The organism is Actinacidiphila alni (assembly GCF_900112845.1).
GTDB classification, from domain to species: Bacteria; Actinomycetota; Actinomycetes; order Streptomycetales; family Streptomycetaceae; genus Actinacidiphila; species Actinacidiphila alni.
The window spans coordinates 57,014-172,356 of sequence record NZ_FONG01000006.1; the positions used below are offsets into that span (position 1 = coordinate 57,014).

Consider the following 115,343-nt stretch of genomic DNA (forward strand, 5'->3'; position numbering starts at 1 on the left):
ATCTCGCCCGGATCGCCCGCAAGCTCGGCACCGGTGACCGCGCGGGCATGGTCGCGGTGGCGCTGCGGACCGGCATCATCCACTGACCCGCGGCTCGCGCGGAGCGCCCCCGGCGGAACGTTCCGCCGGGGGCGCTCCGTCGTCCATCACCGGGGTCGCTCCGTGTCCGTGGACAGCGGGCGCCCGGCCCCCTCGGACCGGGTCGCTTCGTATACGGGGCCTGGCCCGCCGTCGTACCGGCGCACGCCCGTCGCCGTAGCCGCGCCGCGGCCTTTCGCCGTAGTGCGCAGGGGGCGCGTACGGTACGCCCTGTCCGCCGGATCTCCACCGGACACGCCGTACCCGGCTACCCTTAACAAGTGACCGACGCCAGAGAGACCGCAACCCCTGCAGGCCCGGCGCCGGTCCCGCTGCTGGACCCGCGCGAGGGAATCCCGCCGGTGACCGCCAGCCCGGAGGCTCTCGCTGATGTCGTCGCGGCCTTCGCCGCGGGTTCCGGTCCGGTCGCCGTCGATGCCGAGCGCGCCTCCGGCTACCGCTACGGGCAGCGGGCCTATCTGGTCCAGCTGCGCCGCGCCGGAGCAGGGACCGCGCTGATCGACCCCACGGGATGTCCCGACCTTTCCACCCTGGGCGACGCCCTGTCCGGCACCGAGTGGGTGCTGCACGCCGCGACCCAGGACCTGCCGTGCCTGTCCGAGATCGGCATGCACCCCACCTCGCTGTTCGACACCGAACTGGCCGGGCGGCTGGCCGGCTTCCCCCGGGTCGGGCTCGGCGCGATGGTCGAGAATGTGCTCGGCTTCGCCCTGGAGAAGGGCCACTCGGCGGTCGACTGGTCCAGCCGCCCGCTCCCCGACCCGTGGCTGCGCTACGCGGCGCTGGACGTGGAGCTGCTGGTGGACCTGCGGGACGCGCTGGAGGAGGAGCTGCGCACTCAGGGCAAGCTGGAGTGGGCGCTGCAGGAATTCGCGGCCATCGCCGCCGCTCCCCCGCCCGCGCCGCGCGTCGACCCCTGGCGCCGTACGTCCGGCATGCACAAAGTACGGCGGCGCCGGCAGATCGGGGTGGTCCGCGAGCTGTGGCTGGCGCGGGACCGCGCCGCCCGGGAGCGGGACGTGTCGCCGGGCCGGGTGCTCAGCGACGCCGCGATCGTGACGGCGGCGCTGGAGAGCCCGCCGAACGCGCACGCGCTGGCCGCGCTGCCCGGCTTCGGGCACCGGATGGGCCGCCGCCAGCTCGAACAGTGGCAGTCGGCGATCGACCGGGCCCGCGCGCTGCCGGAGCGGGAGCTGCCGCAGCCGGCCGCCGCGTACACCGGTCCCCCGCCGCCGCGCGCCTGGGCCGACAAGGATCCGGCTGCCGCCGCCCGGCTGTCGGCGGCCCGCGCGGCGGTGACCGCGCTCGCCGAGGAGCTGAATCTCCCGCAGGAGAACCTGATCACGCCGGACACGGTGCGCCGGCTGTGCTGGTCACCACCTGCGGAGATCTCCCCGGCGGTGGTGTCCGCCGCGCTCGCGGAGCTGGGTGCGCGGCCCTGGCAGGTCGAGCTGACCGCGCCACTGCTGACGGTCGCGCTGACCGTTCGGCCCGCGGACCCCGCACCCAGCGAGTAACCTCCGGTAACACGCGCGGTGATGTGAGCTGCACCGCTTCCGCGGGGGAAGGTGTGCACGTCGGTTACCGGCGAGTAGCATGATGGGGAGTGCCGCGATCCTGGCGAGCCGCGTTCCACCGTCGCGCGTTCGGTCGCCGCGTTCCGCCGCGTTCCATCGTCAAAGAGGGAGACCCACCGTGCCTCGTACCGGAAGGGACGTCGTTTTCGTCGACGGCGTCCGCACCCCGTTCGGCAAAGCGGGCCCGAAGGGCATCTACCACGAGACCCGGGCCGACGATCTGGTGATCAAGTGCATCCGTGAGCTGCTGCGCCGGAACCCCGATCTCGACCCGGCCAGGATCGACGAGGTCGCGGTCGCCGCGACCACGCAGATCGGCGACCAGGGCCTGACGCTCGGCCGCACCGCGGGCATCCTCGCCGGACTGCCGACCACCGTGCCCGGCTTCTCCGTCGACCGGATGTGCGCGGGCGCGATGACCGCCGTCACGACCACCGCGGGCGGTATCGCCTTCGGCGCGTACGACGTGGTGGTGGCCGGCGGTGTCGAGCACATGGGACGGCACCCGATGGGCGAGGGCGTCGACCCCAACCCGCGGTTCGTCTCGGAGAAGCTCGTCGACGAGTCGGCGATGTTCATGGGCATGACCGCGGAGAATCTGCACGACCGCTTCCCGCAGCTCACCAAGGCGCGCGCCGACGAATTCGCCGTCCGCAGCCAGGAGAAGGCGGCAAAGGCGTACGCCAACGGCCGGATCCAGCAGGACCTGGTGCCGATCGCGGTGCGCCGCACCAACGCGGAGGCCGGCGAGACCGGCTGGGGCCTGGCGACGGCCGACGAGCCGATGCGCCCGGGCACCACGCTGGAGCAGCTCGCGGGTCTGAAGACCCCGTTCCGTCCGCACGGCCGGGTCACCGCGGGCAACGCGGCCGGGCTCAACGACGGCGCCACCGCCTCGCTGCTCGCCGCCGAGGACGTCGCCCAGGAGCTGGGCCTGCCGGTGAAGATGCGCCTGGTCTCGTACGCCTTCGCCGGTGTCGAGCCCGAGGTGATGGGCATCGGCCCGATCCCGGCGACCGAGAAGGCGCTGGCCAAGGCCGGGCTGTCGATCAGCGACATCGGCCTGTTCGAGATCAACGAGGCGTTCGCCGTCCAGGTGCTCTCGCTGCTCGACCACTACGGCATCGCCGACGACGACCCGCGCGTCAACCAGTACGGCGGCGCCATCGCCTACGGCCACCCGCTGGCGTCCTCCGGCGTCCGGCTGATGACGCAGCTGGCGCGGCAGTTCGAGGAGCAGCCGCACGTGCGCTACGGCATCACCACCATGTGCGTCGGCTTCGGCATGGGCGGCACGGTCATCTGGGAGAACCCCCACTTCGACGGTAACGGGAGCGCCAAGTGAGCAGCACCACCGACTTGTTGAAGGGTGCGGCCGAGCGGTTCCCCGACGAGGTCGTCACCCAGGCCCAGGTACGCCACATCGAGCTGCCGGGTGCGGGCCGTTTCGCGCTGATCACGCTGGACAACGGCTTCGACCACACCAAGCCGACCACCTTCGGCCCGCAGTCGCTGGCCAACCTGGACGCGGCGATCGACCAGGTCGAGAAGGAGGCCGCCGAGGGCACCATCACCGGTGTCGGCATCACCGGCAAGCCGTTCATCTACGCCGTCGGCGCCGACCTCAAGGGCGTCGAGGTGCTGCGCACCCGCGACGAGGCGCTGACCATCGGCAAGAGCGGCCACGACGTCTTCAAGCGGCTCCAGACCCTGGCCGTGCCGACCTTCGCGTACTACAACGGCGCGGCCATGGGCGGCGGTGTCGAGGTCGGTCTGCACTGCACCTACCGCACGGTGTCCGCGTCGGTGCCGGCCTTCTCGTTGCCCGAGGTCTTCCTCGGTCTGGTGCCCGGCTGGGGCGGCTGCGTGCTGCTGCCGAATCTGATCGGCGCCGACCGCGCGGTCGGCGTGATCATCGAGAACTCGCTCAACCAGAACCGCCAGCTCAAGGGCGCCCAGGTGTACGAACTGGGCATCGCCGACGCGCTGTTCGAGGCCGCCGACTTCCTGGAGCAGTCGCTGGCCTGGACCGCGGCCGTCCTCAAGGGCGAACTGGAGGTCGTACGGCCCGAGGTGGACCGCGGTGAGGGCTGGGACCAGGCGGTGGCCCGCGGCCGGGCGATCGCCGACAGCAAGGTGCACGGCGCGGCCCCGGCCGCCTACCGCGCGCTGGACATCGTCGCCGCCGCCAAGAACGGCGACCTGCGGCACGGCTTCGACGCCGAGGACGCGGCGCTCGCCGACCTCATCATGGGCGGCGAACTGCGCAGCGGCATCTACGCCTTCAACCTGGTGCAGAAGCGCGGCAAGCGTCCGGTGGGCGCGCCGGACAAGGCCCTGGCGCGCCCGGTCTCCAAGGTCGGCGTGGTCGGCGCCGGCCTGATGGCCTCGCAGTTGGCGCTGCTGTTCGCCCGCCGCCTGGAGGTGCCGGTCGTGCTGACCGACATCGACCAGGAGCGGATCGACAAGGGCGTCGGCTACGTCCACGGCGAGATCGACAAGCTGCTGGCCAAGGGCCGGGTCGGCCAGGACAAGGCGAACCGCCTGAAGTCCCTGGTCTCCGGGCACCTGGACAAGGCGACCGCCTTCGGCGACGCGGACTTCGTCATCGAGGCCGTCTTCGAGGAACTGGGCGTCAAGCAGCAGGTGTTCGCGGAGCTGGAGGCGGTGGTCCGCCCGGACGCGATCCTGGCCACCAACACCTCCTCGCTGTCGGTGTCGGAGATGGCCGCGAAGCTGGAGCACCCCGAGCGGGTCGTCGGTTTCCACTTCTTCAACCCGGTCGCGGTGCTGCCGCTGCTGGAGATCGTGCGCGGCGAGCGCACCGACGACCCGTCGCTGGCCACGGCCTTCGCGGTGGCCAAGAAGCTGAAGAAGACCGCGGTGCTGGTCAAGGACGCCCCGGCGTTCGTGGTCAACCGCATCCTGACCCGCTTCATGGGCGAGATCCAGAACGTCATCGACGAGGGCACCCCGGTCGCGGTCGCCGAGCAGGCGGTCGAGCCGCTCGGCCTGCCGATGTCCCCGCTGGTGCTGCTGGAGCTGGTCGGCCCGGCCATCGGTCTGCACGTCTCGGAGACGCTGCACCGCGCCTTCCCGGACCGCTTCACGGTCTCGGAGAATCTGGCCGCCGTGGTGAAGGCGGGCAAGCGCGGCTTCTACGTCTACGACTCCGGGAAGCCCGAGCTGGACCCGGAGGTCGCGGCGCTGCTCAAGCAGGGCGACACGGTGCTCACCGAGGCGCAGGTGCGCGACCGGGTGCTGGACGCGGTGGCGCAGGAGATCGGCCTGATGCTGGACGAGGGCGTGGTCGCCGAGGCGCAGGACATCGACCTGTGCCTGATCACCGGCGCGGGCTGGCCCTTCCACTTGGGCGGCATCACGCCGTACCTGGACCGTGAGGGCGTCTCGCAGCGGGTGAACGGCAAGCCGTTCCTCGCGCCGGGCGTGGCGAGCGTGCCGGCGTAGCACCGGCAGCGGCCCTTGGGCCGTACGGAACGGCGAAGCGCCGGGTGGGCCCCGAGGACATGGCCCGCCCGGCGCTTCGTCATACCGGCGCGCGGTGCGTCGCCGCCACTACTTCTTCGGCAGCGTCGTCGTGCTCAGCGCCACGGTCAGGTCGCGGACCAGCGCCTTGCGTTCGTAGTCGTCCAGCTGCACCAGGCCGCGTTCGGTGATGCCGCGCACGGTCTCGGCGACGGTGGCGAGCACGTCGTCCAGGACGGCCCTGCGGTGCTTGGCGTCCAGGGCGGCGATCTGGGCGCGCCGCATGGCCGCGGCGACCTCGGGCGCGTAGTCGAGACGGACCGGGGTCGCGGAGAAGACCTCGATGCCGACCGGCCGCTGGTCGGCGGCGATCAGCCGGGTGAGGTGGTCGCCGAGCCGTTCGCTGTCGCGCAGGGTGGGGGCCGCGCCGCGGAAGTCGTCGGCCGGGTGCCGGGAGACGGCGAGCGCGACGGCCGCCTCGACCTGCTCGCGCAGAAAGCGGTCGTAGTCGTCGACGGCGAAGGCCGCCTTGGCGGTGTCCCTGACCCGCCACACCAGCAGCACGCTGATCTGGAGGGGCGTGCCGTTGGCGTCGACGGCGTCGATCGGGCGGCTGCGCCAGTGCCGCAGCGCCACGTCGAGCCTGCGCCGGGTGAGCAGCGGGCTGATCCAGATCAGGCCGGTGCGGCGCACCGTGCCCTGGTAGGCGCCGTGCCGGGTGAGCACCCAGACGCTGCCGTTGCGGCCCCGGGTGAGGCCGCCGGCGGCGAAGGCGGCGACCGCGGCGAGCAGCAGGATGCCGCTCCACAGGCCGCTGGCGGAGCCACCGCCGGGCGGCGGGGGCAGCAGGGTGCGGCCGTCGATCTCGGCGGGCAGCACACCGGCCCGCCACAGCAGCCAGACGATGCCGCCGGTGGCGGCGGTCAGGGTGAGGCCCGCGGTCCAGCCGGGCAGGCACGGGCCCGGACGTTCGACGAGTTCGGCCGGGGCGGCGGGGAGCGCGGAGCCGTCGGTGCTGTGCGCCCCGGGGCGGGTCTGCTCGGGCAGGCCCGTCCCGGCGGCGGTGGATGGTGTCGTCACGTGAACAGTCGTCTCCAGGTCTCGGGGCCGGGGTAGCCGTCGGCGTCGCGCCCGGTCCAGCCCTGGGCCCGCTGGAACGCCTCGACATTGCGCCGGTCGGCCTCGCCCCAGGTCCGGCTGGGGCCCACCGTGTAGTTCTTGCCGTAGCCCTTGGCGACGAGCTGTTTGCCGAGGGCGAGGACGGAGTCATTGGTCTGTCCGGGCCGGAAGGCGCCCGCGCCCGGGTAGGCCGGGGCCTTGGCGGGGGTGCCGCCGGAGGAACGGGCGGTGCCGCCGGGGATGTCGCGGCCCTTGTCGAGCACCAGGTACGACCAGGTGGTCGGGCCCGGCAGCCCGTCGGCGTCGCCGCCCGACCAGCCCTGGGCGCGCTGGAAGGCACTGGTGGCCTTGCGGTCGGAGTCGCTCCACTTCGGTCCGGGACCGACCTTGTAGTACGCGCCCGCGCCGCGGCCGACCAGCATGGTGCCGAGCCGGGTGACATTGGCGTTGTTCGCGCCGGGACCGAAGGCTGAGGCGCCCGGGAAGGCACTGGACCCCGACGACCCACTCGACCCCGATCCCGAACTGCTGCCGCCCGCCAGATACTTGTACCGATAGGGAATGTATTTCCCGGAATTCGACCAGTATGCGTACGGCGTGGTCTGTACCCGGGTGGCCGGCACGGTCTGCTCGTAGCCGGTGTACGCGGTGTGGGCGTCGTCCACCCAGCCGCCGAAGATGATCGTGTGCGAGCCGTGCTCGGGGTCGGCGGCGTTGTGGAAGAGCAGGATGTCGCCGGGCGCCAGCTCGGACTTGGTGATCCGCACCCCGTAGTCGGCGAGATTGCCGGTCCAGGCGCTGGTGCCCAGGCCCCAGGCCATGGAGACGAAGCCGGAGCAGTCCTGCCGGTAGCCGTCCTTCCAGTACGCGGTCATGCTGTACGGCACCTTGGCGGACGTCCAGGTGCGGGCGCGCTGGATGATCTGATCGCGGGTCAGCCGCAGCGGCGCGACGGCGGGGGCCACCCCCGGGGCGGCGGCGAGTACGGCGTGCCCGGTGGTGAAGGAGGTGGCCTCGGCCGGCAGCGGCGCGGCGGCGACCGTGCCGGCGGCGCCCAGCGCGGTGCCCGCGGCGGCGGCCACGACCACCACACGGGCGGTGGCGCCGGTGGCCGGTCCACCGGTGTCGCGCGCCATCGAGTCGGTGAGCCGCCGCCTGGCGCACTCCTCGCAACCACAGGCGGGCAGCGGTTCGACGTCATCGAACACCGGTATGGACATGCACACCACTCCTCCGTGATCGGGTGTCACATGCCTTCAGTACCCGATTTCGCCTAAAAGTTGACGAAATCCGACATACTGATCATTCGCGGCGTGACGCGCCCGACCGCGGGGAGCGGTGCGGAAAATCTGTCGAACCGTAAGAACCGACTGGTCGTCAGCCCCGCGGCGTCAGCCCAGCAGGGTCGAGGTGGCCGACGGAGTGGCCTGGACGGCGATCACACGCTTGGCCTCGTCCAGCACCATCTTGCGCAGCTTCTGCGGGGTCAGCGTGGAGTGCACGTCCTTCACCGCCTTGCCGTTGATCTCCAGTACCGGGACCTGGCCGAGCCCGGAGGCCGCGAACGCCTTCTGGGACTGCGTCACCCACCCGTTGTGGTCGCCCTGTTCCAGGCACGGCTCGAAGTTGCCCATCTTGATCTTCCCGGCCTTGCGGGCCATTTCCTTGAGGAAGTTCTTGTGGGACAGGGTGCCGCTGCTCGGGTCCGGCTGGTGCTTCCAGACCTCCCGCATGAACTGCGAGAAGCGGCCCTGGTCCTGGGCGCAGGCCGCCGCGTTGGCCGCCTCCTTGGAGCCGGAGCCGCCGTACTGCTTGTCGGAGGCCGTCACCAGGCGGTACTGCAGCTCCACCTGGCCGGTCGTCAGCAGTTGCGTGAGCGTGGCCTCGTACTCGTCGGCGAACGCCTTGGAGTCCGGGCTGCGCAGGTCCACGTAGACGGTGAGCGTGACCGGGATCGTCGGGCGCACCGGCAGGCCCAGCTTGGGGCCGGGACTGGCGCTCGGGCTCGGCGTCGCGGTGTCCGCGGGGCCGGTCGGCACCACCGGGGCGGCGGCCACACCGGAGGGTTCGCGCACCTTGTCGTCCTTGGTGCTGCGCACATGCTCACCGATCAGCGCGGACCCGCCGAAGACGACCACGATCGCGGTCGTGCCGACCGCGTACGGCCGCAGCCGGTCGAGGAAGCCCCTCTTGCGCTTGGGGGTGCCTCCCCCGCCCGCCGCTCCGCCCTCGTTACCGGGTCCCTTGGACTCCGCCATGACAACGCCACCTCGATATTCCCGCACCGGCTCTCGCGCATTTTTACCATCGTCCCCAGGGGCCCCGTCACGCCGGTCCCCCGTCGGCGCGCACGTACAGCACCGCCCCGTCCACCGTCCCGGCCCGCCGGTAACCGGAACCGAGCAGCTCACGCAGGGTCGGCGTGCGGTCGACCGCGTACGGGGCGCCCCGGGAGTCGTCGACGACCAGGGCGGGAGGATGCGCCGCGAAGTCGGCGGCGAAGGTCCGCCAGGTGCCGGGGACCGCGTACCGCTCCCCCACCCGTACCCCGCCGCGCCCGCCGCTGAAGTTGGTGAGGAAGCCCGCGGTCGGGTAGCGGACGGCGGGCGGTCGGTCGGCGAACCACAGCTCCTCGGGGTGTATGCCCCACACCAGGACGTGGTCCCGCGGCCCGGTGTGCTCCCGCACCGCGGCCGCCACCGCACGGGCGTGCTCCGCCTCACCGGCCGGCGCGGTCAGGTCCCACGCCAGGAAGCCGGCGCAGGCCAGCGCCGTCCAGCAGGCGACGGCGGTACGCGGCCGCGGCAGCGCGCGCAGTGCCGCCGCGCCGGTCAGCGCCAGCGGCGGCACGAGCTGGAGGAAGTAGTGGCCGAAGAACTGGCAGCCGGAGGCCACCGCAAGACCCGAGGCCGCCAGCCACACCCACAGGTCGCCCGGGACCGGCCGGTCCCGCACCGCCCAGGCGGCGCCCACGGCCAGCAGCAGGCCCGCGGCGGCCACCGCCAGGATGCTCGCGGCGCCCGCCGCCCGGGACAGCGCCGTCAGCCAGGCGCCGCGCGGCGAGACGTACTCGGCGGAGCCGGTGACCGTCCAGAAGAGGAAGCGGCCGGGTCCGGTCAGCAGCGCCACCGCCGCGACCGGCGCCGCGCATCCCACGGCCAGCCGGGCGGCGCCGGCACGCCCCCGGGTGCGGCCGGCGCGCGCGGCCCGCCACAGCGTCCAGGCGACCGGGAGGAGTGTGACCGCGCCGGTCTGCTTGGTGAGCGCGGCGCCCGCGACGGCCAGGCCCGCCGCCGTCCAGCGGTGCCGGTCGGCGCACCAGACCGCGGCGGCCGTCCACGGCAGTATGAAGACCTCGAAGGCCGCGGCCTGGGTGTCCTCGGGAGCCAGCCCCACCGACAGCAGCAGACAGATCAGGCCCGCGGCCGTACCGCTGCCGGCGCCCCAGCGGCGGTGGGCGACGGCGGCCACCAGCAGCGCGGTGGCGGCCGTCGCCAGGACCGCCGCCACCCGGACCGGCCACAGCGAGCCGTCCCCGAAAAGGGCGAACAGCCCCTGGTACAGCAGCGGCAGCAGGGGCGGCTTGCGGTCGACGACCGTGTCGTAGAGCACCCCGCCGTGCGCCAGCAGCCGCGCCTCGACGGCCAGATAGCCCTCGTCGGGATTCCACACCGGCCGGGTGAAGGACGGCAGCCGCAGCAGGAAGGCGAGCGCGGTGAGCACGAGGGCGAGCCGGAGCCAGTACGTCCGCGACGCCGGGGCGGGCCGCGGTGCGTCCAGGGGCGCGGGCACGAGCACAGATGCGGGCGGCGGGCCGGCCTCCCGCACCGCGGTCGTCGTGGGCGGCACCTAGCGACCGCGGCCCAGCCTGCTGTGGGAGCGGCCGTAGCCGAAGTAGATGGCGAAGCCGATCACCATCCACACACCGAAGCGGATCCAGGTCTCCACGCTCAGATTCAGCATCAGCCACAGCGACGCGCACACCGACGCCACCGGCAGCACCGGCACCCACGGCGCCCGGAAGGCGCGCGGCAGGTCCGGCCGGGTGCGGCGCAGCACGATGATGCCGAGGGCGACCACGACGAAGGCGAACAGCGTCCCGACGTTGACCATCTCCTCCAGTTCCTCGACGGAGAAGAAGCCCGCGATCAGTGCCACGACCACACCGAGCAGCACCGTGGTGCGGTAGGGGGTGCCGAACTTCGGGTGCACCTGGGAGAAGGCCCGCGGCAGCAGCCCGTCGCGGCTCATCGCGAAGAACACCCGGGTCTGGCCCATCAGCAGGATCATCACCACCGAGGTCAGGCCGACGGCGGCGCCGAAGCTGATCAGGCCGGACCAGAAGGGGGCGCCGACCGCCTTGAAGGCGCTCGCCAGCGGCGCCGAGGTGTCCAGCTCCGAATACTTCTGCATGCCGGTGACGACCAGCGACACCGCCACGTACAGGATCGTGCAGACCACCAGCGAGCCGAGGATGCCACGGGGCATGTCCCGCTGCGGGTTCTTGGTCTCCTCGGCGGCGGTGGCCACGATGTCGAAGCCGATGAAGGCGAAGAAGACCACGGCGGCGGCGGAGAAGATGCCCATCACGCCGAAGGACGACGGGGTGAAGCCGAAGATGATCTGCACCAGCGGGGCGTGCAGGTCCGAACCGCTGCCCGCGTTGGACTTGGACGGCGGCAGGAACGGGTGGTAGTTGCTGCCGGTGATGTAGAACAGCCCGGCGAAGATCACCAGCAGCACCACGGTGATCTTGACCGCGACGATCAGGCTGGTGATCCGCGCCGAGAGCTTCATGCCGACCAGCACGATGCCGGTGAGCACCAGGACCAGGACGGCCGCCAGCAGGTCGAAGCCGAAGCCGCTGCCGTCGTGGGTGAGCACTTTGGGCACGTCGATGCCGAAGTGCGAGAGCAGTTCCACCATGTAGCCGGACCAGCCGCCGGCCACCACGCCCGCGCCCAGCGCCAGTTCGAGGATCAGGTCCCAGCCGATGATCCAGGCGGGCAGTTCGCCGATCGAGGCGTAGCTGAAGGTGTACGCGGAACCGGCCACCGGAACGGTCGAGGCGAATTCGGCGTAGCAGAGCCCGGCCAGGCCGCAGACCACCGCCGAGACGACGAAGGCGAGCGCGACGGCGGGGCCCGCGTAGTCCTTGGCCACCGAACCGGTGATCACGAAGATGCCGGTGCCGACGATGACGCCGACCCCGTAGACGACCAGGTCGAGGACCGACAGCTCCTTGCGCAGGCCGTGTTCGGGGTCCTCGGTGTCCGCGATCGACTGCTCGATGCTCTTGGTGCGGAACACCCCCTCGGACCGCCGGTCCGAGTCCTCCCGCATGCCGGTGTCCATCGTCGCCGCACCTCCAGATCGTCCGGCGGCCGGTCCGCTCCGGTCGGATCCGGTCGGGTCCTGCCGGTCGGCAGCCGCTACAGCGCTACTGCACTCCGGAGGTCCGCCTCACCCGAATAGGCGCGCCTACGCGTACGCCGATGGAAGAGGGGGTCCACCCGGATGGGTGGACCCCCTGCGCCGTACGGGGCGCGCCGCGGGCCCTGGGGCGTGCGCGGGCGTGACTCGGTGACGCGGTCAGTCGCGGGCGATCTCCGAGGCGTGGTCGGCGTCCTCGGCGAACCGGCCGTCGATGGTGGCCACCAGGCCGGTCACCTGGCGGGCGATGGCCGGCGCGGTGAGGCCGATGTCGGCCATGACGTCCTTGCGGGAGCCGTGGTCGAGGAAGCGCTGCGGGATGCCGAAGTCGCGCAGCGGCACGTCCACCTCCGCGTCGCGCAGCGCCTGCGCGATCGCCGAACCGACGCCGCCGACGCGGCCGTTGTCCTCGACGGTGACCACGACGCGGTGCTTGGCGGCCAGGCCCGGCAGCGCCTCGTCCACCGGCTTGACCCAGCGCGGGTCGACGACGGTGGTGGTGATGCCCTGCGCGTCCAGCAGCGCGGCGATCTCCAGGCACATCGGCGCCAGCGCGCCGACCGACACCAGCAGCACGTCGGGGCGTTCGCCCTCGGACGGCTCGCGCAGCACGTCCATGCCGCCGATCCGGCCGACCGCGGCGACCGCGGGGCCGACCGCGCCCTTGGAGTAGCGCACCACGGTCGGCGCGTCCTCGACGGCGACGGCCTCGCGCAGCTGCGCGCGTACCTGGTCGGCGTCGCGCGGCGCGGCGATCCGCAGGCCCGGCACGACCTGGAGGATCGACATGTCCCACATGCCGTTGTGGGAGGCGCCGTCGCTGCCGGTGACGCCGGCCCGGTCCAGGACGAAGGTGACGCCGCACCTGTGCAGGGCGACGTCCATCAGGACCTGGTCGAAGGCCCGGTTGAGGAAGGTCGCGTAGACCGCGAAGACCGGGTGCAGGCCGCCGGTGGCCAGGCCGGCCGCCGAGGTGGCGGCGTGCTGCTCGGCGATGCCGACGTCGTAGACCCGGTCGGGGAACGCCTTGGCGAATTTGTCCAGGCCGACAGGCTGGAGCATGGCGGCGGTGATCGCCACGATGTCCTCGCGCTCCTTGCCGAGCGCGACCATCTCGTCGCCGAACACCGAGGTCCAGTCGGCACCGCCGGTGGCGATCGGCAGGCCGGTGTCGGGGTGGATCGGGCCGATGCCGTGGAAGCGGTCGGCCTCGTCCTGCTCGGCCGGGCGGTAGCCGCGGCCCTTCTCGGTGATGCAGTGCACGATGACGGGGCCGCCGAAGCGCTTGGCGCGCTGCAGCGCGGACTCCAGCGCCTCCACGTCGTGGCCGTCGATCGGGCCGACGTACTTCAGGCCGAGGTCCTCGAACATGCCCTGCGGGGCGATGAAGTCCTTCAGGCCCTTCTTCGCGCCGTGCAGCGTCTCGTAGAGCGGCTGGCCGATCAGCGGGGTGCGCTCCAGGAGGTCCTTGGTGCGGGACAGGAAGCGCTCGTAGCCGTCGGTGGTGCGCAGGGTCGCCAGGTGGTCCGCGAGGCCGCCGATGGTCGGCGCGTAGGACCGCTCGTTGTCGTTGACGACGATGATGAGCGGGCGGTCCTGGGCGGCGGCGATGTTGTTCAGCGCCTCCCAGGCCATGCCGCCGGTCAGGGCGCCGTCGCCGATGACGGCGACCACGTGGTCGGTGCGGCCGAGCACCTCGTTGGCCTTGGCCAGGCCGTCGGCCCAGCCGAGGACGGTGGAGGCGTGGCTGTTCTCGATGACGTCGTGCTCGGACTCGGCCCGCGACGGGTAACCGGACAGGCCGCCCTTGCTCTTGAGCTTCGCGAAGTCCTTGCGCCCGGTGAGCAGCTTGTGCACGTACGCCTGGTGCCCGGTGTCGAAGAGGATCCTGTCGGCGGGCGAGTGGAAGGTCCGGTGCAGGGCGATGGTCAGCTCGACCACGCCCAGGTTGGGGCCGAGGTGCCCGCCGGTCTTGGACACCGCGTCGACGAGGAAGGTGCGGATCTCGGCCGCCAGCTCCACGAGCTGCTGCTGGCTGAGCCGGTCGAGGTCGCGCGGTCCGTTGATACGGGTCAGCACTGCCACCCGATCCTCCCTCTGCTGCCTGTCGGTACGAGGCCGGATCGCTGCGATGCGGCCGATCCGACGAGTCTAATCTTCTGTTTCCCAGGCGGTGGGGCGCCCTGTGCGACGAATGTCACGGCGTGGCGACGGCCGGAGGCGCGAAAACCGCCGGGCGGACCTGGATTCCCAGGTCCGCCCGGCGGTTCGGGGGTACTTCGGTGCCGCGCGCGGCGGCGTGTTCCCGGTTTTTCGGTGACGAGCTGTTACGCGCGACCGGAGGTCTTCTGCGTACGGCGCGAGACCGAGTCGATGACCACGGCGGCGAGCAGAACGGCGCCGGTGATCATGTACTGGATCGAGGTGTTCATGTTGAGCAGGTCGAGACCGGTCTGGATGGACTGGATGACCAGCATGCCGAGCAGCGCCGACCAGACGTTGCCGCGACCGCCGAAGAGGCTGGTACCGCCGATGACCGCGGCCGCGATGGCCAGCATCAGCAGGTTGCCGCTGCCGGCGGCGAGCGTGGCGGTGTAGGTCTGGGCGGCCAGGAACAGACCGCCGATGGCCGCGAAGCCGCCGGAGATCGCGAACACCGCGATCCGGATCAGCGCCACGTTGATACCGGCACGGCGGGCGCCCTCGATGCTGCCGCCGACCGCGAAGACCTTGCGGCCGAAGGTGGTGCGGCGCAGGACGAAGTCGCAGATCACCAGGGCGACCAGGAAGATCACCAGCGCGTTCGGCACACCCGCGGACTTGTTCAGCACGTACGCGGCGACGTAGGCAACCACCGCGAGCGCGATGGCCCGCAGCGCGATCTCGCTGGTGGGACGGAACGGGACGCCGGCCTTGCGGCGGCGGGCCTGCTCGACGAGCGAACCGACCAGCAGCGCGGCGACACCGACGGTGGCCAGGATGTAGGCGCCGGCGATGTCCTGGTCCATGAAGAAGGAGCGCTGGCCCAGGATGTGCATCGGGCCGGTGTCCTGGATGGAGAGGCTGCCGGTCGAGCCGAGCAGCCACAGCATCAGACCGTTCCAGCCGAGGTTGCCGGCCAGGGTGACGACGAACGCCGGGACGCCGATCTTGGCGAAGAAGAAGCCGTGGATCGCGCCGATACCGACACCGGTGAGGATCGTGAGGATCAGCGCCAGCCACACGTTCATGCCGTGCGTGGTGGAGAAGATCGCGAAGATCGACGCGGACAGACCGCTGACCGACGCCACCGACAGGTCGATCTCGCCCAACAGCAGCACGAAGACCAGGCCGAGGGCGATCATGCCCGTCGCGGCCAGGAAGAAGCTGATGTTGACCATGTTGGTCGAGCTGAGGAACAGGCTGTCCTTGATCTGGAACACGGTCCAGATGATGATCAGACCGACGATGACGGGCAGCGAGCCCAGTTCACCGCCCTTGAGCTTGCGCTTGAACTCCGTGAGGTAACCCTTGAGGCCCTCTTCACGGATGAGCAGCCGCGGGTCGACGACCTCGACCGCGGCGGGCGCCATCTCGTCCACCGGAGGCTCGTCGTCGGCCTTCGAAAGGGTGGTCTTGTCGCTCACTTCGCCGCCTCCACATTGCGCGCCTGCCGACGGGTCACGGCGTTGTCCGTGGCACCGGTGATGGCGGCGACGATCTGTTCGTTCGTGGTGCCCTTGACCGGGAAGGAACCGTTGTTCCTGCCGAGTCGCAGGACGTGCACGGTGTCGGCGACCGCCGTGACGTCGGCCATGTTGTGGCTGATCAGAATGACGCCGAGGCCGCGCTCGCGCAGCCGCTCGACCAGGTCGAGGACCTGCGCGGTCTGCTCGACACCGAGGGCGGCGGTCGGTTCGTCGAGGATGACGACCTTCGGCTCACCGATCAGTGCGCGGGCGATGGCCACGACCTGGCGCTGACCACCGGAGAGACTCGCGATCGGGATCCGCACGCTGGGGATCCGGATGGACAGCGTGTTCAGCAGCTCACGCGCGCGCTTTTCCATCGTGACCTCGTCGAGGACCCCGACGCGCAGGATCTCCCGTCCGAGGTAGAGATTGCCGACGACGTCCAGGTTGTCGCAGAGTGCGAGGTCCTGGTACGTGGTGGCGATACCGAGGGCCTGGGCGTCCTGCGGCCGGTTGATGTTGACCGCCTTGCCCTCCCACTCGATGACGCCTTCGTCGATGGGGTGCACACCGGCGATCGTCTTGACCAGTGTGGACTTACCGGCACCGTTGTCACCCACCAGGGCGACAACCTCTCCGGCGTGGACCTCCAGATCGACATCGGTGAGGGCCTGGACCGCACCGAATCGCTTGGAGACTCCGCGCAACGCCAGCACGGGCGTAGCGGACACGTGAACCATCTCCTTCGCCGCCTGACCGGCGGGGATGCCGCGGGCTGGTGGGACAGCCCGCGGGGGACGTGCAATAAAGCACAGGATTACAAAGTCAACGGGGAACGGGTCATACCCCTTCCCCGATCGCTCTACCCCGCAAGCGTTTCCGTCCGGTGCCCCGCCCCGGCAGCGGGGTGGAATGGTGGGGGCGGGGCACCGGACAGGCTCTTACGGGGTCGGGCCGAAGCCCTGGGTGTTACTGGATGCCGGCCGCCTTGCACGCTGCGGCGAACTCGGCGGTGCAGATCTGGTCGACCGTGTACAGCTTGTCCTTGATGACCGTGTCCTTGATGTTGGCCTTGGTCACGGCGGTGGCGCCGATCAGGTGGGCCGGGACGGTCTGGCCGGAGCCGCTGGTGGCGGTCGTGTCGGCGATGGACTTGAAGTCCTTGCCGGTCAGCAGGTCGACGGCGATCTCGGCGGTGGCCTCGGCCTCGGGCGCGTACGCCTTGTAGATCGTGGCGGCCTGGGTGCCCGCGAGGATCCGCTGGATGCCGGGGAGCTCGGCGTCCTGGCCGGTCAGCGGCGGGTTGATGCCGGCGCCCTTGAGGGCGGTGGCGATACCGCCGGCCATGCCGTCGTTGGCGGAGTAGACGCCCTTGATGTTCTTCGCGCCGAGGGAGGTGATCGCCGCGGTGACCTTCTGGTTGGCGACGGTGTCCTTCCACAGACCCGACTGCTCGTAGGCGATGTTCACCTTGCCGTCGAGGATCTTGTGGGCGCCCTTCTTGAAGTCCGCCGCGTTCGGGTCGGCCGGGTCACCGTCGATCATGACGATCTTCGAGGTGGGCTTGGCGTCGGCGCCCATGGCGTCGAGCAGCGCCTGGCCCTGCAGCTCGCCGATCTTCTCGTTGTCGTAGGAGACGTAGGCGGAGACGGGGCCCTGCGCGAGGCGGTCGTACGCGACGACCTTGATGCCCTTGTCGACCGCGGCCTGGACCGAGGACTTGATGCCCACCGAGTCCTGCGCATCCAGGATCAGCACCTTGACGCCCTTGGCGATCATGCTGCTGACCTGCTGCGTCTGCTTCTGCGGGTCGCCGGCGGCGTTCGCGTAGTCGACGGTGCAGTCGGAGCACAGCTCCTTGATCTTCGCCTCGATCAGGGGCTTGTCGAACTTCTCGTACCGGGTGGTGGCGTTCTCCGGGAGCAGCAGACCGATGGTCTTGCCGCCCGCGCTGCTGCTGGAGCTGCTGCTGTCGGACTTCTTGTCGTCGCCCGCCTTGCCACACGCGGCCATCGTGAGCGCGATCGAAACAGCGACCGTCCCGACGGCGATTCGACGCGTCATTGCGTTCATGTGAGGTTGCCTCCCTGACAGGGCCGCAACACCGCGGCCGAGGTGGTCGTGAGTCAACTCCGGCTGACGCCGTGTCGTCAAGAAGTAAACACTTAACGAGATGGCAACGACCCGTTTCGTTAGCTGTGTGAACGCTCAGTTATGCCGAAAAGGCGGGTGTATCAACCGGAGTATTACCATCCAACAGTGTAGAATCGCCCATCTCACTCAGCACCAGGGCAAGTGCCCCCAAAACCTCCGCCCGGGCCCCCAGGGAACCGGGGACGACGGACAGCCGCTGGGCGGCGCTGGGGATCGCGTACCGCGACACGGACTCCCTTATCGGGCCGAGCACCAGCTCCCCCGCCTCGGCCAGATCCCCGCCCAGGACGACCCTGCTGGGGTTCAAGAGGTTGCAGAGACTGGCCACGCCCATGCCTATGTGACGGCCCACGTCGCCGATCACCCGACGGCACCCGGGGTCCCCCTCACGGGCCAGCTGAACCATCTTCGGGACCGTTAGGCCGTCCCCGTGACTACCGCGCAGCAGTTCGAGCACATAGCGCGCCGCGGTGAAGGTCTCCAGGCAGCCGCGGTTGCCGCAGCGGCAGACCGGACCGGACTCGTCGAGCGTGATGTGGCCGATTTCACCCGCCGTGCCACCGGGTCCGCGGTAGATCCGGCCGTCTATCACCAGGCCGGCGCCGACTCCGCTGGCGACCTTGATGTACGCCAGGTCCTTCACCCCGCGCCCGCCGCCCCAGACCAGTTCGCCCAGCGCTCCCAGATTCGCGTCGTTGTCCACCTGGACCGGCACGCCGAGCCGGTCGGACAGCTCCTGGCGCGGGTTGATACCGCTCCAGCCGGGCAGGATCGCGGTCGAGCCCAGCGCGCCGGACTCCACGTCGATCGGTCCCGGCACACCGAGGCCGACCCCGAGCACCTTGTCGGGGTGGATGCCGGTGGACTCCACCAGGCGTGCCACCAGTTGCTCGGCCCGGTCGAAGCCCTGCGAGGCGGAGGCGTCCACGTCGATCGGCTCGGACTGCTCGGCGAGCACCTGGTGGGCCAGGTTGCCGACCGCCACCCGCAGGTGCGAATGGCCGAAATCGACTCCTACGACGATTCCGGCGTCGCCGGACAGCGCCACGCTGCGGGCCCGCCGACCGCCCGAGGAGGTCGACGTCACCTGCACCGTGCCGTTGTCCCGCAGTTCGCGCACGATGTTGGAGACCGTCGCGGCCGACAGGCCGGTGCTGCGCGCGATCTCCGCCTGGGTGAGTGACCCGGCCAGCCGTACGGCACGCACGACGCGTTCCAGGTTGGCCCGGTGCAGCGACGACTGCGATCCCGGAGTCTCGACCACGACATCCACTCCTGCCCGGCAGCCGGAGCGTCCCGACTGCCCGCACGGACGGGGACCCGTGCCGATGCCGTTACTGCCACACCGGTGAGACCCCGTCGTCTACAACATGTGAACTCTAAGTTGAGTGTTTGGGGTGATGTCCCGTCAAGGGGGAGAGCCACACCGTTATGGGAATCGGTCGGGAACGCCGAGGAGCGGCTCCGCGCCGTGGCGGAGCCGCTCCGAGCCGTTGACGGCCGACCGGCCGGGTCCGGTTACTTCAGGGTGCCCGCCGTCAGACCGGCCTGGACCTGGCGCTGGAAGGAGAGGTAGACCACCAGCACGGGCAGCATCGCGATCACCATGCCGGCGAACAGCGCCGGGTAGTCGCCCGAGTACCCCTGCGACAGGGCGAGGTTCACCAGGCCCTGGGCCAGCATGGAGTGGTCCTTGTCAGTACTCGACTGCTGCTGCATCAGCGTCACCGGCAGGATGTACTGGTTCCACTGGCCGAGCACGTTGAAGATGCCGACGCTCAGCAGGCCCGGCTTGGCCATCGGCATCATGACCTGGAAGAAGGTCCTGGTGTGCGAGGCCCCGTCGAGCACCGCCGCCTCATGGATGGCGGTCGGCAGCGTCTTGAAGAACGAGTGCATGAAGAACGTGGTGAACGGCAGCGAGTAGGCGACGTACACCAGGATCAGACCCTGGTACGTGTTCAGCATGCCGAGGTTCTTCACCATGAAGAACAGCGGGACCAGCGCCAGGAAGTACGGGAACATCGCGCCGCCGACGAACAGGTAGTAGATGAACCTGTTGCCGGGGAACTCGTACCTGGCCAGCACGTAGGCGACCATCGAGCCGAAGAGCATGGTCAGCGGCACCGAGAACACCATGACGATCACGGTGTTCAGGAAGAAGTCGCCGATGCCCTTGTCCCAGGCGCGGCTGAAGGCGCCGAAGCTCCAGTGGGAGGGCCAGGACCACGCGCTGGAGCCGATCTCGGCATTGTTCTTGAACGCGCCGAGGATGATCCACAGCAGCGGTACGACGATCATGATCGCCCAGATCGCCAGGAATCCGTGCGAGAAGACATTGAGCACCCGGCCGCCGGCGCCGTCGCCCGCCTCCTCCGGGCTCCTGCGCTTGCTGCCGGGTCCGCCCTGAGCGGGTACCTGGCCCAGCAGTCCACCGGACTGTGCCTCGGTGATGGGTGAGGTCATGGTGCTTCCCCGCTCAGAACTCGATGCGGTCACGCCGGGAGACCCGCAGCGTGACGGCGGAAACGATCAAGGTCACCAGCATGATGATCACGCCCTGTGCACAGGCGTAACCGCTCTTGCCGAAGGACAGGAAGTTGCGCATCAGGTAGGTCGCCATGACCTCGCTGTGGTGGTCGGGACCACCGCCGTAGCCGGTTCCCGGGGTCAGGCCGGAGACCAGCGCGAAGAAGTCCATCGCGAAGATCGAGATGTAGACCCACGAGGTCTGCACGCTGTCCCACAGCAGCGGCAGGGTGACCTTGAAGAAGGTCTGCCCGCGGCCCGCGCCGTCCAGCAGCGCGGCCTCGTAGATGTCCTTGGGGATGGACTGCATGGCCGCCGAGAACAGCACCAGGTAGAAGCCGACGCCCGCCCAGACCTGGATCGCCAGCAGGCACCACAGCACCAGGTTGGGGTCGTTCAGCCACTCGATGGGGTTGTTGGCGTCCTCCAGGTGCAGCTTGACCAGGATGCCGTTGAGCAGACCGGCCGAGTCGCTGCGGTAGACCGCGCCGAACAGCACGATCAGGATCGCGACCGACAGCACCTGCGGGAAGAAGTAGACGACCTTGTAGATTCCCGCACCGCGCACACCCTGGACGCCGCCCGCCGTACTGCGGCCGCCCACGTTCACCATGAAGGCGAAGAACAGCGCCAGCAGAATCGTGATCACCGGCAGGAAGATCAGGAGCAGGATGTTGTGCCACAACGCGGTCCTGAAGACGGAGTCGTGGAACAGGGCCGTGTAGTTGTCCAGGCCGATGAACTTGAAGTTCTGGGACTCACCCGTCCAGTTCGTGAGCGAGTAGCCGAACGTCTGCAGGTACGGCCAGATCACGAACGTGATGTAGAGGACGAGCGGAACGATGAGGAACCCCACAATGAAGGGGTATTTGCGATGCTGCATGGATCCCTGCTCCTGATCGAAGGGCTATGGCGGTGCGGGGACCGGACGGATCCGGCCCCCGCACCGCGCGAAGTCGCTGAGGTCAGGCCTTCTTCGCCTTGACCGCGAGCGCCTTGGCCTTCGTGATCCACTGCGCCGGGGTGAGGCGCTTGGCCATCAGCTCGGCGCTGAGGTTCTGCAGGGCGACGTCGAACTCGCTGTTGGTGTTCGGGTAGTTGTAGTTGAACGTGTTCGAGCCGGCCGCGGACAGCGCGGTCACGGTCGACGCGGTACCCGGACGCAGCTGCACGTCGGAGCCGACACCGTCCTTCAGGACGGTGAGCGAGTTGGCGGCCGAGGCGAACTTGCCGGACGCCTCCTTCGTCAGCATCATGCGCAGGAACTCCATGCCGCCGGCCGGGTTCTTGGCCTTCTTCGGCACGATGAAGGGCTCACCGGCACCGGCGCGGATGGCGTCGAAGGGGAGCTTGTCGCCGTCCAGCGAGGGCATCGGCATGAACTTCATGTCGAAGTCCGCCGGGGTGGCCTTCATCTGCTCGTTCTCCAGCCAGGAGCCACAGGGGATGAACGCGGCCTTGTACTGGTTCCACTTGGTCTGCGACTCGATGTGGGTCAGACCATTGGTGCCGGGGAGCAGGTAGCCCTTGTCGACGATCTCGTAGATCGCCTCGATGCCGTTCTTGACGGCCGGGTCGTCCCACGCGGTCGGGTCGAAGGTGTCGATCCGCTTGGCCAGGTCCAGACCGCCGTTCTTGGCGATCAGGTCCATGATGGCGACGTTGATGTAGTACGGGTACTTGCCCTGGTGGGCGAAGGGCGCGATGCCGGCCTTCTTGATCTCGCCGGACAGCGAGATGAAGTCCTTCCAGGTCTTCGGCTCGGTCCAGCCGTGCTCCTTGAAGAGCTTGCCGGAGTACCACAGACCCCACACCGTGTAGATGTACTGCAGGGTGACGAACTTGCCGCCGATGTTGCCGACCTCGATCGTGCCGGGCTGCAGCACGTCGCGGATCTTCTTCGTCGGGTCGTCGATGTACGGCGCGTCCAGCAGCGCGGTCAGGTCGCTGAGCTGGTCCGACTTCTGCAGCACGTCCAGCTTGATCTGCTGGGCGCCCGAGTCGTCGATGACGTCCGGCGGGGTGCCGCCGTTGAAGCGGGGCTGGAGCTTGCCGGTGATGTCCTGGGTCCAGGCCACGCTCGCCTTGGAGCCGCTGTGCTTGGTCTCGTACAGCTTGCCGAGGGCAGTGGCGTAGTCGTGACCGTAACCGCCGTCGAACACCATGATGTCCAGCGGGGCCGAGTCGTTCACGCCGAAGGGGTTGTCCTTCGAGGCGGCGGACGCGCTCTTGGTGGGCTTGTCGCTGCTGCTGTCGTCGCCGCCGCTGGACGCGCAGGCGCTCAGCAGACCGGCGGACGGAATGGCCACCAGGCCCAGCGCCGCGGAACGCTTGACCAGATCCCGGCGGTTCATTTCGGATCCCATGCTCAAGTCCTCGCTCTCATCAGGACTCATGCGGTGCAGCGGAATCCGCCGACGACCGCGAACAGTTGAAGCTTGAGTGATGCCGTGCATCCATCGAGGAGGGGTACGTCACCGTAGGCCGCCGGGTGTTTCTGCCCGACGTTCCCCCCCGCCCCGCCCCGCTGTGAGCGGGTTCCTTGGACGCCGACAGGTATAGTCCACTTGCGTCCGGCAGGGCAAGATCGAATGGGGATTTGGACGGCAAGCTTTCCCGAGTTGAGACCTCCGCGAAACGTGGGACGTTTGACCGCTCATGAGAGCGCCGTGGCTTGTATTCACTAGTCAACGCGACCGTCATCCAGGTGTGTTCAAGTAGTGAACGCCGACCTGCCGCGAGGTCCGGACATAACGGGACGGGCCGCACTCCCCGCGAGGGAGTGCGGCCCGTCCGTGGTTTCCCGAAACGTATCCGCCGTAGCGGAACGTCACTTGATCGTTACTTGCGAATCAGCGACCTCAGCACGTACTGCATGATGCCGCCGTTGCGGTAGTAGTCCGCCTCTCCGGGCGTGTCGATCCGGACGACCGCGTCGAATTCCACGCCGGTGTCGGTGCTGACCTTCACCGTGCGCGGGGTGCTGCCGTCGTTCAGCTCGGTCACCCCGGTGATGGAGAAGGTCTCCTCGCCGGTGAGGCCGAGGGAGGCCGCCGAGGCGCCCTCGGGGTACTGCAGCGGCAGCACGCCCATGCCGATCAGGTTCGAGCGGTGGATGCGCTCGTAGGACTCCGCGACGACCGCCTTGACGCCGAGCAGCGCGGTGCCCTTGGCCGCCCAGTCGCGCGACGAGCCGGAGCCGTACTCCTTGCCCGCGAGGACCACCAGCGGGACGCCCTGCTCGATGTAGTTGCGCGAGGCGTCGTAGATGAACGCGACGGGAGCCTCGGCGGGGGTGGTGCCCTCCGTGAAGTCGCGGGTGTAGCCGCCCTCGGTGCCCGGTGCGATCTGGTTGCGCAGCCGGATGTTGGCGAAGGTGCCGCGGATCATGACCTCGTGGTTGCCGCGGCGCGAGCCGTAGCTGTTGAAGTCGCGACGGCCCACACCGTGCTCGGTGAGGTACTGGCCGGCCGGGGTGTCGGCCTTGATGGCGCCGGCCGGCGAGATGTGGTCGGTGGTGACCGAGTCGCCGAGCTTGGCCAGCACCCGGGCGCCGGTGATGTCGGTGACCGGGGCCGGCTCCATCTCCATGCCCTCGAAGTACGGGGGCTTGCGGACGTAGGTGGACTCCGCGTCCCACTCGAAGGTGTCACCGGTCGGGATCGGCAGCGCCTGCCACTGCGCGTCGCCCGCGAAGACGTCCTGGTAGGACTGGCTGAACATGTCCTGGCCGATGGCGTTGGCCACCACGTCGTTGACCTCGGCCTCGGTGGGCCAGATGTCCTGGAGGTAGACCGGCTTGCCGTCGGTGTCGGTGCCCAGCGCGTCCTCGGTGATGTTGACCTTCATCGAGCCCGCGATGGAGTACGCGACGACCAGCGGCGGCGACGCCAGGTAGTTCATCTTGACGTCGGGGTTGATCCGGCCCTCGAAGTTGCGGTTGCCGGAGAGCACCGCGGCGACCGCGAGGTCCGCGTCGTTGACCGCCTTGGAGACCTCCTCGGGCAGCGGGCCCGAGTTGCCGATGCAGGTGGTGCAGCCGTAGCCGACCAGGTTGAAGCCGAGCTTGTCCAGGTACGGCGTGAGGCCGGCCTTGTCGAAGTAGTCGGTGACGACCTTGGAGCCGGGGGCCAGCGTGGTCTTGACCCACGGCTTGCGGGTCAGGCCGCGCTCGACGGCCTTCTTCGCGACCAGCGCCGCGGCGACCATCACGTACGGGTTCGAGGTGTTGGTGCAGGAGGTGATCGCGGCGACGGTGACGGCGCCGTGGTCGATCTCGTACGTCGATCCGTCCGGGGCCGTGACCAGGGTCGGCTTGCTCGGGACGCCGTTGTGGGCGGCCGGGGAGTCGGAGGCCGGGAAGGACTCCTTGCCCGCCTCCTCGTCGTCGGTCACGTAATTGCGCACGTCACGGGCGAACTGCTGGGCGGCGTTCGCCAGCACGATGCGGTCCTGCGGGCGCTTGGGGCCGGCGATCGACGGGACGACCGTGGCGAGGTCCAGCTCCAGCTTCTCGGAGAAGTCCGGCTCGGCGGCCGGGTCAAGCCACAGGCCCTGCTCCTTGGCGTACGCCTCGACCAGCGCGACCTGCTGGGCGTCGCGGCCGGTCAGCCGCAGGTACTTCAGCGTCTCGTCGTCGATCGGGAAGATCGCGGCGGTGGAGCCGAACTCCGGCGACATGTTGCCGATGGTGGCGCGGTTGGCCAGCGACGTGGCGCCGACGCCCTCGCCGTAGAACTCCACGAACTTGCCGACGACGCCGTGCTTGCGCAGCATCTCGGTGATGGTCAGCACCAGGTCGGTGGCGGTGGTGCCGGTGGGCAGCTCGCCGGTCAGCTTGAAGCCGACGACCCGCGGGATCAGCATGGACACCGGCTGGCCGAGCATCGCGGCCTCGGCCTCGATGCCGCCGACGCCCCAGCCGAGCACGCCCAGGCCGTTGACCATGGTGGTGTGCGAGTCGGTGCCGACGAGGGTGTCCGGGTACGCCTGGCCGCCGCGGACCATGACGGTACGGGCCAGGTGCTCGATGTTCACCTGGTGGACGATGCCGGTGCCGGGCGGGACGACCTTGAACTCGTCGAACGCGGTCTGGCCCCAGCGCAGGAACTGGTAGCGCTCCTTGTTGCGGCCGTACTCCAGCTCCACGTTCTGCGCGAAGGAGTCCGGGGTGCCGAAGCGGTCGGCGATCACCGAGTGGTCGATGACCAGCTCGGCGGGGGCCAGCGGGTTGATCTGCGCCGCGTCGCCGCCCAGCTCCTTGACGGCCTCGCGCATCGTGGCCAGGTCCACCACGCAGGGCACGCCGGTGAAGTCCTGCATGATCACGCGGGCCGGCGTGAACTGGATCTCCTGGCTGGGCTGGGCCTGCGAGTCCCATCCGCCCAGCGCCCGGATGTGGTCGGCGGTGATGTTCGCGCCGTCCTCGGTGCGCAGCAGGTTCTCCAGCAGCACCTTCAGGCTGTACGGCAGGCGGGCGGAGCCCTCCACCTTGTCCAGCCGGAAGATCTCGTACGACTCGTCGCCCACCCGCAACGTGCTGCGGGCGTCGAAGCTGTTCGCCGACACGACAGTCTCCTCCATGCGTTTTCTTGCGTCATTGCGCGCGTACCACCGCGAGCGCGCGACATGCCTCCATGTCGATCCGCTAAGGTAGGGATCTGGTTAGGTAACCCTTACCTCGCGGTGCGGTCGTCGTACGCCTCGGCAGATATCTCGATGTCGAGATAACTCTAGTACATGACCGCCGCTCGGTCATGCCCGGCCCGCCCTGTCCGGGTTCCGTTCGCCTGCCCCGTTGACGGACCACGCGACAATGGTGCAGACGAATACGGACCGGGGGAGGCCGGGGTATGCGGTACGGGGCGGGGGACGAGGTGCGGCGGCAGGTGGCCGAGCTGGCACGGCGGGTGGCCGCGCTGCGGGAGGCGATGCCGTTTCGGGTGCTCGGTGCGGTCGGGGCGGCGCCGGAGCCCGCGTGGCTCGCGGAGGGCCACCGGGTGGACGAGCGGTGGCAGCGGATCACACTGCTGCACGGGCGGCTCGACGCGGCGCCAGCGGTGTGGGTGACCAGCGCCGTGAACGACGCGGAGCCGGTCGGCCTGGCGGAGTCGCTGCGGTTGGAGCGGGACGGATATCCGGCCTTCGACGCGGGTGCGTCGCCGACGCCGGACGCGTCGGGGCAGCAGGTGGCCGGCCGTACGGCGCGCGCGGACCTGGTCGTGGACGGCGCCGCGCTGGTGGCGGAGGTGCTGACCGAGGGGACGTGGTGGGCCGCGCGTGTGGTGCTGGACACCGTCACGGTGACGGCCGTCGGGCACCGCTTCCCCTTGAGCGAGCTGCGGTTGGCGACGGTGCCCGGCCTCGGGCCGTATCTCGACGGCAGGGAAGCGGAGTTGGCCCGGCGGCGCGGACGGTCCTAGGCACGCAGTGTTCGGGTCCGCGGATCCACAACGGCAACCGGACGTGATACCAAGGGGAGTGACGCAACGTCACACAACCGGGGGTGGACGGACGATGCAGCACGGCGGGGTCGAACTCACCGCGTATCTGGTCAACGAGTCACGCGCACGCAAACCCGACCTCGCCGAGGACCCGCTCGCCGGCGCCTGGATTCCGGACGGTGACCGGTCCGCGGTCCGCACGCTGTGGCGGGAGTTCGCCGACGCGGTCTATCCGCACGACGACCTGGTGGTGTCGCTGCGCGGCCGGTACATCGCCGACACGCTCACCCGGGCACTGCGCGCCGATCCCGACACCGTCCTCGTGGTGTGCGGCGCGGGCTTCTCCTCCTACCCCTGGCTGCTGCCCTTCCCGGCCGCGCTGGAGGCCGACCTGCCCGCGATGGCCGCGGCCAAGCGGCGGCGCGCGGCGGAGCTGACCGCGTCGGGCGCCGTGCCCGAGCGGGAGGTACGGCACCTGGCGGTGGACCTCACCACAGCCGAGGGCCGCGCCGAAGTGACGGCGGCGGCACGGGAGTTGGCCGATGGTCGGCCGGTGGCGTACGTCGCCGAGGGCGTCGTCTTCTATCTGCCGCCGGACGCGGCGCGCGCGGTGGTGACGCTGGGCGCCGGATTCGGCACCACCGCCGTCACCGCGGTCAGCTACTGGCCGGCCGCCGCCGCGGGCTGCCGGGTCCTCGCCGAGCAGCGCGACTGGTTCCTGCGCCGCGACGTCCCGGCGGACGCGAGCCATCTCACCCACGACGAGTTGGAGTCGCTGTTCGGCACGCCGGTCGAGGACCGCGGCCCCGAGGATCTCCAGCGCCGCTACCTCGGCGAAGTGTCGGTGTCCGAGGCGGACTTGATCCCGGAGTACGTGGCGGTGTCCTGGGCCGCCGCGTCCCGGGCCGCCGACCGCGCCGCGGCACCGGGCAGCGGCGCGTGACGGGAACACCGGCGGTCCTGCACCTCCAGAGCCGCGCGTATCCGCTGCACCACAGCTCCCCCGGCGCCGTCCCCGACCTGGTGACGGTGCCGGACCATGGCGAACTGCGGCCGGTCGCAGGGACGTTGCGCTCGCTCGCGTACAACCCCGACGCCACGATCGAACTGGACCTGACGGCGCTGGTCGGCTCCGCGATCAGCCTGCCGGGCACCGAGATCGTCGCCTGCCACGCGCGGATACTCACCGCGGGCACCGTCCTGGTGGTCTACGCACTGCGGCACGAGGCGGATCTGCGCCGGATGGCGCTGCACGACCTCGACGCGCTCGACTCGGCGGTCAACCGCGCGCTGCGCGAGGCGGACAGTCCGGTCCTCACCGCCGTCCTGGCCGCGGCCGTCAGCAGCGGACTGGTCAGCGGGGTCGCGCTGCGGCCGGACCTCGCGCCGGCCGGTGCGCGCGCCCCGATCGACCGCCAATCGGCGCGCTACAACTGTCACTTCGTCACCCTGGACCCGCCCTGGGCGGCGGACGCCCGGGTGCCCGCGGTGACCCCGGGCCCCGGCTGCCGAGTGCTGCTGCCGTACACCTACGCCTGGGACCTCGACCCGGCGACGGCGCTGCCCGATCTGCTGACCGCGACCGAGCCCACCGATATCGCGGTGGCGCAGCAGTCGTTGCTGGTCGGCGCGCTCATCGCCGGGCGGTGGGTGCTGGCCGATTTGGCGCACGGGCACCCGGAGAGCACGGATGTGCATGCCTTCCGGCGCTTCCTCGACGGTCTGTGGGCCGACTTCCACCATCTCGACGGCTACCGGATCGAGTCGACCCAGGCCCACCGGTCGAGCTATCTGTCCGCGCGCCAGGTGATCGGTCTCGACGACACCCAGGAGCGGGCCGACAAGCTGCTCGGTTACGTCAGCAATTCGCTGCTCGCGGCCTCCTCCGAGCGCGCCGAGGCGCTGGACGCCCGGCTCAACCGGGTCGCCGCCGCCCTCACCGTCGTCAGCGCCGCGTCCTTCGGCCTCGACATCGCCGTCTTCGTCCTGCCGGAGGTCACGCTCGCCACCAAGCTCGGTGTCGTCACCGGGCTGCTGGGCATGGCGGTCTCCTGCCTGCTGGCCGTGGTCCTGCCGCGCACCCCCCGCCGGCGGGCGCGCCGCCGCATCCCGGCGCAGCGCGCGGCGCCCGACGACCGGGTGCGGCGGGTCGCGCCGCAGGGACCGTGACCGCTCCCGCTGCCTGCTACCGGCCGGCCGCGGTCTTCCCGCCGCCCGGCAGACCGTCCAGCTTCGTCCAGGAGCCGTTGAGGCAGAAGTACGTGGTGCCGCGGTGGTCGCCCAGGTCGAAGTCGACGCAGGGCGCGGCCGGGTCGATCGCGGGGTAGACCTCGTGGCCCGAGACGCACCAGCGGTTCGGGCTCTCCCGGGTGGGGCACTTGTGCGCCTCCGAGCTGAAGCTCGGCGAGCCCACCGGGGTCGCGCCCGCCGCGCGGGTCGGGAGGTCGTCGAGCGAGAAGGTCGACCCCTCGGTACGTGAGGTGCCGCTCGTGCCCCCCGTGCTGCTCGTGCCGCTCGGCCGCGCCGTGTCCGCCCCCGTCGTCCCGCCCCACGTCGGCGGCGTGTCCGACGGTCCGCTCGGCGACCACCCGAAGGGCAGCTTCGGCGGATCCTGCGCCGTACTCCCGGCACCGCACCCGGCGAGCGCACCCCCGGCCAGCGCGAGAACCACCACGGCGAATGCGGCGACCACGGGCCGCCGCCCGCGGGAAGACGACGGCCGAGCCGACCGTATGAGCGTGCGCATGATCGGAAGTGTGCCCTATGCCGACCCCCTGCTCCGCCCCGCGTCCCGGGCCGAGTTGCGCGGGCCCGGGCCACGGGTACGGTGATGGCGGTCGCCGGTGTGGGTGCGGTGGCGTGTGCCGGGGTACTCGCGGTGGGAGTGGGGTCCGTCACGGACGGCGGATCACCGCTTGCCGCATCTCATATCTGAGATAGCCTCGGCCTTATGACCGACGACTATCTCGGACGTATCGGCAGGCTCATCCGCGACGCCCGGCAGCATCGAGGCTGGACACAGAGTCAGCTCGCGGAAGCGCTCGGCACCAGCCAGAGCGCGGTCAACCGTATCGAGCGCGGCAATCAGAACATCAGCCTTGAGATGATCGCCCGCATCGGCGAGGCGCTGGACAGTGAGATCGTCTCCCTGGGCTACGCGGGCCCGATGCACCTGCGGGTGGTCGGCGGGCGCCGCCTGTCCGGCGCCATAGACGTCAAGACGAGCAAGAACGCGTGTGTGGCCCTGCTGTGCGCGACGCTGCTGAACGCCGGGCGCACCACGCTGCGCCGGGTGGCCAGGATCGAGGAGGTCTACCGGATCCTGGAGGTGCTGGGCAGCATCGGGGTGCGCACCCGGTGGATCAACGACGGCAACGACCTGGAGATCGTGCCGCCGGCCACGCTCGACCTGGACGCGATGGACACCGAGGCGGCCCGGCGCACCCGCAGTGTGATCATGTTCCTCGGCCCGCTGCTGCACCGCACCGACCGCTTCCGCATCCCGTACGCGGGCGGCTGCGACCTCGGCACCCGTACGGTCCAGCCGCACATGAACGCGCTGCGCCACTTCGGGCTCGACATCACCGCGACGGACGGCACGTACCACTGCGAGGTGGAGCGCGGCGTCGCCCCGACCCGGCCGATCGTGCTGACCGAGCGGGGCGACACCGTCACCGAGAACGCGCTGCTGGCCGCCGCCCGGTACGACGGCGTCACCGTGATCCGCAACGCCAGCTCCAACTACATGGTCCAGGACCTGTGCTTCTTCCTGGAGGAGCTGGGGGTGCGAGTCGACGGCATCGGCACCACCACCCTCACCGTGCACGGTGTCTCCGCCATCGACCGCGACGTGGACTACGCGCCGTCCGAGGACCCGGTCGAGGCGATGAGCCTGCTGGCCGCGGCCGTCGTCACCGAGTCGGAGCTGACGATCCGCCGGGTGCCGATCGAATTCATGGAGATCGAGCTGGCGGTTCTGGAGGAGATGGGGCTCGACCACGAGCTGACCCCGGAGTACCGCGCGGACAACGGCAGGACCCGGCTGGTGGACCTCACCGTCCGCCCCTCCAAGCTGCGCTCCCCCATCGACAAGATCCACCCGATGCCGTTCCCCGGGCTCAACATCGACAATGTGCCGTTCTTCGCGGCCATCGCCGCCACCGCCCAGGGCTCGACCCTCATCCACGACTGGGTCTACGACAACCGGGCCATCTACCTCACCGAACTGACCCGCCTCGGCGCCGCCGTCAAACTCCTCGACCCGCACCGCGTCCTGGTCGAGGGCCCCACCCGCTGGCGCGCCGCCGAAATGATGTGCCCGCCGGCCCTGCGCCCGGCCGTCGTCGTCCTGCTGGCGATGATGGCCGCCGAAGGCACGTCCGTGCTGCGCAATGTCTATGTCATCAACCGCGGTTACGAGGACCTCGCGGAGCGGCTGAATTCGATCGGCGCGCAGATCGAGATCTTCCGCGACATCTGACATGAGGATGCCGCCGCACCTCGCCTGACCTGTGTTTCAGCAGACCGGGACGGGGTGCGGCGGCATCTCCGGGACTTCTCCGGGACTTTTGGCCTGCGGTGGGCGACGCCCGCAGCGTGAAACCGGGGTCGCAGTGCCCGGGCCGGCGGGCCGGGGAGACGATCGATTCGCCGGCCTCCGGATCCGGTTGACGGTTGACGGCTTTCCGCTCGCGTCCCGTCACCAGGCGCGGGCATCCTCGCCGAACGCGTCGAGCGGCTCGCCGTCAAGGAAGGGCGGGCCCCTGCACCGGCTCGACAAGATCACCGCGCGGTGCGGTCCATGCTCGATCACGCGGACCTCGCTGCCCGTCCGGTGGTCGGCATCGGCTTCGGGCTGCCCGCACCGGTCGACCACGAAGCCGGCCGCGTCCTCGGCCGGTCGATCATGTCCGGCTGGGGCGACTACGACATCCGCGGCCGCCTGCGCCGCTCCTGACGGTCCCGATCCGCATCGACAACGACGTCAATCGGCTCGCTCTCGGATGGCCGGCATCCGCGAAATCATCTGCCGGCGCTCACTCACGCTCCCCTCCGGGGATTCCCCTTTCGCCGTGCTGTGAACGCCGCTGCCCGTTCCCGCCGCGGTCGTGCCCGGTTCGCTCCGCGGTGACGGGAGCGGTCCGCCGACCGTGAATACGGCGTGCGGCACATGCCTCCGGACAGGGGCCGCCAAGGCCGCCTCGACGAAGGACGAATTGCTCTACCCAGATCGTCCGCCGGTTATGCGTTCCAGGGCGCATTGGGCATACACGCACTTCTATTTCCCGCCTGTGCACCTCGATGACCAGCGGCGTTGGAATGTGACGGCCTCCACTGAGGCAATATCCAGAACTACTTGTTGCGGCATCTCCTGATTCCCTATAGTCGCTTTCGCAACAGCCCGCATGTACACCTCAATCGGGAGGGCGGCCTTGAGCACGAGGCAGGTGAGACGGTCACCGCGCGCGGAGGCGCCCCAACTCCCGGACGCGCAAGTGGAGCTGGCCGAGCCGCCGGTTCTCGGGGAGCCGGCCGGGGCCGATTTCGGTTCCGCTCTCATGTACCTGCCGATGGGTCTGGGCGCCGGCGCCATGGTGCTGATGTTCAGCGTGCGCGGCATGGGTCCGACGACCTACATGATGTCCGGCATGATGGGCGTGGCCATGATCAGCATGACGCTGACCCAACTGGGCCGCGGTTCGGCGGAACGCCGTCGCCGTATGCGCGCCGAACGCCGCGACTATCTGCGGTACTTGAGCCAGAAGCGGCGCCAGGCGCGGACCGCCGCCGAGGAGCAGCGCGCGGCGCTGCTGTGGGACAACCCCGCTCCGGACGCCCTGTGGGCCTTCGCCATGGGCCCCCGGCTGTGGGAACGCCGCCCCAGCCACGAGGACTTCGGCCGGATCCGCATCGGCATCGGTGTCCGCCGCGCCCAACTCGGCTTCCTGCCGCCGCAGACCAAGCCCGTCGAGGACCTGGAACCCCTCACCGCGATCTCGCTGCGCCGGTTCACCAAGGCCCACCAGGCCGTGCCCGGCCTGCCGATCCCCGTGGCGCTGCGGCGCTTCAGCCGGGTGGAGTTCGCGGGCGCCGGCCAGGACGTGCTCGCGCTGATCCGGGCGATGGTCGCGCAACTCGCCGTGCTGCACGCGCCCGACGAACTCCGGATCGCCGTCCTCGGCGACACCACGGGCGCCGCGGAATGGGACTGGGTCAAGTGGCTGCCGCACAACGCGCATCCGGCGGAACAGGACGACGCGGGCGCCGCCCGGCTCGCCGCGGCCGACCTCGACACCCTGATGGCGCTGCTCGGCCCCGAAGTGCGGGACCGGCCCGACCACGATCCGCAGGCCGCTCCCAGCATCGCCGAACCGTATGTGGTGATCATCGCCCAGGGCGCCGAACTGCCGCCGGGCTCACGGCCGGCCGGCGAGGGCCTGCGCAACACCCTCGTGCTGGACGCGACGGGCACGCTGCGCGGGGGCGACAACGTACTGCGGCTGTCGGTCCGCGAGGGCGTCGTGATGTACCCGGCCGGAGACGGCGACTCCGCCTCGGCCACCGCCGACGGTCTCGGCCGCGACGCCGCCGAGCGCCTCGCCCGCTACCTCTCCCCGCTGCGCGCGGGCAGCGCCCTCGACCTCACCGAGCGCCCGCTCGACTCGGACTTCGAACTCACCTCGCTGCTCGGCATCCGCGACCCCCGCGGCTTCGACGTCGCCGCGGTGTGGCGGCCCCGGCAGGCGCAGGCGGCGCGGCTCGCCGTGCCCCTGGGCGTCACCGAGGACGGCGAGGTCGTCGAACTCGACCTCAAGGAGTCCGCGCAGGGCGGCATGGGGCCGCACGGTCTGCTCATCGGCGCCACCGGCTCGGGCAAGAGCGAACTGCTGCGCACCCTGGTGATGGGGCTCGCCGCCACCCACTCCTCCGAGGTGCTCAATCTCGTGCTGGTCGACTTCAAGGGCGGAGCGACCTTCCTGCACATGGACCGCCTGCCGCACACCTCGGCCGTCATCACCAACCTCGCGGACGAGATCCACCTGGTGGACCGGATGCGGGACTCGATCAACGGCGAGATGATCCGGCGTCAGGAAGTGCTGCGGAAGGCCGGTTTCTCCTCCCTCTTCGACTACGAGAAGGCCCGGCTGGGCGGGGCCGGTCTCACCCCCCTGCCCTCGCTGCTGATCATCGTCGACGAATTCTCGGAACTGCTCGCCAGCAAGCCGGAGTTCGTCGACCTGTTCGTCTCGGTGGGCCGGCTCGGCCGCAGTCTCGGAGTCCATCTGCTGCTCGCCTCGCAGCGGTTGGACGAATCCCGCATCCACAAGGTCGAGGGGCACCTGTCCTACCGGCTGGCCCTGCGTACGTTCTCCTCGATGGAGTCCCGCGGCGTCATCGGCGTCTCCAGCGCCTACGAACTGCCCTCCGCCCCGGGCAACGGCTACCTGAAGGTGGACACCACCAACCTGGTGCGTTTCAAGGCCGCCTACGTGTCCGGGCCCGCGCCGCAGCCGGTCGCCGAGGCGGATCCCGTGCAGCGGCTGCGCGCCGTCCAGGAGGTGACGCCCTTCGGCCTCGACCGCCGCGGGGCGCTGTCCTCGGAGCGGGAGAGCGAGCCCCAGGCGCCGGCGGAGGTGCCGGTGCCGAGCGCCGACGGCGAGCCGGTGAACGAGGAGAGCCTGCTCGAAGTGCTCATCGACCGCCTGGAGGAGGCCGGACCGCCGGCCCGTCAGGTGTGGCTGCCGCCGCTGGACTCCTCCGTCAGCCTCGACCAGGTGCTGCCCGCGATCGTCCCCGACCCCGTCCGCGGCATGAGCGCCGCCGACTTCCCCGCGCTCGGCGCGTTGCGCGTCCCGCTCGGCATGGTCGACAAGCCGTACGAGCAGGCCCGCGAACTGCTGGTCGCGGACCTGTCGGGCGCGGAGGGGCACATCGGTCTGGTGGGGGCGCCGCAGACCGGCAAGTCCACCATGCTGCGCACCCTGATGCTCTCGCTGGCGCTCACCCACACCGCGGAGGAGATCCAGTTCTACTGCCTGGACTTCGGCGGCGGCGGTCTGGTCTCCACCTCAGGGCTGCCGCACGTCGGATCGGTGGCGACCCGGCTCGACCGGGACCGCGTGCAGCGCACGGTCGCGGAACTGACTCAGCTCCTGGAACGGCGCGAGGCCGAATTCGCCGCCAAGGGGCTGGAGTCGGTCTCCGACTACCGCGCGCTGCGGGCCGCCGGGGAGATCGACGACCCGTACGGCGACGTCTTCCTCGTGGTCGACGGCTGGGGCACGCTGCGGGGCGACTACGACGACATCGAGCCCCGGGTGATCGACCTGGCGGCGCGCGGACTGTCGTACGGCATCCACGTCATGGGCTCGGCGGTGCGCTGGTCGGAATTCCGGCCCCGGCTCCGGGACCTGCTGGGCTCCAAGTTCGAACTGCGGCTCGGCGACGCGCTGGAGTCCGAGGTGGGCTCGCGCGTCGCCGCCACCGTCCCGCACCAGCCGGGCCGCGGTCTGACCAGCGGCGGGCACCACTTCCTGGCCGCGCTGCCGCGGCTCGACAGCGCCCCGCGCACCGAGGACCTGACCACCGCCACCAAGGAGGCGGTCGCCGAGATCAGCACCTTCTGGACCGGCCGCACCGCGCCCGGCGTACGGCTGCTGCCCAGCCGCCTGCCGGCCGCCCGGCTCCCCCGGCCCGAGGGCGATCTGCGGGTCTGCCTCGGATGGGACGAGCAGCGGCTGGCACCGGCCTGGCACGACTTCTCCGTCAATCCCCATCTGCTGGCCTTCGGCGACGGGGAGACCGGCAAGACCAATGTGCTGCGGCTGATGATCGAGGCGATCACCGCGCGCTACACGCCCGCGCAGGCACGCATCATGGTCGCCGACCCCGGTCGCGGACTGCTCAGCGCGGTGCCCGAGGAGTACCGGGTCGGCTACGTGGTGGACAGCGACGCGCTCGGCCAACTCGCCGCGAGCGCCGCGCTGTCGGTCGGCAAACGCGTGCCCGCCGCCGACATCTCGCCGGAGAACCTGGCCCGCCGCGACTGGTGGAGCGGCCCGCTGCTCTTCGTCCTCATCGACGACTACGACCTGTTCTCCGGTGCTCCCGGCACGCCGTCCCCGATGACGCCGTTGCTGCCACTGCTGTCCCAGGCGCCGTACATCGGGCTGCACCTCGTGGTCGCCCGCAGTACGTCGAGCGCCATGCGGGCGATGATGGACCCGCTGCTGCGCCGCCTGTGGGAGCTGGGCAACCCGGCGCTGGTGTTCTCCTACCCCAAGGAGGAGGGCAAGTTCATCGGCGAGGCCAAGCCGCGCGCCCTTCCGGTCGGCCGGGCCCAACTGGTCACCCGCCGCTCGGTGAAGCTCGTGCAGACCGGACTGGTGGACCCGCCATGACCGTAGAAAACCGCGCCATCGATGTGCCCCATTCCGACGACAACGTTGTCCGCCGTCCGTCCGCCGACCGTGCGCGCCGCACGGCGGCGACCGGCCGGCCCACCGGCAGGACAGGAGCGTGCAGATGACCACCACCCCCGTAGCCGCCGGCGCCGGGACGGGCACGGAGTTGTGCCGGCTGACCGTCGCGGGGCCCGACGGACAGGCCGACCTCGCCGTGCCGGTGACGCTGCCGCTGTCCGCGCTGCTGCCGGTGCTGGTCGAACACGTCGTCACCGACCCGCGCGACCGGGGCGCGCCGTGGAGCCTGCAACGGCTCGGCGAGGACCCGCTCGACCCCGACGGCACTCCGGCCGGGCTCGACCTGCACCACGGGGACGTGCTGTATCTGCGGCCGTCGGCCGAACCGCTGCCGAGCCTGCACTTCGACGACATCGCGGACGGCGTCGCCCACGTCGTGCGCACCCTGCCCGGCCGCTGGCGCCCGGCACTGACCCGCGGGCTCTGCCTGACCCTGGCGGCGGCGGGCGCGGTCGCGCTCGCCCTCGCCCTGGTCGGCCGGGGACCGGGCGACTTCGCCGGGTACGGCGCCGGCATCGCCGCGGTGGTGTTCGGCGCGGCGTGCGTCGCCGGTGACCGGTTCGGCGCGGACCGCGGCACCGTGCTCACCTCCGGTCTCGCCGCGCTGGCGATGGCCGCGCTGGCCGGGCTCGCCTTCCGGTCCGCGCCCGGCGGCGGCTTCGACCCCGGTGTGCCCGGCATCCTCACCGCGGCGGGCTGCGTGACCGCGGTCGGCTGCGCCCTGGTCGCGCTGCGGGCGGTGCCGCTGCTGCTGCCGGGCACCGCGACCGTCGTCGCCGCGGCCACCGCGGCGGCCGTCGGTCTGCGGCACGCCTTCGACTGGCGCACCGGACAGGCCGCGGCGGTGACGGCCGCGGCGCTGTTCGTCATCGGCCACTTCGGGCCCAGGCTGGCCCTGCGTGTCGCCCGGCTGCGTGTTCCCCAACTGCCGCACAACGCCGAGGAATTGCAGGAGGACATCGATCCGGAGCCGCAGGAGCGCGTGGAGCGGCGGGTGCGGACCTCGACCGCGTTCCTCGACACGCTCAGCCTCGGTTTCGCCCTGTGCTACGGGGCCGCCTTCTGGTTCCTGATCCATGAACACGGCTGGACCGGCTGGGCGTTGCCGCTGGTCTTCGCCGGGGCGATCCTGCTGCGGTCCCGCGGCCTGACCGGCGCGCTGCAACGAGTGCCCACCGTCGTCGTCGGGTCGGCGGGGCTGGCCGCGCTGCTGCTCCAGCAGTGGTCGACCGGCGGGCCGGCGCAGCGCGGTGTGGCGGCCGCACTGCTGCTGCTCACCGTGCTCGGGCTGCTCGCCGCCTCCTGGCGGCTGCCGACCACCAGGCTGCTGCCGGTGTGGGGACACAGCGGCGACATCGCCGAGACGCTGACGGCCACGGCGCTGCTGCCGTTGCTGCTCCAACTCCTGCACGTCTACGCGCGGTTGCGCGCGTGGGCGAGCTGACGGCGACGGACACCGGAAGGAGGGACGGACGATGCAGACACGACGGGACCATCTTCACGCCTACCAGTTCGCGGTGGACCGGCTCGCCACCTCGTTGACCACGGGCGACGCGAGCCGCGGCGAGAACCCCACGCGGCGCTCGGCGTTCGGCACCCTCTTCGGCACCGGCGTCGTGATCCTGCTGTGCATCGGCTTCAGCGTCTACGGTCTGATCGCCCCCGTGCCCGACCACTCCTGGCGCACGCCCGGCTCGTACATCGTGGAGAAGGAGACCGGCAACCGCTATCTGCTCATCGGCGGTGAACTCCGGCCGGTCCGCAACTACTCCTCGGTCCTGCTCTACTCGCGCGGCGCCGTCGCGCACAGCGTCTCCCGCGCGGACCTCAACGGCATCACGCACGGGTCCGAGATCGGTATACCGGGGGCGCCGGACCAAGTGCCCACCCCCGACCGGGTGCTGGGCGGCTCATGGACCCGCTGCCTGCGGCCCGGCCTGGCGCACGGTCAGAGCGTGGGCTTCGGCACGGCCGCCACGGGCAGCCTGTCCGTCGCCTTCCCCTCCGACCGCCAAGTGCTGCTGGAGAGCGGTGACGGCGACCGCTACCTGCTCTGGCGGGGGAAGAAGTACCCGGTGCCGGGGCTGCCCGCGCTGATGGCCCTCGGTCTCGACGGCGACCGGCCGCTCGCCGCCCCCGACGACTGGCTGACGGCCGTGCCCACCGGGCCCGCGCTGAGCGCGGTGCTGCCGGCCGGCCGCGGCGAGCCCGCCGGCCGGGTGGCCGGACGGCCGGTCGCCGTGGGCCAGTTGTTCAGCACGACCACGGCGGGAGAGCGCCACTTCTATGTGATGACCCGTCAGGGAGTGGCCCGTACCAACGCCACCGAGTACTCGCTGCTGGCCGCCGACAAGGCGAGCCCGGAACCGCGCTCGGTGTCGCCGTCGGCGCTCGCCGCCGCGCGGGTCTCGGCGGACGACGCCCTGCTGACCGCGCTCCCCGACGTGGCGGGAGCGCCGGCCCTGCCGGCCGGCGACCACGCCGTCTGCCTGGCCCAGCGGGTCGCCGGTTCCTCACTGCGGACCGACGTGGTCGTCGCGGGCGGAGCGGTGGCCGACGGCGACCTGACGGCCGTCGTACCGACCGGTCACGGCCTGGTGGTGCGCAGCCGGGAGGCGGTGCTGCACAAGGTGCCGGACCCCAAGACGTATCTGATCACCGACGACGGCACCGCGTACCAACTGGCCACCGACGACGTCACCGCCGCGCTCGGCCTGTCCGGGCTGGTGTCCGTCCTGCCCGACCAGGTGATCGCGCTGCTGCCGCGCGGGCCGGTGCTCGCGATGCCCGCGCCCGACGAGGGAAAGGGCGGTACGTCCCGTGCTTAAGGGCATACGGTCGATCGTGCCGATCGGCAGGCCGCTCCAGCGGTCGGTCGCGGGCAACGCGCTGCTGCTCCATCCCCGGGGCCGGCGCGACCCGGCAGCCTGGCGGTTCGCCGCTTGTCTGGCGCGCGACGAGCAGCACACGCTGGTGGTCGTCGACATCCCGGACGACACGGTCGGCGACGCCGCGGAGGCCGTGACGCACGCGCTGTCCGACCGGCCGGGCAGTCTGCGGCTGGTGCTGGGCGGCGGCACGTCGCAGGACGTACGGCGCACCGGGCAGCGCATCGCCGACTCGCGGGGCGCCCTCGTCGTGGTGCCGGACGGGGAGCTGCTACCCACCGCGGGCGGCGGTCTGTCGGTGCCGGGCGGCCGGGGGTCGGGCTGGCTGCGGATGCGGCCGGGCCGGCCGCCGGAGCACGACTCCATGCACTTCCCCAAGCCGCACTGGCAGTTCTCCACGATGGACCGCCCCTGGGCCACCAGCCCGTACGGTGTGGTCGAGCCGCTGCCCTGCGGGGTGTGGCTGCGCGGTGCGCGGCCGGACGCCGCGGCGGAGAACAGGCGCTGGCTGTTCGACCGGCTGTACGCCGACCCCGATGTGATGACCGTCGTACTCGGCTGCCCCGGCGGTCCTGCCGTACCGCTGGCGGACGTGGCCGGTTTCTGGGCCACGGTGATGCCGTCCGTACGGCGCCGCACCCGCTTCGTGCACTTCGGACCGGTGGCGCTCCCGCAGGAGGGCGAGGCGCTCGGCCAGCAGCTGGCGGATCTGCTGGACGCGCAGGTCGCCGTGCTGGCCGGGGTACCCGTGGAGGCGCGGACGGCGCCCGACCTGCCGCCGCGAACGGCCCCTCGGCTGGCGGACGGCCGGCTGGGGGATCCGGCGTTCGCCGCTGAACTGCGGTACGCCCCGCGCGGCGCCGCCACGGCCGCGCCACCGCCCGTGCTGGTCGGTGTGCGGGAGCCGCTGTCGGGCTACCGACCCCTCGGCACGGGCGTCTACGAGTACACCCTCGACGCGGTGCTCGAAGTGGTCCAGAGCGGGCTGTGGGTCCGCCCGCACCAGGAACCCGCCGACGGCGACGACGTACGCCGCATCCCGCCCGCTCCCGGCGAGACCCTCGTCCTCTTCGACCGCGGGGCGCCCGGCATGGCGTCGCGCATGCACGCGCTCGCCGAGGACATCGTGTGGCGGCTCGGCGCCGACGGCCGCACCGGTCTGGTGGTACGCCCCGCCGACGATCCGGCGCTCGACACGAGCGCGTGGTCGGCGGAGCCGGTGGCGGTCCCGGACGCGCGTGACGCCGTCGCCGCGGCGATTCCGGCGCCCGCCAGGCCCGCGGGCGTGCCGCCCTGGGCCGCCGAGGCCGCGGCGGAGGCCGTGACCGAGGTCCCGGCGGAGCCCGCGGCGGCGGGGGAGAACGTACGGGCCGCCGGCGGCGCCGTCGCGCCGGTGCCAGTGCCGGTGCCGGAACCCGCCCGGACGGACGACGCCCTGCTGTCGGCGACGGCCGCCGCGGACCTGTCGGAACCGCCGGTCCGCGGCCTGCGGGAGGAGAGCGCACCGCCCGCGGAACGGCCTTCCGCGCCACAGCAGTTGACCGCCCTGGACTCCGACGGCATGCCGTCGCCGCCGACCGCGGCGACGGTCATGGCGGAGGCGGGCGCGGCGGAGGCGGGCGCGCTCGAAACCCCGGTGTCCGGGACGGCGGTGGCGGAGCCGGACGAACCCGCCGACGGCGTCGGGACGGCCGAGGGCGCGACCCGGTCCGGGGTCACCGTCCAGGCGGCGACGCACACCGCTCCGCCGGAGTCGGCCGCGCCGCGGACACCGGCGGCGACAGCCGAGCCCGGCCCGCTGCCGCTGCCGGGCGCGGACCGTCCGGCGCAGCCGCACGCCGCTCCCCCGGCCACCCCGGCCCCGGCTCTTCCGATTCCCACGAGCACCGAGCCGAGCCCAACGCCACCGACCGCCGTCCCCACGCCGGCCCCGGCATCCCCGGCGCCGAACCTCCCCACGAGCACCGCCCCGGACACGACGCCTCCGGCCACTACCCCCTCTCCGGTCGCCACCCCGGCCCCGGCCCTCCCCTTCCCGACAAGCACCGACCCGAGCGCGACACCCCCGACCGCCGCCGCCTCTCCGACCGCTCCCGCTCCCGCGGCCGCCCCGGCGGCCGTGCCTCCGGTCAACGGGATCACCCGCGCCGCGCCGGGCGGACCGGCCGGCGCTCCGGCGGCTCCGCGGCCGGTCGGACTGCGCCTGGAGTCCTCGGAGCCCGTACCGTCGGCGGGGGCGGACCGTACGTTGCCGGAGGCCGTACCCGACGCGCCGTCCGCGACGGCGCCGACGGTCGCCGCCGGCGCCCGGGTGCTCGTACAGCCGGTGCCGAAGGGCGCGGCGTGCGCGGTGCCGCCGGAGCGGGGCATCGAGCGGGAGCGCGAGTGGGTGCGCAAGACCTTCCGCGCCCAGTACGACGCCCTGGCCGGAACGGTGGCCCGCGTGATGTCGCAGGTGCCGGGGCTGCGGGACGTCACGGGCGGCGGCGCGGTGGACGCGGAGACCGACCTGGTGGCGCTGCGGCTGTATCTGTCCGGCAATCACGCCGAGGTGGACGCCGCTGTCCGGTCCGCGCGGACCGGGCCGCACGTTCCGCTGGCCCGCTGCGTGGCGTCCGGGCTGCGCCGGCTGCCGTCCCACCGCGGCCCCACCCTCTTCGACGCCGAGCTGTCCGCCGCGCAGCGCGCCTGGTACACCGAGGGCCGGCTCGTGACGGAGTGGGCGTTCTGCGCCGCCTCGCTGCTGCCGGCCGGCTCCGCCCCCGCCGTCGCGGCGCCGTCCTTCCTGATGTGGTCGATGACGGCCCGCCGTACGGGTCCGCTCGACAGCGGCGCACCGGACCGGGTGATCTTCCTGCCAGGCACCGCCTTCAAGGTGCTGCGCCCCGCCGAGGGGCCCGAAAGCCCGGTGCTGCTACGGGAGTTGACGCCGCAGGAGGTCGGCCCCGACGGCCGCGTCGCGCCCGGCCGCATCCCGCTGGACGACCTGGCGCTGGAGAGCCTGACCCGGGCGGCCGACTCCTTGTCCGCGAAGCCCGCTCCGGTCGCCCCCGGGCCGAGGAGTGGTCCCGCGGCCGTTCCGCCGGGCCTGCTGTCCGCCAACGGCCGGCCCCGTACCGGGGTCCGGCCGCCCGCCCCCGCCGAGAGCACACCGCACAAGGGAGCGACGCTGTGAACCGTCAGGTACTTGTGGTCTCCCCCGACCGGCCGGGCGCCTACCGGTCGCCGGCCGAGGCGCTCGCGGACGCGGCGGACGGCGCGCTGATCACCATAGGTCCCGGCCGTTACGACGGGGCGCTGCACGTGGTCCGCGCGGTGACGCTGGCCGCCGAGGACCGCGGCGGAACGGTGGAGCTGCACGCCGCCACGGGCAGCACCGTCGTCGTGGACGCCGAGGCCGTGCAGATGTCCGGACTGACCCTCACCGGCGCCGACCCCGAGGCTCCGGTGCTCGACGTACGGCGCGGCCAGGCCGCGCTGGACGGCTGCCGGGTGACGGGCGCGGCCTGGACCTCCGTCCTGGCCTGGGACGCCGGCACGGTCGCGTTGCGGGACTGCCACATCGGCAACACGCGGGGCGCGGGCGTCGTCGTCACCTCCGGCGGCGGCAACATCATCGAACGCAGCACGGTCGCGGAAGCGGGTTCGTCCGCCGTGGTCGTGGCGGAGCAGGGCCGGCTGGTCCTGCGGTCCAGCACCCTGGACCGGCCGACGGGCAACGGACTGTGCGTCAACGGCCAGGGCTCTGCCGTGGTCGAGGACACCCGGATCACCGGCAGCCGCAAACCCGCCCTCGCGGTCGAGCAGCAGGGCTCGGCCACCTTGACCAAGGTCGCGATCTCCGGCAGCGGCGCCCTGGACGCCTTCCTCGCCGGCAGCGGCGCGATCTCACTGACCGACTGCTCGCTGACCGGTTCCCTGGGCGGCTCGGTCTACGTCAAGGAGAGCGCGCCCGTGCTGACGGGCTGCGTGGTCAGCGGCGCCGCCCAGGGCGGTATCCAGGCGGCGGCGGAGGCCCGGCTCGTGCTCGAACGCTGCCAGGTCGCGGACGTCCCCGTGGGACTGATCGCCGAGGACGGGGCGGAGGTCAGCGCCGTCGACCTCACCGTACGGAACGCGGCGACCTGCGCCGTCCGGCTGACCGGCGGCGCCGCCAGGTTCGAGCGGCTGTCCGTCAGCGAGGGCGGCGGCGTGCGGGCCGCGGGCGGGGCCCGTCTTGAGCTGAGCGGGGCCGAGATCACGGCTGCCGGTCCGCACTGCGTCGATCTCGACGAGAAGGCCGTGGCCCGGCTGTCCGGAGTACGGCTCAGCTCCGGCGGCGGTGCCTGCCTCAGCGTGGCGGGTTCGGCGCGGGCCGAACTGGACGACTCCACGCTGCACGGCGGCGCGGCCGTCATCGGCACGGACGGCGAAGTGAGCGCCCGGGACAGCGAGTTCAGCGGCTCGGACGGCGACGGCGTGCTGCTGACCGGAGGTTCACTGACCGCGGTCGGCTGCCGGGTGCACGGCGCCCGGTCCAACGGCGTCAAGGTGGCGTCGGGTTCGCGCGCGGAACTGAGCAACTGCACCATCCGTGATAACGGCGGCGAGGCCATCGCGTCCGACGACGACACGCAGGTCGCCGTGCACGACTGCGATCTGCACGACAACGGCGGCGGCTCCTCGCGGGGCGGCGGGCCCCGGACGGCCGTGGCGTCCGCGGGAGACGGCGGCGGCTCGGGGCCGCGGCCGGCGGCTCCCGCGGAGTTCCGCGACGGCGCGGTCGGCGGCGGCCCGCTGTCCGAACTCCAGGCGCTGGTCGGCCTGGAGAGCGTCAAGCGCGAGGTCACCGGGCTCATCGACCTGAACAAGATGACCAACCGGCGGATGGAGATGGGCCTGCCCATGCCTCCGATGAGCCGCCATCTGGTCTTCGCGGGACCGCCCGGCACCGGCAAGACCACCGTGGCGCGGCTCTACGGCGCTGTACTGGCCGAGTTGGGCGTGCTGCGCGAGGGCCACATCGTGGAGGTGGCCCGCGCGGATCTCGTCGCGCAGATCATCGGCGGCACGGCCATCAAGACCACCGAGGTCTTCAACCGCGCGCTGGGCGGCGTGCTCTTCATCGACGAGGCGTACACGCTGACCAACCAGTCCCGCGGCACCGGACCCGACTTCGGTCAGGAGGCCGTGGAGACGCTGATGAAGCTGATGGAGGACCACCGCGACGAGATCGTGGTGATCGTCGCCGGCTATTCGGCGCTGATGGACCAGTTCCTGTCGTCCAACCCCGGTATGGCGTCCCGTTTCGCGCGGACCGTGGAGTTCCCCAACTACGAGCCGGACGAACTGGTCACGATCGTCCGCGGGTTGTGCGCCAAGCACTACTACGAGCTGGACGAGGGCGCGCTGGAGGCGCTGGACCGCTATTTCGTCGAGATCCCGAAGGGCGAGACCTTCGGCAACGGCCGGGTCGCCCGGAAGGTGTTCGAGGAGATGATCGGCCGTCAGGCGACCCGGCTGTCCGGACAGTCGCAGCACGACGACAGCGCGCTGAGCATCCTCACCGCCGAGGACGTGACGCCGCCGCCCGGCGGCTCCGCGGGCGCCGGCGGGGAACCGGAGCTGCCCGATCTGCCGGGCCTGCGGCGGCTGGCGGGACTGACCGGTCTTGACGGCGCCCGCTCGGCGCTCCGCGCGCGGCTGCGTGCCCTGGCCGCGGTCGGGAGCCGCCCGGCCGGGCCCGAGCGGGTCGAGCCGTTGCCGGTGCGCGCCAACGTCGTCATCGAGGGCGCCGCGGGCAACGGCCGGCGGGCGCTGGCCGCGCTCTACGGGCGCTGCCTGGCCGAACTGGGGCTGCTGCCCACCGGAGCCACCCGGCACGTCCGGCTGTCCTCGCTGCCGGCCCGGTGGCCGGAACAGCCGCTGCTGCGGCTGGCGTCGGCGCTGGAGGAGACCGCGGGCGGCGTGCTGGCGCTGGAGTGGACCGAGGCGTTCGAGCAGCGCAGCCCGCAGTCCCGCGAGGCGGTGCTCGCCGCCCTGGGACGGGTGGTGTCGGCACCGGGCGACACCGTACTGGCCCTGCTCGGCACTCCCGAGCATCTGCTCGGCCTGATGCGGGAACGGACCGACGTCGCCGAGGGGTTCGCGGAGTACGTGCGCCTGGAGCCGTACACACCGGAGCAGTCCGTCGAGCTGGTCAGGCGGCGGCTGCGCGACTACGGCTTCCAGTTCGACGAGGAGGTGGCCGTCTCGCTGCGCGAGACCTTCGGACGGTCACCGTTCCCCGTCACGGCCCATCAGGCGCACCGGCTGGCCGAGAATCTCGCGGCCACCGCCAAGTCCCGTGCCGTCACCCTCGCGGACCTGCCGCGCCGCGCGCCGGAGTCGTCGCCGGTGCTGGCGCCGGACGAGGCGTCGCAGGCGCCCCGGCCGCAACCCCCCTCCCAGCGCCCGGAACCGCTGGTGAGCACCTGAGTTTCCCGCCTGCGCGGCACCGGAGAACGGGCCGCGGCGGGCGGGGATACGAGCACCACCCCACAGGATCGACACCACAACGGAAGGAAGTCCGGCAATGGCTCTGACGTCAGTCGAACTCCAGGGAATGACGGCGGCCCAGGGAACGTTCCAGACCGCCCTCGACCACGGCGCCACCTCGTACGCGCAGATGGCCGGGCAGATCGAGGGTCTCAGCGCCAGCTGGACCGGCGACGCGTCCAGCATCTACTCCGGCGCCATGCAGGCGTGGCTGGACGACTTCAACAAGGTCAACCAGGCGCTGCGCACGATGCTCGAGAAGCTCCAGCAGAACACCCATGTGTACGCGAACACGCATGAGGAGACCCAGCAGACCGCCCACCAGGTCGCGCAGAACATCGCGTCGGGCGTCACCGCCCTGCCCGGTTTCTGACCGGACCTGACCGACCAGCGCCTCCCCCGATCACAGTCAAGGAGCAACCACCATGGCGACGTACACCGTCCAGATGGAACAGGTCGACACGATCGTCGGCGAGATGAACGCCATCACCCAGCGCATCAACCAGACGCTGGCCGACCTCGACAACCAGGCGAAGGTCAACCTGGCCGAGTGGACCAGCGACGCGCAGGCCACCTACGCGCAGGTCAAGGCGCAGTGGGACGCCGCTGCCGCGGACATGACGCAGAAGGCCGCGCAGGCCACCCAGCAGCTCGGCAACATCAACGAGTACTACTCCCAGGGCGAGCGGGCCGGCGTCCAGCTCTGGAGCTGATGAGCCATGACCTACGGCACCCTGGACGGCACGCTGCCGCCGGATCCGCCCAAGCCCAAGCACAAGCTCGAGGAGTACGACGGCGGAACCACGCTGCCGGACGGCAGCGGGGTCTACTCGGACGGCACGCCGTTCGACCCGCCGTCGGTGCCGGGCGGCAGCGGCGGCGGCAAGGGCACCAGCGTGGACACCCCGTCGATGACGCTCTTCGCGGACAACATCGGCAAGCTCGTCCCGCCCACGCAGGCCGCGTCCAAGAAGCTGGAGCCGATCTCCGTGGCTCCCGGCGCCTTCTACCACGCCGACCAGATCCGCACGAAGGTGAGCGGGCTCAACGGCGACGCCGGTCTCAAGTCGCAGTACGTCAAGGTCCTCGCGGACCTCGCGCAGGGGCTCGGCGACCTGCGGGACGGCGTGACCCAGCTGGCGGCGAAGTACACCTCGCTGGAGGACGCCAACTCCATGACCGCCACGGATCTCCAGACCGCCATGCAGTCGGCGACGGGCGACTTCACCGCGCTCCTCACCGATTCCGGCGGGGCGGCCGCATGACGGCGCGCCCGCACCCGGGCGCATGAGGCCCCGGCGGGACCGGCCACGGTCCCGCCGGGGTCGCCGGCACCACCCCGGTCCAGGGGCGTCCACGGCGGACGTCCGTACCACCAGCGCGGCGGCCGGGACACCAGTGATGGCTGATCGACGGAGGACACCTTCGACATGGGTACCGACTACAACGGCGGCGGCTTCACCCAGAACGACGACGGTGCGGTCTTCGGCGACCCCTCGGGGGCCGGCTCCGTCGCCGACTACGACAGCTGGGACTGGAAGCAGATCGAGGCCGCGATCAACGGCATGTCCGCCGGGACGTCGGACTCGGAGAACGCCGACCACGCGGCGGCGGTCTCCTCCCCGCAGAGCCTGCAGGACGCCGCCGACGCCTTCTACCACGTGCAGAACGTGCTCGCCGGAGTGGCGAAGGCCATTACGGACCAGACGAACGCGCTGACCGGCGAGAACGGTCCGTGGAAGGGGGACGCGGCGGACGCGTTCCACGACATGATGATGACGTTCGCCAAGCAGGTGACCGCCACCGCCAACGTGCTGGCCGGCGGCGACGCCGACGGCAACACGAGCGGGACCGGCCACTCGGTGCCGCAGCAGCTCGCGGACAACGCCGTCAATCTCGCCAACGCCCAGCAGAAGATCCACGACATCGACGTCTGGTACGCGCACCAGGCGTCGTTGATGGGTGTGACCCCGATGAGCAACGGCCTCATCCCGGTCAGCAAGAAGCCCGAGATCGTCAAGATGCTCAACCGCGACATGCGGGCGGTGCTGAAGAATCTCGCCGGCCACTACCAGGTCACCATCGACTCGGTGCGCCCGCCGGGCCCCATCACCAGTCCCACCGGCGGCGACCAGCCGGGCGTCGACGATCCGCCGCCGACGGACACGCCGCCCGACACGCTCAGCCCCACCGACATCACGCCCGCGCCGGTGGCGCCGCTGGCGAACACCGATCTGACGGGGACGCCGACGCTCACACCGACGCCCTTCGGCACGGCCGCGGACTTCGATCCGTCGGGCAGCGGCTCGCCGTCCCCGTACACCGGCAGCCTGGACAGCAACGGCCCCGGCTCCGGGCCGGGTTCGGGCGACACCGACGGGCTGGGCGGCCTCGACTCGCCGAGCGACCTCAACGCGCTGGGCAACCCCAACGACACGTTGGATCCGACCGCCCTGGACAGCATGCTCAACCCGGGTGCGGACGGCTCCCCGACCGGCTTCGGCGGTGGCACCGGTCTCGACGGTACCGGCACGCTGGGCGACGGTCCGGGCTCGCCCGACAGCGCGTTCAGCGGCGATCCGGGCGGTTCCGGCGGCCCCGGCGCGCTGCGGAACGCCGTGGTGTCGCCGTACGGCGACACGGGTCTCGACGGTCCCGGCACGGTGGGCGGCGACGGCGGTTTCGACGGGCTCGGCGGCGACTACGGGCCGGGCGGCGGCGTCACACCGGCCGCGTTCGCGCCCTCGGCGTTCGGCGGGGGCACCGGGCTGAACGGCTCCGGTACGCTCCCGGACTCCGATCTCGTCGAGGATCCGTCGGCGTGGACCGGGCAGACGAACCCGGCGGCCTACCCCGGCGGCTCCGGCCTCAACGGCAGCGGCGTCAGCGACCTCGCGGGTTACGACCCGGCGGCCTTCCCCGGCACGAGCGACCTCGCGGGCTACGACCCGGCGGCCGTCGGCGGTGGCGCCGGCCTGCACGGGTTCGACCCGGCCGCGAACGGTTTCGGTCTGGAGTCGGATCTGCCGAGGACCGGGGCGGCGCCGTTCCCCGGCACCACGGAGACCGGCGCGACCGGCACGACCGGCGGGGGTATGCCCTTCCTCCCACCCATGACCAACGCTGGCACCACCACACCCACCGGCGAACGCAGTGACGCCAGCGGACTCCTCGACCCCACCACCGAACCCTGGAACGGCACCACCGACCTCGACGGCACCGGCCTCCCCACCACCGGCACCCCCCACCCCCACGCCGACACCAGCCTCGACCTCCCCACCACCACAACCACCCCGTATCCCGGCACCACCGACACCAACGGCGAGACCGGCACCACCGGGACTGCTGGCGGGGGCATGCCCTTCCTGCCGCCCATGACCAACGCCGGCACCACCACACCCACCGGCGAACGCAGCGACGCCAGCGGACTCCTCGACCCCACCACCGAACCCTGGACGAGTCCGGAGGGGGACGACGACGCGGTGGCGGGCGTACCGGTGGCGGGAGCCGCGGGGCTGTCCGGGCTTCCGGGGCCGGTGGCCGAGCGCTCGGAGCCGGTCGGCGAGGTCCAACCGGCCGCGTCGGAGGAGGAGTTCACGCAGCCGGCCGCACCGGCGAGCGCCGTGCAGACACCGGGGACGGCCGGCATGCCGTACCTGCCGATGAGTCCCGGCGGGGCGCCCGGCGGCTCGGGCCGGTCCGAGGACGACGAGCACGGCGGGCTGGTGGAGCGGGGCGACGAGGAGTTCGGCGGCGCGCCGTCGCAGGCGGAGGTCGCGGGCGAAGCGCTCGCCGCCGGGATCAATCTGGCGCCCGCGTCGTCGCCGGCCGCCCCGGCTCCCGGCGAGGCCGTGCCCGCCACGGAAGAGGTCGCCGCCGCGCCCGAAGGCGGTGCGGAGGCGGCGGCCGAGCCGGGCGATCCGCTGGTCGTCCTGCGCCCCTCCGACGACGACCTGTCGGAGGTGGATGTCGCGGCCTGGGGCCTGGCCGGAGCCTCGTTCGTCCCGCTGCTGCTGGCGCGCGGTCAGCGCGACGAGGAGTCCGAGATCGACGCTCCGGACTATGCGACGGCCGACGACGGCACCTGGGGCCCGCACGCTCCGGCGACCGGCGGCGAAAGCGGTGCGGAAGGAGCGGACGGCGCGGAAGGTGACGCCCCGAGCCTGGTCACCTGGCGCCCGCAACGCGCCGCCGCCACGTCGGCCGGATCCGCCGCCGTCTTCACGAGCGCCGGCCCCGGCTGCGCCGCGGCGGGCGATGAAGAGGCCGAGGAGGAGGAGTCCGGCTGGGACGAGGAGCCGGAGACGGCGCGGGCCGAGGGAGCCGCCGAGGAACCGCCGTCCCGGGGCATCGCCGACCTGCTCGTCCAGGAGGGCGACGCCACATGGGGCGCGCCCGCGGGCGACACGACGGGCCAGGTGATCTAGGCCGTGTCCCGAGCCCCCCGGAGGTCCGGTCCACGGACCGGCCCCGCCCCCGCCCGCACCACCGTACGGACCAGGAGGATCCCGTGAGCACGCCGTACGACCGGAGCATCGAGGAATTGCTCGCGCTCTACCGCAGGCAGCGCGAAGAGGCCGTCGAGACGCGGCGCAGGATCAACGAGGTGACGGGCACGGCCACCGCGCCGCGGCAGGCGGTGAAGGTGACCGTCGGCGCGCAGGGCGAGGTGACCGCGCTGGAGTTCCCCACCGGCGCCTACCGCCGCATGGCGCCCAAGGAGTTGGCCGACCTCCTCGTCAGCACGATCGCCGAGGCCCGTGCCGACGCGCTGGACAAGGTCTCGGACGCCGTTTCGCCCGGCCTCCCCGAGGGCGTCACCGTCGGCGGCCTGCTGCGCGGCGAGGCGGACCCCCTCGCCTTCCTGCCGGAGGACCCGGCGATGCCCGATCAGGTGCGCGACTACCTCGACAACGGACGCCCCGAAGGGGCTCCCCACCTCTGACCGGCACCGATTCACCGTCCCAGGGAGTTCCCATGGCAGATACGTTCTCCGTCGACACGGAAGGTCTGGACGGCCAGCTTCCGTACATGCAGCACCTCGCGGAACGCTTCAACAGCGTGCACAGCACGCTCCAGGCGCGGCTCGGCGCCGTGGGCGAGTGCTGGGGCGACGATTCGAGCGGCAGGCAGTTCCTGAACCAGTACGCCCGGCCCAAGGAGGAGATCCTGGAGGCCATGGAACAGGCCGGGGAGGTGCTGCGCAGCACCGGCGACGGGCTGCGCACCATGGCCCACGGCTACGAGGTGATCGAGGAGGAGAACGCCGCCGCGTCACGGCAGTTGAACGCTCCGTCGGTGGACCCGGACGTACCGGGCGACACCGGTGGCGGCCGGAGGGGTTCCACCCACTCGTGAGCATCAATCTGCCCCCGGAACTCGGCTGGGTCGCCCGCCTGGCCGTCGGCACCTCCTGGCCCAAGGGCGACGAGGACAAGCTGCGCGAACTGGGCCTGGCCTGGGACGAGGCCGCCCAGGCGCTCGCCGCCATCAGCCGGGAGATCTCTCCCGCGACCCGAGGCGTGCTGAACAACATCGGCGGATCGGTCGCCGAGGAATTCTCGTCCTTCGTGAGGCAGTTGCAGAAGAACGTGCCCGAGATGGCCACCGGCGCCGGCCAGTTGGGGGCGCTCGGCAAGAACACCGGGGTGCAGCTCGAATACGCGAAGTACATGATCCTGGTCCAACTGGTGTGGCTGGCCGCCGAGATCGCGCAGCTCGCCTTCTGGGCGCCCGAGGCGATCCCGGCGATGATCACTTCGGTGCGGCTGATCGTGCAGATGCTGCTGCGGCGGCTGCTGACGTCGATCGCCACGGGCGTCGGCATGATGCTCGGCATGGACGCGGTCATCCAGAGCATCCAGATGCTCAAGGGCGACCGGACCTCCTGGAGCGTCGAGAACACCGTCGACGCGATCATCGGCGGCGCCATCTCGGGCGGTATCAGCGGCCTCGGCTTCGGCCTCGGCGGCGCCTTCGTACCGAAGTTCACCGGCTCGCTGATCGGCAAGGGCATCATCGGCGGCGTGACCGGGCTCGCCGGCACCGCCGCCACCAACGCCGCCTTCCACAGCGGTGAGCCGGAGGATCTCGCCTTCGGCGCGGCGGCCGGGGCGCTGGGCTCGCTCGGCGGCGGTGGTCGGCGGCGCGGCGGAGGCGGCGACGACACGCACGTCGACGACCTCCATCTCCACCTGCCGGACACCATGGACCTCCCCGATCCCGGCGGCCTCAAGCCGCCGACGTTCGACATCGGCGGGGCCGGCGATTTCGGCGGGTCCAAGGGCGTCGGTGGGACCGACGGCTTCGGCGGTACGGACGGCGTCGGCGGTACGGGGACACCGCCGGGCACGTCGCGGTCGGCGGTCCTCGGGGACGGCGAGCACCTGGCCGTGGACCACCCCGCCGACGCGCCCGCGACATCGACGGACTCGGCCGCCCCGCCCGCCGTCGCGCCTCCCGGCAGCACCGGTGACGGCTTCGTCCCGACCGAGTCCGGTCCCACCGATCTCGTCGGCGGCCGCCATGGCTCGGTCGACCTCCCGGCCGACACCGCCGGGGGACCTGTCACCACGTCCCCGGCAACCGCCGTTCCCACCGGGGGCGACACCCGGCAGCGCGGCGCGACCGGCAGCGGCGGCGGACACGCAGCGCCGGGCGGACACGACGTGAACGCCCGGGCCGAGGCCCCGGTCACCGACCGCCCGGCCCCCACGAGGTCGGAGGCGTCGTCCGGAACGCGAACGGGCGGCGGCGGGGAGTCGACCGTACCTGTCGCACCGGTCACGTCGGCCGCGTCCGTGGCACCGGCCGGACCGGACACGGTCGGACACAGCGGTTCGGGCCGGGGCGACGGACCGGCCGTCGACAGCCACGCGGCCCCGCCCGCGCCGCCTGCCGAACTCCGGGATTTCACCACGGAGTTCACCGCTCACGGCGATACGGCGCCCCGCCCGGAGACCGTCTCGGCCCCGGAGACCGTCTCCGCCCCGCAGCCCGCCGCCGCACCGGCCGCCTCCGGCACGCCGACCACGACGTCCGGCCACGGCGGCGGCTCGACCGCCACCGCCCCACCGCCCCGGACCGACGCACCGCACGGCGGGGAGGAGGTCGCGCCCCGGGCGCCCCGCCCGGTCACCTCCGTCACCGGCGGGAACGACGCCCCGGCCGTCCACGGCGCTCCGGCGGGCGGCCCGAACGTCGGCCACACGGTTGGCGGCGGTGGCGAGAGCGTCCGTACTCCCCCGGCCGCCACCGCCACCTCCGGCGCCCCCGACGTACGGACCACCGCGCCGTCCACCCCGCCGCCCGGCGTACCCACCGCGCACAGCACGCCCGTCGGGCAGGCCCCGCCCCACACGGTGGAGTCATCGGCGCCACCGGTCACTCACGGCGGACCCGACACGCCTGTGGCGGCTCCGGTCCCGCACCCCGTCACCTCCCCCACCGGGCCCGTGACGCACGCACCGGCCGCCACCGGTTCCACGCCTCCGCCGTCGCACGCCTTCCCCGAGGTGCCCACCCACGCCCCGGGCACGCCCGCCCCGCAGACCGCCACCCCCGCCTTCCCGGAGGTGCCGACTCACGCCCCGGCCACCCCCACCCCGCAGACCGCCGCCCTCCGCGAGGTGCCCACCCACACACCGGTCACCCCCGCCCCGACAGGGGCGACCGCGTTGCCCGATGTCCCCACGCACGGGCCGGAATCCTCGGTCGTCGTCCACGCCCCGGCCGACCCGGCGACCCACGACGTGCCGGAATTCCCGGCCGTGCCCACGCACGTGCCCGGCGGTGGCACGGGCGAGGTCGGCGTCCTGGGCGACGGCAGTGGCAACGGCCCCGCCGGGCACGACGGCACGCAGACACCGCTCGACTCCGGCGGCTCGCAGCACGGCACGTCGAACGGGCCCGGACGGACGACGGCCGAGGACTTGGCGAATCTGCCGTCGCCCCCGCACGACCTCCCCGTCCCCGGCGGCGCCGGCCACCCCCTCGGTGACGCGCCGGACGCGCCCACCGCGCCGCCCGTCTCACCGCTGGTCCACGTCGGCCCGCGCGTCGACGCGCTCGACCGGGCGGGACGCGCCGCGGGCATGCCCGGCGATCTGCGCGAGCAGTACCGCGACGCGATCGGCCGGGCCGCGGACAAGGGCGACCTGTCCGGGGTGACGCGCGGGCTCTCCCAGTTCCGCGACCACGTCAACCTCAGCTCGGTCAACCAGCGTTACGAGGCGTTCCGCAAGCACTCCGGCGCGGGATTCGACGCGATCGACGCCCCCGAGTCCTCCCGGGACGGCTGGCGGAATCTGGTGGACTCCGTCGAACAGGCCCGCCGGAGCGGCGATCCGGATCTCCTGGACAGCCATCTTCGTGAGTACACCAACTTCGTCGAGAACCACACCTCGCCCGACCGCCTCACCGGCCAGGACGCCCCCCAGCCCTACCATCCGGACGTCGAGCGCATACGGCGGCAGTTGCTGACCGACGGCGGTCCGGACTCCGACGCGTTGCGCTCCCAACTGACCGAGGCGCAGCAACTCGCCGACTTCCAGGACCGGATCGACCGGCTCCGGCAGGAACCGCCCGGTGGCGACGGCACGCCCCCCGCCGATCGCCCGGAGCCCCCGCCCACCGACGACGCGCTGCTCGACCGCCTCCGCGACCTGAACGAGAACGACCCCCACGAGCGGCTGCTGACGCAGTGGCTCGACGCGACCGACGACCCCGCCGATGCCGCGCGTGTCATCCAGGACCTGCACGACTACCGGGACCAACGCGGCCTCGAACAGCGGCTCCAGGACCTCCGGACCCCGACCGGTCCCGCGCCGCACACCGGGGACGGCGAGCCGGCCGGCGCGCGTCCGCACGAGGACGGGCCGCACGGCGACGGCCGGGAGGGGAACGGGTCCGGGGACCGCCATGTGCCGACGGAGGAGGAACTGCGCGACCGGCTCGCCGCGCTCGACCCCGACCGCCCGCGTCCGCACGAGGGCGAATCCGCCGAGGACGCCGCTCGCGCGCTGGACCGGCGCCTCGCAGAACAGAGCCGGGCGGAGGAGGAGTTGCGGCACCGGATCGACGGACTGCGGGAAGAGATCGACCGGGCGCAGGCGGATTACCACCAGGCGCTGCTGACGGGTAATCAGGGTGCGGCGGGCCAGGCGTCCCGGCATCTCGACGGCCTGCGCGAGCAGTTGGACCGGACACTGCCGTACGACGAACGCGCGTCGGACCTCCGGCGGGAGCTGGGCCAGGACATCCTGAACCAGCCGCACGACGCGGACCACCTCGGCCGGATCAGCGGCGGAGGGACGACGGCGGGGACCGCCACGGACGGTCCCGTACGGCACGGTCCGGTGACCGGGCAGCCGTCGACCGACCGGCCGACGCCCCATGAGCCGATGACCAACGGTCCGGCGACGCACGAGCCGACGACCGACCACCCGGTCACCGGCTCCGACGCCCGCACCGGCACCGGCAATCCGTCGACGAGCCACGACACGCCGTCCCCGGACCGCACACCACCGACGCGGAATCCGTCGTCGCAGCCGGGCTCGGAACAGATGCCGCTCCAGGAACGGCCCCGCCCGGCCGAGCCCACCGGCGACGGTCTGCGCGGCCCCGAACGCGTCAGCGGCCCCGTCCCCGACACGCGCGGCCTGGACGAACTGCTCTCCCCGCCGCCGTCCCCGCAGGTCCACCGGCCGCCGACCATGGCGGTGGACCACACGCCGCGGTTCGTCGTGCGTTCCGGCTTCGACCAGCGCAGCTTCGACGTCGGCGGACAGCGTTACACCGACCTGACCGTCAAGGTCGCCTTCAATGCCGAGCACCTCGGCCCGCAGGAGGTCGCGGACGCCTGGAACCGGGCGCGGGAGGGCGTGGACACGTACTTCAACTCCCCCGGATACCGGCTGCCGGGCGGCGATCTTCTGCATGTCACCCTTGAACAGGCGGCGCCCGGCGAGCAGTCGCACCTGACCGTCAATCTGTCGCACGGCGACGGCAGCGGGCTGACGGACCAGCGGAACTGGACCACCGACGCACCGCCGATCACCTACGCGCACGAGATCGCCCACCAGTTGGGACTGCGTGACGAGTACCGGGAGCCGGACGGCTCCGGCCGCGCCTCGGTGCCGGGCGGTCTGCTCGGCAATTACCACGAGCCCGCCGAACACGGCCTTCCCCAGGGCGGGTTGGGGCAGCGCCACCTCGCCCTGCTGGGCGCGCTCACCGGTGGCGGAGGCGACGGCGTGCACCACGCGGGCACGGACACGGAGACGCAGACGCGCGGCGCCGACACCCACAGCGCCGCATGGCAGGACGCGCGTGCCGGAACCGCACCGGTCACCCGCAGCCACACATGGGTCGATCCCGTCTCCAACCCTCTTCAGGAACACACCCCGCCCCCGCACACCGCGCCACCGCACACCTCCGACACCCACACCGCCGAACCGGCCACCACCAACACGCACACCCCAGACACCCACACCGCCGACCCGGCCACCTCCGACACCACCACCCCCGTCCACGACCATCACCCCCCTGCGGAGGACATCGCGGACGACACCAGGGACGGCACCAGGGACGATTCCGCGGACGACACCGCACCCGTCCCCGTCCCGGCGCCCGCCGACGGGCCCCGGGAAGGAAGCGGCGTCCTCACGGAGCCTCCCGAGGATCCTCCGGCGGGCGTCCTCGGGAACGATCCGCACCATGCCGCGCTGATCGGCAAGCGCATCGTGGAGGCGCCGGGCCCGGAGGCCGTCCGGGACGCCATCGTCCGCAGGCTCGGCGACGCGGCGCAGCACCCCGAGGTGGCGCAGCAGTTGAACGGCATGCTGGATCCCGCCAATTTCCGCAAGCAGTACCCGCGGATGGCGGACAACGGCTGGCGCTTCACGCTGTGGGCCGACGGCAAGGAGTTCGAGGTCAGGATCGGCGCGGACCTGACGCCGTGGCACCTCGACCCGGCGCACTCCCCGGCCAAGGAGAACGACGGCGACGGGCTGGAGTTCGGCTCCGGCGGGAGTCACGAGCCGCCGAAGGACAAGACTCAGCTCGTCGCCGCCGCGGCGGGGATCGACGTCAGCCCGAACATCCCGATTCCGGTCAATCCCCGCGTGACGGTGATCGTCGGCGGCAGCGGAAAACTGGGCGGCGTCACGACCGACGTCGAGACCACGGCGGCCACGAAGACCTCGACGGACGACGCGGTCAAGCTCACGTCGAAGACCGACAGTTACACCACCCAGGTGACGTTCGACGTGTCGGTGTCCGACAGCAAGGGCCGCCCGCTGACCGACGGGGGCGCCGCGGGCCCCCTCGGCGGTCGGATGCGCGCCGACGTGCCCCGTACCCGGCCCCCCGCCGACGGCGTGAACACCTGGCAGGGGTGGAACAGGCCCCCCGCCACCGCCACGGACTCCGGGCACAGCACCGCCACCGGCCACCCGCTGACCGCCACCGGCCTCGACGACGTCCGCACCGCCGTCTTCGACGCCCTGCCCGCGGAGAGCACGGTCGGCGGCAGCGCCCACCGTGACATCGTCGACTTCCTCGACCACGACCACGTCGTGAAGAACTTCGAGCAGGTGTCCAGCCGCGGCGGCCTGATCTCGGACCCGATCGAACTCTCCGACGGCAGCACCGCCCGTCTCACCCTGTCCGCGGCGCCGCAGGACACGACCGTGCTGCGCACCACCGACGCCACGACCACGGTCGGCACGTCCGCCGGCGGCGAGCAGGTACGGAACCGCTCGCAGACCAGCGGCTGGGGAGTCGGCGCCAGCCTCGGCGCCTCGGGACAGGTCCACAAGAACAACGACACCGGCGAGGCCACCTTCCTGACCGGGAGCGGCGGCTACTCCTACGGCCGGACGACGGCGCACGGCGGCAAGAGCACGCACTCCCACGAGGCGGGCGGTTCCGTGGAGCGCACGTCCCCCGTCGACGTCGTCTCCACCCGCGTCCAGTGGCATGTGTCGCTGACCCGGCAGCACTTCTCCCCCGGCGGCGACGGTCTGCGCGCGGTACGGACCGAGGAGATCACCGACCACACCCCTCCACCGCCGCCGCCGGACGGCGCCGTCGCGATCCCGATCGAGCCGCCGCACCGCGCGCCGACCGGCGACGTCGTGCGCGCCCTCCCGCGACCGGCCACGGCGGCGGAGCCGGTGACGGCCGCCCCGCCGGCGCCGCTGCCCGCGGACCGCCTGCGAGCGCCGGACACCGCACCGCGTGTCACCTTCTCCGACTTTCCCCACACGGAGCAGTTGGTCGACCACATCGTGGCGACCGCGCACCAGTCGGCTCCGGGACTGCTGCCGCCGCCCGAGGCCGTCCACCGTCCCGGTACGGGTACGGGTACGGGTACGGGTACGGGTACGGGTACAGGAACGGGAACAGGCACGGGAACGGCCACCGGTCCGCAGCCGCGCGTGACACCTCAAGCCCTGGAGAATCTGCGGCAGTTGCGAACGCAGCTCACCGGTTCCCGGCTGCGCGGCGGCGGTCAGCAACTCCTCGACGGCACCTACCGCGTCAGCCTCGACAGTTCGCACCTTCCGCTGCTCAAGACGAAGACGTACGACATCCTGGTCCGCGCCGGCCTCGGCCCGGGAGTGCACGAAGGCACCCAAGCCGTCACCGCCAAGGGCGCGTTCAAGCAGACGACGGCCAACGACCGCGCCATCACCGAGGCCGTCAAGCACACCGGAACCCTCACCGGAAACCTGCGCGGCTCGCTCGACCACACCTCGTACAACCAGGGCTTCCTCAATCTCAACGGCGAAGGCAGCCTCGCGCCGTCGAAGAACGTCACGGTGAGCGACAGCATCGAGGTGAAGCGGACCTTCAGCGTCACGGGAGACCAGGACCGCTCCACCCATCCCGTCACGTACGACACGCTCCTCGTGCCCAGGACCGGCGATCACCCGGCCGAGGGCTTCCCCGCGCTCGCGGGCGAGCCGCACCACAACGAGATCCGGCGGCTCGACACTGGCGGCAGCGTGTCCGTGGGCGTGACCAGGACCAGGAACGACGCGGACGTGCCGAGGACGCTGGACGTGACGGCGACCGGTCTGCCCGCCCACCACTTCGTCCAGCGCGTCGACGGACGCGACGGTCTCAAGAACGCCATGGAGGAGTCGCTCAAGAGCGCCTTCACCACCCGCCACGACGACTCGCGCGTCTCGCTCCGGCCGGACACGCCCGATCTGCACGACGTCGTCACGTCGTTCGCCTCGCAGGACAGCGCACGCGACCTGGTCTCCTCCTCGCACGCGGGATGGCGCAACACCGCGGAGCAGCACGTCGGTTCCGGCCGGCACCGGGACGCCGTCGGCCTGTCGGTGCGCACCCGCTTCGGCCGGCTGACGTACGAGCACACGCTCGCGGGCGACGGCAAGCTCGAACTCGAGACCACCGCGGGCGTCTCGGCGAAGACCCAGGGCAAGACCGCCGTGGGCGGAAAGGGCGGCGTCGGGGGCGACTTCGGCCGTTTCCCGAGCGCGCCCAAGGACCCGCACGTCTCCTCGTACCAGATCCGGGGCGGGGTGCGGGCCAAGGGCGGCTACGGGGGGAACACCGCCGAATCCGTCAAGCACACGGCCACCTCCAACCTCAAGACCGGTCGCACCGGCTCTCTGCACGTCTACTCGGCAGAGGTCAGGACGACCGTCCAGGGCCATGTGACCGACGCGGGCGGCAGCGTCACGTACGGCGATCCGCAGACCGCCACCCAGCACGTACGCCTGCTGCTGTCCGACGACGACGTACGCTCCCTCACCGGCCCGCGGCCTGCGGCCGATCCGCCGCCGCAGCGCCGGGCGGTGCCGCTGGAGGACGGGCACAGCGCCGGCACCCGGATCGAATTCCCGTCGACGGACGCGATCCACCGGGAGATCGACCGCCAGTTGCGCGGCGACACCCGCCCGCCCGACGAGGAGGCGCGCCCGGACCTCGACCGGATTCCCGTCGAGGCGCTGCCGTTCGCCGACCTCATCACCCCGGACGTCCTGTCGTCCCGCTACGACGAACTCGTCAGCACGGGCATCCTGGTGCACGCGGTGCACAACTGGCGTGGTATGCGCACCGTGACACAGGTGCTGGTCAAAGGTACGCCCGAGGGCTGGCACGACGACGGCCGGCGGATCACGTCGGACGCGACGCGCAAGGTGTCCTCGGCCGACGAGGTCACGGGCGACCGCGGCCACAACCACTCGTGGGGCGGGGACGGCAACGTACGCGTCTCCTATCGCGCGCCCGCCGACCAGGCCCACCTGAACAATGTGACGTACGCCGCCACCGGGAGTTCCGAGGCGTCGGGGAACGACTCGCACGCGGCGGCCCAGAAGAACAAGGTCGAGTACAAAACGCCGTTCAAGGGCGACCAGCACCGGTTCAGTACCCGTATGACCTTCGACGTCACGGCCACCCGCCGCAATCCGGCCGGACGTTTCACCAACCTCCCGGCGCCGCGCCCGGTCCGGCTCGACGGCGATGTCGTCGGATGGGTTCCCGAGTCGATGACGACGACCGGTCCGGTGACCGCTCACGACGCCGTGACCCATCCCGGGACCGGGACGGCCACGGGTACCGACGCCGGAACCGGAACCGGGACAGGGACAGGGACCGGACGGCACCAGCCGCCCGCGTCCGCCGAGAACGGCATCGAGCTGGGGCCCGTCCGCGGCGGCACCCCCGAACAACAGGCCCAGTGGCGAGCCGACTTCGGCTCGGGTCACGAGCTGATCGGCGTCACGCACCCCGAGCGGCTCCTCGACAGCGGACGGGAGTTGCTCAGGACGCCGCGGCCGTGGGGGCCGGGACCGCTCGGCCGGCTGGGGTCGGTGAGTTCGACGATGCTCGACTCGGCCACCGGGGCGGTCGGGCACGCCGCGTGGAGCCTGACGCCCGAAGCGGCACGCCGGCACCTCGACACGTACATCCACCCGCCGAACGTGGCCCCCGGCCATCGGCAGTACCACGACCAGACCCTGCCGCTCTCCGAGCAGGTGGCCCTCCGGCAGGCCCTCTCGGAACCGGTTCTCCAGGCCGTCTTCCACGACCTCAAGGACTCCGGGACCGGCTACCGCACCGTCCCGATCGGACAGGACGGCAGCACGGGGCTCCAGGTGACGATGCGTCCGACCGGCGACGCGCAGGTGATCACGCGCCGCCAGGACGCACAGGACCAGATCACCGTGACGGCCGAGAGCTCGCTGACCCCGGGATCGGGAAGAGGGTTGTCCTACAGCATCACGCCCATGGACGTCTCCTTCCTGACCAGGAATCCGAACTGGACGATTCCGGTGGCCCCGCTGAATGCCGTGCAGATCAGCAGGGACCAGTCCTTCCCCGGTGACTCCTCGGTGACCTCGGCGCCCGGCGTCCCGGGCCGCACCCTTCCGCCCCGGGCCGTGCCGCACGATCTCACCGGCGACAAGCCCGGCGAGGGCGCCACGAAGGGGACCCAGGTACTCGTGCGCCAGCCCGTCGAGATCACCGTGCGCAAGTACGACTCCGGTGGCGCGTACGGCGGCACGGTCACCACGGAGCACCACATCTCGTACTGGAGGACGGAGCAGCCGGCCGCCGATCCCGGCGACGCGGTCACGGTTCCCGGGACGGACGCCGTCGTCGTCGACGGCGGCGGCGGCGACACTCCGCAGCACGCTCCCGAGGTTCCGGTGGCCCCGGCAGTCCCGGTGGTCCCCACGACCGGCGCGCCGGTCGCGCGCTGGGACCTGCCGGCCGACGGGACCGGGAGTGACGGCGGTCCGTCGTTGAGCCGGCCCCAGACCGAATGGCTGCGGCAGCGGGCGGCCGATGTGGCCGATCAGGTGGTGGCCGCCGTCCGCGGCGGCCGGCCGGTGCCGACCGTCGCGATCCGGGCGCAGAGCCTGGTCGAGACGGGTGGCGCGCCGCACTTCGGGAAGTCGCTGGCGCTCTCCCGCCTCCGCGCGGACGCCGCCGCGGCCGTCTTCGACGGTGCCCTGGCGTCCGCTCTGGCCACGCTCGGCGCGGACGGGCCGCCGGTGCCCGCGGTGACGGTCGAGACGATCGCGGGACCGGCGGCCGTATGGCCTCCCGCCGCGTCCGGGGAAGGGCCCGCGAACGGCATCTCCGTCGTGCTGACGCGGGCCCCGGGGATCCCGGTGCCGGCCGGTCCCGCGCCGCACGACGTCGGCCGATCCGTCGCCGGTCCGGCGTCAGGATGAGCGCCTGCTCCAGGACCCGGCGGCCGTTTCCGAATGGCGTGCCGTGCCGCACACCGCACCCCCCCGCTCGTGGAGGACTTCCGGGGCGTGTGCCACCTGCTCCGGCCCCTCGGCACCGCCGCCGGAGGCTGACGAGCCGCACTGTGCCAGGGGTCACTCGAAAAACTTGAGGCCGTATCCCGTATTGCTCGTTGCGCCGGGGACGTTAGCGCGGGTGTAGGTGGTGCTGCCCCACCACACGGCTGTTCCGGTGTACCAGACGCGGTTGGACCAGGAGTAGGCGGTGCCTTTGGGCACGGCATGGAACATGGTGGGGAACCTGTTCCCGGACGGCGGACTGGAGTTGATGTCGCCGTTGGGCAGGACGAAGCTGTGGCTGCCGGGGCCGTTGACGTAAAGGGTGGGGTCCCAACCGGACATCATCGTGGCGGCGTGCGAGCCGAACAGGCAGCCGTTGGACTTGTACCAGTCCCACACGTACGTGGGGTCACCGCCGGCCCGCAGCCGCAGATCGGCCATGCAGTACTGGTCGCTCCAGCTGCCGTTGGCCGAATAGACGATGTGCAGCTGCCCGTTGGGATCCTTGATCGCGGCCGGCGCCTCGTTGATGTACGGATTGCCGACCACACGCTCCCAGCTCTCACGCGGCTGGGAAATGATGAAACGGGCACCGGTCGGCGTGGTGGGGCTGCTCATCCGGGCGAGGTAGAGATTCTGCTCGACATTGGTGTCACCCGCCCAGCCGGACCACACGAACCAGCGCTGCCCGTTGAAAGTGAAGAGATTACCGTCGATGGCCCACTTGTCGTCCGGCAGCGCCAGCTTGACGGCGGCACCGTAACCACTGTCGGCGCTGGCCGAACTGATCACATACATACGGTGGGCCGCACCGGTACCGGCCGTGAAGTAGATGTAGTAACGGCCGCCGTCGACCACGATCTCCGGCGCCCACACCTCCCCCCGCCCCGCCGTGTCCGACCAGACCTTCTTCGCAGTCGCGGACGCCACTCCGCTCAGGGTCGACGACTGCCGCACGATGATGCCGCCCTGTGCGGACTTCACGGCGATATAGGTGGTTCCGACCTTGATCACACTGGGATCCGCGCCTTTGACGCCGGTCGAACTCTGCGGGACGGCCACGTGCGCACTCTGCGGGACGGCCACATGCGCAGCCGGGGGCGTCGCCCGGGCGGCATCCGGCAGTGCGAGTGACAGCGGGACGGCGCATGCGCCGACCAGGGCAAGCACGCCAAATTTCAACGACTTGAAGGATTTCACGGATTCCTTCCGTTCTGGGGTCATCGCGCGCATTGGTGGTGTGCTGGGCCAACGTCGGAAACTGCGCACATCCGGAAGGGCGCCGGAGCTGCGAGAAACCGCGTGACGCCGGACGGCGCCAACCAGCATGCGCGAGGCGGTCAACACCCCACAAGAGCGCCGTCATTCATGAACGCCGCCCGGATTCCCGCTGTCGAATCCGCGGGAGGCCGGCGGGACTCCGGCCGGCCCCGTGGACGGCGCGGAGCTTCGCGCCCGTATGCCGCCGCCGGCGGACTAACCGTCGGCGCCGCCGCGCGGATCCCGGCGCGATGAGGTAGTCAGGAAAGGTGAGCAAGGAATCGATCGACGCCTTCGTACGTGTCCGGGGCGCCACTGAGAACAATCTGCGGAACGTCGACGTCGACGTTCCGCGGGACGCGATGGTCGCTTTCACCGGCGTCTCCGGTTCCGGAAAGTCCTCGCTCGCGTTCGGCACCCTCTACGCGGAGGCCCAGCGGCGCTACTTCGAGTCCGTGGCCCCCTACGCCCGGCGGCTGCTGCAACAGGTCGGCGCGCCGCACGTCCAGGAGATCACCGGACTGCCGCCCGCCGTGGCCCTGCAGCAGCGACGCGGGTCGCCCGGCTCGCGCTCGACGGTCGGCACCCTCACCACGCTGTCCAATCTGCTGCGCATGCTGTACTCCCGGGCCGGCACCTATCCGCCCGGGGCCGACCGGCTGGAGGCCGAGTCGTTCTCGCCCAACACCGCGGCCGGCGCCTGCCCGCGCTGCCACGGGCTGGGCGTCGTGCACGACGTCACCGAGGACCTGCTCGTCCCCGACCCGTCGCTGAGCATCCGCGAGGGGGCGATCGCCGCCTGGCCGGGCGCCTGGCAGGGCGCCAACCTCCGCAGTGTGGTGAGCGGCCTCGGGATCGACATCGACCGGCCGTGGCGCAGGCTCAGGAAGAAGGACCGGGACTGGCTGCTGTACACCGACGAGCAGCCCTCGGTGTACATCGAGCCGGAGGAGGACCGCGTCGACCACGGCTACCAGGGCAGATTCTGGAGCGCCCGCAAGCACGTCATGCACGTCCTGGCCGACTCCAGGAGCGAGAGGATGCGCGAACGGGCGCTCCGGTTCGTCAGGAGTGTGCCCTGCCCGGTGTGCCGGGGCAGCGGGCTGCGGCCCGAAGCCCTGGCCGTGACCTTCGCCGGACGCTCCATCGCGGAGATCAACGCGATGCCGCTCACCGAGGTGGCGGCGCTGCTCCGGCCCGTCGCGGAGCGGTCCGAGGCCGACGCCGCCACGTCGACCGCCCGGTCCGGGGAGACGACCGAGGTCGCGGTCCGGATCTGCGGCGACCTGGTGGCGCGGACCGACGTCCTGCTCGACCTGGGTCTGGGCTATCTCGGCCTCGGGCGCCGCTCGACGACCCTGTCGCCGGGCGAGGCGCAACGCCTGCGGATCGCCACCCAGCTGCGCTCGGGGCTGTTCGGCGTCGTGTACGTCCTCGACGAACCCTCCGCGGGCCTGCACCCGGCCGACGCGGAGCCGCTGCTGGACGTGCTGGACCGCCTGAAGGCGGTGGGCAACTCGCTGTTCGTCGTGGAGCACGACATGGACGTCGTACGGCGGGCGGACTGGGTGGTCGACATCGGGCCGGGCGCGGGCGAGGGCGGCGGACGCGTGCTGTACAGCGGTCCGGTAGCCGGTCTGGAGCGGGTCGGGGAATCCGCGACGGGCCGGTACCTGTTCGGACGCGCCCGGCCGCCCGAGCACCGCCCGCGCACCCCGTACGGCTGGCTGCGCCTGCGCGGCGTCTCGCGGCACAATCTGCGCGACGTGTCCGTGGAGGTGCCGCTCCGTGTGCTGACGGCCGTGACGGGTGTGTCGGGTTCCGGGAAGTCGACGCTGGTGACGCAGGTGCTGGCCGAGGTCGTCCGCGGCCGCTTGGGGCTCGCGCCCGAGGAGCCCGACGAGGCGCGGCTGGAGGTCGACGTCCAGGACGCGTCGGGAGTCGAGTCGTTCGACCGGCTGGTCCGCGTCGACCAGCGGCCCATCGGCCGGACGCCCCGGTCGAACCTGGCCACGTACACGGGGATGTTCGACGCGGTGCGCAAACTGTACGCGGCGACGGACGCGGCCGGGGCGCTTGGCTACTCGGCCGGGCGATTCTCCTTCAACGTGCCGGAAGGGCGGTGCGAGACCTGCCAGGGCGAGGGTTTCGTCGCGGTGGAACTGCTGTTCCTGCCCGGCACCTACGCCCCCTGCCCGACCTGCCGGGGCGCCCGGTACAACGCCGAGACGCTGGAGGTCACCTACCGGGGCAAGAACATCGCCGAGGTGCTCGCCATGTCCGTCGACACCGCCGCCGCGTTCCTGTCCGGCGTTCCGGCCGCCTCCCGAAGTCTGGAGACGCTGCGCGAGGTCGGACTGGGGTATCTGCGTCTGGGCCAGCCCGCCACGGAACTCAGCGGTGGCGAGGCGCAACGCATCAAACTGGCCACCGAGCTGCAGCGGGCCCGCCGCGGGCACGCGCTCTACCTGCTCGACGAGCCCACGGCGGGGCTGCACCCCGCGGACATCGCCCTGCTGCTGCGCCAGCTCCACCGCCTCGTCGACGCCGGCAACACCGTTGTCCTCGTCGAGCACGACCTCGACACGATCGCCACCGCCGACTGGGTCATCGACCTCGGGCCGGGCGGCGGTGACGCGGGCGGCCGGGTGGTCGCGGCGGGCCGGCCGGCCGAGGTGGCGAAATCCCGCCGCAGCACCACCGCGCCCTACCTCGCGGCCCGCCTGGCCCGCTCCTGACGCCGGCGTGGCGGACGGACCCGGCTCACGCTGCCGGGCGCCCCGCCCGGGGTCGATCGGCGTTCAGCAGTCCGCTTCGCCCGGTGCGAGCGACTCGCGCGGGGCGGTTGTGGCAACGCGGGACAGCAGGGCTCGCAGGTGGAGAGGGCGACCTGGACGAGGTAGCCACGGGCTCCACCGGAGAGGGCGACCAGGACAAGGTGCCGCGGGCTCCGCCGGGCAGGTCGGCGACAGATTCGGTGGCGACGGGGCGGAATGCGGTGGAGACCGGGCGGATCGCCCACCCCAGGTCCGGAGCGACCTCGGGCATCGGCAGGGCCGTCGCACGGAATCTCGCCCGGCAGGGCGCGGAGGTCGTGCTGCACGGACGTGACCGGGCCCGTGGCGAGGCCCTGGTGAAGGAGATCGCCGCCGAGGGCGGCACCGCGCGCTTCGTCGCCGCCGACCTCACCGACGCCGAGGACACGCTGCGCCTGGCCGCCGAGGCGGGACCCGTCGACATCCTGGTCAACAACGCGGGCCTGTTCGAGTTCACGCCGACCGCGCTGACCGACGCGGCGAGTTTCGACCGGCACATCGCGGTCAACACCCGCGCCCCGTTCCTGCTGGCCGGCGCGCTGGCGCCGGGCATGGCCGAGCGCGGCCACGGTTCGATCGTGATCGTCGGCTCCAGCGCCGCCCGGCTCCCCGCGCCGGTCGGTGCCGCCTACGGCGCCTCCAAGGCAGGTGCGGAGGTCCTCACCCGTTACTGGGCCACCGAGTTCGGCCCGGCCGGTGTGCGCGTCAACACCGTCTCCCCCGGCCCTGTCGTCACCGAAGGCTCCAAGGCGATGCTCGGCGAGAACATCGGCCTGATGGACGGCTCCAACGCCCGCGGCAAGGCCGGAACGCCCGAGGAGATCGCCGAGGTCGTCTCGTTCCTGGCCGGCCCGGCCAGCTCCTACGTCAACGGTGCGGTCCTGTTCGCCGACGGCGGCGAACGCAGCGCCCTTCCCTCCTGAGGACAGCCGCCGTGGGCGCATTCGTCATCGGCGCCGCCGGGTTCTGCCGTTCGCGGTCGTCCCGTTCCCCGGCGGCCGGCGCGACCGTCGGCCGTGAACAGGACCGTCACCTTGTCCATCGGTCGGCTGCGCCGGTACCGACCCGGCCCGGTGGCCGGCGCGACCCCGCACGCGGGCGCCGGGAACGCGTCAGGCCAGGTGCCCGGTCAACTCGGCCACGATGCCGTCGAACGCGTTGAGCATCAGCGAAAGGTGGCCCTCGGTCGGCTCGAGTTGGACGGTGGCACCGGGCAACCGGCTCGCCAGCCAGCGGCCGTGGGCGTAAGGCACCATCCGGTCCTCGGCGCCCTGCCAGACCGAAACCGGAGGCTCGACGGCGCCGAGATCGAAGCCCCAGTCGCCGACGAAGGCCAGGTCGTCGTCGCGCCAGCCGGCGATTCCGCTGGACACGGCCGCCCGGAACATCGCCGCCGTGTACTCGGCGAACTCGTCGGTGAGCGCCTCGCGGTCCACGTCGGACACCAGATCGCCCAACGCGGCCGCGATCTGGCCGGCTTGCACCTCGGCCAGGCCGGGGACCTGAGCGTTCAGGAAGGCGGTCAGAGGCCCCTCGCCGGCCGCGGCCGCACCGAACTCCTCGATGTTCTCCGCGCCCATGCCGCCCAGCCAGTCGAGGCCCTCGGCGCCGTGCGGGGCGACACCGGCCACCGTGGCGGCGGCGAGGCACCGTCCGGGCAGCAGCGCCGCGCAGGCCAGGGCGTGCGGGCCGCCGCCGGACCAGCCGACGGTCAGGAACCGGTCGGCGCCCAACTCGTCCAGGACGGCGGCGACATCGACGGCCACCGCGGCGACCGTACGGCCGGGCTGCGGCGACGAACCGGCGTATCCGGGCCGGCTGTGGACCACGACCCGCAGCCCATGCCGCACAGCGGTCGCGACCATCGGCTCGAAGAGCACCGCCGCGGACGGCGTGCCGTTGTGGAGCACCAGGGGTGTGCCGTCCGCGGGACCGGCCACCACGTATTCCAGCGTCCGGCCGTCGTCGAGGTGGAGGTTCGTCATAGGGACGAACCTACGTCAGAAACGCGCAGACCCGCCGGGGGCGGGCTCCCCCGGCACACCGCCCAGCGCGTCACGGCGGGTCGCCCTCGTCGACCTTGCGAGAGTGTCGGGGCTCCCGGCGGATCGGGCCGCCGGGAGGGTGTTGCCGGGCGGCACGGGAACCCCGCCGCACTGCCACTCGGGGCCGGTATTCGGCGATGTCGTCCACTACCGGGCGGGGAACAACCGGGACGGCATTCCGGTGCGCTTCGTGGCGATCATGATGTACGGGCATGATGTGCGGGACGGCAGGCCGGCGCTCCTTTTCGTGGACGACGGCGAACCGCGCGAGCGGCGGCGTCCGCGGGTACCGCGCCCCGCGAACGCCCGCTTCCGAGGCGTACGGACGGGACGGGCGCGCGGCGAACGGGACCGGAGCATATGCCGAATAGGCGCGATTGCCGAAGAGCACTGTCCGATTGTGAACACTCGGTAAAGGATCATTTCGGAAAACCCGCGCGGGATTCCGCGCGAAGAAGCCGGTAACTGAAATTTCATCGGCATCCGGGTGTCCACAGCACTCATCCGGGGGCGGAAAATTGGCGGTTTGCCGTGGTGGGGGCGGGGTTGCGGCCGGAGAACGGCGGAGTGCGCGGCGGCGGACGGGCCGCCCCAAGGGGGACATAACCGATTTGTGTCCGCCGGGTCACCGCGCGTAGCGAAATGGCGGCCGAGGCGGCCGCACGGGCGGATGCGGCGAGGCGGGACGGGGCGGAAGCAGGCGGGACACCAACGGTCGGTACGCGGGCGGTGACTGTCACGAGAGGGCCGCCGCCGCCGGGAGAGTGACACGCTCACGTCACACCCGCCTCACTCGCCTCATTACTTCTCCCGATAATCAGCGGTACACGCTTTGACCGTCTTGATTTGTGGTGCGCAATCAATCAGAATTCGTCCAATTGAGCAGCGCCGAGGGTAACTAATAGAGGCCGCACCACCGACCAGGGCCTCGTACGGCGGAGCATCGGACTCGTCCGCTCCGCTACGGATAGTAGTCGGGGGTAAACCGTTGGAGTTCTGCATACTCGGGCACCTAGAAGTCTCTGCGAACGGGCGCCCGGTGCAGCTCGGCGGTGCGCGGGAGCGGACTGTCCTGGCGATGCTGCTGCTGGAGGCCGGGCATGTGATCCCGGTGGAGCGCCTCATCGACGCGGTGTGGGGCGACGACCCGCCGGCCACCTCGCGCGGGCAGATCCAGATCTGCATCTCCAACCTGCGGCGCCGGATCCTGGCCGGTGGCGGCGAGGACCTGATCGAGACCCGCAGGCCCGGCTATCTGCTGCGGGTACCGGCCGGGACGCTGGATCTGCACCGCTTCGAGACGGAGGTGCTGGAGGGTCAGGCCGCGCTCGCGGCCGGTGATCCGGCGGGATCCGCACGGATTCTGCGCGAGGCGCTCCACCTGTGGCGCGGACCCGCGCTCGCCGATGTGGACAGCACCCTTGTCCAGCAGGGCGTGGGCCGGCTCAACGAGCGGCGGCTCGCGGTGCTCGGCGAAAGTCTGAAGTCCGGTCTGATCGCGGGTGAACAGCACCGGCTGATCGGTGAGTTGACATCGCTGACGGCCGAGTATCCGCTGCACGAGCACTTCAGGGCGCTGCTGATGATCGCGCTCTACTCCGCCGGCCGGCAGGCGGAGGCGCTGGACGCGTACCGCAAGGTGCGCGAGGTACTCCAGAGCGAACTGGGCATCGACCCGGGCACCGAACTGCGCAATCTGCACCGGGCGATGCTGGCAGGAACGTTTTCGCTGCCGGGCGCGAGCCCCGATACGACGACGTCCCCGGCCACGTCACCGTCGTCCGCACCGTCGTCGGCCGCGTCGCCGTCCTCGGCCGCGGCACCAGGAACGCACGCGGCCCCCGGCCGGGACGACGGCGGCCGGAGTCACGACGAGCACGGCCGCGACGACCGGTACGGCGGCGAATACGGCGGTGCGCCCGGTGGTGCGCTCGGCGGTGAGTACGCCGACGGCTACGGGGACGGTTACGGCGACCGGGACCATCGCCGCCGGGCCGACCGGGACCGGGATCCGTACCAGGGCCGCGAGCCGGAGCGGGACCACGGTGCCGAAAGTCCCGCCGGGGACGCCGGGTCCGGCCGGCCCCGTACGGCCCACGCCGCGCCCGGGAGCGCCGCCGACGCCATGTCGGGACCGCCCGCGCCACAGCAGCCGCAGCACCACACCCCGGCGGAGGAGCCCAAGCGCCGCGCCCCGAGCCTGCTGCCCGCCGACATCCCCGACTTCACCAGCAGATCCGAGACCGTGGACGCCATCGTGCGCCAGGTCGGCGCCGGCGACGAACGGCTGCCGGGCGACCAGGCGGTACGGGTCTGCGTGATCGTCGGCCAGGGCGGCGCGGGCAAGACGACGCTCGCGGTGCATGTCGCGCACCTGCTCACCCCGGACTTCCCCGACGGCCGGCTCTTCGCGCATCTGCGGGTCGGCGACCGCCCGGCGAATCCGTCCGACATCCTGGAGCGCTTCCTGCGTGCGCTCGGCGTCGTCGGCCCGAGCCTGCCCAAGTCGCTGGAGGAACGCGCAGAACTCTTCCGGGACCTGGTCAGCGGGCGGCGCGTCCTGGTCGTGCTGGACGACGCCATGACGGAGCGTCAGGTCGGCTGGCTGCTGCCGGGCAGCGCCGACTGCTCGGTGATCGTCACCAGCCGGCAGCGGCTCACCGGGCTGCCGAGCGCCGGCCGGGTGGAGATCGGCGCGCTCAGCGAGCGCGGCGCCGCGGCGCTGCTCGCGCGCTACATCGGCGAGGACCGGGTGGTCGCGGAGGCCGAGAGCGTCGCCGAACTCTCCCAGCTGTGCGGCCGGTTGCCGCTGGCGTTACGGATCTGCGCGGCGCGGCTGGCGGCCCGCCCGCACTGGAGCGTCGCCGACCTCGTGGACCGGCTGCTGGACGAGTCCCGCAGGCTGGACGAGCTGAACCACGGCGAGATGCAGGTCAGGGCCAGCATCTCGCTGACGTACGACAGCCTGCCGGACGACGCCCGGCTGCTCTTCCGCCGGCTCGCGCTGCTCGACGTGCCCAACTTCGCGGCCTGGGTGGGCTCTCCGCTGCTCCAGGTCGATGTACTGCGCGCGCAGGAGGCGCTCGAAGTGCTGGCCGAGGCGTATCTGATCGACGCCACGCCGGGGCCGGGCGGCCATGTCCGCTACAGCTTCCACGACATCATGCGGCCGTTCGCGCAGGAACGGCTGGCGGAGGAGAGTTCGGAGGAGCGGCTGGGCGCGCTGGAGCGGTGGCTGGGCGCGATGCTGTCGCTGACCGGTGAGGCGCACCGCCGCGAATACGCGGGCGGTTTCCTGGAACGGCGCAGCCCGGCGAGCCGTTGGCGGCTGCCGGACCGGCTGGTCGACCGGCTGCTGTCCGACCCGCTGTCCTGGTACGAGCAGGAGCGCACCTCGATCGTGTCGGCGGTGCGGCAGGCGTCGGCGGCCGGTCTTGTCGAGCACTGCTGGGACCTGGCGCTCAGTTCCGTCACGCTCTTCGAGGCGCATTCGTACTTCGGCAACTGGCGCGAGACGCACGAGATCGCGCTGAAGGCGTCCTGCCGGGCGGGCGACCGGCACGGCGAGGCGGCGATGCGCTATTCGCTGGGCTCGCTGCACATGTTCGAGCAGAGCACGGACCCGGCGATGCGGCAGTTCGAGCGGGCGCACGCGCTCTATCTCGAACTCGGCGACGAGCACGGCGCGGCGCTCGTGCTGCGCAACATGGCCTACCTGGACCGGCTGACCGGTGACATCGCCTCGGCGCAGCGGCGCTGGGAGGAGGCGCTCGGTGCCCTCCAGGTCGCGGGCGATCGCATCGCCGAGGCGCATGTGCTGCACAACATGGCGCAGGTGCACGTCGACTGCGGTGAGACGGCCACCGCGCTGCGGCTGCTGGAGCGCGCCGAGGCGATCTGCCGCGAGGTCGGCAACCGCCGGGTGACCGCGCAGGTGCAGAACCGGCTGGGCGCGCTGCATCTGCGCGCGGGCCGGCTCGACGACGCGTACGCCGCCTACACCAGCGTGCTGGACAGTGTCCGCGCGACGGGCGACCGGGTCGGCGAGTGCTATGCGATGCTCGGTCTCGCGACGGTCGACCTGCGGCGCGGCGAACCGGGCGCGGCGCGGGCGATGCTCACCGAGGCGCTGGAGCTGGCGGTGGGCGCCGGGGCGCGGATGGTGGAGAGCCGGATCGCGCTGGCGCTCGGCGAGGCACTGCTCACCTCGGACCTGGACGCGGCGCCGGAGTACGTGGAGCGCGCGCTCACCGGTTTCGAGGCGATCGGCGCGACGCTGGACAAGGCGCGCGCGCTGGTGCTGCGCGGCCGGGTGCACGCGGCGGCGGGCGACGCGCGGGGCGCCAAGGACGACTGGCAGGCCGCGGCCGGGATGCTCTCCGGGCTGCGGACGGAAAAGGGCGGCGTGGCGCTGGTCGAGGAGGTCCGCCGGCTGCTCGGCACACTGGCCGACGGGGGTGCGGCGGGCGTGACGGCGCCTGACCGGCTGATGGTGGAAGCGGCCGGATCGGTGGACGTGGCAGGCGCGGAACTGCTCTAGCCGATGGCCGGTTGGCCCGCCACCTGCGGTAACCACCTCATCCCGTAAGGGAGTTGGTGCGCGGGCGTGGGCGTACGGCTGTGGCGTGTCGACGTACGGGGGATGCGCTCCCGGCGCGCTGCGCCCCGGCAGGGGTGGCCTGCCGGGTCGGCGCTGTCTCCGGTCGGCACGTAGCTGCCCGCCGACCGGGCGTCGTGGAGCGGGAGTTGCCCAGGCGCGGGCAGGATTCGCCGGAGTTTCCGGGTGCGCGGGAGCCGCGGGCATGCGATGCCCGGTGCGCGGAACACGGGGGTGGTGCCGGATCTCCGACGGAGTGGAACACCCGATAACACGGGTTTCGGGAAGCGACGTCTCGCCGGGACGGGCCGGGCGCCGTACGAAAGGGGCTCATCCGGCCGACCGAGCGGCGGTCGTCGTCAGGTGCTGCGGGGTGGTGCGGTGCTGCGGGTCCTGCGGCGGTGCGCGGTGGTGCGGGAGGTCAGTCCCAGATGGTGTTGTCGGTGGAGACGGTGGGCGTCGGGGTCGGGGCGGCGGCCGGGTTGGTGCCGTCGACCCGCACGACCGCGGTGTGGTGCTGGGTCGGCGTGCTGTCCGCGGAGGCGACCGCGACGGTGACACCGCCGGCGACGGCGACGAGCAGGGCGGCGGCGGTGATGCTGCTGCGGAAGGCGCGAACCGTCATGATGCCATCTCCAAGTCTGGGGTGGCCGCCGGTCGTTGTGTCCGTCGGCCTCGATGACTTCATGGTTCGGTGGACCGCTTTCGGTCCGTCCTCGCCCGGCTATCACGTCCGCTATCGCGCCGCTCTCGCCGGCCGGCCGCGGGGCGGCGCAGGTCATGGCTTCGACGACGCCCTCTCGTCCCGCCATCGTTCCGCTATCGTCCGGGCCGCGTGGACCGATGGCCGGACGATAGGGCCCTCCCCCACCGTCGTGGGCACCGACGCGCGCCCGCCGCCAAGGGGCGCGTCCCGAACACCGAGGCAGGACCCCGTGAGTCTTAGCGTGCACATCGTGGACAGTGCGTTCGGCGTACCGGCCGCGGACGTCGATGTCCAGCTGCGCCACGCCACCGGGGACGACTGGCGCGAGCTGGTCCGCGGCCGTACCGGCGCCGACGGCCGGCTGGCCGTGCTCGGCGACCGGGACGTCCCGCCCGGCGTCTACCAGGTGATCTGCGACCTGGACGCGTACTACGCCGCCCTCGGCGCGCTGCCCCTGAACCCCAGGGCCGTCGTCGAATTCCGGGTGAGCGAGTCCGACGCCGACATGCATCTGTCGATCGTCGTGTCCGCGCACTCCTTCATGAGCTATCGCGCCGCCTGAATCAGCCCTGCGCCAGGGCAGGTTCGCGCGGGAAGAGGCTCACCTCCAGTTCCGCGCCGCCGCCGTCGGCCGCGTCCGCCGCATCCGCCGCGTCCTCCAGGAGTCGGCCGACCGTGCCGTCGGGTGCGGTGACCGCGCGCCGCGCCCCGAGGACGACGGTCCGCAGGACGGCCCCGATCTCCCGCTCGCCGAGCAGATCGGGGTCGGCCCGTACGGTCAGCTCCACCCAGTTGGCGCCGTCGCCGTTGACCCGGAGATAGAACGGGTGGCCGGCGTTGCGGGCCGGCGGCGTCCACGTCAGCGTCGCATCGGGCGCCTCCTCAAGGGATGTTGACGGTACGTCAGGGCCCGCGGCGGGCTCCGTCACGTAGTTGAACCAGCAGTCGTGGACGAAGAGCGAGCCGTCCTCGCCGGGCGCTTCGGCCGCGAGCCGCTCGACGGCGTCCACGTCGTAGCTGCCGTGCCGGTAGGCGAGCAGCGAGCCGAGGTGGGTGCGCTTGAGGAAGCCGGACAGCGGCGCGTCCAGGTCCACCGAACACACCAGTGGGATCAGCTGGTTCATGGTGCTGACGATGGACTGCCAGCGCGGGTCGAAGCGGTTGGCGCACATCAGGCTCAGGGTGATCCGGCGGCGCGCCAGCACCCCGGACAGGGCCGCGCCGGTCAGCGCGGTCAGCACGCTCTGCGGCGAGACGCGGTGCAGGGCGGCGGCCTCCCCGACCAGCACGGCCAGCCGGTGCGAGCGCAGGGTCGCCTGGACGCGGCGTTCGTCGGGGCGCGGCGGGAGCGCGGGCAGATTGCTCAGTGGGCCGCCCGTGAGCAGCTTCTTCCAGTACTTCTCGGCGCCGCGGCGGTGGGCCGCCCATGCCTCGCCGTGCTGGAGTCCGGCCAGTTCCCGCGGCGCGGCGCCCGGGCCGCGGCCGTCGCCGGCCGCCGCTCCGGACGCCAACTCCACCAGCTGCGACTGGAGTTCACGGATCGCCCAGACGTCCACGACCATGTGGGACATCGACACGGCCAGATAGCGGGGCCGGCCCGCGGCGCTCATCAGTGTGGCGTGCCAGCCGGGATCGCCGACGACGGGAAAGGCCCGCGCGTACAGCTCGCGCAGCACCCGGGCGCCGTCCTCGGCCGTCACCGACGGCAGGTCGAGGCGCTCAAGACGGACCGGCACGTCGGGGTGGACGCGCTGGAAGGGCAGCCCGTCGGCGCCGATGTGGAAGGTCGTGCGCAGGCTTTCGTGCCGCCGCACCAGGACGCGCAGCGCGTTGTCGATCGCGGCGGCGTCCAGGCCCGTGACGTCCCACAGCGCGGGGACATTGACCTCCATCAGCCGGTCGGCGGCGAAGGTCTCGATCGAGCGCCAGGTCGACAACTGGCCGAAGGTGAGCGGGGCGTCGACGGGCATGGTCCCTCCGTGACATCGGGTGGGGCGGAGTGAGGTGGCGAGGTGGCGGCGCGTGATGTGACGTGCCGGTGCCGGACGTGCCGGTGCCGGACGTGACGTGGTGGCACGTCGCGGTGGTATGTGGCGGGTGGCCCGCGCCGCACCCGTCGACGTACGGGGGGAAGGGGCGACGGGCGCGGCGCGTGGACGTGACGGCTCAGCGGCAGACGGTGCCGCGGGCGTGGCTGACGGCCGTGCAGACCACACGGGTGCAGGACTCCCGCGTACAGACCACCTTGCGCATACGTGTCACCTCCTCCCGTACTCCTCGGTCCGGGGTTTTCCCGGTGCCGGCCGCATACTCCCGGGCCGCACCGGACTCCGTGTCCCCGGCGGCTTTTCGCCGCAGTACACACTTATCCACGGGCCGCTTCTCCTTGTCCATACGCGCGCGTTGGCATCAAGTTCCGGGTATTCCCTGCCACCGCGTACGGGCCGAAGTTCCTTGACCCGGAAGGTGCGCGGGGGCCACGCTTCTGCCATGCCCGCAGCAGCCGGGACCCGCTGGTGAACACCACAACGGCCGGGCCGGCGCACTGCGCGACCAGCTTTCCCGGCAGTTTTCCCGACAGCTTTCCCGTACGGCCACGGCACGCGGGAAACGAATTCCTCGGAACCGTGCACGGCAAAAGCACCACGTGACACCGAGCAATTCCCAGAAGTGCGCTCAGGAATGTCCGATCCTTGAAAGGTGGGTCATGTCCGCTTCGACTGAACGGTCTTCGGCCGCGGAGCCGGTCGCCGTCATCGGCATGTCCTGCCGGCTGCCCGGCGCACGGGACCCCGAGGAATTCTGGCGGCTGCTGAGCGAGGGCCGGGAGGCCGTCGCCGAGGCGCCGGCGGACCGGCGTCCCGCGGACGGCACCGGCCGGAACAGGCGCGGCGGATATCTCACCGATGTCGACCGTTTCGACGCGGGCTTCTTCGGGCTCTCGCCGGCCGAGGCCGCGGCGATGGACCCGCAGCAGCGGCTCGTCCTGGAGCTGGCGTGGGAGGCGATCGAGCACGCCCGGATCGTCCCGTCGGCGCTGCGCGCCACCGCGACCGGTGTCTTCATCGGCGCGATGAACGCCGACTACGTCATGGTCCACGACCGGCTCGGCGCCGCGGGCCTGAGCCGGCACAGCGTCACCGGCACCCACCGCAGCATCATCGCCAACCGGGTCTCCCACCTGCTGGAACTGCGCGGCCCCAGCCTCACCGTCGACTCCGGCCAGTCCTCGGCGCTGGTCGCCGTCCGGCTGGCCTGCGAGGAACTGCGGCGCGGCACCGTGCGGCAGGCGCTGGCCGGCGGCGTCAATCTCAATCTGCTGGCCGAGGCCGACCAGGCGCTGGAGCGGTTCGGCGCGCTGTCGCCCGACGGCCGCTGCCGCCCCTTCGACAGCCGCGCCAACGGTTATGTGAGGGGCGAGGGCGGCGGCGCCGTCCTCCTCAAGCCGCTGTCCGCCGCGCTCGCCGACGGCGACACCGTGCACTGCGTGATCCTCGGCGGCGCCGTCAACAGCGGTACGGGCGAGCATCTGACGGTGCCGGACGCCGAGGCGCAGCGCGATGTCGTCCGGCTCGCCTGCCGGGACGCGGGTGTCGCGCCCGCCGATGTCGGCTACGTCGAGCTGCACGGCACGGGGACGGCGGTCGGCGACCCGGTCGAGGCGGCCGGGCTCGGCGCCGCGCTGGAGACCGACAGCCGTACAGCGGACGGCGGTTCGCCGCTGCTGGTCGGCTCGGCCAAGACCAATGTCGGCCACCTGGAGGGCGCGGCGGGCATCGTCGGCCTGCTGAAGGTGGCGCTCGGCCTGAGCCGCGGCGCCCTGCCGGCCACCCTCAACTTCCTTGCCCCGCCCCCGGAGATCGCGGCCGGACAGCCCGGCATCAAGGTGGTCACCGAGGCCCGGCCCTGGCCGGCCTCCTCCGACGGCCGCCCGGTCGCGGGCGTCAGCGCCTTCGGCATGGGCGGCACCAACTGCCACCTGATCCTGACGACGGCGCCCAGCGCCGTATCGGCCGCCGACTCCACGCCGGACGAGGCTTCCGAGAAAGACGACGAGACCGCCGCGCCGACACCCTGGCTGGTCTCGGCCCGCACGACCGGCGCGCTCGCCGCCCAGGCGGAGAAGCTCGCCGCGCACCTGGCCGCGCGCCCCGGCGTACCGGCCCGGGACGTCGCCCTGTCCCTGCTGCGTACGCGGACGGCTTTCGAGCACCGCGCGGTCGTCCTCGGCGCGGGCCGGGACGAACTGACCGCGGGGCTCGCCGGGTTGGCTGCGGGACGGCCGGGGCGGGGCGTCGTCACCGGGCGGGTCGTGGCGGACGGCGCCGGCCTGGTCTTCCCCGGCCAGGGCTCCCAGTGGCCGGGCATGGCGCGCGAACTCCTGGACGTGCCGGGCCCGTTCGCGGACCGGATCGCCGAGTGCGCCCGCGCGCTGGCCCCGTTCGTCGACTACGACCTGCTGGACGTCGTGCGCGGCGCGCCGGGCGCGCCCGGCTTCGACCGGGTGGACGTGGTGCAGCCGGCGCTGTGGGCCGTGATGGTCTCGCTGGCGGAGGTGTGGCGCGCGGCGGGTGTCGAACCGGCCTTCGTCATGGGTCACTCGCAGGGCGAGATCGCCGCCGCGACCGTGATCGGCGCGCTCACCCTGGACGACGCCGCCCGGGTGGTGGCGCTGCGCAGCCAGGTGCTGCGGCAGGTCACCGGCGGCCGGATGCTGTCGGTGGCCGCGCCCCGCGAGGTGGTCGAGGCGCGCATCGCCGGCTACGACACGGTCAACGTCAGTGTCCTCAACAGCCCGCGCTCCACGGTGGTTTCCGGCCCGCTGGAATCGCTGATCGAGCTGGCCGCGGCCTTCGAGGGCGACGAACTGCGCACCAGCGTGGTGAAGATCGACTACGCCTCGCACTCCCCCGCCGTGGACATGATCCGCGAGCAGGTGCTCGACGTGCTCGCGCCGATCCGGCCCGTCTCCGTCGCCACCCCCTTCTACTCCTCGCTGGCCGGCGGCCGGGTCGAGGACACCGCGACGCTCGACGCCGACTTCTGGTACCGCAATCTGCGGCACGCGGTGCGCTTCTCCGACGCGACCCGCGCCGCGCTCGCCGACGGGCACGGCCTGTTCGTCGAGTGCAGCCCGCACCCGGTGCTCGGCCACGCCGTCGAGGAGACCGCCGAGGACGCCGGATACGACGCGGCGGCCGTCGGTACGCTGCGCCGCGCGGAAGGCGGCCCCGAGCAGGTGCTGCGGGCGCTGGCCGGTGCGTACGTACGGGGCGCCGCCGTCGACTGGTCGCCGCTCGCCGCGCCGGCCGGGGCCAGGACGACGGACCTGCCGACGTACGCCTTCCAGCGCGAACGGCACTGGCTCGGCGGCGGCCCGATCCTCCGCGAAGCGGCGCCCGCCGCTGCCCCGCGCACTCCCCGGGCGCCGCGCCCCGCCGCCCGTAGCGGTGGCGCCGCCCGCACCGCCGAGGCCGTACGCGCCCTGGTCACCGCGAGCGCGGCCGCGGTCCTCGGGCACGCCGACGGCACGGCGATCGACCCGCGGCGCAGCTTCAAGGACCTGGGGCTCGACTCGCAGGGCACCGTCGAGCTGCGCAACCGGCTCAAGGACGCCACCGGTCTGCGGCTGCCGACGACGCTGCTCTTCGAATTCCCGACGCCGAAGCGGCTCGCGGAGCGGCTGGCGGAGCTGACGGCGGAGGCGGGTGCGGAGGACGCTCAGGACCCCGCGGACGCTTACGCCGAGGCCGACGGCGAGTTCAGCGAGACCATCGAGGCCGCCGACACTCCCGACGCCGCCGAGAACGACAGCGCGGAACCGATCGCCATCGTCGCGATGAGCTGCCGCTACCCCGGCGGTGTCAGCACCCCCGAGGAGCTGTGGCAGCTCGTCGCGGCCGGCGGCGACGCGGTCACCGGACCGCCCACCGACCGCGGCTGGGACCTGGACGCGCTGCTCGGCGCGGGCCCCGACCGGCCCGGCGCGCTGACCACCACGGGCGGCGGATTCCTGCACGAGGCACCGGAGTTCGATGCCGCCTTCTTCGGGATCAGCCCGCGCGAGGCACTGGCCATGGACCCGCAGCAGCGGCTGCTGCTGGAAACCTCCTGGGAGGCCGTCGAGCGCGCGGGCATCGACCCGGCCACGCTCGCCGGGCAGCCGGTCGGCGTCTTCGTCGGCTCCATGGCGTCCGACTACGGCCCGCCGCTGCACCGGCCCAACGGCGGCGGCGACGGCCACCTGCTCACCGGTACGGCGCTCAGCGTCATCTCCGGCCGCATCGCGTACACCCTGGGTCTGCGCGGCCCTGCGCTGACCGTCGACACCGCCTGCTCGTCCTCGCTGGTCGCGGTGCACCTGGCGGTACGGGCGCTGCGCGGCGGCGACTGCCCGCTGGCGCTCGCCGGCGGTGTGACGGTGATGTCGACGCCCGGCAATCTGGTCGAGTTCAGCAGGCAGCACGGGCTGGCCGCCAACGGCCGGGCCAAGGCGTTCGCCGCGGACGCCGACGGCACCTCCTTCTCCGAGGGCGCCGGGGTGCTGCTGCTGGAGCGGCTCTCGGACGCCCGCCGCAACGGCCACCCCGTCCTCGCCGTCATCCGCGGCACCGCCGTCAACCAGGACGGTGCGAGCAACGGCCTGACGGCCCCGGACGGACAGGCCCAACGCGCCCTCGTACGGCAGGCGTTGGCCGACGCGCGGCTGACCGCCGACGACATCGACGCGATCGAGGCGCACGGCACCGGCACCGCGCTCGGCGACCCGGTGGAGGCCAACGCGCTCATCGACACCTACGGGGCCGCGCCGGAGGACGGCGACCCGGCCGGCACACGGCCGGTCTGGCTCGGCTCGGTCAAGACCAACATCGGGCACACGCAGGCCGCGGCCGGCGTGGCCGGTGTCATCAAGATGGTTCAGGCGCTGCGCCACGAGACGCTGCCGCGCACCCTGCACGCCGACGAGCCGACACCGCGCGCCGACTGGGACGCCGGGCGGATCAGGCTGCTGACGCGGGCGCGGGACTGGCCGCGCGGCGAGCGGGTCCGCAGGGCCGCCGTCTCCTCCTTCGGTATCAGCGGCACCAACGCGCATCTGCTGGTCGAGGAACCGGCCGCCGCCGACGTCGACATGACGAGCCGTCAGGAAACTGTGGCGGACGACCTGGTGGCGTGGCCGGTCACCGCCCGCACGCCCGAGGCGCTGCGGGAGCAGGCCGGACGGCTCGCCGGGGCGACGGACGGCCACCGCACGGCGGACGTCGCCCGCACTCTCGCCGGACGCTCGGTCTTCGAGCACCGCGCCGTCGTCCTCGGTACGGACGCCGGTGAGCTGGTCGCGGGGCTGCGCGCCCTGGCGGACGGCACGGCGGCGGACGGCACGGTGACCGGTACGGCCAGGGGCCGGGCCCGTACCGCGCTGCTCTTCACCGGGCAGGGCGGCCAGCGGCTCGGCATGGGACGCGAACTGCACGCCGCCTTCCCGGAGTTCGCCGCCGCCTACGACGAGATCTGCGCCGCCTTCGACCCCTATCTGGACCGGCCACTGCGCGATGTGCTCTGGGCGGAGCCGGACGGACCGGACGCGGTGCTGCTGGACGAGACCCGCTACACCCAGCCCGCGCTCTTCGCCTTCGAGACCGCCGCGTGGCGCCTGCTGCGTTCGCTCGGCGTCGAGGCGGACGTCGTCGCCGGGCATTCGGTCGGTGAATACGCGGCGGCCTGCGCCGCCGGGGTGTGGCGGACGGAGGACGCCGTACGGCTGGTGGCCGCGCGCGGCCGGCTGATGCAGGAACTCCCGCGCGGCGGTGCGATGTTCGCCGTCGCGGCGAGCGAGGCGGAGATCCGCGGCACGCTGGCGGAACCGGCGTACGCCGCACGGGCGGTGGGCCTGGCGGCCGTCAACGGGCCGGTCAGTTGCGTGATCTCCGGCGAGGAGGCGGCCTGCGAGGCGATCGCCCGGCAGTGGGCGGACGCCGGCCGCCGCACCAAGCGGCTGACGGTCAGTCACGCCTTCCACTCGCCGCTGATGGAGCCGATGCTCGACGCCTTCCGGCGGGAGATCGCCGCGACGGCGCTCGCCGAGCCGGACCTGCCGTACGAACCGGCGCTCGGCGCCGGGCGGTCCTGGACCGATCCCGCCTACTGGGTGGACCAGATCCGCGACGCGGTGCTCTTCGCGCCCGTGGTGGACCGGCTCGCCGGCGCGGGCACGGGCGTGCTGGTCGAGGTGGGGCCGCGGGCCGTGCTCACGCCGATGGCCCGGGAGAGCCTGGCGGGCCGGGCCGGCACCGTCGTACCGCTGGTGCGGCGCGGCCGGGACGAGCGGGAGTCGCTGCTGCGCGGGCTCGCCGAGGCGTTCACCGCCGGTGCGGCCGTGGACTGGGCGGCGACCGCCCCGGGCGGCGCGCGGGTCGAGCTGCCCACCTACGCCTTCGACCGGCGGCGCTTCTGGCTCACCGACGGCGAGGCGGACGGCGCCGGGACGACGGCCCGCGGTTCGCTGCTGCGCCGCGCGACCGCCGTGGCCGCCGACGGTGGCCAACTGCTCGGCGGGCGGCTGTCGTTGCGCTCCACGCCGTGGCTGGCCGATCACGCCATCGGCGGCACGGCTGTGGTGCCCGGCACGGCCTTCGTCGAGTGCGCGCTCCAGGCCGCCGAGCTGGCCGGTGCCGACGCGGTCGGCGGGCTGACGCTGCTCGCGCCGCTCGCGCTGCCGCCGCTGGGCGCGGTGGAGGTCCAGGTCGCGGTCGGCGGCGAGGACGCGGACGGGCGGCGCGCGCTGACCGTGCACGCCAGGCCCGCCGACGACGCGGACGCGCCGTGGACGGCGCACGCCACCGGTCACACCACGGCCGCCGCCGAGGACACGGCGGACGGCGGCTGGGCCGCCGTCTGGCCGCCCGCCGGCGCCGAGGCGGTCGACCTCACCGACCTCTACGGGCGGCTCGCCGCCGCCGGTTACGGCTACGGTCCCGCCTTCCAGGGCCTGGCCGGGGCGTGGCGCGCGGACGGCGACCTCTACGCCGAGGTGCGGCTGCCCGAGCACGTACGGCAGGCCGCCGGGGACTTCGCCGTCCACCCCGCGCTGCTGGACGCGGCCCTGCACATCCTCGTCCTGGACGCCCAGGACACGCCCGGCGGTGGCCGTCCGGTCCCCTTCTCCTTCACCGGCGCCGCCGTGACCGCCACCGGGGCGGACGCCCTGCGCGTACGGCTGACGGCGGCGGACGCGCCCGGCGACGGCGTACGGCTCGCGCTCGCCGACACCACCGGCCGCCCGGTCGGCGAGGTCACCGTCGCCCTGCGCAACGCCCCGGAGGGCTTCGGCCTCCCGACCTCCCCCGCCGACACCGGCCTCTACGACCTGACCTGGCACCCCGCCGGCCTCGCCCCGTCTCCCTCGGACGACACCCCCTGGGCAGTCCTCGGCACGGGCCCGACCGCCGAAGCGGTCACCACATCCCTCCGCACCACCGGCCGCCCCACGACCCTCCTCCCCGACCTGCGGTCCGCCACCCCGGCCCCGGCGGTCCTGGTCGTGCCGACCCCGGAGGCGTCGGGCTCCGCGCCCGCGCCGAACAGCGACGGCACCCGGCCCGCTCCCGACGGCGCCACAGCCGCCGGCCTGACCCCCCAGGGCCCCACGCCCACGTCGACCGAGATCGGCGACCAGGCCGCGTCCGGCGGATCGGCGACCATGCCGACCCCGGCGGCGACCGACAGCGCGCCCGCACGGCGGGCGGACGGCGGCGAGATCGGCGACGTGCCGGACGCCGTGCGTCATGTGCTGCTGGGGGCGCTGGAGTTGATCCGGCGCCGCGCCACCGATCCGGCGCTGGCCGGGACGCGGGTGCTGTTCCTCGCCGACCCCGACACGCTGACCGGCGGCGCCCTGTGGGGGCTGGTCAGGTCGGCCCAGACCGAACACCCCGACGCTTTCGCGCTGTCGGACGCCACCGGTACCGACGCGGCCGAATGGCCGCTGCTGGCAACGGCGTTGGCCCACGACGAACCCCAGTCGGCGGTCCGCGACGGCGCCCTGCTCCTCCCCCGCCTCACGGTCCGCGCGGCGGACCCGGCCACCGGCGCGGCCGACGACGCCCCCCTCCCCGGCGGCTCCCGGCCCGCCGACGCCCACGCCCACGCCACCGATCCGGCCCACCCCGCACCCGCGCGAGCAAACGCCACCGACGCCCGGGACACCCGGCCCGGGGGCCGCCGCCTCGGTGACGGCACCGTCCTGATCACCGGTGGGACCGGCGGTCTCGGCGGGCGGCTGGCCGCGCATCTGGTCGCGCGGCACGGGGTGCGGGATCTGCTGCTGGTGTCGCGGCGCGGCCCGGCCGCGGAGGGCGCCTGGGAACTGGCCGCCGGGCTGGAAGCCGCCGGAGCCAGGGTCCGGGTCGCCGCGTGCGACGTGGGCGACCGGGCGGCGCTGACGGCGCTGCTCGCCTCGGTGCCGGCGGACCGGCCGCTGACCGGGGTCGTGCACACCGCCGGTGTGCTCAAGGACGGTGTGGCCGCGCAGTTGGACGGCGATCGGCTGGCGGCGGTGCTGCGGCCGAAGGCCGACGCGGCCTGGCTGCTGCACGAACTGACCGCGGACCTCCCGCTGGCCGCCTTCGTGCTCTACTCCTCCGTCGCCGGGGTGCTCGGCACGGCGGGCCAGGCGGGGTACGCCGCCGCCAACGGCTTCCTCGACGCACTGGCCGCGCACCGCAGGGCGGCGGGGCTGCCCGCGACTTCGGTGGCGTGGGGCCTGTGGTCCGACGAGGCCGGGATGGCCACCGCCCTCACGGCGGTGGACCAGGCGCGGCTCGCCCGGATCGGCACCCTGCCGCTGGACCAGGAGCACGGACTCGCCCTGTTCGACGCGGCGTTGGCCGCTGATCCGGCCGACGGCCGTACGGTGGCGGCCCGTTGGGACCTGGCGGGGCTGCGGTCCCGCGCCGCGTCCGGCGCCGCCGCCGTACCGCCGCTGCTGCGCGGCCTGGTGCCGGCGCCGCGCCCGGCCCGTGCCAGGACGGCGAAGGCCGCGAGCATCACCGCACAGACCGCGACCCCCGCCGCCGGCGGCATCGCCGAGCGCCTCGCGGGCCTGGACCCGGACGCGGCGCACGCCGTGCTGGTCGACCTCGTACGGGACCGCGCGGCCGTCGTCCTCGGCCACGACCGGGCCGACCGGATCGAGACCGACCGCCCCTTCACCGAGCTGGGCTTCGACTCGCTGGCCGCCGTGGAGCTCCAGGAGGGCCTGGGCAGGCTGACCGGCATCCCGCTCCCGGCGACCCTCACCTTCGACCACCCGACCGTCGACGACGTGGCCGCCCGGCTCGCCGTCGACCTGGCGCCCGCCGTTCCGGCCGCCGCCGTACCGGACACCGGCCGGCCCTGGGACGCCCTGGACTCGGCGCTGTCCGCCCTGCTCGACGGCGCCGACCGGGAGACCCCGGCCGACCTGACCCGTACCGAGGAGCTGCTGCACGCGGCACTGCGCCGCCTGCACGAGAGCGGCCGTACCACCGGCTCCGACCGGCCGCAGAGCGCGGCACTCCCCGACGGCGGCCTGGAAACGGTCTCCGACGAGGACCTCTTCGACTTCATCGACAACCAACTCTGAGCCCGGTAACGGCCCCCCGATCCCCACTCCCGCCTCCGGCATTCGCGACGACGACTTCTCGTACTGAAGGGACACGGCTATGGCAAGCGAAGAGCGGCTTCGCGAATATCTGAAGAAGGTCGTCGGCGACCTGAGCGACGCCCGGCAGCGGCTGACCGAGGCCGACGACCGGGAGCACGAGCCGATCGCCGTGATCGGCATCGGCTGCCGCTACCCCGGCGGGGTGGCCGCCCCCGAGGACCTGTGGGAGCTGGTGGACTCCGGCACCGACGCCACGAGCCCGTTCCCGACCGACCGCGGCTGGGACCTGGACAAGCTCTTCGACCCGGACCCCGACACCCCCGGCACCAGTTACAGCCGCCGCGGCGCCTTCCTGCACGACGCCGGCGACTTCGACGCCCCCTTCTTCCGGATCAGCCCGCGGCACGCGCTGAGCACCGACCCGCACCACCGGCTGTTCCTGGAAGCGACCTGGGAGTCCTTCGAGCGGGCCGGTCTCGACCCGGCGACGCTGCGCGGCAGCGACACGGGTGTGTGGGCCGGGATGATGTACGAGTTCTACTCGGCGCGCTTCCTGGGCGGCGTGCCCGAGGAGGTCGACGGCTCGCTGCTGGTGGCGAGCACGCCGAGCATGCTGTCCGGCCGGGTGTCGTACAGCTTCGGCCTCGAAGGCCCCTCGGTCACCCTGGACACCGCCTGCTCCTCCTCGCTGGTCGCGGTCCACCAGGCCGTGCGGTCGCTGCGCGGCGGCGAGTGCTCGCTCGCGGTGGCGGGCGGCGTGACGGTGATGGCCGAGCCCGATCTCTTCGCGGAGTTCTCCCGGCAGCGCGGCCTTGCCCCCGACGGGCGGTGCAAGCCGTTCTCGGCGGACGCCGACGGCACGGTGTGGGGCGAGGGCTGCGGTGTCCTGCTGCTGGAGCGGCTGTCGGACGCGCGGCGCAACAACAGGCCGGTGTACGGCGTGATCCGCGGCACCGCCGTCAATCAGGACGGCGCGAGCAACGGCCAGACCGCGCCCAACGGCCGTGCCCAGGAACGGGTGATCGCGCAGGCGCTGGCCGACGCGCGGCTCGCGCCCCGCGACATCGACGCGGTCGAGGCGCACGGCACCGCGACCCCGCTCGGCGACCCGATCGAGGCGAACGCGCTGCTGTCGGCGTACGGCAAGGACCGGGACGCCGAACGGCCGCTGCTGCTCGGCTCGATCAAGTCCAACATCGGGCACACGCAGGCCGCGGCCGGCGTCGGCGGCATGATCAAGATGATGCTGGCGATGCGGCACGGCAAGCTGCCGCGCACCCTCAACATCGGCACCCCGACCCCGCGCGTGGACTGGTCGACGGGCACCGTACGGCTGTTGACGGACGAGGAGCCGTGGCAGCCGCGGACGGACGCGCCGCGCCGGGCCGCCGTGTCGTCCTTCGGGATCAGCGGCACCAACGCGCACGTCATCCTGGAGGAGCCGGTCACCGACGACGTGCCGGTCACCGACGACGCACCGGTCACCGACGACACACCGGCCGCCGGCGAGGCTTCGAGTGCCCCGCTGGCGTGGGTGCTCAGCGCCCGCGGCGCCGACGCGCTGCGCGGCCAGGCCGACCGGCTCGGCCGGCATGTCGCCGCCGACCCGGCGCTGCGCCCGGTCGACGTCGCCTACTCACTGGCCACCACCCGGGTCCGCTTCGACCACCGCGCGGTGGTCGTCGGCCGCGACCGGGACGAACTCCTGGACCGGCTGGACGGTTTCGCGCACGGCAGGGACGGCTCGCCGGTCACCGCGGGCGTCGCGTCCGGCACCGCCAGGACCGTCTTCCTCTTCACCGGACAGGGCGGCCAGCAGCCGGGCATGGGCCGCGGACTGTACGAGGTCTTCCCGGTCTTCGCCGCCGCGCTGGACGAGGTGTGCGCGGCGCTCGACCCGTACCTGGACCGGCCGCTGCGCGAGGTGATGTGGGCGCAGGGCGGCACTCCGGAGGCCGCGGAACTGGACCGGACCTGCTACACGCAGCCCGCGCTCTTCGCCTACCAGGTGGCCGCCTTCCGGCTGCTGGGCTCGCTGGGCCTGGCCCCCGACCGGGTCGCGGGGCACTCCGTCGGCGAGATCGCCGCCGCGCACGTGGCCGGCGTCTGGGATCTGGCGGACGCCGCCCGTATGGTCGCCTGCCGCTCCCGGCTGATGCAGCAACTCCCCTCCGGCGGCGCGATGTTCGCGATCTCCGCGACGGCCGAGGAGGTCGCGGGGACGCTCGCGGGCAAGGAGCACCTGGCGCAGATCGCCGCAGTCAACAGCCCCGGTGACGTGGTGGTCTCCGGCGACGAGGAGACGGCCGCCGCCGTCGCCGCGCACTGGGCGGAACAGGGCCGCCGCACCAAGCAACTGACGGTCAGTCACGCCTTCCACTCGCCGCTGATGGAGCCGATGCTCGACGCCTTCGGGGCGGAGCTGGAACGGATCACCTTCCGGCAGCCGGTGCTCGGCCACGCCGTCAACCTCGGCGCGGACCGGGAGTGGACGGACCCCGCGTACTGGACCGACCAGGTCCGCAGGGCCGTCGGCTTCGCCGACATGACCGCCCGGCTGGACGCGGCGGGCACCGACGTCTACCTGGAGATCGGGCCGCGCCCGGTGCTCTCCGGCATGGTCCGCGCCTGCCTGCCCGACAGCAAGGCCGTCGTGACCGCCGTCGCGCGCCGCACGCTGCCCGAGCCCGAGGGGCTGCTGACCGCGCTCGCCGAGGCGTACGCAGCCGGCGCGCCCGCCGACTGGAGCGCCGCCGCCCCCGGCGGCCGGCCCGTGGAGCTGCCCACCTACGCCTTCGACCACAGCCGCTACTGGCTGCTGCGCACCCCGCCGCGCGCCGACGCGCAGGCGCTCGGCCTGACCGAGCTGGCGCACCCGCTGCTGAACGCGGCCGTCACCGTCGCCGACGGCGGCCTGGTCGCGACCGGCCGGCTCACCGCCGACGAGCTGCCCTGGCTCGCCGACCACGCCGTGGCCGGCGCGGCGATCGTGCCGGGCACCGCGCTGCTCGACATGGTCGTGGAGGCCGGGGTGCGGGCCGGTTACGACCGGGTCGAGGAGCTGACTTTCGAGGCGCCGATGCCGCTGCCGGTCACCGGCGCGCTGGACCTCCAGGTCACCGTCGGCGCCGACGGATCGGTCGGGGTGCACGCCCGGCGGTCCGGCGAGGAGGGCTGGACCCGGCACGCCGCGGGCAGCCTGGCCGCGGGACCCGGCGACCCGGACGGCTGCGCCTGGGCCGCCGCGTGGCCGCCCGCCGGTGCGACACCGGTCGACCTGGACGCCGTCTACGAGCGGCTGTCCGGCCTCGGTTACGGCTACGGCCCGGCCTTCCGCGGACTGCGCGGCGCCTGGCGGACCGCTACCGAACTCTTCGCCGAGGTCGAAGTCCCGGACAGCGCCCGCACCGAGGGCTTCGGGCTGCACCCGGTGCTGCTGGACTCGGCCTTCCACCCCTACGCGGCCGAGGGCGAAGGGGACGAGCTGCGGCTGCCGTTCGTCTTCCGCGGGGTCCGTCCCGCCGCCGTCGGCGCGTCCGCGCTGCGGGTCCGTATCGTCACCGAGAGCGCCGACCAGCTGTCGCTGACCGCCGCCGACGAGAACGGCGGACTGGTCCTGGAGGCCCGCGACATGCGGGTACGGGCCGTCCCCGCGGCCGCGATGCGGGCGCTGGCGGGCAGCGCGGCGGCCCCCGAGGGCTACTTCGGCCTGGAGTGGACCGAGACGCCGCTGACCGCCACAAGTCCCGGCACCTGGGCGGCGCTCGGCGCCCCCGTCGCCGAACTCCCGCTGTACGCCGACGCCGACGCGCTGGCCGCGTCCGGGGCCCGGCACGATCACGTACTCCTCGACTGCGAGGCGCTCTCCGTCACGGCGGGCGCCGAACTGCCGGACGCCGTACGGGAGGTGACCGGGCAGGTGCTCGGGCTGCTCCAGCGGTGGGCGGCGGAGCCGGCCTTCGCCGCCTCCCGGCTGGTGCTCGCCCTCGACCCCGGTTCGCTGCGCACCGCGGGTGTGTGGGGTCTGGTGCGGGCGGCGCAGGCGGAACACCCCGGGCGTTTCCTGCTCGCGGGCGCCGCGGGCGGCATCGGCCCGGTGCTGGCCGGGCAGAGCCGGGCGGGCGCGCTGCTGGCCGCGGCGGCCGACGCCGACGAGCCGCAGGTGCTGCTCGCCGACGGCGGCCGGGTGCTGGTGCCGCGGGTCGCCCGCCGGGTGCCCGCGCCCGCCGTGGAGCCGGCCTTCGGTGACGGCACGGTGCTGGTCACCGGCGGTACGGGCGCGCTGGGCGCGCTGGTGGCGCGCCGGCTGGTCGGGCGCTTCGGCGTACGGCACCTGCTGCTGACCTCGCGGCGCGGCCCCGACGCCCCGGGCGCGGCCGAACTGGCCGCGGAGCTGGGCGAGTCGGGCGCCAGCGTACGGATCGCGGCGTGCGACGCAGCGGACCGCGCGGAGCTGACCGCGCTGCTGGCCTCGGTGCCGGACGCGCATCCGCTGACGGGTGTGCTGCACGTGGCCGGGGTGCTGGACGACGGGCTGCTCGCGGGCCAGTCGCCGCAGCGGCTGGCGGCGGTGCTGCGGCCCAAGGCGGACGCGGCCTGGCTGCTGCACGAGCTGACCGCCGGCCTGCCGCTGGCCGCCTTCGTCCTCTTCTCCTCCGTCGCGGGTGTGCTGGGCAACGCCGGGCAGACCACGTACGGCGCCGCCAACACCTTCCTCGACGCGCTCGCCGTCCACCGCAGGGCGGCCGGGCTGCCCGCGGTCTCCGCGGCCTGGGGCCTGTGGTCGACGGCGGGCATGGGCGCCACGCTCAGCGCCGCCGACGAGGCGCGGCTCGCCCGGATCGGCGTCGCGCCGCTGGACGAGGCGCAGGGCACCGGCCTGCTGGACACCGTGCTCACCGACCCCGACGCCGAGGCCGCCGTCGTGGCGTCCCGCTGGAGCCTGAGCGGGCTGCGCGGCGCGCTGGACTCCGGCGAGCGGATCCCGCAGATCCTGCGCGGCCTGGTCCGCGCCGGCCGGCGCACCGCCGAGGGCGGCGCCCGGCAGACCACGGGAAGGACCGGGGGCGGGCTGGCCACGGCGCTCGACGGTCTCACCGGCGATGCCGCGACGCTCGCGGTCGTCACCGCCGTACGCCGCCATGTGGCCGCGGTCCTCGCGCACGGCGCGCCGGACTCCCTCGACCCCGACCTCCCCTTCATCGACCTCGGCTTCGACTCGCTGACCGCGGTCGAACTGCGCAATCGGCTCCAGGCGGACTCCGGTCTCGACCTGGCTCCGACGCTCGTCTTCGACCACCCGACCATCGGCGCGCTGGCCGGGCATCTGGCCGCCGCGCTGGTCCCGGCCCCGAAGGATGACGTGAGTGCCATGGAAGAAGCCCTCGCCCGGATCACCGGCGAACTCAGCTCGGCGGCGCCCGCGTTGCGGGACCGCATGGTCGTAGCCCTCCAGGAGGCCCTGGGCCGCCTCGGGGTGCCGATGGAATCCCCCACCGCGGCGCTGGACGGGGCCTCCGACGAGGAGATCTTCGCCTTCATCGACGCGCAGCCCTGAGCGCGGGCCGAGCGCGTGCCCGGGTTCCGGCCCGGGCACGGCCCCGGCCACCGCGTACCGCGCATCCCCGTCCACGAACCGGTTCACCCATCGGCTGAGGAAAAGGCAGAGGCAGGAAGATGGCAGGCGAGGACAGACTCCGCGAATACCTCAAGAAGGCCACGGTCGACCTGGGTGACGCCAGGCGCCGGCTGGCCGAGGCACAGGCGCAGACGCACGAGCCGATCGCGGTCGTCGGCATGTCGTGCCGCTTCCCCGGCGCCGGTTCGGTCGACGCCTACTGGGACCTGCTCGACCAGGGCAGGTCCGCGGTCCTGGACGAGGTGCCCGGCGGGCGCTTCGACCTGACGCCGCACGTCGAGAACGACGGCGTCTACACCACGCGCGGCGCGTTCCTGGAGGACGTGGCGGGCTGGGACGCGCAGTTCTTCGGCAGCTCCCCGCAGGAGGCGCTGCGGATGGACCCGCAGCAGCGGCTGCTGATGGAGCTGACGTGGGAGGCGCTGGAGGACGCGGGCACACCGCCGCCGAGCCTGGCCGGCAGCCGCACCGCGGTGATGGTCGGCTTCTCCGACATCCTCCAGTACCTGCGGCTGGAACAGGCCGACGAGGGCCAGGGGGTGCTGCGCGACCCGTACGGCGGGCAGGGCGGTTCCGCCAGTGTCGTGGCCGGCCGGCTCGCGTACCACTTCGACCTGCGCGGCCCCGCGGCCACGCTGGACACCGCCTGCTCGTCGTCGCTGGTCGCGGTCCACCAGGCCGGTACGGCGCTGCGCCGCGGCGAGTGCGACCTCGCGGTGGCCGGCGGCGCCTTCCTGCTGCTGCACACCGACATGTACGTCAACGCCTGCGCCACCTCGATGCTCGCGCCCGACGGGATGTGCAAGACCTTCGACGAGAGCGCCGACGGCTATGTGCTCGGCGAGGGCGCGGGGGTCGTCGTCCTGGAGCGGCTGTCCGACGCCGTACGGGCCGGGCACCGGGTGCACGCCGTCATCCGCGGCAGCGCCGTCAATCAGGACGGTCGCAGCAACGGCCTGACCGCGCCCAGCCGGGGCGCCCAGGTGGACGTCATCCGGCGGGCGCTGACCGCCGCGCGGGCGACACCCGACGACATCGCCTACGTCGAGGCGCACGGCTCCGGCACCAAGCTCGGCGACGCCATCGAACTGGGCGCCCTCACCGATGTGTTCGGCCGCCGGCCGGAGGAACGCCCGCTGCACGTGGGCGCGGTGAAGACCAACATCGGCCACACCCAGGCCGCCGCCGGCATGGCGGGCCTCATCAAGGCCGTGCTCGCCCTCAAGCACCGCACGGTGCCCCGCAACCTCAACATGACCACGCCCTCCGAGACCGCCCTCGCCGCGGGCGCCCTCCGCCCGGCCGCCGGTCCCCGTCCGCTCCCGGCGGACGAGACGCTGCCGCAGCTGGTCGGCGTCAGCTCCTTCGGCTGGTGCGGGACGAACGCGCACGTGGTGCTCGGCGCGGCGGACGGGACGGGTCCGGCGTCCGCGCCGGGCGCGGGGGTGACGGTCGGCGGTGCGGAGAAGGCCGCCGGTGCCAATGATTCGGACGGCGGCCCGTCGCCGCGCGAGGCCAACGCCCTTTCAGGTGCAGCCGGTTCGGGTGCCGCGTTCGGTGCACCCGAACTGCTGCCGGTGTCCGCCGCCGACCAGGACGCGCTCGGGGCGCGGCTGACGGCGCTGGCCGGGGCGGCCGGCGGGACCGGACTCGGGGACCTGGCGTACACCTTGCAGAGCGGGCGGGCCGGGCTGGAATTCCGCCGGGCCGTGGTGGCCGACGACGCCGCCGGGGCCGCGGCGGCGATGGCGGACGGCGGCCCCGGGGTACGGCGGGTGAAGGGCCGGCCGAAGGTCGCCTATCTGCTGCCCGGCACCGGCGACCACTACCGGGGCATGGCCCGCGAACTGCACGGTACGGAACCGGTGTTCGCCGCCGCGGTCGAGGAGTGCCTGGGTCTGGCGGCGGAGCGCTGCGGCGCGGACCTGCGCGAGGCGCTGCTCGGCGAGGTCGAGCAGGCACCCGCGGGCGGCGGCTTCATGACGCGGCCCGGCAGCGGTCCCGACCCCGCCGACGACCCGGACAGCCACGCCGAGATCGCGCACCTGTCGCTGTTCACCGTGGAGTACGCGCTGGCGCGGCTGCTGGCGGACCGCGGGGTGCGGCCGGATCTGCTGATCGGCTACAGCCTCGGCGAGTACGTCGCCGCGACGCTGGCCGGGGTCTTCGAACTCTCCGACGCGCTGGGGCTGGTGGCCACCCGTGCCCGGCTGATCGAGGCGGCGCCCGCGGGCCGGATGCTCGCGGTGGCCGCCGACGCCGAACGGGTCGCGGCCGAACTGGCCGCCTGCGGCGCCCCGGTGGACGTCGCCGCCGCCAACGGCCCCACCATGACGGTGGTCAGCGGCGCGCCCGAGGCGGTGGAGACCGCCGCCCGACACCTTGCCGAACAGGGCGTCGCCGCACGGCAGTTGCGCTCAGCGCACCCCTTCCACTCGGCGCTGCTCGCACCGGCCCGCGAGGCGCTGGCGGCGGCTGTCGCCGCCGTCCCGCGGCAGGCGCCGCGCGTCACGGTCGTCTCCAATGTCACCGGCGCCCCGCTCACCGCCGAGCAGGCCGCCGACCCCGGCTACTGGGCCGACCACCTGACCAGCCCGGTGCGCTTCGCGGACGGCCTGGCGGCCTGCGCGGAGCTGGGCGTGGACGGCTATGTGGAGCTGGGCCCGGGCCAGACGCTCGGCGGTCTGCTGCGGCAGAACGACAGCGGCGCCGCCGTCACCGTGCTGGGCACCCTCCCGGCCCGGTGGTCGGCCGGCGGCGTCTGCGACGACCGCACCCGGCTGCTGGAGACCTGCGGCCGGCTGTGGGAGCTGGGCGTGGCCCTGGACTGGGCGGCGCTGCGCGGCGACCGGCCGGGCACGCTGGTCGGGTTGCCCAACTACCCCTTCCAGCGCACCCGTTACTGGCCGCGTACGGGTACGGGTACGGCTTCGACCACTGCGGCGGCCGGTACGCCCGGCGCCGTACGGCCCGACGACTACTGCTACGCGCCGTCCTGGCAGCAGGACGTCACCTCGCCCGCGCCGGTCGCCGCAGAACCGACCGCGCCCGTGCTGGTGTTCGGCGAGGGCGACGGCACCGGTTCCGTCGGTTCCCGCCTCGCGGACCTGCTGGCGGCCGACGGCGCACCCGTCACCGAGGTAGTGCCCGGAGCCGGCTGGCGGCGCGAGGGGCGCCGGGTCGTCATCGACCCGGCCGACCCCGAGCAGTACCGCCGCGTCGTCGCGGAGGCCCAGGCCGGTACGGAGGGGCCGCTGCGCGTCGTCCACCTGTGGAGCCTGCGCGAGCCCGCCCGTACGCCGCTGTTCGCGGACGACGCCGAGCTGGTCCGCGCGGTACGGCTCGGCTTCGACAGCCTGCTGCTGACCGTGCAGGCGCTCGCCGGTCCCGCTGCCGAGCGCGGGGTGCGGCTGCTGACCGTGACCGCGGGCGCCGCCCAGGTGCACGGCGGCGACTGCACCGCGCCGGACCGCGCCCTGGCCCACGGCTTCGCCCGTATCGCCCACGCCGAACAGCCCGGCACCGCCTGGCGCGGCGTCGACCTCGACCCGGCCTCCCCCGCCGGCCTCTCGGCCGCCCACCTCGCCGAGGAGGTCGCCCACCGCGACTGGCACCCCGCCGACCCCGCCACCACCCCGTCCCTGATCGCCTGGCGCTCCGCCCGCCGCCACCTGAAGGACTGGCGCCTGGTGCCCCTGCCCGCGCCCCCCGCGGGGACCGACACCACGACCTCGATCGCGGCAGGGGCCGACCGTACGAGCGGCACCACGCCCCCGGCCGGGACCGGCCGCACGGCCGACCGCACGCCCGCGAACTTCGTCCGCGCCGACGCGACCACCGGCGCCACAGGTCCGGTTGACGCCACCGGCACCGTCCCGGCCGGGGCCGACCGCACGCAGGACGGCACGCCCGGCGGCAGCGCCGGCGCCTTCCCCGTCCGCGCCGACGGCGCGTATCTGGTCACCGGCGGGACCCGCGGTCTGGGCCTCGGGGTGGCGCGGGAGCTCGTACGGTCCGGGGCCCGGCGGCTGGCGCTGGTCGGGCGGACCGATCTGCGGGCCGCCGCGGTGGCGGAGCCGGACGGGGCAGCGGCGCAAAGTCTGCGTGACGTCGCGGAGTTGGAGGCGGCGGGCGCCGAGGTGCTGCTGCTGACCGCGGACGTCGGCGAGCCGGCGCAGCTGCGGGCGGCGGTCCGGGCGTGCCGGGAGCGGTTCGGCACGCTGACCGGTGTGCTGCACGCGGCGGGTGTCGCGGCGGGCGGCATGGCCGTACGGCTGACGCCCGCGACCGCCCGGAAGGTGCTGGCGCCCAAGGTGCTGGCGATGGGCCCGCTGGCCGAACTCGTCGGCCCGGGAACACCGGCCGAGCAGCGGCCCGAGCTGATCGTCCTCTACTCCTCCGCCGTCAGCGTCTTCGGCGGCCTCGGCGAGGGCGACTACAGCGCCGCCAACACCGTCCTGGACGCCTACGGCGCCGCGCTCGCCGACGCCGCCGCGCCCGCCACGCGGGTGCTGAGCGTCGCCTGGGGACCGTGGCGGCACGACGCCTGGCAGGCCGAGGCGGGCGGCGGGGCACTGGCCGAGCGGGTGCGCGAGCACCGCGCGGCGTACGGCTTCTCCGAGGCCGGCGGCAACGCCCTGCTCGGCCGTCTTGCGGGCGCCGCCCGCGGCAGCCTGATGGCGGTGCGGATGCCGATCGCCGAGGGGCTGCGCGAGTGGGCGGGCCTGACCGACCTGGACGCGCTGGTCGCGGCGGGCACGCCCGCCGACACCGAACGGCCGCGCTTCCCGCGACCGCGGCTGCGGACCGAATTCGCGGCCCCGCGCACCGAGTTGGAGACGGTGATCGCCGACAGCTGGGGTCGCCACCTCGGCATCGACGGCATCGGGGTGCACGACCCGTTCTTCGACCTGGGCGGCAACTCCCTGGTCGGCATGGCGATGGTCGCCGACATCGAGAAACGGCTCGACCGCAGGATCGCCCCGGCCGTCCTGTTCGAACACCCCACGGTCGCCGCCTTCGCGGCGGCACTCGACGGCGGTACGGCCCGGCCGACCGCCACCACCACAGCACGCGACTCCGGCCTCGCCCGGGGCGAGAGACGGCGCCGCGCCCGCGGTGCCCAGCCTTCCACGACCCGGAACTAGGAGGACGGATCCATGCCACGCATACCCACCGAGGTGTCACCGATGGACATCGCCATCGTCGGCCTCGCAGGGCGGTTCCCCGGCGCCGCCGACGTCACGGAACTCTGGTCCGCGCTGCGCGACGGCCGCTCGGGCATCACCCGCTTCACCGACGACCAGCTGCGCGCCGCCGGTGTGACGCAGGAACTGATCGACGACCCCGCCTACGTCAAGGCGGGCGCCCGGATCGACGGGATCGACCGCTTCGACGCGGACTTCTTCGGGATCAACCCGAAGGAGGCGCAGATCCTCGACCCGCAGCACCGACTCTTCCTGGAGCACAGCTGGCACGCGCTGGAGGACGCGGGCTGCGACCCGGCGAGCTTCGACGGCTCGATCGGTGTCTTCGCCGGCTGCGCCATCAGCACGTATCTGACCCGGAACGTGGCGCCGTCCGGCATCGGCCGCAGCGTCGGCGAACTGACCGTCGGCCTGGCCAACGACAAGGACTCCCTCACTCTGCGGGTCGCCCACACCCTGGGCCTTTCCGGCCCGGCCTACGGCATCCAGAGCTACTGCTCGACGTCCCTGGTCGCGGTGTGCGCCGCCGCCACCAGCCTGGCCGCCTTCGAGTGCGACCTCGCGCTGGCCGGCGGCGCCGCGATCGGCGTCCCGGACGACACCGGCTACCTGTACCAGCCGGGCGGCATCAGCTCCCCGGACGGCGAGTGCCGCGCCTTCGACGCCTCGGGCCAGGGCAGCCTGGTCGGCAACGGCGTCGGTGTGGTGGCGCTGCGCCGGCTGTCCGACGCGCTCGACGACGGCGACCAGGTGTACGCGGTGATCCGCGGCTGGGCCGTCAACAACGACGCGGGCCGCAAGGTCGGTTTCACCGCGCCGGGCGTCAGCGGCCAGGCCGAGGTGATCGCCGAGGCGCTCGCCGCGACCGGTCTCGAACCGGAGGACATCGACTACATCGAGGCGCACGGCACCGGCACCGCGCTCGGCGACGCGGCCGAACTGGCCGCACTCCAGCAGGTGTTCGACGGCAAGGAGGTGCTGATCGGCTCGGTCAAGACCAATGTCGGGCACCTGGACCGCGCGGCCGGTGTGACCGGCCTGATCAAGACGGCGCTGTCGCTGCACCACGGTGAGATCCCGGCGACCCGCAACTACACGGCGCCGAACCCGCAGTTGGAGTCCGGTTCGGCCCGGCTGACGGTGCTGACGGAGCGTCACCCGTGGCCGCAGGGCGAGCGGGTGCGCCGGGCGGGCGTCAGCGCTTTCGGTATCGGCGGCACCAACGCCCATGTGATCCTGGAGGAGGCGCCGCCGCTGGCCGCCCGCAGCGGTGAGCCCGGCGCGGGCCGCCGCAGCGAGCTGCTGGTGTGGTCGGCGCGGACCGCCGAGGCGGCCGACGAGGCGACCGCCAATCTGACGGCGCACCTGGACACCGTGGACGACGCGGACACCACGCTCGGCGCCGGTCTCGCCGATGTCGCCTACACGCTCCAGACCGGGCGGCGGCGCTTCGCGCACCGGCGCGCGCTGGTCGCGGACTCGGCGGCCGGCGCGGCGCGCGAGCTGCGTGCCGGGTCCGCGATCGGGCGGGCCGACGGTACGACGGAGCGCCCGGTCGCCTTCCTGCTGACCGGCACCGCGGAGCCGTATCCGGCCGCGGCGGCCGAACTCTACGACTGCGAGCCGGCGTTCCGGGCCGCGCTCGACGAGTGCCGGGCCGCCGCCCAGGCGGTCGGCGGCGCGCCGCTCGCCGGGCTGCTGGCGCCCGACCGGACCGGCGGCGGCGACCAGGACGGCCACCGTGCCTTCGCCGTCGGCTACGCGCTCGCCGCGCTGGTCCGCTCCTGGGGCGTCGAGCCGGGTGCCGTTCTCGGGCACGGGGTCGGCGAATACGTCGCCGGGTGCCTGACCGGGGTCTTCTCCCTCCAGGACGCCTTCCGGCTGCTGCGGCTGCGCGCCGAGGGCGGCGCGGGTGACGCGATCGCGCTCGCCGCGCCCACCACGACGCTGCTCTCCGCCGCGACCGGCGGCGCCCTCACCGCGGCCGAGGCCACCGACCCGGCGCACTGGACCGGCCCGCGCTCCGGCGGGGACGACGGGCGCGACGCCGCCTTCGACGCGCTGCTCGCGCTCGGCGACCACGCGCTGCTGGAAATCGGTGACGGCTCTCTCGGGGACGCCCTGCGCGCCCATGTCTCCTTCACCGCCGGCCACGGCGACCTCCTGGTCCCCGCGGTCCCCGGCGGCGACGACCCCCGCGAGGCGGGCACCGTCCTCGCCGAGGCCATCGGCCGCCTCTGGCTGACCGGCGTCGACATCGACTGGTCCGGCTACCACCAGGGCCGCGACGTGCTCCGCACGAAGCTCCCCGGCTACCCCTTCCAGCGTTCCCGCTACTGGATCGACGCCCCGACCGCTGCCGCTCAGGCCCCCACGACCCCGACCCGCACTGTCGCCTCAGCCGGCAACGTCACTACGGCGCCGGACTCGGCGGACCACGTCCAGCTGCTGGACCGGGTGTGGACCCCTGCGGGGGGCAGCTCCACTACGGCCGAGCCGAAATCGGCCGGTGGGCCCGTCACCGGGCGGTTCCTGGTGTACGCGGACGCGGGTGGGGTTGCCGATGCGCTGGCCGGGCGGCTGCGGGGCAGCGGCGCCGAGGACGTGACCGTACGGTCGGGTGCGGGTGCCGGTGCGGGTGATGTTCCCGACGGGGACGGTCAGTTGACCGTGGTCGTGCTGTCCGCGCTGGACGCGGACGGGGTGGACGCCGATCCGGCGCGGGTCGTGCTGGATGTGTCGCGGGTGATCGCCGCGCATGGCGACGCCGCCGGGGTCGTCGTGGTGACGCGCGGCGGGCAGACGGTTGGTGCGGGCGAGCGGGCGGTGCCCGCGCAGGCCGCGGTGGCCGTGCTGCCGGTGGTGGCGGGGCAGGAGTACCCGGGGCTCGACGCCCGGGGCATCGACCTCGACCCGGCGGACGGCCCGGCGGAGGCGGCGGCGCAGGTCGCGGCCGAACTCGCCCTGGCCGAGGGCCCGGTGCTCACCGCCTACCGGGGCGGACGGCGCCACACCCCCGGCTACCGGCCGCTCGACAGCGCCGACAGCGGCACGGCCGCGGATGCCCCGGTCCGGCCGGGTGGCGGGACCGACGCCGTCGCCGACGACACGGCCGTGGTCGTGCCCGGCGGAAGCTACCTGATCACCGGCGGCCTCGGCGACGTGGGCCTGATGGTCGCGGAGCACCTGATCCGCGACGGCGCCGGGCGCGTGGTGCTGGCCGGCCGCACCGGCCTGCCGGCCGACCCCGCCGACCCGCGCCGCCAGGCGGTCGTCCGGCTGCGCGCCCTCGGCGCGGACGTCGAGGTCGCCCGGCTGGACGTCACCGACGCCGACGCCGTGAGCGCCCTGCTCGACGCCGAGGGCACCGCGACCGGCTTCGTGGCGGGCTTCGACGGCATCGTGCACGCGGCGGCCGACACCTCCGAGGACACCTTCCTGCCGCTGAGTGCCCTTCAGGACACCACGGTGGCACGGCACTTCGGGGCCAAGTACGAGGGCGCGCGTGTGCTGCGCGCCGCCGTCGACGGGCTCGCGGCCGACCACGCGCCGCGCTGGGTGCTGCTGTTCTCGTCCACCTCCGCGCACCTGGGCGGCCTGGCCTTCGGCAGCTACGCGGCGGCCAACGCCGCCCTCGCGGCCCTGGCGGGCCCGGGCACGGGCCCGACCCGCTGGACGTCGGCCGCCTGGGACACCTGGGCGCCGACCCTGGCCAGGGTCGAGGGCCGCACGGGCGCGTCGATGGCGGCGCACGCGATGACCGCCGAGCAGTCGCTGACGGCGCTGGACCGTGCGGTGGCCCAGCCGCTGCCGTCCGTGGTCGTGGCGGCCGGCGGCCTGACCGACCGGCTGCCCTCCCGGCCGGTGCCGGTCACCGCGGACGCGGGCGGTACGGGCGGTACGGGCGGTACGGACGACGCGGCCCCGGTGGCGTCCTTCCCCCGGCCCGACCTGCCGCAGCCGTACACCGCGCCGCTGACCGCGACCGAGCGCGAGCTGTGCGCGCTGTGGACGCAGACGCTCGGCGTCGAACCGGTCGGCACCCGCGACAATTTCTTCGACCTGGGCGGCAGTTCGCTCTTCGCCCTCCAGATGCTGGCGACCGTCAAGACCCGCTTCGGGGTGACCGTGCCGACGGTGACGCTCTTCGAGGCACCGACCGTGCACCGGCTGGCCGCCGTCCTGGACCAGGACAAGGCGCCGGCCAAGGCGCCCGCCCCGGCCCGTACGCAGTCGCCCGCACCGGCCCCCGCGCCCGTCGCGGCGCCGGCCCCGGCACCCGTACCGGCTCCGGCAGCTCAGGCTCCGGTTCCGGCTCCGGCGCCCGTCCCCGTGTCCCCGCAGCCCGTCGCCGCCCCCCGGCCGGTCGACGGCCCGGAGACCCCCGACCTGGACCGCCGTATCGCCGTCGTCGGCATGGCGGGCCGCTTCCCCGGCGCGGGCGACATCGCCGCCTTCTGGCGGAATCTGTGCGACGGCGTGGAGTCGATCCGCTTCTTCACCCCGGAGGAACTGATCGAGGCCGGTGTCGACCCGGAGACGGTCAACGACCCGGAGTACGTGCCCGCGCGCGCCGTGCTGGACGACATCAGCGGCTTCGACGCCGGCTTCTTCGGGATGAGCCCGCGGATGGCGGCGCTCACCGACCCGCAGCAGCGGCTGTTCCTGGAGGTCTGCTGGGAGGGCCTGGAGCACGCGGGCTACGCCAACGAGGCGTACCGCGACCGGATCGGCGTGTTCGGCGGCTCCAACCTGAGCACGTACCTGTTCGGCATGACCTCGCAGCTCGCCGCGGGCGACATCAGCCCGTACGAGATCATCATGAGCAACGACAAGGACGCGCTGACCACGTCCGTGTCGTACCTGTTCGACCTGCGCGGTCCGAGCGTCGCGGTGCAGACCTTCTGCTCGACCTCGCTGGTCGGCGTGCACCTGGCGGTGCAGAGCCTGCGGTCCGGCGAGTGCGAGATGGCGCTCGCGGGCGGGGTGTCGATCAGCGTCCCCGACCGGGTGGGCCACCGCCGCCAGCAGGGCGGCATGGAGTCGCACGACGGCCATGTGCGGACCTTCGACGCGCAGGCCAGCGGCTCGATGTTCGGCGACGGCGCGACCGTCGTGGTGCTGAAGCGGCTGTCGGACGCGCTGCGCGACGGCGACACCGTGCACGCGGTGATCCGCGGCTCGGCGATCAACAACGACGGCGCCCTGAAGGTGGGTTACACCGCGCCGAGCGTGGCCGGGCAGGCCCGTGTGGTGCAGGACGCGCTCGCCGACGCCCGGGTGCGCCCGGAGGACATCGGCTACGTCGAGGCGCACGGCACGGCGACCCCGATCGGCGACCCGATCGAACTGACCGCGCTGAACCGGGCGTTCGGCCCGGCCGGCGGCCCGGCGAGCATCCCGATCGGCGCGGTGAAGACCAACATCGGTCACCTCAACCACGCTTCGGGCACCGCGGGACTGATCAAGACGGTGCTGACCGTACGCGAGCGGGCCGTTCCGGCGACGCTGCACTTCACCGCGCCCAACCCGCAGATCGACTTCACCGACAGCCCCTTCTACGTCAACACGGCGCTGACCGAGTGGCCCGAGCGGGACGGCAGGCCGCGGATCGCCGGACTCAACTCGCTGGGCATGGGAGGCACCAACGTGCATGTGGTCGTGGAGGAGCCGCCGTCCCGGCGGTCGGGTCCGGGCGGCGCCGCGGGCGGCAGGCGGCACCACTTCCTGCCGGTCTCGGCCCGTACCGGGGACGCCGCCGATCAGGCGGTGCGCAATCTCGGCGAGCACCTGGCCGCCACGTCCGGCGCCGCCGTCGCCGATGTGGCGTACACCCTCCAGGTCGGCCGCAAGACCTTCGAGCACCGCAGGGCCACGGTCGTCTCCGGCGTCGAGCAGGCCGTGACGGCGCTGGCCGGCGAGGACGACGGCGCGCCGCTGACGGGCCGGGTGGAGACCGCGCACGGCCGCCCGGTGGCGTTCCTCTTCGCCGGGGTCGGCGAGCAGTATCCGGGTCTGGTCGGTGAACTGCACCGGCACGAGCCGGTGTTCCGCGCCGAGCTGGACCGCTGCCTGGCGCTGCTGGCCCCGCACCTGCCGGGCACCGACCTGGCGGGGCTGCTGACCGGCGACCGGCCGGGCGGCGGCATGGACCTGGCGGCGCTGCTGGGCCGGGCGACCGGCGCGGCCGACGACCGGGCCGCGGAGCTGGAGCGCACCGAGGTGGTGCAGCCGCTGCTGTTCGCGGTGGACTACGCGCTGGCCTCGACGCTGCTGGCCTGGGGCGCGACGCCGTCGCTGATGCTCGGCTACAGCCTCGGCGAGTACGTCGCCGCGTGCCTGGCCGGGGTGCTGTCGCTGGAGGACGCGCTGGCGCTGGTGGCGTACCGGGCGAAGCTGATCTCCGGGGTGGAGACGGGTTCGATGGCCGCGGTGCCGCTCGCGCCCGAGCAACTGCGCGACCGCTACCGGCTGGAGGCGCGCGGCCTGGACATCGCCGCGGTCAACGGCCCGCAGACCGTCGTGGTGGCCGGCCCGTCCGACGCGCTCACGACGCTCGCCGCCGACCTGGAGCGGGACGGTGTGCCCAGCCGCGCGCTGCGCACCACGCACGCCTTCCACTCCCGGATGCTGGCGCCGGTCGCCGACGAACTGACCACCTGGGTCGCGGAGAACATCACGCTGCGGGCGCCGAAGCTGCCGTACCTGTCGAATGTGACCGGCGGTGTCGCCGACGCCCGGCTGGTGCGCGACCCGGCGTACTGGGCGGCGCACATGTGCCAGCCGGTGCGGTTCGCGACGGCGGTGGAGACGCTGCTGGCCGACCCGGAGCTGGCGATGGTGGAGATCGGTCCCGGCCAGTCGCTGGGCGCGATGGTGCGCGGGGCGGGCTGCCCGCCGCAGCGCTGGCCGATGATCACCGCGACGCTGCCGGCGCAGAGCGACCCGCGCCCGGCCGACCTGGTGCTGACCGAGGCCGTCTCCCGGCTCTGGCTGACCGGTGTCGACCTGGACTGGGCGGCCTACAACGGCCGTTCGCCGCGCACCGCGGAGCTGCACGGGGACACCGCGCCCGGCAGGGTGCCGCTGCCCACGTACCCCTTCCAGCGGCAGCGCTACTGGATCGAGCAGACCCCGCTGATCGGTGCGAAGAAGGCGCCGCAGGCCGTCACCGCGTCGGGCGCCCCCGGCGTGCCGGCCACCTTCGAGGACATCGACCGGGTGCCGAAGCTGCCGGAGGAGCAGTGGGTGTGGCAGCCGGTGTGGCGGCAGACCGCCGTGCCGGCGACCGCGGGGAAGCAGCCCGCGAGCTGGCTGGTCTACGCCGACGGGTCCGAAGCCGACGCCGTACTGGACGAGTTGGTGCGGACGGCGGCGGCCGAGGAGGCGACGGTCAGTGTGGTCAGGCCGGGCGCCGGCTGGTCGGTGGACCCGGCGACGGGTTACACGGTGCGGCCGGGCAGCGCGGGTGACGCCCAGGCGGTGCTGCGCGATCTGAAACAGCGCGGGCTCGCCCTGGAGCGGGTGGTCCATCTGTGGACGCTCGCCGAACGGCCGGGCGGCACCGACGAGTCCGTGGCGTACGGTCTGCACACCTTGGTGGCGCTGACCCGCGCGGCCGGTGAACTGGGCGCTGGAGACTGGCAGTTGGACATGGTCACCGCGGGCGCCCATCAGGTGCTCGACGGCTCCGAGGTACGCCCGGAGGCGTCCACGCTGATCGGTCCGACGCTCGTGGTGCCGCTGGAGTACCCGAACGTCACCACCAGACTGCTCGATGCCGAGCCGGACACCCCGGCCGCCGCGATCGTCGCCGAACTGCGCAGGCCGCGTACGGACGCCGCCGTCGCGCTGCGCGGCAGCAGGCGGTGGGTGTGCGGGTACGACCTGCTGCCGGCGCCGGACGACGAGAGCGCCGCGGCGGTGCTGCGCGAGCGCGGGGTCTATCTGATCACCGGTGGTCTGGGCGGTATCGGCCTGGGCATGGCGGAGCACCTGGCCCGTCAATGCCGGGCCAGGCTGGTGCTGTTCGGCCGCAGGGGCCTGCCGCCGCGCGAGCGGTGGGAGGGCATCGCCGCGGGCACGGAGCCGGCCGAGGAGGCCGTACGCGACCGGGTGCGGCGCGTGCTGGCCGTCCTGGAGCTGGGCGCGGAGATCGAGATCGTGACGGGTGACGTGGCGAGCGCGGACGACGTCCGGCGTGCCGTTGACGTGGCCGGCGAGCGGTTCGGCGCGCTGCACGGCATCCTGCACACCGCCGGTGTGCCCGGCACCGGTCTGATCCAGTTCAAGGAGGCCGACGACTCCGAGATCGTCCTCGCGCCGAAAATTGCCGGCGTCCGGGCTATGGACAAAGCACTACGTATCGGTCAACCTGATGAGGTCGCACTGGACTTCCTGGTCCTGTTCTCCTCGATCACCGCGGCCACCGGCGGCGGCCCGGGCCAGGTCGACTACTGCGCGGGCAACGCGTACCTCGACGGGTACGCCGCCCAGCAGGCCGCGGCCGGCCGGCGGATCCTCTCCGTCGACTGGGGCGAGTGGACCTGGAACGCCTGGGACTCGGGCCTGTCGGGTTACGACGAGGGTCTCCAGAATTTCTTCCGCGCACACCGCGCCGCCTTCGGCATCAGCTTCGCGGAGGGCTGGCGGTCGCTGCTGCGGGCCCTGGCCTCCGGCGAGTCCCGGGTCGTGGTCTCCACGCAGGACCTGCCGACGATGGTCAGCTACAGCACCGGCTTCACCGTCGAGGCCGTGATGGCCCCGGCCGACGGCGCCGGTCAGGCAGGCGACCGGCACCCGCGGCCCGAGCTGCTGACGCCGTACCGCGAGCCGGCCGGACCCACCGAGGAGAAACTGGCCGCGGTGTGGGGCGACATGCTCAAGCTCGACAAGGTCGGCGCCCGCGACAACTTCTTCGAACTCGGCGGCAATTCCCTGCTCGGCATCGCCCTGCTGGCCGCGCTGCGCCGGGCCTTCGAAGGCGCCGAACTCCCCCCGCACATCCTCTACGAGGCCCCGACCGTCGAGGCCCTCGCCAAGGTCGTGGACGGCCCCGCCGCGGACGCGGCGCCCGTCCCGGAGCCCGACGGCCAGGAGCAGGCGCGGCTGCGCCGCTCCGGTCTGAAGACCGCCGCCCGGCGCCGCCGGAGCTGACCACCCGTCAGCAGCACGGCAGCGCAACCCCGTACGGCACCACCCGCACCAGGCCCCGCGCACCGCGTGCGGTCGAGCACACCCGAAAACAGCCAGCACAAACCACCAAGGAAGCGGAGAGATCATGACCGTCGTAGGAGTCGTCGGTGCCGGGGTCATGGGCATCGGAGTCGCACACAATCTCGCCCAGTCCGGTTACGAGACCGTCCTCGTCGACATCGACGAGCAGATCCTCACCGACGCCAAGGCGGCCATCAGCCGCAACTGCCGGCTCAGCCGCCTGATGGGCGGGCCGGCCCTGGACCCCGACGAGATCCTGGGCCGGATCACCACCGCCGTCGGCGTCGAGGCGCTCGCCAAGGCCGACTTCGTGATCGAGAACGTCACCGAGAACTGGGACATCAAGCGCGAGGTGCACGCCGAACTGGACCGCGTCCTCAGCCCCGAGGCGGTCGTGATCGTCAACACCTCCGCGATCCCGATCACCCGGGTCGCCGCCGTCGGCAGCCACCCGGAGCGGGTCGTCGGGGTGCACTTCATGAACCCCGTGCCGGCCAAGCCGGTCGTGGAGCTGATCCCCGGCTTCCACACCGCGCAGGAGACCGTCGAGGTCACCCGCCAGCTGCTCAGCGGCATGGGCAAGAAGGCGGTGGACGTCAAGGACGCCTCCGGCTTCGTCTCCAACCGGGTGCTCATGCTCACCGTCAACGAGGCCGCCTACCTCGTGCACGAGGGCGTCGCCACCGCCGAGTCGGTGGACGAGGTCTTCCGCGGGTGCTTCGGGCACCCGATGGGTCCGCTGGAGACCGCCGACCTGATCGGCGTCGACACGATCCTCTACAGCGTCGAGGTGCTCTACGAGCACTACGCCGACAGCAAGTACCGGCCCTGCCCGCTGCTCAAGCAGATGACCGACGCCGGACTGCACGGCCGGAAGACCGGCCGTGGCTTCTACACCTACGACAACAAGGGATGACGACCATGTCCGAGTACACCACCGCCCAGACCCAGATCCTCTCCTTCATCGAGGCCCGCTTCCCGCAGGCCAGCATCGAGACCGGCCAGGACATCTTCTCCCTCGGCTACATCAACTCGCTCTTCGCGATGGAGCTGGTGATGTTCATCGAGAAGACCTTCGGTCTCACCATCCCCAACGACGAGCTGCGCATCGACAACTTCCGCACCGTCGAGGCCATGGCGGACCTGGTGGCCCGCAGGAGCGTCCCCGTCTCCGTCGACTGAGGAGCCAGACATGACGAGCTTGACCGCGGCGCCGCCCGTACAGGCGGCGCCGGCGGGGGCCCGGATCGACCGGGACTCCGTACGCGCGTTCGTCGACACCCACATCATGCCGGTGGCCGACGCGTACGACCGGCGGGGCGCGGTCCCCGAGGAGATTCAGGAGCGGATCGGCGAGGCGGGCCTGTGGGCCCCCTTCTACCCGGCCGCACTGGGCGGCCAGGACCTTGACCTGGTGACGCTCGGCCAGGTGCACGAGGAGGTGGGCCGGGGGTGTTCCTCGGTCCGGTCGCTGCTCACCGTGCACACCATGCTGTCGTGGGCGCTGCTCCGCTGGGGCAGCCCCGCCCAGATCGAGCAGTGGGCGCCGTCGCTGGCCACCGGCGCGGTGCGCGGCGCCTTCTGCCTCTCCGAGCCGGCCGGCGGCGGCAGCGACACCGCCGGCATCCGTACCACCGCCGTCCAGGAGGCCGGCGGCTGGCGGCTCAACGGCCGCAAGAAGTGGATCACCGGCGGCCAGCGTGCGGATCTGTTCCTGGTGTTCGCCCGCACCGAGACCTCCGTGATCGCCCTGCTCGTACCGCGCCGGTCACCCGGCGTGCGGGTGATCCCGCTGGAGGACGTGCTCGGCACCCGGGCGTCGCTGATCGCGGAGCTGGAGTTCGACGACGTGCGGCTCGGCCCCGACGCACTGCTGGGGCCCAGCTCCTTCGCCTCCGGGATGGTGCTCAGCGGCACCCTGGACCTGGGCCGTTTCTCGGTCGCGTCCGGCTCGGTCGGCATCGTCCAGGGCTGCCTGGAGGCGTCGGCCTTCTACACCGCGCAGCGCACCGTCGGTGGCAGCAAGCTCCGTGAACTCCAGCTCATCCGGGCGAAGTTGACGGACATGGTGACCGATGTACGGGCCGCCAGGCTGCTCTGCCACCAGGCCGGACTGCTCAAGGACGCCGGGGACCCGGCGACCATCATGGCCACTTGGGTCGCGAAGTACTTCGCGTCGACCGCGGCGGCCCGGCACTCCACGGAGGCCGTACAGATCCACGGCGCCAACGGAATGAGCGCCGACTTCCCGGTGGCACGTCTGTACCGGGACGCGAAGGTCATGGAAATCATCGAGGGCAGCAACGAGATCCAGCGGATCACGATCGCTGACGAGGCGTACCGGGAGTGGGCACTGTGAGCACACTGACGCAACCGCTGGCCACCGCGCCGGCCACGGATCCGGCGTCCGCGCCGGACCCGTACCGCAAGCCCAAGCAGGGCAAGATCAAGTGCGTGGTCTGGGACCTGGACAACACGCTGTGGGACGGGGTGCTGCTGGAGGACGGCGACGTCACGCTGCGCCCCGGGGTGGTGGAGCACATCCGCCGCCTGGACGGCCTCGGCATCCTGCACTCGATCGCGAGCAAGAACGACCACGACACGGCGGTCGCGAAGCTGCGCGACTTCGGCATCGAGGACCTGTTCCTGTACCCGCGGATCGGCTGGAACGCCAAGTCGGAGTCGGTGAAGCAGATTTCGGCGAAGCTCAACCTGGGTCTCGACGCCTTCGCGTTCGTCGACGACCAGGACTTCGAGCTGGCCGAGATGGAGTTCTCGCTGCCCGAGGTCACCCGGGTCAACGCAGCTGACGTCGACACCGAGCTGCACAGGACCGAATTCCGGCCGCGGTTCGTCTCCGACGAGTCGGCGCAGCGGCGCGGGATGTACCAGAGCCAGCTCGCCCGCGACGAGGTGGAGGGCGACTTCGTCGGCACCAACGAGGAATTCCTCGCCAGCCTGGGCATGACCTTCACCATCGCCCCGGCCGCCCGCGAGGACCTCCAGCGCGCCGAGGAACTCACCATCCGCACCAACCAGTTGAACGCCACAGGCCGCACCTACTCCTACGACGAGCTGGACGAGCTGCGCGAGTCCCCCGACCACCTGCTGCTGGTCGCCACGCTCACCGACCGGTTCGGGTCCTACGGCAAGATCGGTCTCGCGCTGGTGGAGACCGGGCAGCCGGACTGGCAGCTGCACATGATGCTGATGTCCTGCCGGGTGATGTCCCGCGGTGTCGGCTCCGTGCTGCTCAGCCACATCATGGAGCGCGCCGCGGAGGCCGGCGCGGGCCTGCGGGCGGACTTCGTGGAGACCGGCCGCAATCGGATGATGCAGATCACCTACGCCTTCAGCGGTTTCCGCGAGGTGGCGCGCGAGGGCGACCGGCTGGTGCTGGCGGCCGACCTGGAGCAGATCCAGCCGCTGCCGGGCTATGTCGACGTCCGGGTGACGCGGTGACCACGGCGGTGCGGGCGGCGCCCAGCACGGCCTGGCTGCCGTTCGCGGAGCAGCCCGGCTGCGACGGTGTGCGGCTGTACTGCCTGCCGCACGCCGGGGGTTCGGCCTCGGCGTACCGCTCCTGGTTCGGGCGGCTCGGGCCGGTGTCGGTCCGCCCGGTCCAGCCGCCCGGCCGGGAGACCCGGCTGCGCGACACCCCGTACGACCGGATGGACCGGCTGGTGCCGGACCTGACGGACGCGGTGCTGGCCGACACCTCCCCCGACGGGGGGACGCGGCCGTACGCGGTGTACGGGCACAGCCTGGGCGCGCTGGTCGGCTTCGAGCTGGTGCGGGAGATCCGGCGGCGCGGCGGTCCGATGCCGGTGCACCTGTTCGTGTCGGGGTGCGCGGCGCCCGACCTCCAGGAGGACGGTGAGCCGCCGGTCGCCGGGATGACGCAGGATCAGGTCGTGGCGCTGCTGCGGCGGATCGGCGGCACCCCGGAGTGGATGCTCACCGACCCGACCGTGCTGCGGATGATCCTGCCGCCCTTCGTCGCGGACTTCTCCGTCCGTGATTCCTACTCCTACGAGCCGCTGCCGCCGCTGGACGTGCCGATCACGGCGCTGGCCGCGACCGACGACCCGCGGGCCGGCACCGCCGACGTGGCGGGCTGGCGGGACCAGACCACCGGGCGGTTCACCACGCACACGCTGACCGGCGGGCACTTCGCGGTGCTGGAACAGGCCGCGGTCACCCACCGCTATGTCGACCGGGCGCTGCGCGGCGCGTTCGGCCCGCAGTTGCCGGGCCTGTCGGCAACGGACGCCAGGGAGGCACCAGTTGCTCACCACTGACTGTGTGCGCCGCCCGGCGTACGAGGGGACGCGCCGGCCGCCGGGCGCGGCGGTCCCCGCGGGCCGCACCCTGACCGACTGGTTCCGGCACGGCCTGGCGCTGGACCGTTCGGCGCGGGCGCTGCGCGTCGGCGCCGAGTCCATGGACTACGGTCAGCTCGAAGAGCTGGCGCTGGCGCTCGCCGGGACGGTCGTCGCGGCGGTGCCCGGCGGCCGGCCCCGCCGGGTGGGCCTGCTGGCCTCCCGTACGGTGACCGCCTACGCGGGGCTGCTGGCCGCGCAGTTCGCGGGCGCGGCGGTGGTGCCGCTGCACCCCGGCTTCCCGGCCGACCGCACCGCCCGCATGATCGGCGCCGCGGGCCTCGACGCCCTGATCGCCGACGAGCGCGGCGCGGCCGTCCTGCCGGAACTGGCGTCCCTGGAGGGCGTGTTGGACGGCATCCCGGTGGTCACCGGGCCCGGCGGCCCGCCGCTGGAGCAGCCGCTGCCGACGCTGCCCGACGACATCGCCTACATCCTGTTCACGTCCGGTTCCACCGGTACGCCCAAGGGTGTGCCCGTCCTGCACCGCAATGTCGACGCCTATCTCCGTTTCGTGCACGACCGCTACGGATTCCACAGCGGGGACGTGTTCTCGCAGACCTTCGACCTCACCTTCGACCTGGCGATGTTCGACCTGTTCACCGGCTGGGGCAGCGGCGGGACGGTGGTGAGCGTGCCGCCGACGGCGTACGCGTCGCTGGAGCGGTTCGTCGCCGAGCAGGGCATCACGGTGTGGTTCTCCGCGCCGAGCCTGGTGTCGCTGCTGCGCCGACGGCCCCGGGGGCTGCCCGCGGGCAGCATGCCGAGCCTGCGCTGGAGCCTGTTCTGCGGGGAGCCGCTGCTCGCGCACGACGCGGCGGACTGGCTCGCGGCGGCGCCGGGTTCCATGGTGGAGAATCTCTACGGCCCGACCGAGCTGACCATTTCGTGCAGCGTGCACCGCTGGGATCCGGCGACCTCACCGGACTCCTGCGTCAACGACGTGGTGTCGATCGGCGTCCTGCACCCGGGGATGCGCGCCCTGCTGCACGAGCAGGCGGCGGACGGCACCGGTGAACTCTGCGTCACCGGCGACCAGATGTTCCCCGGCTATCTCGACCCGGCCGACGACGAGGGCCGCTTCCTCGACCAGGACGGCGAACGCTGGTACCGCACCGGTGACTTGGTGCGCTATCTGCCGGGCGGCGAGCTGGCCTATCTGGGCCGGCGCGACCACCAGGTGAAGATCCACGGGGTGCGGGTGGAGCTGGCCGAGATCGAATGGGCGCTGCGCAAGGTCGACGGCGTCAAGGAGGCGGTGGCCGTCGCGGTGGACGGTGAACTGACCGCCTTCCTGCTCGGCGAGGAGCGGCCGCCCGCGGCGCTCGCCGAGGACCTGGCGGCGTTCCTGCCGCGCGCGCTGGTCCCGCGCCGCTTCGTGCGGGTCGAGGAATTCCCGCTCAACGCCAACCGCAAGGTGGACCGCAAGGCGCTCACCGCGCGGGCCGCGGCGGACGCCCGGTGACGACCGGCCGCCACGGGACGGCGGAGCCGGGCGTGCGCCACGCACGCGGAGGGCGGCCGACGCGGAAGGTCCGCGACGGCCGCCCCGGCGGCTCTCCACCCGCGACGGGCACGGGCGTCCTGCGCTCTGCTGTGACGGATCGGCGCATCAGCTCCCGATGAAACGCGCGAGACGGCGGACGGTGGGGTGTTCCAGCAGGTCGGTCGCGGCGAGATCGCCGGGGAAGGCCGCGCGGACGCGCGCCGAGAGCTGGATGGCGATCAGCGAGTGGCCGCCCAGTTCGAAGAAGTCGTCGTTGGCGCCGACTCCTTCGACCCCGAGCACCGCCCCCCAGATGTCCGCGAGCACCGCCTCCGTGCCCTCGGCGGGCTCGGCGTACGGCGTCAGCAGCTCCGGCCGCGGGTGACGTTCCCCGTCGTCGGCGGCGCGCTGTCCTGCCGACGTGCCGTCGCCGGTCACCCACTGGGCGAGCCGCGGCGCCAACGGCCCCGAGGAGATCACCACGTGGGCGAACCGGTCGGCCCCGGCGAGCGCCCGCTCCAGGATCGTCAGGCCCTCCTCCGGCGCCATCTCGTACGCCCTGACCGTCGGATTGTGGTGCGCCTCGAGGCGCTCCGCGTCGATCGCCCAGGTGTCCCAGTCGACGGTGACCCAGCGGCCCTCGCCGCGCAGCCGCGCCCTGCGGGTGTACGCGTCCAGCGCCGCGTTGGCCGCCGAGTAGGGGCCGAGCGCGATGCCGCCGAGCACCGCGGACACCGACGACAGGGTGATCCTGCGGTCCGTGGCCCGCTCCCCCAGCACCGCCTGGAGGGTGTGGAAGCCGGCGACCTTGGCGTGCAGATGGGTGGCGCAGGTGTCCCGGTCCGACAGGTGGGCGAGCTTGAACCAGCTCTGGTCCTGCACACCGGCCGCGTGCACCACGACGTCGATACCGCCGAAGCGCTCGTCGGCCGCCGTGACGACCGCCCGCATCGCGCTCTCGTCGCCGACGTCGGCGCCGATCGCGATGACCTCGGCGCCGCGCGCCTCCAGGTCCAGCACGTTCCTGATGTGCCGGGCGACCCGGTCCTCACCGGCCGACAGCTCCGACCAGCGCTCGCGCGGCGGGAGTTGGCTGCGCGAGGTGAGCACCAGACGGCAGCCGTAGCGCTCGGCGAGGTGCCGGGCGAGTGCCAGGCCGACGTCGCCGAGGCCGCCGGTGATCAGGACGGTCTCGCCGGCCCGGAACACCGGGCGCTCCGGGTCGGTCTCCTCCAGCGGGTGCTGCTGGTAGGTGCGGGTCCACAGGTCGTCGGCGCGTACGGCGGCCGGGCCCAGGTGCGGGTGCACGATCGCGGCCAGCGTCTGGTCGGTCGCCGCGTCGGAGACGGCGCCCTCGACGGGGTCCAGGTCGAGGTGGCGGCAGGACAGTTCGGGATTCTCCTGCGCGATGGTGGGGGCGAGCGCGGCGAGCGCCGCGTGCTCCGGGTGCCGCAGGTCGGCGCCCGCGACGGTGGCCGCGCCGCGCGTCAGCAGCGTCAACTGCGCCTCGGCGGGCTGCGGATCGGCGGCCAGCGCGCCGACCAGGGCGAGCGCGGAGTGCATGCCGCGGTCCTGCTCGGCGGTGAAGTGCGCGGTGCCGTCGCCCTCCGGCGAGGCGAGCGAGAAGCCGTGCACCAGGGTGCGCGGTGCGACGAACTGGCCCGCGAGCAGCTCTTCCAGATCCTCCTTGCTGTCCACCCGTACGGTGAAGTCCCCGGCGTCGTCCTGCCCGAATTCCGTCCCGGGCCTGGCCGTCACCACTTCGGCGCCGGCCCGCGCCAGCCGGCGCACCAGCGCCTCGCCGCGGTCCTCCGCGGCCAGCACCAGCCAGGGACCGGCGGCGCGCAGCCGCTCGTCCAGGTCGCCGGTGGGCAGCGGGCGCTGCTGCCACGCGGGCAGGTACGTCCACTGCGCCAGGTCGTCCACCCGGCCCTCGACCTGCGGCTGTTCGCCGCGGGCCTTGGGGCGCGGCGCGACCCAGTAGCGGCTGCGCCGGAAGGGGTAGGTGGGCAGTTCGACGCGGCGGCCCTCGCCCCGGTGCAGCGCGGCCCAGTCGATCTCCGCGCCCGCCAGCCACAGCCGTCCGACGGTGCCGATCAGCCAGTGCGCCGCCGGTACGCCGTCGGGGCCGGGCGGCAGGCCGACCGTCTCGTACGGTCCCGGGTCGGTGTCCTCGGCGCCCTTGACGCGGACGCCGATCGCCCGAAGTCCCCGCTCCAGTACGGGAATCGGCCGGTCGCCACCGCTCTCGACGGCGCCGGGCAGCAAGGTGGCCGCCGCGTCGGCGAGTTCGGTCCGCCACTGAGGTGAGAGGCCGTCACCTTCGGTCAGTCGTACGGCGGGGCCGCGTGTGGTCGTCTCGCCGTCCACCCAGCGGGCGGGGTCGGCGAGCGCGGCAACCGCGTCCGCGAGGTCGTCGCAGACCACGAAGCGGCGCAGCGCGAAGTGGCCGCGCGAGACCTGGAGGGTGAAGGCGACGTCGGCGACGTCGAGTTCGGGGTGCGCGACGAGGTGGGCGCGCAGCCGCTCGGTGACGTCGTCCAGGGCGGTCCGGTCGCCGGCCGAGAAGGCCAGCAGCTGCGGGCCCGCGGCGGTGGTACGGGCCGGGCGCGGCGGTGCCTGCTCGATCACGACATGTGCGTTCGTGCCGCCCAGGCCGAAGGAGCTGATGCCCGCGCGGCGCGGTTCCGTGCCCTCGGGCCACGGCTGGTTCTCCGGCAGGACGGTGAAGCGGTCGGCCGCCGCGGCCAGTGCCGGGTTGGGCCGTTCGAAGCCGGGGATGGCCAGCTTCACACCGTCGCGGACGCTGAGCGCGGCCCGGATCAGTCCGGTCACGCCGGACGCCCGGTCCAGGTGGCCGACGGCCGGCTTGGCCGAGCCCAGCACGATCGGGGTCTTCGGTGTCGCCTGGAACACCCGTGCCATCGCGGCCAGTTCGATGCCGTCGCCGAGTCCGGTGCCGGTGGCGTGGCACTCCACGTAGCCGACCGACTCGGGCTTGACGTCGGCGACATTGAGCGCGGTGCGGATCACCGCGGCCTGGCCGTCGACGCCCGGCGCGGTGTAACCGACGCGCTCGCGCCCGTCGTTGTTGACCGCGGAGCCCAGGATGACCGCGTGGATCACGTCGCCGTCGGCGAGTGCGTCGGTCATCCGGCGCAGCGCGACCACACCGACGCCCGCGCCCATCACGGTGCCGTCGGCCGCCGCGTCGAAGCTGCGGACCGTGCCGTTCGGCGAGGTGATGCCGCCGGGCTCGTACCGGTATCCGGCCGGGTGCGGCAGCGGCAGGAAGGCGCCGCCGGCCAGCGCCAGGTCGCTTTCGAAGGTCAGCAGGCTCTGGCAGGCCAGATGCACCGCGACCAGCGACGTGGAGCAGAAGGTCTGCACGCTCAGGCTCGGCCCGCGCAGGCCGAGTTTGTACGCGACCAGGCTGGTCAGCGAGTCGCGTTCGTTGCCGACCGCGACGAGCAGGCCGCCGCCGGGTTCGTCCACGACGTGCGCGACATTGTCCAGCAGGTAGTCGGGGAAGGCCGAGCCGCCGAAGACGCCGACCTGTCCGGGCGGCCCGACCGGCGGATAGCCCGCGTTCTCCAGCGCCTCCCAGGCGCATTCCAGGAAGAGCCGGTGCTGCGGGCCCATCGTCTCGGCCTCGCGGGGCGAGAAGCCGAAGGCGGCGGCGTCGAAGTCGGCGAGGCCGTCGACCGGGCCGCCGACCCGTACGTAGTGGGGGTCGGCCGCGGCCTGCGGTGAGATGCCGGCCGCGGCCAGCTCCTCGTCGGTGATCTCGCGCAGACCGCTGACGCCCGCGAGGGTGTTGCGCCACAGCGTGGCCACGTCGGGGGCGCCGGGGAAGCGGCCGGACATGCCGACCAGGGCGACCGCGGAGTCGTACACGTCGTAACCGTCGTCGGGATCCGGGCCGTTGACGATGTCGGCGCCGGGGGTATCAGGGGTATCAGGTGTGCCGGGCATGATCGCTCCTCACAGCAGGTGGCTGCGGCCCCAGCCGCGGGACAGTCGGTAGGTGGCGAAGGCCCCGCAGACCAGGCCGATCGCCAGGCAGACCAGCGCCGGGCGGACCATGCCGGAGGCGTCGCCGCCGATGGCGGCCCGCAGCAGGGACATCGCCCAGTAGCCGGGGGACGCGGGCGCGATGTGCTGGGCCCAGGCGGGCATCAGGCTCACCGGCACCAGGGCGCCGCCGAGCGCGCTGACCAGCATCGCGCCCAGGTCGGAGACCATGCCGAGGTCGCCGCGGCTGCGCACGATGGTGGCGAGCGCCGAGCCGAGCGCGAGCAGGGTGAAGCCCCACACCGCGACGGCCAGCATGATCCAGCCCATCGTCGGCGGCACCGGCAGGCCGATCACCAGGCAGCCGAAGATCAGCAGCACGCACTGCTGGAGCAGCAGGATCACAAAGGCCGGCAGCGTCTTGCCGAGCAGCAGTTCGGCGCGCGAGGAACGGGTCACGCGCAGCCGGTCCCAGGTGCGCCACTCGCGCTCGACCATGATCGAATTGCCGACGATGGAGAGGGCGAAGACGGAGAACATCACCAGCGGTCCGGTGACCGCCTGGAGGGTGCCGCTCTTGAGGGCGGTGACGTACAGCGGCTTGAAGACCAGCATCAGCAGCATGGGCATCACG

55 protein-coding genes and 1 pseudogene (2 of these 56 running past the window's edge) are annotated in these 115,343 nt (G+C 73.0%); 35 read left to right on the top strand and 21 right to left on the bottom strand.

Annotated features, from left to right (window positions below):
• The 4 genes from BM076_RS11960 to BM076_RS11975 form a co-directional block, all read left to right on the top strand.
• Positions 1 to 86 carry the 3' end of a response regulator transcription factor gene (locus tag BM076_RS11960; protein WP_093713451.1) on the top strand. Its footprint begins 580 nt before the window's first position, so 86 of the gene's 666 nt are visible here — the last part of the coding sequence; its start codon lies beyond the left edge, outside the window; it ends in the stop codon at positions 84 to 86.
• Between the two features lie 273 nt (positions 87 to 359).
• Entirely contained in the window at positions 360 to 1,616 is a 1,257-nt protein-coding gene (locus tag BM076_RS11965; RefSeq protein ID WP_093713452.1) for a ribonuclease D, read from the top strand.
• A 178-nt stretch (positions 1,617 to 1,794) separates the two neighbouring features.
• Entirely contained in the window at positions 1,795 to 3,021 is a 1,227-nt protein-coding gene (locus BM076_RS11970) for a thiolase family protein (protein ID WP_093713453.1), read from the top strand.
• Complete coding sequence (locus tag BM076_RS11975; RefSeq protein WP_093713454.1) at positions 3,018 to 5,144, top strand: 3-hydroxyacyl-CoA dehydrogenase NAD-binding domain-containing protein; 2,127 nt, start codon at positions 3,018 to 3,020, stop codon at positions 5,142 to 5,144. The genes BM076_RS11970 and BM076_RS11975 overlap by 4 nt, the downstream gene beginning before the upstream one ends.
• A 108-nt stretch (positions 5,145 to 5,252) precedes the next feature.
• Here BM076_RS11975 and BM076_RS11980 read toward each other — a convergent pair whose 3' ends face one another.
• The 14 genes from BM076_RS11980 to acnA all read right to left on the bottom strand — a co-directional run bounded on the left by BM076_RS11980 (position 5,253) and on the right by acnA (position 25,636).
• A complete protein-coding gene (locus BM076_RS11980; RefSeq protein WP_093713455.1) occupies positions 5,253 to 6,242 on the bottom strand; it encodes an SPFH domain-containing protein in 990 nt (329 codons plus the stop codon).
• Entirely contained in the window at positions 6,239 to 7,501 is a 1,263-nt protein-coding gene (locus BM076_RS11985) for a peptidoglycan-binding protein (protein ID WP_093713456.1), read from the bottom strand. The genes BM076_RS11980 and BM076_RS11985 overlap by 4 nt, the downstream gene beginning before the upstream one ends.
• Positions 7,502 to 7,672: 171 nt before the next feature.
• Entirely contained in the window at positions 7,673 to 8,539 is an 867-nt protein-coding gene (locus BM076_RS11990; RefSeq protein WP_093713457.1) for a DsbA family protein, read from the bottom strand.
• 67 nt (positions 8,540 to 8,606) lie between these two features.
• Positions 8,607 to 10,130: a glycosyltransferase family 39 protein gene (locus tag BM076_RS11995; RefSeq protein ID WP_245796000.1), complete on the bottom strand. Its 1,524-nt coding sequence runs from the start codon at positions 10,128 to 10,130 to the stop codon at positions 8,607 to 8,609.
• Positions 10,131 to 11,636 (bottom strand): amino acid permease, encoded by a 1,506-nt coding sequence (locus BM076_RS12000; RefSeq protein WP_245796001.1) that lies wholly within the window; start codon positions 11,634 to 11,636, stop codon positions 10,131 to 10,133.
• A gap of 237 nt (positions 11,637 to 11,873) precedes the next feature.
• On the bottom strand, positions 11,874 to 13,799 hold the full coding sequence (gene dxs, locus BM076_RS12005) for a 1-deoxy-D-xylulose-5-phosphate synthase (protein ID WP_093713458.1): 1,926 nt from the start codon (positions 13,797 to 13,799) through the stop codon (positions 11,874 to 11,876).
• Positions 13,800 to 14,041: 242 nt separating this feature from the next.
• Positions 14,042 to 15,286 (bottom strand): sugar ABC transporter permease, encoded by a 1,245-nt coding sequence (locus BM076_RS12010; RefSeq protein WP_093713653.1) that lies wholly within the window; start codon positions 15,284 to 15,286, stop codon positions 14,042 to 14,044.
• A gap of 50 nt (positions 15,287 to 15,336) precedes the next feature.
• Positions 15,337 to 16,125 carry an ATP-binding cassette domain-containing protein gene (locus tag BM076_RS12015; RefSeq protein WP_093713459.1) on the bottom strand — a complete coding sequence of 263 codons (789 nt, stop codon included), beginning with the start codon at positions 16,123 to 16,125 and terminating at the stop codon, positions 15,337 to 15,339.
• Between the two features lie 229 nt (positions 16,126 to 16,354).
• Positions 16,355 to 17,458, bottom strand: a complete 1,104-nt coding sequence (locus tag BM076_RS12020) for a sugar ABC transporter substrate-binding protein (protein ID WP_093713460.1) — start codon at positions 17,456 to 17,458, stop codon at positions 16,355 to 16,357.
• A 139-nt stretch (positions 17,459 to 17,597) separates the two neighbouring features.
• Positions 17,598 to 18,812 (bottom strand): ROK family transcriptional regulator, encoded by a 1,215-nt coding sequence (locus BM076_RS12025; RefSeq protein WP_093713461.1) that lies wholly within the window; start codon positions 18,810 to 18,812, stop codon positions 17,598 to 17,600.
• Positions 18,813 to 19,057: 245 nt separating this feature from the next.
• The gene (locus BM076_RS12030) at positions 19,058 to 20,005 is read right to left on the bottom strand and encodes a carbohydrate ABC transporter permease (protein WP_093713462.1); all 948 of its coding nucleotides are present in this window, start codon (positions 20,003 to 20,005) and stop codon (positions 19,058 to 19,060) included.
• A 13-nt stretch (positions 20,006 to 20,018) separates the two neighbouring features.
• The gene (locus BM076_RS12035) at positions 20,019 to 20,951 is read right to left on the bottom strand and encodes a carbohydrate ABC transporter permease (RefSeq protein WP_093713463.1); all 933 of its coding nucleotides are present in this window, start codon (positions 20,949 to 20,951) and stop codon (positions 20,019 to 20,021) included.
• Between the two features lie 82 nt (positions 20,952 to 21,033).
• A complete protein-coding gene (gene ngcE / locus BM076_RS12040) occupies positions 21,034 to 22,434 on the bottom strand; it encodes an N-acetylglucosamine/diacetylchitobiose ABC transporter substrate-binding protein (RefSeq protein ID WP_093713464.1) in 1,401 nt (466 codons plus the stop codon).
• A 475-nt stretch (positions 22,435 to 22,909) separates the two neighbouring features.
• Entirely contained in the window at positions 22,910 to 25,636 is a 2,727-nt protein-coding gene (gene acnA, locus BM076_RS12045; protein WP_093713654.1) for an aconitate hydratase AcnA, read from the bottom strand.
• 284 nt (positions 25,637 to 25,920) lie between these two features.
• On the opposite strand from acnA, the gene BM076_RS12050 reads away from it, so the two are divergent.
• From BM076_RS12050 to BM076_RS12060, 3 genes are all read left to right on the top strand, one after another.
• Entirely contained in the window at positions 25,921 to 26,490 is a 570-nt protein-coding gene (locus BM076_RS12050) for a hypothetical protein (RefSeq protein ID WP_093713465.1), read from the top strand.
• A gap of 94 nt (positions 26,491 to 26,584) precedes the next feature.
• Positions 26,585 to 27,454 (top strand): class I SAM-dependent methyltransferase, encoded by an 870-nt coding sequence (locus BM076_RS12055; protein WP_093713466.1) that lies wholly within the window; start codon positions 26,585 to 26,587, stop codon positions 27,452 to 27,454.
• Positions 27,451 to 28,680, top strand: a complete 1,230-nt coding sequence (locus BM076_RS12060; protein WP_093713467.1) for a hypothetical protein — start codon at positions 27,451 to 27,453, stop codon at positions 28,678 to 28,680. The genes BM076_RS12055 and BM076_RS12060 overlap by 4 nt, the downstream gene beginning before the upstream one ends.
• A 16-nt stretch (positions 28,681 to 28,696) precedes the next feature.
• Here the strand turns inward: BM076_RS12060 and BM076_RS36025 are convergent, their stop codons facing one another.
• Complete coding sequence (locus BM076_RS36025; RefSeq protein WP_143120555.1) at positions 28,697 to 29,257, bottom strand: hypothetical protein; 561 nt, start codon at positions 29,255 to 29,257, stop codon at positions 28,697 to 28,699.
• Positions 29,258 to 29,461: 204 nt separating this feature from the next.
• Here BM076_RS36025 and BM076_RS12075 point away from each other — a divergent pair, with 204 nt between their 5' ends.
• From BM076_RS12075 to BM076_RS35645, 14 genes are all read left to right on the top strand, one after another.
• Positions 29,462 to 30,991, top strand: a complete 1,530-nt coding sequence (locus BM076_RS12075) for a helix-turn-helix domain-containing protein (protein WP_093713470.1) — start codon at positions 29,462 to 29,464, stop codon at positions 30,989 to 30,991.
• 321 nt (positions 30,992 to 31,312) lie between these two features.
• Positions 31,313 to 31,468, top strand: a complete 156-nt coding sequence (locus tag BM076_RS36570; RefSeq protein ID WP_177246420.1) for a hypothetical protein — start codon at positions 31,313 to 31,315, stop codon at positions 31,466 to 31,468.
• 475 nt (positions 31,469 to 31,943) lie between these two features.
• A complete protein-coding gene (gene eccCa, locus BM076_RS12080) occupies positions 31,944 to 35,912 on the top strand; it encodes a type VII secretion protein EccCa (RefSeq protein WP_245796002.1) in 3,969 nt (1,322 codons plus the stop codon).
• Between the two features lie 124 nt (positions 35,913 to 36,036).
• Complete coding sequence (eccD, locus tag BM076_RS12085; protein ID WP_093713472.1) at positions 36,037 to 37,437, top strand: type VII secretion integral membrane protein EccD; 1,401 nt, start codon at positions 36,037 to 36,039, stop codon at positions 37,435 to 37,437.
• A gap of 31 nt (positions 37,438 to 37,468) precedes the next feature.
• The gene (gene eccB / locus BM076_RS12090; RefSeq protein ID WP_093713473.1) at positions 37,469 to 38,821 is read left to right on the top strand and encodes a type VII secretion protein EccB; all 1,353 of its coding nucleotides are present in this window, start codon (positions 37,469 to 37,471) and stop codon (positions 38,819 to 38,821) included.
• Entirely contained in the window at positions 38,814 to 42,056 is a 3,243-nt protein-coding gene (locus BM076_RS12095) for a hypothetical protein (protein WP_143120556.1), read from the top strand. The genes eccB and BM076_RS12095 overlap by 8 nt, the downstream gene beginning before the upstream one ends.
• A complete protein-coding gene (locus BM076_RS12100; protein WP_093713475.1) occupies positions 42,053 to 45,337 on the top strand; it encodes a right-handed parallel beta-helix repeat-containing protein in 3,285 nt (1,094 codons plus the stop codon). Before BM076_RS12095 ends, BM076_RS12100 begins: the two co-directional genes overlap by 4 nt.
• A 97-nt stretch (positions 45,338 to 45,434) precedes the next feature.
• Positions 45,435 to 45,770 (top strand): WXG100 family type VII secretion target, encoded by a 336-nt coding sequence (locus BM076_RS12105; protein ID WP_093713476.1) that lies wholly within the window; start codon positions 45,435 to 45,437, stop codon positions 45,768 to 45,770.
• Positions 45,771 to 45,822: 52 nt separating this feature from the next.
• Positions 45,823 to 46,110, top strand: a complete 288-nt coding sequence (locus tag BM076_RS12110; protein ID WP_093713477.1) for a WXG100 family type VII secretion target — start codon at positions 45,823 to 45,825, stop codon at positions 46,108 to 46,110.
• A gap of 6 nt (positions 46,111 to 46,116) precedes the next feature.
• Positions 46,117 to 46,662, top strand: coding sequence for a hypothetical protein (locus tag BM076_RS12115; protein WP_093713478.1), 546 nt, complete (start codon positions 46,117 to 46,119; stop codon positions 46,660 to 46,662).
• Positions 46,663 to 46,827: 165 nt separating this feature from the next.
• Complete coding sequence (locus BM076_RS37975; RefSeq protein ID WP_093713479.1) at positions 46,828 to 49,824, top strand: WXG100 family type VII secretion target; 2,997 nt, start codon at positions 46,828 to 46,830, stop codon at positions 49,822 to 49,824.
• A gap of 83 nt (positions 49,825 to 49,907) precedes the next feature.
• Positions 49,908 to 50,342, top strand: a complete 435-nt coding sequence (locus tag BM076_RS12125; RefSeq protein ID WP_093713480.1) for a YbaB/EbfC family nucleoid-associated protein — start codon at positions 49,908 to 49,910, stop codon at positions 50,340 to 50,342.
• Positions 50,343 to 50,374: 32 nt separating this feature from the next.
• Positions 50,375 to 50,755, top strand: a complete 381-nt coding sequence (locus BM076_RS12130; RefSeq protein WP_093713481.1) for a WXG100 family type VII secretion target — start codon at positions 50,375 to 50,377, stop codon at positions 50,753 to 50,755.
• Positions 50,752 to 61,620, top strand: a complete 10,869-nt coding sequence (locus BM076_RS35645) for a WXG100-like domain-containing protein (RefSeq protein ID WP_107416952.1) — start codon at positions 50,752 to 50,754, stop codon at positions 61,618 to 61,620. Before BM076_RS12130 ends, BM076_RS35645 begins: the two co-directional genes overlap by 4 nt.
• A 153-nt stretch (positions 61,621 to 61,773) precedes the next feature.
• Here the strand turns inward: BM076_RS35645 and BM076_RS12150 are convergent, their stop codons facing one another.
• Positions 61,774 to 62,922, bottom strand: coding sequence for a glycoside hydrolase family 43 protein (locus BM076_RS12150; protein ID WP_093713655.1), 1,149 nt, complete (start codon positions 62,920 to 62,922; stop codon positions 61,774 to 61,776).
• Positions 62,923 to 63,227: 305 nt separating this feature from the next.
• Here BM076_RS12150 and uvrA point away from each other — a divergent pair, with 305 nt between their 5' ends.
• Entirely contained in the window at positions 63,228 to 65,696 is a 2,469-nt protein-coding gene (gene uvrA, locus BM076_RS12155) for an excinuclease ABC subunit UvrA (protein ID WP_093713485.1), read from the top strand.
• A gap of 260 nt (positions 65,697 to 65,956) precedes the next feature.
• Positions 65,957 to 66,697, top strand: coding sequence for an SDR family NAD(P)-dependent oxidoreductase (locus tag BM076_RS12165; RefSeq protein ID WP_093713486.1), 741 nt, complete (start codon positions 65,957 to 65,959; stop codon positions 66,695 to 66,697).
• A 189-nt stretch (positions 66,698 to 66,886) separates the two neighbouring features.
• On the opposite strand, the gene BM076_RS12170 is transcribed toward BM076_RS12165, so the two are convergent.
• Complete coding sequence (locus tag BM076_RS12170; RefSeq protein WP_093713487.1) at positions 66,887 to 67,759, bottom strand: alpha/beta fold hydrolase; 873 nt, start codon at positions 67,757 to 67,759, stop codon at positions 66,887 to 66,889.
• Positions 67,760 to 68,858: 1,099 nt separating this feature from the next.
• Here BM076_RS12170 and BM076_RS12175 point away from each other — a divergent pair.
• Positions 68,859 to 72,359, top strand: a complete 3,501-nt coding sequence (locus BM076_RS12175) for an AfsR/SARP family transcriptional regulator (RefSeq protein WP_143120557.1) — start codon at positions 68,859 to 68,861, stop codon at positions 72,357 to 72,359.
• A 478-nt stretch (positions 72,360 to 72,837) separates the two neighbouring features.
• On the opposite strand, the gene BM076_RS36030 is transcribed toward BM076_RS12175, so the two are convergent.
• Positions 72,838 to 73,041 (bottom strand): hypothetical protein, encoded by a 204-nt coding sequence (locus BM076_RS36030; protein ID WP_143120558.1) that lies wholly within the window; start codon positions 73,039 to 73,041, stop codon positions 72,838 to 72,840.
• 61 nt (positions 73,042 to 73,102) lie between these two features.
• Between BM076_RS36030 and BM076_RS37980 the strand changes: the two genes are divergently transcribed.
• Positions 73,103 to 73,684 (top strand): hydroxyisourate hydrolase, encoded by a 582-nt coding sequence (locus BM076_RS37980; protein WP_265737093.1) that lies wholly within the window; start codon positions 73,103 to 73,105, stop codon positions 73,682 to 73,684.
• Between the two features lies 1 nt (position 73,685).
• Here BM076_RS37980 and BM076_RS12185 read toward each other — a convergent pair whose 3' ends face one another.
• Entirely contained in the window at positions 73,686 to 75,092 is a 1,407-nt protein-coding gene (locus tag BM076_RS12185; protein ID WP_093713490.1) for a condensation domain-containing protein, read from the bottom strand.
• A gap of 737 nt (positions 75,093 to 75,829) precedes the next feature.
• On the opposite strand from BM076_RS12185, the gene BM076_RS12190 reads away from it, so the two are divergent.
• From BM076_RS12190 to BM076_RS12235, 10 genes and pseudogenes are all read left to right on the top strand, one after another.
• Positions 75,830 to 84,745, top strand: a complete 8,916-nt coding sequence (locus tag BM076_RS12190; RefSeq protein WP_093713491.1) for a type I polyketide synthase — start codon at positions 75,830 to 75,832, stop codon at positions 84,743 to 84,745.
• Positions 84,746 to 84,860: 115 nt separating this feature from the next.
• Positions 84,861 to 90,323, top strand: a pseudogene (locus BM076_RS12195) (SDR family NAD(P)-dependent oxidoreductase); the annotation flags it as partial.
• 119 nt (positions 90,324 to 90,442) lie between these two features.
• A complete protein-coding gene (locus BM076_RS12200) occupies positions 90,443 to 95,551 on the top strand; it encodes a type I polyketide synthase (protein WP_093713493.1) in 5,109 nt (1,702 codons plus the stop codon).
• Positions 95,552 to 95,563: 12 nt separating this feature from the next.
• Entirely contained in the window at positions 95,564 to 104,767 is a 9,204-nt protein-coding gene (locus tag BM076_RS38175) for a type I polyketide synthase (protein WP_093713494.1), read from the top strand.
• 124 nt (positions 104,768 to 104,891) lie between these two features.
• On the top strand, positions 104,892 to 105,743 hold the full coding sequence (locus BM076_RS12210) for a 3-hydroxyacyl-CoA dehydrogenase family protein (RefSeq protein WP_093713495.1): 852 nt from the start codon (positions 104,892 to 104,894) through the stop codon (positions 105,741 to 105,743).
• Positions 105,740 to 106,009 (top strand): acyl carrier protein, encoded by a 270-nt coding sequence (locus BM076_RS12215; RefSeq protein WP_218160066.1) that lies wholly within the window; start codon positions 105,740 to 105,742, stop codon positions 106,007 to 106,009. Before BM076_RS12210 ends, BM076_RS12215 begins: the two co-directional genes overlap by 4 nt.
• 10 nt (positions 106,010 to 106,019) lie before the next feature.
• Positions 106,020 to 107,186: an acyl-CoA dehydrogenase family protein gene (locus BM076_RS12220; protein ID WP_093713497.1), complete on the top strand. Its 1,167-nt coding sequence runs from the start codon at positions 106,020 to 106,022 to the stop codon at positions 107,184 to 107,186.
• Positions 107,183 to 108,289 carry an HAD-IIIC family phosphatase gene (locus BM076_RS12225; RefSeq protein ID WP_245796003.1) on the top strand — a complete coding sequence of 369 codons (1,107 nt, stop codon included), beginning with the start codon at positions 107,183 to 107,185 and terminating at the stop codon, positions 108,287 to 108,289. The genes BM076_RS12220 and BM076_RS12225 overlap by 4 nt, the downstream gene beginning before the upstream one ends.
• Positions 108,286 to 109,128, top strand: a complete 843-nt coding sequence (locus BM076_RS12230) for a thioesterase II family protein (protein WP_093713498.1) — start codon at positions 108,286 to 108,288, stop codon at positions 109,126 to 109,128. The genes BM076_RS12225 and BM076_RS12230 overlap by 4 nt, the downstream gene beginning before the upstream one ends.
• Entirely contained in the window at positions 109,115 to 110,674 is a 1,560-nt protein-coding gene (locus BM076_RS12235; protein WP_245796004.1) for an AMP-binding protein, read from the top strand. The genes BM076_RS12230 and BM076_RS12235 overlap by 14 nt, the downstream gene beginning before the upstream one ends.
• A 147-nt stretch (positions 110,675 to 110,821) precedes the next feature.
• Here BM076_RS12235 and BM076_RS37470 read toward each other — a convergent pair whose 3' ends face one another.
• Both BM076_RS37470 and BM076_RS12245 read right to left on the bottom strand, forming a co-directional pair.
• The gene (locus tag BM076_RS37470; RefSeq protein ID WP_093713500.1) at positions 110,822 to 114,670 is read right to left on the bottom strand and encodes an SDR family NAD(P)-dependent oxidoreductase; all 3,849 of its coding nucleotides are present in this window, start codon (positions 114,668 to 114,670) and stop codon (positions 110,822 to 110,824) included.
• Between the two features lie 9 nt (positions 114,671 to 114,679).
• Positions 114,680 to 115,343 carry the 3' portion of an ABC transporter permease gene (locus BM076_RS12245; protein WP_093713501.1) on the bottom strand. 92 nt of this gene lie beyond the right edge of the window, so 664 of the gene's 756 nt are visible here — the last part of the coding sequence; the start codon falls outside the window, past its right edge — the gene reads right to left on this strand; its stop codon occupies positions 114,680 to 114,682.

What these genes read in the sequence shown, in the direction of transcription:
- BM076_RS11985 (WP_093713456.1), bottom strand. Translation starts at nt 7,501, where the DNA reads ATGTCCATACCGGTGTTCGATGACGTCGAACCGCTGCCCGCCTGTGGT.
- BM076_RS11990 (WP_093713457.1), bottom strand. Translation starts at nt 8,539, where the DNA reads ATGGCGGAGTCCAAGGGACCCGGTAACGAGGGCGGAGCGGCGGGCGGG.
- BM076_RS12000 (WP_245796001.1), bottom strand. Translation starts at nt 11,636, where the DNA reads ATGGACACCGGCATGCGGGAGGACTCGGACCGGCGGTCCGAGGGGGTG.
- BM076_RS12010 (WP_093713653.1), bottom strand. Translation starts at nt 15,286, where the DNA reads ATGGCGCCCGCCGCGGTCGAGGTCGTCGACCCGCGGCTGCTCATCCGT.
- BM076_RS12015 (WP_093713459.1), bottom strand. Translation starts at nt 16,125, where the DNA reads ATGGTTCACGTGTCCGCTACGCCCGTGCTGGCGTTGCGCGGAGTCTCC.
- BM076_RS12020 (WP_093713460.1), bottom strand. Translation starts at nt 17,458, where the DNA reads ATGAACGCAATGACGCGTCGAATCGCCGTCGGGACGGTCGCTGTTTCG.
- BM076_RS12030 (WP_093713462.1), bottom strand. Translation starts at nt 20,005, where the DNA reads ATGACCTCACCCATCACCGAGGCACAGTCCGGTGGACTGCTGGGCCAG.
- BM076_RS12035 (WP_093713463.1), bottom strand. Translation starts at nt 20,951, where the DNA reads ATGCAGCATCGCAAATACCCCTTCATTGTGGGGTTCCTCATCGTTCCG.
- ngcE (WP_093713464.1), bottom strand. Translation starts at nt 22,434, where the DNA reads ATGGGATCCGAAATGAACCGCCGGGATCTGGTCAAGCGTTCCGCGGCG.
- BM076_RS12050 (WP_093713465.1), top strand. Translation starts at nt 25,921, where the DNA reads ATGCGGTACGGGGCGGGGGACGAGGTGCGGCGGCAGGTGGCCGAGCTG.
- BM076_RS12055 (WP_093713466.1), top strand. Translation starts at nt 26,585, where the DNA reads ATGCAGCACGGCGGGGTCGAACTCACCGCGTATCTGGTCAACGAGTCA.
- BM076_RS36025 (WP_143120555.1), bottom strand. Translation starts at nt 29,257, where the DNA reads ATGCGCACGCTCATACGGTCGGCTCGGCCGTCGTCTTCCCGCGGGCGG.
- BM076_RS12075 (WP_093713470.1), top strand. Translation starts at nt 29,462, where the DNA reads ATGACCGACGACTATCTCGGACGTATCGGCAGGCTCATCCGCGACGCC.
- BM076_RS36570 (WP_177246420.1), top strand. Translation starts at nt 31,313, where the DNA reads ATGCTCGATCACGCGGACCTCGCTGCCCGTCCGGTGGTCGGCATCGGC.
- eccD (WP_093713472.1), top strand. Translation starts at nt 36,037, where the DNA reads ATGACCACCACCCCCGTAGCCGCCGGCGCCGGGACGGGCACGGAGTTG.
- eccB (WP_093713473.1), top strand. Translation starts at nt 37,469, where the DNA reads ATGCAGACACGACGGGACCATCTTCACGCCTACCAGTTCGCGGTGGAC.
- BM076_RS12105 (WP_093713476.1), top strand. Translation starts at nt 45,435, where the DNA reads ATGGCTCTGACGTCAGTCGAACTCCAGGGAATGACGGCGGCCCAGGGA.
- BM076_RS12110 (WP_093713477.1), top strand. Translation starts at nt 45,823, where the DNA reads ATGGCGACGTACACCGTCCAGATGGAACAGGTCGACACGATCGTCGGC.
- BM076_RS12115 (WP_093713478.1), top strand. Translation starts at nt 46,117, where the DNA reads ATGACCTACGGCACCCTGGACGGCACGCTGCCGCCGGATCCGCCCAAG.
- BM076_RS37975 (WP_093713479.1), top strand. Translation starts at nt 46,828, where the DNA reads ATGGGTACCGACTACAACGGCGGCGGCTTCACCCAGAACGACGACGGT.
- BM076_RS12130 (WP_093713481.1), top strand. Translation starts at nt 50,375, where the DNA reads ATGGCAGATACGTTCTCCGTCGACACGGAAGGTCTGGACGGCCAGCTT.
- BM076_RS12150 (WP_093713655.1), bottom strand. Translation starts at nt 62,922, where the DNA reads ATGACCCCAGAACGGAAGGAATCCGTGAAATCCTTCAAGTCGTTGAAA.
- BM076_RS12170 (WP_093713487.1), bottom strand. Translation starts at nt 67,759, where the DNA reads ATGACGAACCTCCACCTCGACGACGGCCGGACGCTGGAATACGTGGTG.
- BM076_RS36030 (WP_143120558.1), bottom strand. Translation starts at nt 73,041, where the DNA reads ATGACGGTTCGCGCCTTCCGCAGCAGCATCACCGCCGCCGCCCTGCTC.
- BM076_RS37980 (WP_265737093.1), top strand. Translation starts at nt 73,103, where the DNA reads ATGGTTCGGTGGACCGCTTTCGGTCCGTCCTCGCCCGGCTATCACGTC.
- BM076_RS12185 (WP_093713490.1), bottom strand. Translation starts at nt 75,092, where the DNA reads ATGCCCGTCGACGCCCCGCTCACCTTCGGCCAGTTGTCGACCTGGCGC.
- BM076_RS12190 (WP_093713491.1), top strand. Translation starts at nt 75,830, where the DNA reads ATGTCCGCTTCGACTGAACGGTCTTCGGCCGCGGAGCCGGTCGCCGTC.
- BM076_RS12200 (WP_093713493.1), top strand. Translation starts at nt 90,443, where the DNA reads ATGGCAGGCGAGGACAGACTCCGCGAATACCTCAAGAAGGCCACGGTC.
- BM076_RS38175 (WP_093713494.1), top strand. Translation starts at nt 95,564, where the DNA reads ATGCCACGCATACCCACCGAGGTGTCACCGATGGACATCGCCATCGTC.
- BM076_RS12210 (WP_093713495.1), top strand. Translation starts at nt 104,892, where the DNA reads ATGACCGTCGTAGGAGTCGTCGGTGCCGGGGTCATGGGCATCGGAGTC.
- BM076_RS12215 (WP_218160066.1), top strand. Translation starts at nt 105,740, where the DNA reads ATGACGACCATGTCCGAGTACACCACCGCCCAGACCCAGATCCTCTCC.
- BM076_RS12220 (WP_093713497.1), top strand. Translation starts at nt 106,020, where the DNA reads ATGACGAGCTTGACCGCGGCGCCGCCCGTACAGGCGGCGCCGGCGGGG.
- BM076_RS37470 (WP_093713500.1), bottom strand. Translation starts at nt 114,670, where the DNA reads ATGCCCGGCACACCTGATACCCCTGATACCCCCGGCGCCGACATCGTC.